The following is a 115,343-nucleotide window of genomic DNA, read 5'->3' as shown; positions in this document are numbered from 1 at the left end:
GTCGGGCACAATTTCGTCGACCACGCGACCGTCGCCGATGTGATGGCGGCGGCAAAGGCCGGCGATACTCATACGCATCTGCCCAAATATACCGAGTACGATGCCTACGTCGCGGGTGGCGGCTACAAGCTGCTCAATCGTCTGCGCTCCGGCGAATTGTCGAAGGACGATCTCCTGAAAGCGCTCGACGACGCTTCGCTGCGCGGCCTTGGCGGCGCCGGCTTCCCCACCGGGCGTAAATGGCGCGCCGTGCTGGGCGAGCCCGGGCCGCGGCTGATGGCGATCAACGGCGACGAGGGCGAGCCCGGCACGTTCAAGGACCGCTATTATCTCGAAACAGATCCGCATCGCTTCATCGAGGGCATGTTGATCGGCGCCCACGTGGTGCAGGCGAGCGACGTCTACATCTATCTGCGCGACGAATATCCGGCCTCGCGCGAGATCCTCCAGCGCGAGATCGCAAAGCTTCCGTCGGGCGGCCCGACGCTGCATCTGCGGCGCGGCGCCGGCGCCTACATCTGCGGCGAGGAATCCTCGCTGCTGGAGAGCATCGAGGGCAAGCGCGGCCTGCCCCGGCACAAGCCGCCTTACCCGTTCCAGGTGGGCCTGTTCGGCCTGCCGACGTTGATCAACAATATCGAGACGCTGTGGTGGGTGCGCGACATCGTCGAGAAGGGCGCCGATTGGTGGAAGGGCCATGGCCGCCACGAGCGTCACGGCCTGCGCAGCTTCTCGGTCTCGGGCCGCGTCAAGAATCCCGGCATGAAGCTCGCGCCCGCGGGCATCACCGTGCGCGAGCTGATCGAGGAATATTGCGGCGGCATGGCCCACGGCCACCAGTTCTACGCCTATCTGCCGGGCGGTGCGTCCGGCGGCATTTTGCCTGCAGCGATGGACGACATCCCGCTCGATTTCGGCACGCTGGAGAAATACGGCTGCTTCATCGGCTCGGCTGCGATCGTGATCCTGTCGCACAAGGACAGCGTGCGGTCGGCCGCACTGAACCTGATGAAGTTCTTCGAGGACGAGAGCTGCGGCCAGTGCACGCCGTGCCGCGTCGGTACCCAGAAGGCGGCGCTGCTGATGCAAAGGCCGGTCTGGAACCGTGCCTTGCTGGAAGAATTGAGCCAGGCGATGCGCGATGCCTCGATCTGCGGGCTCGGACAGGCGGCATCGAATCCGCTGTCTTCCGTGATCAAATATTTCCCTGACGAGTTCAAGGAAGCCGCCGAATGACCAAGATCACGTTCGAACTCGACGGCAAGCAGGTCGAGGCCAAGCCCGGCGAGACCATCTGGCAGGTCGCAAAGCGCCAGGGCCGCGACATTCCGCACCTCTGCTATTCGCCGGCGCCGGACTATCGCCCCGACGGCAATTGCCGCGCCTGCATGGTCGAGATCGAGGGCGAGCGCGTGCTGGCTGCGTCCTGCAAGCGCACGCCGTCGGTCGGCATGAAGGTGAAGACCGAGAGCGCCCGCGCGACTGCTGCGCAGAAGATGGTGATGGAGCTGCTGGTCGCAGACCAGCCGGCGCGCGAAACCAGCCACGACCCGGAGTCGAAGTTCTGGCACTGGGCCGAGACGACAGGCGTCACCGAGAGCCGCTTTCCCGCCGCCGAGCGCTGGGCGACCGATGCCAGCCATCCGGCGATGCGCGTCAATCTCGATGCCTGCATCCAGTGCGGCCTGTGCGTGCGCGCCTGCCGTGAGGTCCAGGTCAACGACGTCATCGGCATGGCCTATCGCAATGCCGGCGCCAAGATCGTGTTCGACTTCGACGACCCCATGGGCGAGTCCACCTGCGTGGCCTGCGGCGAATGCGTGCAGGCCTGCCCGACCGGCGCCTTGATGCCGGCCGTGATGCTCGACGACAAGCAGACGCGCGTCACCTATGCCGACAAGAAGGTCGATTCGCTCTGCCCGTTCTGCGGCGTCGGCTGCCAGGTCACCTATGAGGTCAAGGACGAGAAGGTGATCTATGCGGAAGGCCGCGACGGCCCCGCCAATCACAATCGTCTCTGCGTGAAGGGCCGCTTCGGCTTCGACTACATCCACCATCCGCATCGCCTGACGAAGCCGCTGGTGCGGTTGCCGAACGCGAAGAAGGATGCGAACGATCAGGTCGATCCGGCCAATCCGTTCACGCATTTCCGCGAGGCGAGCTGGGAGGAAGCGCTCGACATCGCCGCCAAGGGCCTCGTCAAGATCCGCGACGAGAAGGGCGTGAAGGCGCTGGCCGGCTTCGGCTCGGCCAAGGGCTCGAACGAAGAGGCCTATCTGTTCCAGAAGCTGGTGCGCACCGGCTTCGGCTCCAACAACGTCGATCACTGCACGCGCCTCTGCCACGCTTCGTCGGTCGCGGCGCTGTTCGAAGGCCTCAGCTCGGGCGCGGTGTCGGCACCGTTCTCTGCCGCCATGGACGCCGAGGTCATCATCGTGATCGGCGCCAATCCGACTGTGAACCATCCGGTTGCGGCGACCTTCATCAAGAACGCGGTCAAGCAGAACGGCGCAAAACTGTTCGTTATGGATCCGCGCCGGCAGTCGCTGTCGCGGCATGCGACCAAGCATCTGCAGTTCAAGCCCGGCTCCGACGTCGCCATGCTGAACGCGATGATCAACACGATCATCACTGAGGGCCTGACCGACGACCAGTACATCGCCGGCTACACCGAGGGTTTCGAGGACCTCAAGGAGAAGATCAAGGAGTTCACGCCGGAGAAGATGGAGCCGATCTGCGGCGTCCCGGCGCAGACCTTGCGCGAGGTGGCGCGCACCTATGCGCGCGCGAAATCGTCGATCATCTTCTGGGGTATGGGCATCAGCCAGCACGTCCACGGCACCGACAATGCGCGCTGCCTGATCGCGCTCGCGCTGATCACCGGCCAGGTCGGCCGTCCCGGCACCGGCCTGCATCCGCTGCGCGGCCAGAACAACGTGCAGGGCGCCTCCGATGCCGGCCTGATCCCGATGTTCCTGCCGGACTACCAGCCGGTCGGCCGCGACGATCTGCGCGGCAGTTTCGAAAAGCTCTGGCAGCAGGATCTCGATCCCGTCCGCGGCCTGACCGTGGTCGAGATCATGAACGCGATCCATGCCGGCGAGATCACGGGCATGTATATCGAGGGCGAGAATCCCGCGATGTCCGATCCCGATCTGCAGCACGCGCGCCATGCGCTGGCGATGCTCGATCATCTCGTGGTGCAGGACCTCTTCGTCACCGAGACTGCGTTTCACGCCGACGTGATCCTGCCGGCCTCGGCCTTCGCCGAGAAGGACGGCTCCTTCACCAACACCGACCGCCGCGTGCAGCTGGCGCGTCAGGTGATCAAGCCGCCCGGCGATGCGCGCCAGGATCTCTGGATCATCCAGGAGATCGGCAAGCGCATGGGCCTGCCGTGGAACTATGCCGGACCCGGCGACGTCTTCACCGAGATGGCAGAGCTGATGCCGTCGCTGAAGAACATCACCTGGGAGCGGCTGGTGCGCGAAGGCGCGGTGACCTATCCGGTCGACGATCCGAACAAGCCCGGCAACGAGATCATCTTCACCACGGGCTTCCCGACCGCGAGCGGCCGCGGCAAGATCGTGCCGGCCAAGGTCATCCCGCCGGACGAGATTCCCGACGACGAATATCCGATGGTGCTCTCGACCGGCCGCGTGCTGGAGCACTGGCACACCGGCTCGATGACGCGCCGCGCCCAGGTGCTCGACCAGATCGAGCCGGAGGCGGTCGCGTTCATGTCGCCAAAGGACATGCGCAAGAAGAAGCTGGTGCCCGGCGATTTCATTCGCCTGGAGACCCGCCGTGGCGCCGTCGAGGTCAAGGTCCGCTCCGACCGCGACGTGCCGGAGAACATGGTGTTCATGCCGTTCTGCTACGCCGAGGCGGCGGCGAACCTGCTCACCAACCCGGCACTGGACCCGTTCGGCAAGATCCCGGAGTTCAAGTTCTGCGCGGCGAGGGCCGAGCGCGCCGAGATGCGTGACGCGGCGGAGTAGGGGACGTCATGGGTGGGGCGCATGGTGCCCACACCGTCATTGCGAGCGAAGCGAAGCAATCTAGACTGCCTCCGCGGCAAGATTCTGGATTGCTTCGTCGCTTCGCTCCTCGCAATGACGGTGCTACATGTGACGCATGTCCAAAGTCACCCCCGCGACACGCGCACTCACGGCCGCCGGTGTTGCCTTCACCGTGCACACCTACGACTATGATCCCGACGCCGAGAGCATCGGGCTGCAGGCGGCGGCCGCGCTCGGCGAGGAGCCGGCGCGCGTCCTGAAGACGCTGATGGCGCTGGTCGACGGCAAGCCGGTGTGCGTGGTCGTGCCGTCCGACCAGGAGGTCTCGATGAAGAAGCTGGCGGCGGCGGCGAGCGGCAAGTCGGCGCAGATGATGAAGCCGCCCGAGGCCGAGCGCGTCACCGGCTACAAGGTCGGCGGCATCAGCCCGTTCGGGCAGCGCAAGCCTGTGCGCACCGTGATCGAGCAGAGCGCGCTTGCGCATGATCTCGTCTATCTCAATGGAGGCCAGCGCGGCTTGCAGGTCCGGCTGAAGCCGGCCGATGCGCGGGACGTCCTGAAGGCCGTGGTGGCGGATGTGCTGGCGTGAGCGCGATGGAGCGGGATCATGAGGCGGCTGCTTCTGGCGGGGTTCTGGGTGCTGCTCGGCATCGCTTTTCCGGCAGAGGCACATGAGGTCAATCTCGTCACCGCGCGCGTGGGGCTGAGCCCTGATCGCTCGGTGAGCGTCGAGCTCGGGTTGAAGGGCAGCGATGTCGATCGCCTGATCGGTACGAAGATCTATGATCCGAGACGGGACGCGGTCGATCCTGTCGCGGTCGACGCGGCCAAGCCCGCGATCCTTGCCTATATGGGCACGCATCTGGCTGTCACAGGTGGTGCCAAGGCCTGTGTTGCCGGAGATGCCGCGATCTTGGCCGACGGCGACGGCATCGTCTATCGCAACAGCTTTGCCTGCGCCGACGCCGCCGGCGATCTCATCTATCGTTCCACCGTGCTGACCGAGAAGGACAAGGCTGCTCGACAAGTCGTGCTGATTGCGCAGGGGCGGTCGGAAACGCAGGCCTTGCTCGACGCCGGCAACACGACGGTCACGCTTTCAACCGCGCCGCCGTCGCTGTGGTCGACGATGCAGCGCTATGTCATCACCGGCATCGAGCACATCTTCCTCGGTTACGATCACATCGCATTCCTGATCGCGGTGGTGCTGTGGGCGCGACGGCTCATGCCCGTCGTCAAAATCGTGACGGCCTTCACCATTGCCCATTCAATCACCTTGTCGCTGGCCGCGCTCGATGTTCTCGTGATTCCGAGCAGCATCGTGGAGCCTGCAATTGCGGCCTCGATCGTCTTCGTGGCTGTGGAGAACTTCTTCTCGCGCGACGTCGACAGGCGCTGGCGCGTGGCTTTTCTGTTCGGCTTGATCCACGGCTTCGGCTTCGCGGGGGTGCTGCGTGACATCGGGTTACCGCCAAACACAGCCGTGCCGGCGCTTGCCGCTTTCAACATCGGCGTCGAGATCGGGCAGGTCGCGATCGTTGCGGTCGCGTTGCCGACCCTCCGTCTCGCCGATCGATGGAGCGGAGGGGACCGGTCCGAACCGGTGAGGGCGGCGGGGCTGGTTTACACGTTCTCTGCCATGATCGGCCTGCTCGGCGGCTATTGGCTGGTCGCGCGCGTCTTCGAAGCTTGAAATCAAGCGGTCTCTCTCGCGCGGTCGGCCTGCTTCCGCCACGGCGCGCGGCCCCACGGCTCCTGCGCACTTGAGTTCGCTCACAAGCCCTGTATAGAAACTGGAATAGAAATAGAATATCGTTCTGTACAATAGAACGAACGCAATTGAGGGACGAGACAATGGAATTCGAACGCGTCCGGCAGGACGACGGCTCACCGGTGCCATTCACGCCCGATGCCGTCATCGAAGCCTTCAAGGCGATTCCCGATTTGCTGATCCGCGACGAGGCCCTCACTGCCCGTGGTCGCTGGCTCGATGTGGATTGCCTGCTCGGGCCGAGCACGCAGCCATTCCACCTCGCCATTCGGGCCGGTCGGATCGTCGACATGGCGCCGGCGCCAGTGCTGATGCGTTCCTGGCGCTTCTCCTATCGCGCGACGCCCGCCGCGTTCGCCGCATATTGGCAACGAATGCCGCCGGCGGGATGGCACGATCTGCTGGCGCTGACCAAGCGCGGGCAGGCGACGCTCGAAGGCGATCTGCATCCATTCATAGCGTACCTTCAGTATTTCAAGGATCTTCTGGCGCTACCGCGGCGCAGCGGGTTCGGAGGCGCGTCATGAACGGCTTCATCGAGCCGATTGTCGGGCGCTACGTGCACGTCGAGATCGATGGCGAGGTCAACAGGATCTATTTCGAGGAGAACGGCAGCGGCATTCCCCTGGTTTGCCTCCACACCGCCGGCTCCGACGCGCGGCAGTGGCGTCATCTGCTCGTGGACGACGAGTTCACGAGGCATTTCCGAGTCATCACCTTCGACATGCCCTGGCATGGTAAGTCCAATCCCCCGGACAGCCGATATGGCAGCGAATACCGGCTGACCACCGCGAGCTACACGGCGACGATCCGCGCCTTCTGCAGCGCGCTTGGGCTGGAGCGGCCGGTGGTGATGGGTTGCTCGATCGGTGGCCGCATCGTGCTCAATCTCGCCATTGCGCATGCTCACGAGTTTCGCGCTCTGATCGGCCTTGAGGCCGCCGACTTCCAGCAGCCCTGGTACGAAACGACCTGGCTGAACCGGCCCGATGTTCATGGCGGCGAGGTCTGCGCCGCGCTGGTATCGGGATTGATCGCGCCTGGCGGTCCTGAGGGTGCGCGCAACGAGACACTGTGGGGCTACAAGCAGGGCGGACCCGGCATCTTCAAGGGCGATCTTTATTTCTATCGCGTCGATGGCGATCTGCGTGGTCGCACCGGCAACATCGACGTCAACCAGTGCCCGCTCTATCTGCTGACCGGCGAGTACGATTTCTCCTGCACGCCGGAGGACACGCTGCGGACCGCCGCCGGGATTCCCGGTGCGAAGGCCACCGTCATGGAGCGGCTTGGCCATTTTCCGATGAGTGAAAACCCAGGCCAGTTCCGCCGCTACATCGCGCCGGTGCTGCAAAACATCCTCGATAAGCAAAAGTCGTAAACGGGAGGCGTATGTTATGAAGTTGCGTTGGATGATTGCGGTCGCTCTGGCCGCGCAGACGAGTGCCGCGGTCGCGGCCGACGATGTCATCAGGATCGGCGTTCTCAACGACCAGTCCGGTGTGTTCGCCGACAATGGAGGGCGGGGCTCGGTCGCCGCCGCAAGGCTCGCCGCGGAGGATTTCGGCAACGAACTCCTCGGCAAGAAGATCGAGATCATTTCGGCCGACCATCAGAACAAGCCGGACATCGCATCGGCAACTGCGCGCAAATGGTTCGACAATGAGGGCGTCGACATGATCGCGGACGGCGCAGCCTCCTCGGCCGGCTTTGCCATCCTGGAAGTCGCCAAGCAGAAGAACAAGATCTTCGTCATCTCGGGTCCGGGCTCGTCCGATTTCACGGGAAAGTCCTGCTCGCCGATCAGCTTCCACTTCAACTACGACACCTACGCGCTGTCGAAGCTGACCAGCGACGCGATCACGCGGGCTGGCGGCAAGACCTGGTACTTCGTGACAGCCGACTACGCCTTCGGTCACGCGCTTCAGCGCGATGCCACGAAGTTCATCGACGTCGCCGGCGGCAAAGTGATCGGCTCGGCCGCGCATCCGCTCGGCACTGCGGATTTTGCGTCCTTTCTGCTGCAGGCGCAGGGATCCAAGGCCGACGTCGTTGGCCTCGCGACGTCGGGCGCGGACGTGCAGACCGCGATCAAGCAGGCTGGTGAGTTCGGCATCGTCGAGGGCGGCCAGAAGCTCGCCGGCCTCCTGGTCTTCATCACGGATGTGAACTCGCTTGGCCTGAAGGTCACGCAGGGTTTGCAGGTGACGACCTCGTTCTACTGGGACCTCAACGAGCAGACCCGGGCCTGGTCGAAGCGCTACTCGACGCTGATGGACGGCAAGGTCGCGAGCATGGTGCAGGCAGGCGTCTACAGCGGCGTCCGACATTACCTCGCCGCCGTCAAGGCAGCGGGCACCACCGATGCAACGGTCGTTGCCGCCAAGATGCACGAGCTGAAGGTCAACGACATGTACAACAAGGACGTTGCGGTCCGCCCCGACGGGCGCGTGCTGCACACGATGTATCTCGTGCAAGTGAAGAAGCCGGAGGAGTCCAAGTACAAGTTCGACTATTACCGGATCGTCGGCTCCAAGCCGGGCGACGAGGTATTCCGGCCGTTGAGCGAAGGCGGCTGCCCGCTGGTAAAGTAACTGCGCCGGCCGGGCGGGAGCGGCGTCCGTCCGGCCACACGACTTCGAGGGAGAGTTAAGGAATGTCTGGTTCGATTGGGTTCATCGGTCTTGGCGTCATGGGCGAGCCGATCTGCCGCAACCTGTTGCGCAAGAGCGGCCGGCCGGTGCTTGCCTTCGACCTTGCTGCGGAGCCGTTGGCTCGGGTCGCAGCTGACGGAGCGACGGCGACGACGTCGATCGGGGATGTCGTCGCCGGCGCACAGACGGTCTTCCTGTGCCTGCCCAGCGCCAAGCACGTCATGTCGGTCTTCGAGAGCATCCTGCCGGCGGTCAAGCGCGACCAGACTGTGATCGATCTCGGCACGTCCGACGTCGGCCTGACCCGTTCATTCGCGAAGCAGCTCGCGGAGAAGGGCGCGCTCTGGATCGATGCGCCGATCGCGCGCACCCGCCAGGCAGCCCAGGACGGCACGCTCAGCGTTATGGTCGGCGCGACAGCCGAGCAGTTCGCCGCGGTCGAGCCGCTGATCCGGCATTTTGCGACCGACGTCACTCTCTGTGGCGGAACCGGCGCAGGCCAAGTGACGAAGATCCTCAACAACATGGTGCTGTTCGAGACGGTGAATGCGCTGGCGGAGGCCGTCGCGCTTGCCAAGCACAGCGGCGTCGAGCCGAAGCTGCTGCTGGAGACGTTGTCCAAGGGGTCGGCGGACAGTTTTGCCCTGCGCAATCACGGCATGAAGGCGATCGTCGCCGGGGAGTTTCCGCTGCGGGCGTTCTCCACTGAATATGCAATGAAGGACCTCTCCTATGCGCTGGAGCTCGGCGCGCAGGCTGGGCTCAACCTGCGCGGTGCCGCGCTTATGCGCACCATCTTCCAGGAGACGATCGACAAGGGGATGGGGGATGCTTACTTTCCCGTCATCGCTAAGCTCATCGATCCCTCCGGATTCCCCCAATAGGAAACGCCATGCCTTCGCCCGGTGTCGCCGCCGTCGACCGCGCTCTGACGATCCTTGCCGCGTTCGAGGATGCCCCGGAGCCGATGACGCTGGCGGAGCTTGCCAAGCGCACCAAGATGTACAAAAGCACGCTGTTGCGGCTGATGGCCTCGCTTCAGGAATTCGGCTACCTCGTGCAACTCGCCGACGGCCGCTACCATCTCGGGCCGACGCCGTTCCGGCTGGGTGCGGTGTACCAGCGCAACAACAATCTGCATGATCGGGTGATGCCGCTGCTGCGCCAGCTCGTGGCCGACGGCACCGAAAGTCCGTCGTACCACGTGCGGCATGATGCCAAGCGCCGGCTCTGCGTGTTCCGCGTCGATTCCCAACACTCGACGCTCGACCGCGTCGAGGCCGGCATGCTGCTGCCGCTGGAGCGCGGGGCGGCGGGCCGGGTTATTCTCGCCTTCGACGGTGAGAAAGGCGCGACCTATGACGCGATTCGCGAGGGCTGCATCGCAGTGTCGTTCGGGGAGCGCGATCCGGATTGTGCCGGGCTGGCCTGCCCCGTGTTCGGGTCCGGCGGCAAGTGCGTCGGCGCCTTGTCGCTCTCGGGGCCGAAGCCGCGCTTCACGAGAGACAATATCAAGACGATGGCGTCGCTGTTGCTGAAGGCAGCCATCCGCCTGACGCGCACGCTGGGCGGTCCGACCGAGATCCTCGACAATGCCTTATCGGCTTCGGCTGAAGACGCGCGTCCAGCGCGCAGGGCGAGGCGCTAGTTGTCGACAAGATGCGCAACGCTGGAAGGTCGAGCATGCCACTGACGGACAGAATTTCTCCAATCTCGCGTGCCGTCGGGCGGACGGTATGAGCAGCAAATACGACGTGCTGGTGATCGGCGGCGGCAATGCGGCCCTGTGCGCGGCGATCAGCGCGCGGGGCGGCGGGGCCTCGGTGCTCGTGCTCGAAGGCGCGCCGAAATTCTATCGCGGCGGCAACACCCGCCACACCCGCAACATGCGCTGCGCCCATGATGCGGCGACCGAAATCCTGACCGGCCCCTACACCGAGGAGGAATTCTGGGAGGATCTGCTGCGCGTCACCGGCGGGCAGACCGACGAGGTGCTCGCCCGACATATGATCCGCGAATCCAAGGACATCCTGAACTGGATCGTGGAGCAGGGTGTGCGCTGGCAGCCCTCGCTCGGCGGCACGCTGAGCCTCGGCCGCACCAACTCCTTCTTCCTGGGCGGCGGGCGGGCGATGCTGAACGCGCTTTATCTCACCGCGGAGCGGCTCGGTGTCGACGTCGAATACGACGCCGAAGTCGTCGATCTCGTGATCGAGGACGGCATGTTCCTCGCCGCGCGCCTCCAGCGGCCGATCAAGGGCGAGACCGAGATCCGCGCGACATCACTGGTCGCCGCCGCCGGCGGGTTCGAGGCCAACATCGAATGGCTGAAGCAATATTGGGGCGAGGCCGCCGACAACTTCCTGATCCGCGGCACGCCCTATAACCGCGGCTCGATCCTGAAGATGCTGCTCGACAAGGGCGTGCAGGAGGTCGGCGATCCCACGCAGTGTCATGCGGTCGCGATCGATGCCCGCGCGCCGAAATTCGACGGCGGCATCATCACGCGGCACGACTCCGTGGTGTTCGGCATCGTCGTCAACAAGCATGCCCAGCGCTTCTACGACGAGGGCGAGGACCTCTGGCCGAAGCGGTACGCGATCTGGGGCCGGCTGGTCGCGGCGCAGCCCGACCAGATCGCCTACATCATCTTCGACTCCACCGTGGTCACCAGCTTCATGCCGACGTTGTTTCCGCCGATCGCCGGGCAGACGATCGCCGAACTCGCCGGCAAGCTCGCGCTCGATCCGGTCGTGTTGGAGAAGACTATGACCGAGTTCAACGCGGCAGTGCGGCCCGGGACCTTCGACCACACCATTCTGGATGATTGCGTGACGGAAGGCATCACGCCGCCCAAGACGCATTGGGCGCGCCGGATCGAGACGCCGCCTTTTCTCGCTTATCCGGTGCGGCCCGGCATCACCTTCACCTATCTCGGCACGCGCGTGAACAAAGAGGCGCGAATGCTGATGAAGGACGGCAAGCCCTCCGCCAACATGTTCGCCGCCGGCGAGATCATGGCCGGCAATGTGCTTGGCAAGGGCTATGCGGCCGGCATGGGCATGACCATCGGCAGCGTGTTCGGGCGGATCGCAGGACGGGAAGCGGCGAAACATGCACGGAACTAGAATTCTCGACGAAGCCGACCGTCTGATGACGGTCTGCAATTCCTGCCGCTATTGCGAGGGCCTGTGCGCGGTGTTTCCGGCCATGGAGATGCGGCGCGCCTTCTCCGACGGCGATCTCAACTATCTCGCCAATCTCTGCCATTCCTGCGGCGCCTGCTACGTCGACTGCCAGTTCGCGCCGCCGCACGAATTCAACGTCAACGTCCCGAAGACGTTGGCGGTTGCGCGCGCGGAGTCCTATGCGGCCTATGCCTGGCCGCGGCCGCTCTCCGGCGCCTTCGCGCGCAACGGCCTCGTCATCAGCATCACCGCCGCGCTCAGCATGGCGATCTTCATTCTCGGCTTTGCCGCCTTGAATGACCGCGGCGTGCTGTTCGGCGTGCACACCGGGCCCGGCGCCTTCTACAAGCTGATGCCGCACAACGCGATGGTCGCGCTGTTTGGCGCCGCATTCCTCTACGCGATCCTCGCACTCGTCATGAGCGTGCGTGCCTTCTGGCGCGACATCGGCACACCGATCGGCAACCGCGCCGACGGCGGATCGATCTTTCAGGCGATCCGCGACGCCGGTGAGCTGCGCTATCTCCATGGCGGCGGCGTCGGCTGCTACAACGAAGACGACAAGCCGACCGACCGGCGCAAGCTCTATCATCACCTGACTTTCTACGGCTTCATCCTGTGCTTCGCAGCGACGTCGGTCGCGACGCTCTATCACTATCTGCTCGGCCGCGAGGCGCCGTATCCGTGGTGGGACCTGCCCGTGGTGCTCGGCACGCTCGGCGGCATCGGCCTGATCGTCGGGCCCATCGGCCTGTTCGCGGCCAAGATGCGGAGCGATCCCGCGCTGCTCGACGAATACAGCTACGGCATGGACGTCGGTTTCATCGCCATGCTGTTCCTGACCGGCCTCACCGGAATGCTGCTGCTGGTGCTGCGCGAGACTGCCGCGATGGGACCGTTGCTGGCGCTGCATCTCGGCGCGGTGTTCGCATTGTTCATCACTATGCCCTACGGCAAGTTCATGCACGGCATCTATCGCTTTGCCGCGCTGGTGCGCTACGCGCAGGAGCGGCGGACGGCGGCGTGACCCCGCGCCGCCCGTCTCGCAACCTCTTACGCGACCTCGCGCTCGGGCGGGGATCCCTGCTCGCGGGCCATCGTCGTGGCCGTGACATAGTCGGTCTTGCCGGTGCCGAGCAACGGCACCTTGTCGACCACCATGATCGCAGCGGGCACGGTCAGCTCGGAGGCGCCGATCGCCTTGGCCTGGGCCTGCATCGCGCTGCGCTCGGCGTTCTTCTCGGTCGTCAGCAGCACGATGCGCTCGCCCTTGCGCTGGTCGGGGATCGACACGGCGACGGATGCCGCCTGCGGCCATAGCGACGCCGCGATGGCTTCGACCGCGGACAGCGAGACCATTTCGCCCGCGATCTTGGCAAAGCGCTTGGCGCGGCCCTTGATGGTGATGAAGCCGGCCGCGTCGATCGAAACGATGTCGCCGGTGTCGTGCCAGCCGTCGGGGAGCTTTTCGAGCACGCCGGGCTTTTCGGCCCTGAGGTAGCCGAGCATCACGTTCGGGCCGCGCACCGAGAGGCGTCCTCCTTCCTCGATGCCGGGGACCGGATCGAGGCGGCTTTCCATCAGCGGCGAGAGACGGCCGACGGTGCCGGGGCGGTTGGCCATCGGCGTGTTCATCGCCAGCACCGGCGCCGTCTCGGTGACGCCATAGCCTTCGAGGATGCGAATGCCGTAGCGCTCCATGAAGACCTGCCGCGTGCGGTCCTTGACCGCCTCGGCGCCGGCGATGACGAGGCGCAGGGTGCGGAAGTCGTAAGCGTGCGCCGAGCGCGCATAGCCGGTCAGGAACGTATCCGTGCCGAACAGGATCGTAGCGCCGGTCTGGTAGATCAGCTCGGGCACGATCCGGTAGTGCAGCGGCGAGGGATACATGTAGATCGGAATGCCCGCCAGCATCGGCATCATCATTCCGCCCGTGAGTCCAAACGAGTGGAACACAGGCAGCACATTGAACACCTTGTCATTCGCATTGGCATCGACCCGCGCCAGCGCCTGCGCCGCGTTGGCGAGGATGTTGCGGTGGGACAGCACCACGCCCTTGGGCGTACCTTCCGAGCCCGACGTGAACAGCACGACGGCGGGATCGTTGGCCTGGCGGGGCACGCGCGGGGTCGTGCCGGCGAGCAGGCCCTTGATCTTGTCGGCGAGGCTGATCGAGGCGCGGACGTCCTCGAGATAGACGACGCGTGCCTCCGCGGAGATCGCAGTCATCAGCTTGTCGAGCTTGCCTTTCTCGATGAAGGCCTTCGACGTCAGCACGGTCTTGACCTGCGCGGCCTTCATGGCGGCGAGCACGTTGACCGGACCGGCCGAGAAATTGAGCATCGCCGGCACCCGGCCGCTGTTCTGCAGCGCCATGAAGACGACGGCGACGCCCGCGGAGTTCGGCAGCAGCACGCCGACATTCTCGCCGGTTGCGGTGCCGTTCTCGAGCTTGCGGCTCAGGACCTGCGCGCCGAGGATCAGCTTGCGATAAGTCAGCTTGGTGCCGAGCGCGTCCTCGATGATGACCTTGCCGGTGTCGCGGTCGCGATAGGCGTGTCCGAGGGCTTCGAACAGCGTGTGATCGAGCATGGCGTTTTTGACGAGGGCGTCGATCATGACGTCCTGCAGCGCGGCGCCGGCAGCGTTGCGGCGTGCCTTGCCCTTGAGCGTTTCGTCGACCGGAAGCTTGACCGGCGGCAGGATCGTCACCGTCACGCGCGGAAACCAGGACCGCTTGATCTGGCTGGAGTTGAGATAGCTGAGATAGGAGCGTTGCGCGCCTTCGATCCGGACCGGCACGACCACGGCGTCGGCCTTGTCCGCGATCATCGCGGTGCCGTCATACACCTTCATCAGCGATCCCGAGACGGTGATCCGTCCCTCAGGGAAGATCACGACAGGCTCGCCCGCCGCCACCAGCTTGATCAGGTCGCGCGCGGCCAGCGGCTTGCTCGGGTCCATCGTGTAGTGCTTGACGGCGCGCAGGAACGGCTTGGCCCACCAGGCCTTGGCGATGCCGGTGTCGACCGCAAAGCTCGCGTCGATCGGCAGCACGGCGTGCAGCAGCGGGCCGTCGATCAGGCTGACATGGTTCGGCGCGATCAGCATGCGCGTGCCGGGAGGCGGCAGGTTTTCGAGGCCGCGCACCTCGGTACGGAACAGGGCGCGGAACAGAAGCCCGCCAGCATCGCGCACGCCTTCCTTGCCCCACTTGGTCAGCACGAACCACACCGCGCCGAAGCTGGCGACGCCGAGGCCGAAGAAGATCCAGCCGATATGCAGACCTGCCGCCTGCAACAGCGCGACGAACAGCGAGCCGACCACCATGAAGGCGGCCTGCAGCACGTTGCCGGCGGCGATGATGCGGGCGCGCTCGGAAGGTTGCGACCAGGCCTGGACCGCGGCAAAGGACGGAACGACGAACAGGCCGCCGCCGAAGGCGAAGGCGACGAAGTCGGCCAGCATGCGCAGGCCACCGAACGAAGTCGCGAAGCCGAGCGCAGTGATCTCGTGCCCCTTTGCGGTGACGCCGATGGCCCAGGCGAGATCGAGGCCGGCAAAGCCCATGATGATGGCGCCGATCGGCACCAGCGCGAGGTTCGGGCGAACGTGGCTGAGGCTGGCGGCAAACAGCGAGCCGATGGCGATGCCGATCGCGAAGATGGCAAGGCACAGCGTCACGACGCCCTCGGTGCCGCCGACGACGTCCTTGATCAGCGCCGGCAGCAGCGACAGCACGATGGCGCCGACCAGCCAGAACCAGGAGACGATCACGGTGCCGTCCCAGAGGCGATGGTCGGCACGAAGCGTCCTGAGCAGGCTTACCGTCGAGGTCCAGGGATTGGCGTCGACGGGCAGCTCAGGCGCGGAGGGCGTCGTCTGCGGAATGCGGGACGCGAACGCCCAGGACAACACGGCTAGCACGACCACGGCGGATGCGACCCAGCCCATATGCGCGGAGCCGGCGACGAACTGGCCGCCGGCGACGGTGCCGAGCAGGATCGCCATGAAGGTCGCGCCTTCGACCAGCGCGTTGCCGGTCGCGAGTTCGCCGAGCTCGAGCTGGTCCGGCAGCATCGCGTATTTCACCGGGCCGAACAGCGCGGCGATGGTACCGAACAGTGCGAGCGCTGCGAACAAGAGCGGCACCGAATGCAGGAAGAAGCCGGCAGCGGCGAAGCAGGCTGCAAAGATCTCGACGAATTTGAGCCGCCTTGCGACGACGGATTTGACGTATTTGTCGGCGAGCTGGCCGCCGAGCCCGGACAGGATGAAGTAGGGGAAGATGAAGACTGCGCCTGCCACCGTCACCAGCGCATCGCCGTGGCTCGTCGCCGCGCTGTAGAGCAGGATGATGACGAGCGCATTCTTGAGCACGTTGTCATTGAGCGCCGAGAAGAATTGCGCCCAGAACAGCGGCGCAAAGCGGCGTGACGACATCAATTCCCTGATCATGACTGGTCCTGTTTTGGCAAGGCAGACTGAGGTTGTTACGTTGTCTGTGAAACGTCACGACCGGAAGCATAGGGCGAACGATTGCGCGGCAACGAAGTTGCTGGCCTGCTCTGTCCCCTCGGTTCCTCCGATCCTGTTGGTCTCCAATCGGCATCGTTAGGTTCGCAAATATCCGGTCGAGGCCGGGCGGAGCGGCCTCGCTCGCCCGGATATGGCGCCGGGCGATGAAGGAAAGACTGAACCGCATCGTCGAAATCCGCCGGATCGGCCACGCCCGTCCGGACATGGTTAAGTCCATCCTTGCAGCCGGCGCTTGCATTCGAGCCGACCCGCGTGCGCGCCTCAGGTGAGATGGGCGAGGTGGCGAAACGGCGAGAAGCGGCCGAGCAGGCTGAACCGGCGGCCCTCGTGACGGGCACGGGCACGGCTCGCCCGCCACATCCGAAGAGTCCCCCGGCGTTCGGCGAGCACACCGGCAACGTCGCAGGCGTTGGCGATGCGATTGACCGGGGCCATGGCCAGCCGCAGCAGGGCCCGGCCAAAGCCGGCGACGAGGGCGGCGGCGTCATCGACGAAGGTGGTGGCGATATCGACAGCAAGGGTTTGCATTTTCCAGGTCTCCGGGTTAGATTGAACAATGTTCACATGAGTAGCTTGAAAATGAACAATGTTCAAGAAGAATCGCTGCGCGACCAGAAAAAATTTCGGCGCCGGCTCCAGATCGTCGAAATTGCCCGCGGCATCATCTCAGCTAAGGGGCTGAGATCATTGAAGGTTCGGGATGTTGCCGAGGCGGCCGGCTGCTCGGTCGGCAGCGTCTATAACGAGTTTGGCGACTTCGACGGGGTCATTCTGACGGTGAACCGGGAAACGGTTCAGGCGCTCACGGCCCGGCTCCGTGCTGTTCCCGCCGAGGATCCGGTCCGCCAGCTTTATGGGCTCGCCGAGACTTATCTCGACTTCTTCGCCGCGCACGCCAATTTGCTGCGTTCCCTGTTCGAGCATCGGATGGAGGACGATCGCCCCTATCCGGACGACATCCTCCAGATGGTGATGGATGCGTTCGCGCTGATGCATCCGCCCCTGGTGCGGCTATTGCCGGATGCGGACGACGTGAAGATTGCGCTGCTGTCGCGCACGCTGTTTTCCGCCGTGCATGGCATCATCTCGCTCGGCCTCGAGGAGCGCATGGTGGCCGTGCCGTCGCAGATGCTGCGCCAGCAGATCGAACAATTCGTCGACACCCATCTCGCAGGACTTGGAATTCTGCCCCTGCGGTGACGATGCCATTACCCTCGTGCAGCGACCGCTTCGCGCGGGCGTGGCGCAACGACGACAACGTCCGATCGCCCGTTCTCGACCTGAACGCGGTTGCGGCCCTTTTCCTTGGCGCGGTAGCAGGCCGCATCCGCGCGTCGCATCGCATCCTCGAGCGTGATGTTGCCGTCGGCGATGCAGGCGACGCCGATGCTGGCGGTCACGGCAAAGCAACGGTCGTCCCAGGCGAAATTGAACAGCTCCAGCGACCGGCGCAGACGCTCGGCGATGTCGACGGCATCGAAGGGCGAGCATCGCGGCAGGATCAGGCCGAATTCGTCGCCGCCGAGCCGGGCCACCAGATCATGCGCATGCCGGTCCTGCTGCAGCAGGCGCGAGACCTGGCAGAGCAGGCGGTCGCCGGCGAGGTGGCCGCAACTGTCGTTGACGCTCTTGAACTGGTCGAGGTCGAGCAGGATGAGGGCGAGCGCACCCGCCGCGGCATTGTCCAGCTCGGCTTGCAGGCGCGCCTCGAAGGCGCGGCGGTTGGAGAGGCCGGTCAACCAATCATGCGATGCCTGCCAGGCCAGGCGCTCCTTCTCGGCATGCAAGGCGTCTTCGAAGGTCTGCCGTTGCCGCACCAGGCGCCGCGTATGCCAGATCAGGAGCAGGATCAGCGCCGCAGCCGTGATGATGTTGATGCCCGTCAGCGTCAGCTTGATCGCCCGGGATCCTTCGCCGAGGACGGTGGAGAATTGCTTGGCGTGCACCGTGAACTGGGCATTGAGCTCCGATAGCCGCGACGACAGGAATTGCAGGCGGTCGTCGTCCTGAATGGGACCTTTCTTCAGCTCGGATCGGATGACCTCGCCGAACACGCTGAGCTCCAGCAGCATGGGATCGGTGGCGGCCCATTCCCTGATCGCGTCCTGGAGGAAGCTGACGCGATTGAAATAGCGAAACAGCCAGATCAGTCCCGGGACGTCATCGGGATGGTTGCCGCCTTGGAGAAAGCCGACGCGGGCGGCCTCGACGTCGACCGGATCGCGTTCCAGCGCCCAGCGTGCGAACTCGTCGCCGATGGGGACGGCGAGTGAAGCCTGATATTGCGCGAACTGGCTCGGTTCGCCCGAATGCAGATAGAGATTGAGGAAGTAGACCGCGTTCTTCTGCGAGCGCGACCAGAGTGCTTCGCCGGCGACATAGGCGCGGACCGACGACATCACCTCGAGACTGAATCCGGCGATCGCCGCCTGCAGCACGACGACCATCACGAAAGGCGAGACGAGCTTGATGACGTGAAGGAGGTTGCCGCCCTCCGCCGACGCCGCTGTTCTGCGAAACACACCAGTCCCCAAGTCGATCGACGCGCCCGGCAGGGGCGTTGCGCCTGCAACGCAAAGTAGACGAGATGGTTGCTTAACTGGACCTGAAAAGTGCGAGGGATTGTGACGGAGGGTGAAGGTAATGTGACGTGGATGCACGCAGATCGTTTCAAATGCCGCGAAATCGGAGCTGATGCGATATCGCGAACCAATGCCTTGTCATTGCGAGCGCAGCGAAGCAATCCAGCCTGCCTCCGCGGCTTCATTCTGGATTGCTTCGTCGCAAGAGCTCTTCGCAATGACGACGTAGCGGCGGACGGGCGCTACACGCTCTCCGTGGACGTGTGTCCTACACCAGCACCGGCTTGCGCACGCGACCGGCGTCGCCGAACACGCGCAGATAACGCTCGATTTCCGAGGGCAGGCCGGTCGCCTTCTCCGGATTGTCGGAGAGCTTGACGGCCGGACGGCCGTCGACTGATGAGACCTTGCAGACCAGCGAGATCGGATCGAGGCTGATCGAGCCGTCCGGCGTGCAGCCGACGAAATCGTTGGTGAGGTTGGTGCCCCAGCCAAAGGAGAGCCGCACGCGCCCTGCGAAGTGGCGATAGGTGTCCTCGATCGAGCCGACGTCCATCGCGTCGGAGAAGACGAGCAGCTTGTCCTTGGGGTTGCGACCCTGCTTCTGCCACCAGGCGATGATTTCCTCCCCAGCCTGGATCGGCGGCGCGCTGTCGGGGCGGAAGCCGGTCCAATCGGCGACCCATTCCGGTGCATCGCGGAGGAAGGTCCTGGTACCGAAGGCGTCGGGCAGCGCGATCAGGAGGTTGCCGCCGTAAGTCTGACGCCACTGGTCGAGAATGCGGTAGGGCGCCCAGCGCAATTCCTCGTCGTCTCTGGCGAGCGCGGCGGCCACCATCGGCAGCTCGTGCGCGTTGGTGCCGATGGCTTCGAGATCGTTGTCCATCGCGAGAAGCACGTTGGAGGTGCCGATGAAGGAGGGGCCGAGGCCTTCCTTCACCGCCTCGACGCACCAGCGCTGCCAGAGGAAGCCGTGGCGGCGACGCGTGCCGAAGTCGGAGAGCCGCAGGTTCTCGAGCTGGCGCAGCCGTTCGACCTTGGTCCACAACTTGGCCTTGGCGCGGGCGTAGAGCACGTCGAGCTCGAAGCGGCCGCGGCCCTTCATGGCCGCACGCGAACGCAGCTCGTTGAGGATCGCAAGCGCCGGAATCTCCCACATCGTGGTGTGGGTCCAGGGCCCGTGAAAATGCAGCTCGTACTGGCCCTCGACCTTGCGCAGCTCGTATTCGGGAAGGCGGAATTCCGCCAGCCAGCGGATGAAATCCGCCGAGAACATATGGGTCTTGCCGTAGAAGGTGTTGCCGGCCAGCCAGATCAGCTCCTTCTTGGTGAAGCGGATGGTGCGGGCATGGTCGAGCTGGGCGCGCAGCTCGCCCTCGTCGATGATCTCGGCAAGGCGCACATGGCGCGAGCGGTTGATGACCGAGAAGGTCACATTCTGACTCGGGTAATCCTCCCGAATCATCTGCAACATCAATAGTTTGTAGAAGTCGGTATCGAGCAGGCTGCGGATAATGGGATCCAGCCGCCAGCTGTGATTGTAGGTCCGGTTCGCAATGTCAGTCACTGTCATGGGGGGATTTTAGCGCGGCTCCCCCTGCGCAACCAGTGGGTTTGGGAAGGGCAGTCTTGCGGAGCGCGGCGCCTGCTATCAGGGCATGAGAACGGCAGGTCAGAACGTGGCGGCCGTCGCCGCGACGGCCTCGAGTTGGCTCCTGACCCAGCGGTGGGCCGGGTCCTTCTGGTAGCGCTGGTGCCAGACCATGAACATCGGCAGCTCGGCCAGGGTCTTCGTGCGCGACGCCAGCGGGATCGGTGTTTGCGTAAAGCCACGCATTACGCCGGACGCGAGCAGGCTCGGCATGCTCGCCAGCATCTGTGAGCCGCGCAGGAACGACGGCACGCCGGAGAAGCTCGGCACGGAGATCGCGATGTCGCGGTGGAGCCCGTTCGCTGCCAGCCGGCGGTCGAAGTCGAGCCGCTCATTGTCGGTATAGACCACGGTGATGTGACGCGCCGCGAGATAAGCGCTGCGGCTGGCCGGCGCTGCGCGCGCTTTGGGATCGTAGTAGCAGACGTAGTGATCCCTCAGCAGCCGCTTCTGCACGATGTCGACGCCGGACGGCGGCAGCGGCGTGATCAGGAGGTCGCAGCGGTTTTCGCGCAGCATCGCGGGCGAGGGCGATTGCGAGGGGATCACGCGCAAATTCAGGCCCTTCACTTGTGCGGCGACGTGATCGAAGAACCGCGGCAGCAGCAGGTCGCGCTGGAAATCGTTGGCCGCGATCGTCAACGACAGCTGTGCGCGGGGCGGCTCAAAGCTGACGCCCCCGGCGAAGCTGCGCATCTCGTCGATCAGCGCGCGTGCCTTGCCGGCCAGTGCCTGCGCATGGGCCGTCGCAACGATGCCACGGCCGGACTTGGCGAACAGCGGATCGCCGGCAATCCGCCGCAGCTTGTTCAACCCATGGCTGACGGCAGACTGGGTGAGGCCGAGCCGCGTCGCTGCCGCCGTCACCGAGCCTTCCTCCAGCACCGCCAGGAACAGCTCGAGGGCATGGCCGTCGAGGGCCAAATGATCGATTTCCTTCATGCAATTCATTATAATTCATCTATTTATCTTGAGAATAGGCTGGCTCATGCTCTTCCGATAAGCCGCCCGACCCCGGGCTCCCAGGGAGAGACAACGCCGATGAATGCCCAGGCGCCAGCCTTGCGGGATCCCCGCCTCAATCGTCCCGAGCCCTTGACGCCGCCGCTCGGCGACGGCGGCTTCTTCCAGCGCGACCGCGCGATGCATCCGCCGGCGCATGCGCCAGGCTACAAGTCCTCGGTGCTGCGCTCGCCGCGCCAGTCGCTGCTGTCCTTGGAGAACTCGATCTCGGAGATCACGGGGCCGGTGTTCGGCCACAACGATCTCGGCCCGCTCGACAATGATTTGATCCGCAACTACGCCAAGGACGGCGATCCCGTCGGCGAGCGCATCATCGTCCACGGCCGCGTGCTGGACGAGACCGGCCGGGGCGTTCCGAACACGCTGGTCGAGTTCTGGCAGGCCAATGCCGGCGGCCGCTACCGGCACAAGAAGGACACCTATCTGGCGCCGATCGATCCGAATTTCGGCGGCTGCGGCCGCGCGCTCACCGACGACACCGGCTACTATTACTTCCGCACCGTGAAGCCGGGCCCCTATCCCTGGCGCAACTACGTCAACAGCTGGCGCCCCGCCCACATCCACTTCTCGGTGTTCGGCTCGGGCTTTGCGCAGCGGCTGATCACGCAGATGTATTTCGAAGGCGATCCGCTGATCCCGGTCTGCCCGATCCTGACGACGATCCCGGACAAGGACGCGCTCGACCGCCTCGTGGCGCCGCTCGACCTCAACGCCTCGACGCCGTTCGACTCGCTCGCCTACCGCTTCGACATCGTGCTGCGCGGCCAGCGCTCCACCTATTTCGAAAATCGCACCGCGGGGAACTAGAGCCCATGCCGCAACCGCTCAATTATCTCAAGGAAACCGCCTCGCAGACCGCCGGGCCCTACGTCCATATCGGCCTGATCCCGGCTATGGCCGGCTTCGACATCTTCGAGAAGAACTTCTCCAACGTCCTGGTGACGCCGAACACCAAGGGCGAGTGCATCACGCTGGAGGGCAAGGTGCTCGACGGCACCGGCACGCCGCTGCGCGACGTGCTGCTGGAGATCTGGCAGGCCAATGCGGCCGGCCGCTACAACCACCCCGCCGACCGCTCCGCCGGCGTGCTGGATGACGAGTTTCGCGGCTGGGGCCGCGCCGGCTCCGACTTCGACAGCGGCCTCGTCACTTTCGAGACCATCAAGCCGGGTGCGATCACCGACAGGACGGGGCGCAAATGCGCGCCGCACGTCAACGTCTGGATCGTCGCGCGCGGCATCAATATCGGCCTCAACACGCGGCTCTATTTCTCGGACGAAGAGGCGGCCAACGCCGCCGATCCCGTGCTCAACCTGATCGAGCAGCCGGTGCGCCGCAAGACATTGATCGCAACCCGCAGCGAGCGCGCCGGCAAGGTCGTGTATTCCTTCACGATCAATCTGCAGGGGCCGGAGGAGACGGTGTTCTTCGACGTGTGAGGTGTCGGGCCGGCGTCCTTCGATCATTCCACCCGGTCGTCGCGCCTGATGGTTCCGCGCGCGAGGAATTGCGGTGGCTGCCGCATTTCGCGCGATACCGGTCGATCGGGTGGATCGCGCCCCACTTTTGGCTTCAACTCCACCAGATCGATGAACATGTCCGCCTGCCGGCGCAGGTCGTCGGCGATCATGGGCGGCTGAGTGGAGAGTGTGGAGACGACGGTCACGCGGACGCCGCGGCGTTGCAAGGCTTCGACCAGCGAACGGAAATCCCCATCGCCCGAGCACAACACGATCTGATCGACGTGCTGGGCAAGCTCCATCGCGCTTACGGCGAGGTCCACATCCATGCTGCCCTTCACCTTGCGGCGGCCGGTAGCGGGGTCGACGAACTCCTTGGCGAGTTTGGTGACGACGGTGAAGCCGTTGTAGTCGAGCCAATCGATCAAGGGGCGGATCGACGAATATTCCTGATCCTCGATGATGGTCGTGTAGTAGAAGGCCCGTAACAGCGTAGCTCGGCTTTGAAATTCACTGAGCAGGCGTCTGTAGTCGATCTCGAAGCCGAGCGCCTTGGCGGTGGCATGGAAATTGGAGCCGTCGATAAAGAGCGCGCTCTTCCCAAGCGAAGACATTATGCACAACTCCCCGGGTTCGGCACGAAAGCCGACCGTCCAGCCGAAATGGCGCGGCGTATCGGCGGGAATAACTGAAGGCGCCGATGGCTTTGCTGAAAAGGCGGCGCAGACGACCGGACAGGGTTGGCCGCCTTGCGCCGAGGTTAGGGAGGTTCCATGCCACCAGCGCCAGGGCGCCGAATGCCGTTACGCTAGGGCGAGGGCGTGCCGCGCTCAATTGTACGGAGGTAAAGCGCCTCTATCCAAAGGATAGGGCGCTATATACGAAGGTAAGTGGCAACGAGAGACATCGCGGATCCGGGGCGCGTCGATCAGACGTGCCCTGATCCTTTGTCCGGTGGTTCAGCCTTCGCCGCCATGGAGCCGGGCGCGAAAGGCGCGCGGTGAGACCCCCGTGGCGGCGGCGTAGACCCGGCTGAAATAGGCGGGGTCCTCGAAGCCGAGGGCGTAGGCGATGGTCGAGACCGGCAGGTTGGTGTAGACGAGGTTGCGCCGCGCCTCCCGGATCAGGCGATTGAGGATCAGATGCGAGGCGGTGTCGCCGGTCGCCGCCCGCGTGATCCGGTTGAGATGCGTCGGTGTCACCGACAGCGCCTCGGCATAGTCGGCGACGCTCCAGCGCTCCAGATGATGCTGCTCCAGCAGCGCCTCGAAGCGGCGGAACAACCCGCTTTCCGCGGTGCCGTTGCCGCCGCTCTCGCCCGTGAGCGCGCGGGCCACGAGCCCGATCATGGCCGACGACAAGGCGCGGAGCACATGCGCACGGCCGAAGTCGCGCGCGGCGTGCTCGGCGAAAATCTGCTTCATCGTGGCGCGAATCTGCGGCGTGCCGCGCGCCACGGCCGACCGCGACAGCGCACCGCGCAGGCCCTCGGCGGCGAGCAGCGCTTCGTCGAGGATCTCCGCGGCGATGGTCAACACCCACCCTTGCGTATCGGGCACGAAGCGGAAGCCGTGGACGTGGCCGACCGGCACGTTGACGATCTGCATCGGCCTCAGCGGCACCACGCGCCCATCGAGCGTCGCCTCGCCGCCTCCGCGCTCAATCAGCAGCACCTGGTGCAGCCGGGCATGGCGGTGCACGGCCAGCGTCCAGTCGTGCAGCACCGAACGCGAGGCGATCGTCTCGCAATGCACGACATCGGGCAGATCGCCGGACTCGCCGAACAGATTGTAGACCCGGATGGCCGGGGCGGGGGCCGCGCTTCTCATGTTCGAATAGTACAAGACAAAGGCGAAACCCTCCATCGGCTTGCGCCTTAACGTATGCAAAAAAATGCCGACGGGAGGACGCAAAAATGAAAGTTCAGGTCTGTATCATCGGCGGCGGGCCGTCCGGGCTGTTGCTGTCCCAGCTCCTGCACCTCAAGGGCATCGACACCATCGTGCTGGAGAAATACAGCCGCGACCACGTGCTGGCACGGATCCGCGCCGGCGTGCTCGAGCACGGCTTTGCGAAGCTGATGCGCGAAGCGCAATGCGGCGAGCGGATGGACCGCGAGGGCGAGATCCACAACGGGTTCGAGATCGCCCATGACGGCGTGCTCTCCCACATCGACCTGCACAAGCATTCCGGCGGCAATTCGGTCCTGGTCTACGGCCAGACCGAGTTGACGCGCGACCTCTACGAGGCACGCGACCGGATCGGCGGCAAGGTCGTGCACAATGCCGAGGACGTCACGCCGCACGATCTGACGTCGGATCGGCCCTATGTGACGTATCGCTCGAACGGGCAGACGCTCCGCGTCGATTGCGACTACATCGTCGGCGCCGACGGCTTCCATGGCGTCAGCCGCAAGTCGATCCCGAAGGACGTGCTGCGCGAATATGAGAAGGTCTATCCGTTCGGCTGGCTCGGCGTGCTGTCGCGCACGAAACCGGTATCACCCGAGCTGATCTACGTGAAGCACGAGCGCGGCTTTGCACTGTGCTCGCTGCGCTCGCAGGTGCTGAGCCGCTACTACATCCAGGTGCCTTTGACCGACAAGGTGGAGGACTGGAGCGACGACGCGTTCTGGGCCGAGCTGAAGCGCCGCCTGCCGGACGAGGTCGCCGGCCGTCTGATCACCGGCCCGTCGATCGAGAAGAGCATCGCGCCCTTGCGCAGCTTCGTCGCCGAGCCGATGAGCTATGGCCGCCTGTTCCTCGCCGGCGATGCCGCGCACATCGTGCCGCCGACCGGCGCGCGCGGATTGAACAGCGCGGCGTCCGACATCTACTATCTCTATCACGCGCTGCTCGCGCATTATCAGAGCGGCGACGATGCCGGTCTCAAGGGCTATTCCGCCAAGGCGCTTGCGCGAATCTGGAAGGCACAACGCTTCTCCTGGTGGATGACGATGATGCTGCACCGCTTCCCCGACCGGATCGAATATGAGGATCGTCTGCAGCAGACGGAGCTCGACTACCTGCTCTCGTCCGAGACGGCGCAGCGTCTGCTTGCGGAGAATTATACGGGGCTGCCGTTCTGAATTCTGAGGCGAGCGATGCGGACGTTCTCTTCCTTCTCCCCTTGTGGGAGAAGGTGGCGCGAAGCGCCGGATGAGGGGTCTCTCTCCGCGGGCTTATTGAGAGAAGCGCGCGCGGAGAGAGACCCCTCACCCGTCTCGCCGCTACGCGGCGAGCCACCCTCTCCCACAAGGGGAGAGGGCAAGTACGCCCGCGGTTGACGTCGCTACTTTCCTTCCAGCGTGTTCACCGGCGTCCACTCCGGCGGCGGCGGATTGGCAGTCAATGCATTTGCGCGTTTTGCGAACAGCGCGGACGCCGGATCAACTTCCGCCACTCCCTCGAACGCGTCGGCCGCCTTGGCAAACTCCCGTGCCCGCCAGCACGCCAGCCCTTCCGCATAGGCTGCGGCGACCTTGGCCTGCTCGGCGCTTTCCGCGCCGGTTTCCGCCAGCGGCTCGAACACCCTGATCGCCTCGCCGCGTCCCTGCACCCTGATCGCATCGAGCTCGCGCCAGGCGAAGCTATCGCCGGTCTGCGCCATCGTGGTTTCCGAGGCCATGATCGCGGTGCCGTAATATTTGTTGGCGCCTTCGAGCCGCGAGGCGACGTTCACGGTGTCGCTCATCACGGTGTAGTTGAAGCGGCGGCGCGAGCCGATGTTGCCGACCACGGCTTCGCCGCTGTTGAGCCCGATACGGTGCGACAGGCCGTGACCGGCGAAGGCGGGATGGCCTTCATTGAGCTCGGCCAGCGTCTCGTGGCACTTCAGCGCAGCACGCACCGCATTGCGCGCGTGGGCGGGATCGTCGGCCGGGGCGCCGAACATGGCGACGATGGAATCGCCGATATATTTGTCGACGTAACCGCCATGACCTTCGATGATGTCGGTCATGGCGGACAGATATTCGTTCATCAGCGTCACCAGCTCGACCGGCGTCATCGTCTCGGCGATCGACGAGAAACCGCTGAGGTCGGAGAAGAACATGGTGACGTTGCGCATCTCGCCGCCGAGCGCCGGCATCTTGCCGGAGGCGACCATGGTCTCGATCACCTCGGGCGCGAGGTAAAAGGCAAAGCTCTTGCGCAGGAAGCGCTCGTCGCGGTCGGCCAGCACGAAGCGATACCCGATCATGATCGCGAGCGCGGCAAGGCTGGCGAGCGCCGGCTCGGTCAGCGGCAGCGCCAAGGCATGGACGAATGCGCCGACGGCAGCGACCGCGTAGGCGATGGTGAGACCGAGCCAGGCGATCAGGGCGCCACTCGGCGCAAACACGCCGGCCGCGCAGGCGATGACGGCCGCGAACGCGATCGTGAGAAGGGTGCGCGAGGGAAAGCCGAGCTCGGTCACGGCATCGCGCTCGATCAGGTTTCGGACCGCAGCGGCGTGCACGAACACACCGGCGACGTCGCTGCGGGCCTTTTGCGCGGTGCCGGCAGCCGCGGGCGGGGCACATCGCGCCGACGGCGTTCCGTCATAGCCGCCGGACAAGCGCATCGAGGTGAGCTTGCGGTCCTCGAAGTTGAGGACGGTCCCGAGCAGCACGACCTTGCCCTCGAAGGCGCGCCGGAAGAAATCGCGGTCGCCTTTTTCGACGCAGGCGCGCAGATCGGCAAAGGAGAAGGTCGGAACGTCGCGGCTGAGGCCGCGGAAGTTGAGCGTCAGCGTGTTCGGTACAGTGCTCGGGATTGCGTAGCCGGACAGCCCAGCCGCGCCGGATGGCGCCATCTCGACCTTCGCGCCGAGCGCGCGGGCGGCGAGCTCGGCCGCCATTGTGGGCACCGGCTTGCCCTCGATCGAGAAGCTGAGCGGCATCCGCCGGATGACATCGTCGGCGTCGGTGTGGACATTGAGCGCGCGGACGTTGTTTCGCACCGCCAGCCGCTGCGCACGGTAGGGCATTTCCGGATGGTCGTTGCTCAGGATCTCGCCGAGCACGAGCTTGCCGTTGTCGGAGATCTGCCGCAGCGCGATCAGATAGTCCCGGTCAAATCCGCGCATCCGGGCGCCGAGCGGCGCGTCGCCAAAGGGAATCTCGGATTGCTCGATCGAGTTCTTGAAGATGACGTCGAAGCCTATCACCTTGGCGCCGCCGTCGCTGATACTGCCGAGCACCCGGCCGATCTCGCGCGTCCAGGTCTGCGTCGGCGATCCCTTGAAGGGCGGGGTCTCGTAGGTTTCGCCGTCGATCGCCACGACGACGACCGGCGACGTCGCGGGATCGCGGCGCTCGCCGACAACCTTCCCACGCAGTGCGGTGAGGATGTCGAGCGAGAGGCCTTGCAGTGTCTGCAGCGGCGGGGACGTGAAGATCGCGCCCGCAAGGAGCGCGATCAGGATTGCCGCAACGATGTCCCGTCCCCCGATCCGCCGCATCGCCCCGTCGCCAACTCCGCTTATTCGAGTCCGCCTATTCGAGCCGCAGCAGGCGGCCGATGATCGGGGTCGGCGAGGAGGTGGCGCTGGCGTCGATCTGGAAGGTGTAGCGTTTGGCACCGAGAATGGCGAGGTAGCTGCCGCCCGGGGTCAATGTCTTTCCGGCCTTGGCAAAATCATAGAACTTGCCGCCGACCATGGCATCGCGCTTGAGCGGGACGCTGATCGTGGGCTCCTTGCCGTCGGTGCGTTCGATCACCAGCGTGCTGCCGACTTTGGCCTGCACCAGTGGCGAGACGCCGTAGAGCGTCGGCAGCTTGGCGGGCCCGCCCTTGGCGTCCGAGCGCATGGTGCGGAAGGTCGTTGCGGCGCTCTGGTTCGCCTCGCGCTCGGACAGTTTTGCCGCATTGGTATCGCAGGGCACCTTTTCCCGCTTGACCTCGCCCAGCTGAACGGTGCTCTGCTCGGCGCCGACCAGGACGACACCTTCGCTGATGGTCTCGCGCTGGCAGGATTTCAGGTAGCTGAGCGTGATGCTCGCCTTTGGCCCGAGCTTGATGATCTTGCCTGGCGCCACGTAATCCATGAACGCGATGCCGTCGACCTTGCCCTGGACGTCCTCGACGATCGCGGCGGGAGTCTCCGCCCAAGCGGGGGCCGCAAGGCAGAATGCGCCGACACAGGCGCCGATCAGGCTTTTCATGGGAATTCTCATCCAATTCGACGATGCTCTGGTGCCCGTCCTGGTTCGATGCCTAGCAGCAGGGCGCCGGGGCAAGTGTGACCAGAATCACTCTCAGGTCTTGGTGCCACTTTAGCAGGAACAGGTTCAAACCGGCGACCGGAGAAAAATGGTGCCGCGGCAAGATGTTGGCGGATCGATCGGGTCAGGCGGTCGGGACGCGGGACGGCGCGCGTCTGACGAGCTCGCTGCTGCACGCTCTATATCGGGAGCGGGAGGGGCCGCGGCGACCGGCAAGGGACTTGTCCGCTGACCGCCGGCGATCTCGACCACCTCGTCCCAGCGCAACAGGAAAGCCTCGACGCAGCCAGGATCGAACTGTCGCCCGGCGTTCTCGACCAGGTAGCCGCGCGCGGCCTCGAGCGGCATTGGCTCCTTGTACGGCCGTCGCGTCGCGTCGAAGTCGTGGAAACGGCTGACGACGGCATCGAATTGTTTTGACGTCGCCGCCGCCGCGTGCGGCCGCAGAAATTTAACGGATTGATTTTGCAGGGCGTTAACCGTGGCGGAATGCTCGTCGTGTCGGTCATTGTCGCGCCTCAAGCTTCGTTGCAAATACACGTGGAAATTACGGGTGGATGTTTCCATGCTGAAAGAGGGCAAATACGCGGCGTGGTTCAGAACAGCGCACGCGCAAGGCACCGGCATCGTGCATCTGGCCCAGGGACGGATCTCGGGCAGCGACAGCTTCTTCAATTATGGCGGCTCCTATCAGTTCGACAACGACCGGCATTTCACGGCCGTCCTGACCACGCGGCGACATGCCGACGGGCCGCCGACCGTGTTCGGGCTGGACGAGGTCGAGGTCGAGCTCTCCGGCGTTTATAGCGGGGCGATGGCGACCTGTTCGGGAACGGCCCGCCAAGCGCCCGACGTGAGATTCGAAGCGACGCTGATCTACAGCCAGGAAGAGGCGCCGGCTCCTGACCCCCGGGGCGCGGTCGTGAAGCTCAAGGCCGACAAGCTGCCCAAGAGGCTCGACAGCCGTTCACGGCCGCGGCATCCGTTCACGACGGGCGCGCCCAAGTGACAGTGGATCGGCAACAAGCTGCGCCAGTCCACCCGGCTCACGTCTGCGCCGCGCTTAGCATTGCGTTGACGTTGTTGGCTCGAATTCGCGCTGCAGAAACTCCGCCTTCAGAAGCGAGAGCTATCTAGTCTGCGATAGATCAAGCGTGGTGGAAGAACATGCCTCAAATCTGGATGACATATGACGAGCTCGGCGCGCTTTGCGGCTGCGATGCTGTGGAGGCGAGGGACCGCGCGATCCATTTGTCGCTCGATCGTCGCAGGAGTCGCGACGGTGCCACGCGCGTCAAGCTCGATCTGGCGCTGACGGCCAAGTTCTTTGCATCCGTCCGCGAGGCGGATTTCGATCTCGACTGCGCCATTGAAGCGCTGCACGACACCCACCGGAAGATGGCCGAGCTCCTGGTTCCCTCCGAGCGTCACACGAGGCGCGGGGCGGCCTGAGCCGGCGCGTGATGCGCTTGCGATGGCTAATTCCCGCGAGCGTTGTCCCGAATCAGCATAAGCTCTGCGGTGGAATGTCCGGCAGTCCTCGGTGTTTTCATCGCGGGACCAACGAAATCCGCAGGAGGAAGTGCATGAGCAAAGCCGTGTGTCGACGGTCCGTGGCACTGTTGGGGGCATTGGCGCTGGTCGGAGGCGTCAGCGCGACGAGCGGAACGGCAGGTGCGGAGGTCGTTAAGCTGCGAGCGGAGCTCAAGGGAAGCAATGAAGTGCCGCCGAATAGCTCGACCGGGTCGGGCAAGGCGGAGGCGAGCTACAACACCGAAACGAAGGTCCTGACCTACCTCGTCACCTTTACCGGGTTGACGGGACCGGCGATAGGGGCGCATTTTCACGGCCCCGGCGAGGCCGGGAAGAATGCCGGCATCGCCCTGCCGTTCAAGACGGCGCAAAGCCCGATCGAAGGCAGTGCAACCCTCACCGAGGCGCAGGCGGCGGATCTGTTGGGCGGAAAATGGTACGCGAACATTCACACGGCCGCCAACCCAGGCGGTGAGTTACGCGGCCAGATGATGAAGTAAGGACCGGGTCGCCCGGTCGCTCCGCCGAGGCCATGCTCGCCGTTTCAGGCAGGTGGTCTGGGCAGGAACGCCAGGATCATCTGGGCGAGCATGACGCCCACGGTGCCGCCCGCCGCCTTCTGCAGCACGTCGAGAAAGCCTGGATCGCGATCGGGTATCAACGCTTGCATCAGCTCCAACCCCATGGCGACTGCGATGACGAGCGAGCAAGCCAGGCTAAACCGTCCCGGCAGCAGGAACGACAGCAGGAAGCCGAGCAGGCCATAGGCGCTGAAGCGCTCGATCACGACGATCCAATAGGCCTCGTGGTGACCCATGAGCGCAGGCCGGCCCGACAGCTTCGCCAGCGTGGCATAGGCGATCAGCGCCAGACAGATGCTTGCGGCTGCTATGAGGTGGTTCCTGCGCATGGCGCCAACATACAAGGTTGGTCGCCGCTCCGGTTCGAAAGCCGAAAACATCGTTAGAAAGTATCGTTAAAGCCTCTGGGGGCCGACCAGTCAGGCCACCAAAGCCTTAGCACCGGATGTCGCCGCATCCGGCTGCGCAGCCCGACGCGATTTGATGAGCTCATTGAATTTTGCGGCGGGCAGGGGCGGCGCAACCAGATAGCCTTGGCCTTCCTCGACGCCGGAGGCGAGCAATGCGCGGAGCTGCTCCTCGGTCTCGATGCCTTCGGCGACCACGCTCATATTGAGGTCCTTGGCAAGCGCCACCAGCATTTCCACGATCGTGGTCGTCGATGCGTCCACCGTGATCGTGTCCACGAAGAACTTGTCGATCTTGATCGTATCGGCGCCGAGGCCCTTCAGCCGCGACAGTCCGCTATGGCCGACGCCGACGTCGTCGATGGCGACGCGGAAGCCGCGGTCCCGCAGCTCGGCGACGACCGACGCGGCGCGGGCGAGATCGTCCAATTCGTCGCGCTCGGTGATCTCGACCACGATCTGGCGCGCGGAGACGCGTGCCGTCAGAACCGTGCGACGCAGTGTTTCGACGAAGCCGGCGCTCAGGAGGTGCTTGGGGACGACGTTCAGCGACAGCTTGAAATTCTTGTCGGCCCTGAGCAATGGCCTGAGCTCGGTGAGCGCCGATCCCAGGATCTGCCAGGTCATCGCCTGGATGCGTCCGCTGGATTCGGCGAGCGGAATGAAATTCATCGGCGGGACCACCGAGCCATCGCGGCGCAGCCAGCGCGCCAGAATCTCGCAGCCCTTGATCCGACCTGTCCGGAGGTCGAAGATCGGTTGGTAATATGGCATGAATTCGCCGGCTGTCAGCGCCCGGTCGAGATCGGCCACTGGCCCCTCCATGCGGCGGTTGCGTGCCAGCAGGATGCCGAAGATCGCGCCAAGTCCGAGCGCCACTGCAAGCGTTGGCCAATAGGCCTCGTTGTTCCAGCTCGACAGCACCGCGTCCTCGAGCCGGATCGTGGCATGAAGCGGGAGCCGAGCGGACGCTCGCTCGAAGCCGATCGGCGCCGGCACAGACTTGCCGGCCTCGGTCTGGAATTCGCCGAGCTTCTCGCCATTGCTCAAGGCGAGGATCACCTGGCTGTGCGCGCGCAGCTCGGCCGGCATGATGTCGAACAGGCTGGCATTGACACCGACAATGGCGACCAGGGCGGAGTTGCCATTGACGTCCCTGAGCACGCCCAGGGCGTCGCCGCCGAACTGCTCCACGCGAAACAGGGAAAGCGTCTTGTCGCGCGAAGGCAGCATGTCGCGGCGATCCACCCATCCGTTGTCGAATTCGAGCGTCTCGGAATAGGCCGAGCAGATCACCGAGCCGTCCGGCTTGACGAGGCGGACGTCTTTGATCGCCGAGCGCTGGTAGACATGCAGGCGGATGGCTTGCAGCGCCGCCGGCTCGCAGCTGGCGAAATTGCGCCGCGCGAGCTCGTCCAGGCTGCCCGCAGCGAAATCGACTGCAAGCTCCGATCGGCGCAGAACCACCTCGGTGAGCTCATTGAGCTGATGCGCCTGGTGCTGGCGAATGACGGCGCCAGCGGCGAAATGACCCGCCAAGGCGAACGCCATCGTGCTCGCAAGCACGAGTGCCACAAACGGGAGGTCTGGTCGCAGCACTCTCATCCGGCTCAGGCGAAAACAGGGCGGGGCGGAAATTCAAGCAAGGCGTGGAGATTGATCCTAGCCAGCGGGGGCTAAGATAGGGTTTAACGGAAAGACCGGCCCGAAGGGCCCCACCTGAGCAGTGCCCGGCCAATGGTCTGGCGGCTCGGGGTCAGAAACAAGCATGGAAAGTTGAGCAGTATGATCAGGACGTTAAGTCTCGTGATGGCGTTGACAATCGGGAGCTCTCTGGCCTCGGCGCAGGGGACCAAAGACACGCCATCGGGCACGCAATCCACCTCCGCGACGCGCAGTGGCACGGGCACGAATTCCGGATCCGACACGATGGGCGGCGCCTTCAAGGGAACGGGGACGCCCAGCTACGGAACCAGCCCAGGGATGGGGTCCCAGAAGAGGACGCAGAATTAAGTGTGGCGGCTGGCGGGGCACCGCCGGCAACCCGCTCAATCCACCTCACCGTCCAAGACGATGGCGGACCGGAACGACCCCGGGATAAGGGCGGCTGGCCCTATCGATGCGGGGCCGTTGGACTGCAGCGGCCGTACATGAAGCCGAGGCGAGCGCCGGCACTTCTAAGATCAGCTCTTCTTTGCCGGCTTCGACTTCAAGGAAAGACCAAGCCGCAACGCCATGCGCTTGATCGCATCGGGCGAGCGCCCGAGAGCTTTCGCTGCCTGCTCCAGCGAGGTTGAAGACTTGGCCAGCTCGATGAGCCGGCGATCTTCCTTGAACGACCAGGGCCTGCGCGCCATAACCGAAATGATCCTCTCGTCGACACAACGACAAAGCCGCCAAGCGGACCCATGTTCGCTCGACGGCTTTGCTTGGGTGGGGCCGGGCTTGGGGGAGCCCGGTGCGAGATGGATAAGCGATCGCCGAAAGTTCGCAACAAACAACGCGGGTTAAGCTAACCTCTCAACCTTACCGCGATGAAGTTGGTGCATGGCGCTCCGTAGAAGCACGGATGCTTCTTCAGCGGTCTCGTCCGAGAGGCCGCTCCATACGTTCGAGAACGTTTCGCAAGACCTATCGTGCAGATCGCAACTCTGCCCGATGACAGCGCATCCAGCCGCTTCGTTCGAGGCTGCTGCCGCCGTGAACACGGGTTAACATCGCCGGCTGGATATCGCCCCCGAACGATGCGAGATTTCGTCGTCCTCCGGGCTCGTGGTTCTCGCGACGGCCAAAATTCAAGCACCACGTTGCACAAACTTCATCTTCCTCTGACAAAACTTTCAGCGCCGATGATCTTGAAGTCGTCAGAACATCACGTTGAAATGTACCGGGAGGAGCGTTCCGATCATTGGGAACATTCCAAATGTTTGCAATTCTGGTTCTGATTTCGATTTTTGCAGCTGGCTTTTGCTGCGGCTACGGCGTGCGGGCATGGCGCTCGCGCAGGCGATCGGCACGATATCGTCTCTATGCGCCCTACACGCCGGCGGCGATGGGCGCCAAGCAGAGTGAGCATCCGTCGTAGGCGCACCGCCATGTGAGCGCACACTGATCCTGCCGTGCGGCCGGGTCGGATAACCATGCGCAGTTAGGTTAACGTGGTGCGGCGCTTGAGAGCTTTGGAAAGGCAACCTAGAACGTAGCAATTCATGGTGAGAGTTTAGCCGCCTGTATTGTCGCGGCTCGCATAGGTGGGCGTGAATGGCGTATTTGATTGCTTTGCTGGGCGCGACTTGCGTCCTCGTTTTGATCGCGTTTGTTCGTGGCTTTGAGCGGCGGCTGAAGGATCGTCCGGGGCCTTGGATCATGAACGAGGGCCCTGCGAATGACTGATCAAAGGCACAACGCGCCGCGCAGATACTTCGTCGATGCCCAAGGGCATCGCGTTCTGATCGGCCTGTCTCCGGAAGAGACGGCGGAGTTCGAAGCTCTGGATCTTGCATCGAACGAGACAGGGCAATTTACATCCGAGGTCCGCGTGCGAAAAGGAGCCGCTGCCGACGGCGAGATCCGCTGGCACGAGCTGTATTCCAAGCACGCGGGAGCTTGGCGGGCATGGATTGCACAAAGCCAGACCGCACGGGCGCCGGATTCAGGATTTGTTAACTACGTCTGACCGATGGTACCCGCCTGGATCTCGTATGTGGGATGGCCCGGATGTTTCAGCTGTTCCTGAGAGCGCGCGCACACAATCTTCTCGGCTCCCGCCGCGAGGACAAAACCTTCAAGGCCCGCTCGGCCGAGCGTGACGCGGAGACCGACCGCGGGCGGATCGGTGCCGTTTTGGCCGCGATCGAAACCGCCTTGCAGGAGGCGGAGAGGGAGCAGGCCGGGCTCAACCGGCGTGTCGACGATGCGCTTGCCCGTGCCTCCGTCACCTTCGGAAACGGCACCGACGAATATCTCGAGCGGGAGCCGCTCGACAATCATCATCAGGATCTCTTCGCGGCCGACATCTCGAACGGCCAGCGCCGGCTCAAGGAATTGGCGAGCAGCATCGCCCACTTGAAGTTCGTCAAGACGGCAATGCTCACGCGCTTTCCGGATTTCAAGCCGCCGCAGCTGAACAGCTAGGAGCGGTGATATTTCTGCGCGCTCTGCGGCCGTGCTTCGAGACGCGGCTCTGGAGCATGGTCCGAACAAGTGCGCAGTCACAATTCAGCGCGCTTTGCCGTTTGGCGCCTCGTTCCTTTTTGGTATGGTCCGGCAAGCATTCACCGAGTGAAGGAGCAACGACGTGCCGGTCAAGAATTTGCGGACATTGGTTGGGCTGGCATTCGCTTTGACATTGGCCGTGCCGGCGACGGCGTCGGCCATCACTGCCGAAGTGGCGCGGGCATGTGACGCCGCGGTGGCCAAGGCCTTTCCGCCCAGGCAGATCGGCAACCCCGCAGCGGGGAGTGCCAAGGGAACGGGCAAAGACCAGCGCGAGTACTTCCAGAAATGCGTCGCCAACAACGGCAAGGTCGACGACATGCCGGCGGATGCGCCAAAGGACAGCAAGCCGGCAAAATAGGAAACAAAGGCTGCGTTATCGCCGCGGCGGCGGGCAGGGCGAGTAGAACGCGCCGTTCGCCGCATTGATGCGCTCGACGCATTGGTTGGGATCGGTGATCGTCCCAGCGATGGTGAAGTCATAGCCCATGCCCCTGACCACCACGATGTAGCGGCCGGGCGCGAGCGTGAAGCCGTCTTGCTCCGGTTGCAGCAACAGCATTCTCGCCTGGTCGTCGATCGGACCTACCTTGTAGGGGTAGGACATGCTGCGGATGACCCAGGAATCGCCGGCGCTGACCATGGTGGCTTTCCCGCTGGCATCGACGCCCATCGCTCGCGAGACTTTTGCGATCACCCGAACTTCGGTCCCGCTGGCGTCGATACCCCCGTCGGGCCTGAACACGATGAATTTGACGTCGCCGTCCATCAACGTGGTCGCGCTCGGCGTGTTGATGGCGGCCGAGATCGCGACCCGCCGGTCCGGAATTTTTCCGGGAACCGGCTTCAGCTCGTGGAGCTGGCCCTCGCTCAAGGCGTAGACGCCGAACGTCGTCGGCAGGGGCATCGAGGGGTGCGCCGCCGGCGCCGGCTCCTTTGCGCCCTCCGGGGTTCGTTCAGCGGTCTCGCTGGCCGAGGGAGTCGGAATCGCGGCCGGCTGAGGCTCCGGGCTCTTGGCCGAACGTTCGGGCTGCGCCATCTGCGACGATGCCGTCAGTTGTGCCTTCAGCCGCGGCCAATACACGACCGCGGTGCCGGCGCCCGCAATGAGCAGGAGGATCGCGGTCAATCGAACGAGAGACTTGAAAGCGCCGCTCCGTTTGGGTTGGTCGGGCGATCCTGGCGGTGCGGCAGGACGCCGCGGCGTCTCGGCAGCCATCGGAATGGCTGATGACGCCGAGGCAGCGAGCGTCGGAATGGGCGGGGGGACGGGAACGTTCGCCGGTGGAGAATTCGCCACCGGGACCGAGGCATCCCTGGTCGGTGAAGACTGCTCGCTTCGCTCAAAGGCGCGTTCGACCTCCCGAATGGCGCGTTCGAGGACTTGCTGGAGCTCTCGCGCTTCCCGCGCATCGGCGTGGGTGAATTGTTCCAGAAGCTTGACGCGAGCCAGCTCGTAGACGACATCCCGCATCTGCCTGGGGTCGCCGGAGACTTCGCGGATCCGCTCTGACAACAGGCGGACGAGCCCGGCCTTGATCTCTTGCGCCTGCGAGGCGTTGGCTGCGGTGTCGCCGGTCTCGGTCATCAAGAGCGATCAACTAGCCCGGATAGTGCTGTTTCGCTAGGCTTTTTCACCCGGATCGCGTCGGTTGCGGTGAAACACGCTGATGCTCCGGCCGCAAAGGTCCTGCGCGGTCGTTTCGTAGCGCTTGCTTTTGGGCGGAAACCTGTGACATTTCGACCGGCTCCTTCCTCCGGTGTGTGACCATGCGCGGCATTTTGACAGCAATCATGTTTTTGGCCTTTCTGGTTCAGTCTGCTTCTGCACAAGGGACCAAGGATCAGGCCAACACGACTAGCTCCAGCATCGTGACGACGACCGACAAAAAGAAGCAGACCACCCAGGCTGCCTCGCGGCCTACGGCTGTCCGGAACGTGGGTAGCGGTTCTACCGGACAGGCGGCCCAAGGTGTCTGGAGGAATGGCAAGCTGATCGCGGTGCCTCGCTGAGGTCACCCGTACCGCGGTGAGGTCGCGCAACGAACCGTGATGCCGTCGTGAAGGAACGGTCTTCGCCTCCCTGACGTTCTTGCTCGGGAGATATCGCATGAAACGAATAGTCTTGATCACACTCGCCCTTGTGGTGCCTGCGGGCGCCTGGGCCCAGGGCGTCAGCGATCCGTCGACGCCCAACCGCAATGTGATCATCGTCAACCCGTCGCAGCCCGCGCGTCCCAACGCGACGCCGAATATCCCGAGCCGGATCGAGCCTCCCGTGACGACTTACGGGCGGGCCCGGCCCTATCACGGGAATACAACCCGGGGCAGCGGGTCGAGCCGCCGATACTAAAGCGTTTTCGGGCGAAGTAGATACCCCTTCGCGCGTCGTAGGCCTGCCTATTGCGGGTTGACTTCGACCTCCAGAGTCGACGTCCCGGGATCATGACGGTTCTTGCCCGAAATCAGCAGCGTGAACTTGTCGGCGCCTCGCGCTTCCCTTTCTGCCGAATAGCGAAAGCCAGACCCGACCACCGCCAATTGTCCCCGTGATGGCCCGCTCACGACGGACACGTTGAAGATCTGCATGTAAGACCAACGCAGTCCCTGAATGCAGTCGGCGCCAGGCGCGATCGACATCGTCCATTTCACCGTGTCTTGCGACAAAGCGAACGGTGTCCGCTCCTTGATGCAGACGGGGCTGGCGTGAGCCGTGAGGGCGGACATGGCATACGCCGCAACGGCAACACGCAACAACGATACCAGGCTTGCACGCATTCTCGGCAACTCCATCGACAGATGCCGAAGTCTAGCAGCGATGGTCTAACGAGGCCTTAGAACGACGCTATTGTCCTTGCGGCGCTCATCCGACGTTGATCGCAGATAGGTCGATCATCGCTCGGCCTCTCTCCGGATCATGCCATACTAGCCCTGTTTTGCCCGACGGATCAAGCCGGATTTCGGGAAATTCGTAACCCATTGATTCGGTTGGTGCCGGCTACTGTGCATGGGGTTGTTTTTCGCTTTTTGAAGGTACGGCCGCTGCTTTCCGAAAATGTTGCAATTGGCAGCCGTATCAGCTGAAGTTGCGGCTGCTGCTCGGCCCGCCATCGGAGTCATCGGAGTGCGACCCGTCCGCTGCAAGTCCCTGTCAGACCGCCGGAGACCGGCGCGTGCGCCAGTTCAGGCGGCCGTGGCGGCCGCTGTCGGATTGGCTCTTTACGCCTGCCCGCTCTCGTGCCGTGCGCAGACCGAGCCGGAGCCGTCCATCAACGACTATCTTCCGCCGAGCGAGCCGGAAGTCTCGCGCGACGAATGGCGGCAGCGCATCGAGGATGCGCGGCGCCGTGCCAAGGGGGTTGCGCGCGAGCGGCGCGAGCATCCGGAGCTCTACAAGCCGATTCCGGAAGATCCGGACCTCGTCGCGACCGAACGTCTGCTTCGCGACGACAGCCTGCAGCGAGGCGACATCGTCGCCACCAAGAAGGGCATGTTCGTCTACCAGGGGCGATCCGATCAGCCGCGCCGCGATCAGGACTTCGTGCCGGTCAATCCGAAATCGGTGCGCTGATTTAGTACCGCCGCAAGATCTCGTTGAATCTTGGATCGGTCACCTTCGTCGTCTCCAGCAGCAGCGACTTGCCTTGCGGAGTTGCCTGCACATAGGCCGCGATCAGCAGCGGCTCGTAGCGCGAGCGGTTGGCCAGCGCCGACCGGATGTCGGATTGCGCCAGCAGCTTGATCTCGTCGTCGGTTGCTGCGGCGCTCGAGGTCACGGTGCGGACGCGTGAGAAGGCAACGTCGATCGGCACCGACCCGGTCAGGTACGACATCTTCACCGCAGGCGTGACCGCCTCGCCGGCCTGGGCCTGTAGCGTGCCGAGCGTGAGCCAGAGCGCCGGCCTGATCGGCGAGACTTTCAAGGCTGCCACGACAGCGGCTTGGGCCGTCTTGTTCTCGCTGGCCCTTCCGCCTGCCTCGGCCGACGGACGATGCAGAACGTCGGCGGCCATTGCCGCCGCATGATTTGCCAGGAGGTCGCCATCCCACGAAAAGGATGCCAGGCTGCCTGCCGCCGCGAGCTTGGCCTTGTCCGGCGGAATCTCGCCCGAGAACAAGTCGCTGGCGCGAAAGTTCGGCCGTACGAGATCGCCATAGAACGTCATGCCGGCGTGGAGCGCCAGCGCGATCGCGGTCAAGATGCCAATGGCGCGAAGCGTGATCACCGAAGTTGCGGCCTGAGCTTTCAAATTGCGAGAAGACTATCGCCTTGGATCGTCAACAGGGTCAAGTTGCCGGTCGCATAAGCGCCGGTGTCGATGTTGATGCGATTCGACCGGATATCGGGCGCGCTGACCGGCGTATGGCCGTGCACGACATATTTGCCGAAGCGCTCCTCGGAGGCGAGGAATTCCTCGCGGATCCAGAGCAGGTCCTCATCCTTCTGGCGATCGAGCGGGACGCCCGGTTTGACGCCGGCATGGACGAAGAAGAAGTCGCCGCAGGTAAAGGACGAGGGCAATTGCTGGAGGAAGGCGAGATGCTCCGGCGGGAGCGCACGTCTCAGTCCCTCGATCAGTTCGACCTGCTGCTCCGCGGAAGGGTTCATCGTCGGCGTGACGCCATAGGAGACCAGCGTCAGCAGGCCGCCATAGTGGCGCCACTCCTGCAGGCGGGTCGGGTCCTTGAGCACCTCGAGCAGGAAGACCTCGTGATTGCCCTTCAGACAGACCGTCTCGTGCGACTTCGAGCGTTCGATCAGGAGATCAAGAACGGCGCGTGAGTCCGGGCCGCGGTCGACATAGTCACCGAGAAAGACCTGAATGGCGCGTTGCGGCGCCGAGCGGGCCAGATCGGCGTCGATCACGGTTAACAGCGATTGAAGCAAGTCGGCGCGGCCATGCACGTCGCCGATCGCATAGACGCGGACGCCGTCGGGAAGCCGCGGCTTGGTCTTCTTGCGAAAGCGGGAGGAAAGGCCCATCGGGTCGGTCGAATCGCATCCAGCGTCACGAGCGGAAGTCGTGACCGCTCTTAGCAGAACAAGTCACACATCGGTATTCTTAATTGTCCCTGACCGACGCGGCCGCATTTTGATTAAAGCCTCGCGTGGCCTTTGAGCCGTATTTCAAGAGGTCTCGCGTAGCGTCTCCCCAACAAGAACGGGGAGCGCGACATGCGCAAAGTTGTGAAGTTCCTGGCGGCCGTCGCCGCCATCGTCGTTGCTGCGGGGGTGCAGCAGAAAGCGGAAGCCGCCTTCGTCGGGGCGCCCCTGGGGCTGCGTGGTGCCATCCACTACATCAAGTTCGACCAGCCGACGCTGCCGCCGATGGCGTTCACGCTCTTCTGCCTGAAGTACAAGGACGAGTGCAGGCCGCGGCCGCAGCGGATCGTCTTCCGGGGCGGCCGCCTGAAGCTGACGGCCGAGCGCATGGCGCAAATGCAAGAGGTCAACCAGCGGGTCAACACCGCGATCCGTCCCGAGGCCAATCTGGAAGGGCTGCGCGGCGAGAAATGGCTGCTGCATCCGGCAAGCGGCGACTGCAACGACTATGCCGTGACAAAACGCCACGATCTGATCGCCAAGGGCTTTCCGGCGCGCTCGGTGCTGCTGAGCGAGGTCGTGACCAGCTGGGGCGAGCATCATCTCGTGGTCGTGGTGCGCACCTTCTCCGGCGATCTCGTGCTGGACAATCTCTCCGGCCACATCATGCCGTGGTCGAAGAAGCCCTATCGCTGGGTCCGCATTCAGTCGCCCAAGAATCCGAACTACTGGGCCTCGCTCGGCGACCGCGCGGTCTGATCACCCGCGCGCTATCGTGATCCGGATTGGCTGACGCTCTGCGATAGCCCCAGTCCCAAGATCACCGAAAGGCAAAGGATTGCTGCCGGGTGCAGCAATCCGGGACCGGCAAAGCTCTGAACCAGCGCAAACAGGACGCAGGCCGCGGCCGCCGCCGGAAAGAACGAGTCGCGTCCGCGCTGCAGGGCGCCGACGAACAGGCGGACCAAAGCGAGCAGGCTCACCGCGATCATGGCGACCAAGCCGACCCAACCCATCCCCGCGAACACCGATGTGGCCGCCGAGGGCGCCGTCAGGACGGCGCCGGCATCGCTCTGATAGATCCTGCCCACCGCAGGAAAAGTCCCGGCACCGGCGCCGAACCAGCGTGTATCGGCCAGCATGCGCTCGAGGGCGGCCTTGGTCTCGGTCCCCATCTCCGGAACGAGCCGTAGCAGGATCGGTCCGGAATTCTTTTCGAAGAGGAAGGTCAGCACGATCGCCGCGCCGATCAGGGCTGCCACCGACAACGCGCTCGCGGCCAATGGCGACAGATCCAGTCTGCGGATCACGAGGATCAGCAGGATCAGCACGACGCCAAAGGTCGCCGCGATGGCGCTGTTGGTCCCGGACAGCCCAAAGATCGCGGCGGCACTGACCAAGGCTCCGACCAGACCGCAAAGTCCGATCGCGACCGAGCGAACGATCGAATGATGCGTCTCCGCCCGTTCAGCGGCGAGCTGCATCACCGCCAGATTGAGCATGAGGCCGAGCCCGGCCAGGCTCGTCGTGAGGTCATGGGGGACGGATCCGGCAAGCGCCGGCGAGAGCCGATGCAGGTCCAACATCAAGGCGGAGATCGCGGTTACGCCGCTCAGCACGAACAGAACCAGCTCGGCACGGCCGCGGTTGCGGACCACCAGGATCGCGATGCCAAGCAATGAGATCGCGGCCAGCGCCAGCAGCAGCGCATTCACCGTCAAGCCGATATCGGCCGTGATCGGCCCGAGCGACAGGCCACCGATTACCTCGTGAGCGCTGGCCCAGATCGGATGCGCAAAGCGCAGCGGAAGCGGAGCGAGCTGGGCCGCGATGCACAGCGGAATGGCGAGCAGAATCCAGCGGCCCCAGGAGGTCGCACGAAGATAGTGCTCGTAGTCGGCCTTGCGCGAGCTCGAGGCCGCGGCCAGCAGGCCTAGCGCTGCGGCGATCGACCCCAGCTGCGCGCCCAATGAGGCGCCGGCGATTTCGAGAGCGGAAGCGGAAACGATGGAGACGATGAGGGCAAAATAAGCGAGGGACAAACGGCGCGCTCGAAGCGAATCCTGAAACGGTCAGGTCACCATACAAGCGGGCGGTGCGTTTTCAAACAGAGGCTTGTGTGATCAGCGCGTGGCCTTGACCGGCCGACCGAAGACGCGGGTGGCGCGTGCGGCGGCAAGGGCAAAGCGCGCCCCCGAGCCGAAGAGGTAACCGCCTTGGAGGGCGATGGCGGCGAACGCCGCAGCCTTCATGCCGTCAAGGAAGCCCAGGCTGGTCATCATGCTGACCGGCAGCATGGTGAGCGCCAGCGCAAATGTGACCGGCAGGAGCACGAACACGCGAAAGCGTTGGCCCAGCACGGCACCTGTGAGAAAGCTGAAAATCAAAAAGGCGGTCATCCGAAACACTCTCCGTGCTCCGGACCCTAGATTCCCCGCCTAAAAAGACCCTTAAGTTGTATGGCTAAATTTAGCCTATTGGCCGCAATTTGCCAGCAGCGAATGATAGGCCTCCCGCAGCCCGTTGAGCGCCACCATCCCCTTGATCTCGCTGTCGCCTTCCCTGACCACCACGGACAGCGAGGCCGTCGTCTGCCACTTTCCGGCAGCAAAGGCCGAGACCTCGTCGGGCAACAGCACGGCCGCTCCCGCGGCCGCCATGCTGCCTTCGAAGCTCAGGGTGCCGCCGCCGCTTACGGCAATGGTCACCTTGGGGCGGCTCCGGGGCGGGAAGGGCCGGATCAAGGCCACCAGCACATCGACCTTGCCCTTCGGGGCGCAGCGCACGATCAGGCCGGCGAAGTCCGGGTCCGATTGGGTGGTGTCGGCGGTCTTCATGATGGCCGCGAAGCTTTCGCCGTCCTTGGCCCCCTGGGTCCGGGTGAATTTCCAGACGGACGTGGACGCAGGGGCGGCGACGGCAACAACGGGTGCGCCGTGACAGGAGGCTGCGCTGCCAGGGCAGGAGGTGGCGGAACTCCAGGAGCGATCAGCCGCGCCAAGGAGGGAACCCGCCAATAACGGGATCAGAAGGAGGCCAGACAAGGGGGATTCCTGCTCTTAACGGGCCCAGCTTTAGCAGACGGCGGCGAGGCTAAGAAGCCTTGCGCTCGACACGCTGAGCCCTCGACTAGGGCGATTTGCGCTCGAAGCGGGCACACGAAATACAACAAATGGTCACAAAGGGTTAAACCAGGCCCCAAACAGTGGCCTGCACGCAACAGTGGCCAACGGATCGCTCCGTTAACCACCGGCAACACTTGTCGCACCACCCCCTAGGCCGTACCAATTTACGTCAATTGGGGACCCTCGGGCGCGATTCATGTCATCTATTGCCAAGACCTACGTGTTGATGCCTGCGTTGCTGGCGGCTGCTTTGGCGCTCGGGGCGTGTTCGACCAATCCGGGGTCGGGACCGCTGACGGACGACGTCAACAACAAGATCCAGACAGAAAACGCGCCGGCCTATGAGCTGGTGCCGCTCAATCCGGCGACCGTGAAGATCCTGCACACCCACGAGCCCAAGGGCCTCGCCGGTGTCTTCACCGACCGCCGCCCGCCTGCCAGCATCGTGTTCGGCATCGGCGACGTCGTTAGCGTCACCATCTTCGAAGCCGCGGCAGGCGGTCTGTTCATCCCGGCGGAAGCCGGTGTCCGCCCGGGTAACTATGTGACGATCCCGGATCAGTCGGTCGACAATGACGGCTTCATCACCGTGCCCTATGCCGGTCAGATCAAGGCCGCAGGCCTGACGGCCGTCCAAATCCAGCGCGCGATCGTCGAGAGGATCGGCAACCGCGCCATCGAGCCGCAAGCGGTCGTGGCGATGTCCTCGCAGCGCACCCAGCTGATCAGCGTGCTCGGCGAGGTCAATTCGCCCGCGCGTTATCCCGCGAGCGCGGCGGGCGCGAAGGATCGCGTGCTCGATGCGATCACCCGCGCCGGCGGCATCAAGGGCCAGGGCTTCGAGACCTGGGTCATGCTGGAGCGTGGCGGACGGCGGGCCACCGTGCCGTTCGAGAATCTCGTGATGGCGCCCGAGAACAACGTCTATGTGCGGCCCGACGACAGCATCTACGTCTATCGCGAGCAGCAGAAGTTCCTGGCGTTCGGCGCCAGCGGCCAGAGCGGCGAGTTCAACTTCGACGCTTGGCGCATCAATCTCGGCGAAGCGGTCGGCAAGGCTGGCGGTCTCCTGGACGGCCAGGCCGATCCGGCGGCCGTTTATCTCTATCGCCGCGAGCCGCGCGAGGTTGCGGCCCAACTCGGCATCGACGTGAGCAAGTACACCTCGGAGACGATCCCGGTCATCTTCAACGTGAACTTCCGCGATCCAGGCGGCTTCTTCCTCGCCACCAAGGTCATGATGAAGAACGGCGACATCATCTACGTCTCGAACTCGCGCAACGTCGAAGTTGCCAAGTTCCTGAACTACCTGCGTGTGATCATGGCGACCGGCAGCGATAGCATCAATCTCGCCAACGACGCCCTGATCTTCCGCAACAACATCAAGCTGGCGCCGTAAGACGCCGACTTGACCGACCAAATCGATGGCACCGGGGCTTTGTCCCGGTGCCATTTTCGTTTAGCAATCGAGGCGGTTCTGCTGCGCCGACAAGCCCGGGATCTGGATCAAGGCGCCACTCGGCACGGGCGCGTCGGTCATCGGTCACCCCGCGGCTTTGCAAGGGGCTTCATGCGCTTTCGAACATTTTGCCGTCTTCTGGCTCGCGTCCCGCTTACCTTCGCGCTTGCACCGGTCGGGCCGGTGCTCGGCGCTGCCGCAGAAATGGGCGTCCGCCATCGCATCGACGTGATGGTTTCCGCCGAGCCCGATGCTCCCGTCCTGTCGCGCCTCAAGGGCGCCAGGGGCGAGCTGTCCTTCACGGTTCGCCTCTCGGCGAACTCCAAGGAGAGCAAGTTCTTCGGGATGCTGCGCCCGTCCTTCCCTGACATCGTCGTGCCCGATGGCCCGGGCAAGCCACTGGTGCAGCAGACCAAGCTGTGGGAGGAGGATGTCTGCCATCAGCGCCGCGGCCTGCCGAAGGTTACCGTGACCCAACTCGGCGGGCATTTTGCGCAAGGGGAGGGGCGGATCGAGATATCCGCCATCAACCGGCACATCGGCGTTCTGGTCCCGCCCGACGAATTAACCCCCGGAATAAAACTCGATCAGGGGAGTGATAGTTTTGGATTATTCTATGCGTTCCGCGCGCAGAGCCGGAACAGCCGCCTCAACGTGGATCTGAAGATCTATCCGATCGATTGCTTCCTCTAAGCCCAAGAGCAAAGCTCGCAAGACATAACGATGCGCCTTCGGCTTCCCAAGATTCGCTGGTCATGGAGCCTGCCCGCTGCCTTCATCCTGTTCTTCGTGGCCGCCGGCGCGCCGTTTCCGTTCGGCTCGACCAATGATCTTTCGATCGCGTTCTGGTGCCTGTGTCTCGGCATCGCGGTCATTTTCGCGCCGACGCGCGATCTGCGCAGGCCGCATCTTTGGCTGCTTGCGGGCATCGGCGTGATCGTTGCCGCCTATGCCTTCGTGCTGCACGAGCAGCTTTCCGATCATCCCTTCCTCGCGCCGTTCCAGCCGATCTGGAAGCAGGCCTCGGATCTGCTCGGCGTGCCGATCGCTCCCTCGGCGTCGATCGTCAAGAACGAGGCGTTCTTCGCGCTCGGCGCGCCGCTTGCCAACATCCTCGCCATCGTGCTCGGCATCACGATCGGCGCCGATCGGATGCGCGCGCGCCGCCTGCTCTGGGTGATTGCGATATCGGGCGCGGCTTATGCCCTTTACGGCGTGCTCTCGTTCCTGATCGAGCCCACCATGATCCTGTGGCGGGACAAGACGGCCTATCTCGGCAGCGTCACCGGCACCTTCATCAACCGCAACACGGCGGCGGCCTATTTCGGCTCCTGCGCGGTGATCTGGATGCTGCTGATCCTGGAAGACGTCCGCCGCCGCCTGCCGGAGCGGCACATCGAATGGCGGCGCCTGTCGCTCGACCTGCGCGCGATCCCGCCGAGAGAGATCCTGCCGCAGCTTAGCTGCCTGTTGATCTGCCTGATGGCGATGTTCATGACGACCTCGCGCGCCGGCGTCGGCCTGTCGCTGCTGGCGATGATCGTCGCCTTCACGCTCTTCCTCAGGAAGGACCTGCCGCCGCGCACCGGCATCTGGATCTCGCTCGGCGCAGGGCTCGCCGTCGCGCTCGGCCTGTTGCAGCTGCTCGGCGGCCGCGTCTCCAGCCGCTTCGACAGCCAGGGCTTGGTCGACGAGGGCCGCATCGAGGCCTGGAAATCAACGCTGCGGATCATCGCCGACAACCCGTGGTTCGGCACCGGCATGGGCACCTTCCAATGGGCCTTCCCGCCCTACCGCAGCCCCAACATCTCGATTCGCGGCGTTTGGGATGCGGCGCATTCGACGCCGCTGGAGCTTGCCTCCGAGGTGGGCATCCCGATGGCGCTGCTGGTGGCGCTCGGCTGGGCGATCATGCTGCTGGTGCTGGCGAGGGGCGCATTCGGACGGCGGCGCGACGTCATCGTCCCGCTTTCCGCCGCGGCGACCGCGACGCTGTCGCTGCTGCATTCCTGCCTGGACTTCACGCTGCAGGTGCCCGGCTACAGCATTCCGTTCTTTGCACTTTTCGGCGCAGGCCTGGCGCAGTCCTTCTCCAGCCGGGAAGCTCGCCCCGCGACGGATGCCGTCGCCACCGCACCGCGAGGCGAGGGCCGCTCGGCAACCGCAGCAACAGCCCCGCGCGGCCAAGGCGAGCTTCACAAAACTGTCTAGATTTGAAGCGGTTGCGCCGTTTACGAAGTTTTTAGTATAAATGGACAGCCCTTCTTTCTTTCGCTAGGTTCTTGCACTGCACAGCCATTTTGCCCGGGCCGAGGAAGCAGATCGGGGCAGCTGAATTTTTTGGAGGTTGTTTTATGAGCGTTATCAGAAACGCGCTTCGCATGGCTGCCGCCGCGGCGCTCGCCGTTACGATCACGTCGGCCGCCAACGCCGCCATTTACCCGCCGCAGCGCCAGCTGCCGGCCACCGTAATCTCCGAGTTCAAGGCTTCCCCCAACAGCCTGCTGCAGCAATATCCAACCGGCGGCCCGCAGCTGATCTCGCGCGTGCGCGACCTCGGCGCCTCCGATCCAACCACGCTTCCCGGCCTGATCGCGCTCCTGAAGGATCGCGCGACCACCCCGGACCAGATGCGCGCGATCGTCGCCGGCCTCGCCCAGGTCGCCCGCATGGCCGCGCAGCAGGATCAGGCCTATGCCAATGAGATCCAAACGGCGATCGCCGGTACCGGCAACCCAGACGTGATCGCCGCCTACCAGGCCGCGACTGGCGACGTCGCGATCGCCGCGGCCGGCGGCGCGGGCGGTGGCGGCAGCGGCGGAGGTGGCCCGACCGGTACGAGTGGCTTCGCGATCGGTGGTGGCGGCGGTGGCATTACTATCTTTGGTAACAACACCACCGCGAACACCGCACCCAACACTGGGAGTGGTGGTGTCGGCAGCTCAACAAACAGCGTCAGTCCGTTCTGACTTGGTGGGCTTCAGGTCCTGCTATGATCGCAGGATAGCGGCGCCAGCGCGCACTGTTTCGCTTTTGCGCCGTTAAGCTTCACGAAGGATGCTTCTTGATCGAAGCAGTTGCGCTGCATCAACGACGTTCAATTGCCGATCGGGTGTGCTAGGTTGTGTCACCGAGAGGACGTTGCACGGCGCGTTTGCCTCAAAACAGACCGGGCGGTTCGCGAGCCTCCAATCTTTGAGCACGAAATCAATCCATTTCCAGGAATTGCTAGATGTTGCAGGTGAACAAGCGGGTCTCGGAGATCAACCGTGATTTCGCCGAGGCCGATGGCTCGCCGGCTCAGGCGCTCGCATCCTATATTGAAATCGTTCGCCGCCAGCTTCCGGCCATTGTCGCGATTGTCTCAGCCTGCGTGATCTTGGCGCTGCTCTATCTCTTCACCGCCGCGCCGCAATTCACGTCCACCGCCTCGATGGTGATCGATACCCGAAAGGTGCAGCTGTTCCAGCAACAATCAGTCCTTGGGGACATTGCCGTGGATTCGGCCACCGTCGAGACTCAAGTTGAGATCTTGAAGTCGGAGAATATTAGTCTCTCGGTGATCCGGGATCTGCATTTGACCGAAGATCCTGAATTCGTCGGGCCTGGTGGCGGGTTTTTGGGCGCTATTGTTGCTGCATTCCGAGGTTTGTTTTCGAGCGGTGGAGCAAATCTCTCAGAATTTGCGCTCACGCGAAAGGCGCTCGTTCAACTAGAAAAGAACCGGAAAGTCAAACGAGTTGGCCAGACTTACGTTATGGAGATTAGCTTCACTTCGCTCGACCCGGCGAAGGCAGCCAGAATCGCAAACGCGATCGCCGATGCCTATATTGTTGACCAGCTTGAAGCGAAGTACCAGGCGACCCGTCGCGCCAGCGTCTGGCTGCAGGACCGCATTAAGGAGCTGCGCACCCAAGCTTCAGCTGCGCAAAAGGCGGTGGTCGACTTTAAGACATTGAACAACATCGTCGATACGGGCGGACGACTGATGAACGAGCAGCAGCTTGCAGAGGTAAATAGTCAGCTGGTGCTAGCACGCGCGGCTACTGCCGAAGCCAAGGCGCGGCTTGACCGAATGAACGAGATCGTCAAGCAGGAAATTCCGGACGCCTCTGTCGCCGATGCGCTGAAGAATGATACGATTGTGAAGCTGAGGGGCCAATATGTCGACATGGCTTCTAAGGAAGCAATCTGGTCCGCGAAATACGGCGCCGACCACCTTGCAGCCGTCAACCTCCGGCGGCAAATGGCGGAAATCAAGAAGAACGTCGTGGATGAGCTGAAGCGCATCCAGGAGTCCTACAAGAGTGAGCACGATATCGCCCTCACCCGTGAGGAAAGCATCAAGTCAAGTCTCGCTAACGTTGTCTCAGAATCGCAGTTGACAAGTCAGGCCCAGATTCAATTGCGAGAACTCGAGAGCAACGCACAATCTTATCAGGCGATGTATGACAACTTCCTCCAACGCTACATGGAATCCGTGCAGCAACAGTCCTTCCCCATCACGGAGGCGCGCGTGATTAGTGCGGCGACTATGCCGCTGACGAACAGTTCTCCAAGAACGCTAATCATCTTGGCCGCGGCTCTTTTGGGCGGCATCGTATTGGGTTTCGGAGTGGCGACCGCAAGAGAGCTCACTGACAACGTCCTCAGGACGACCGAGCAAGTTGAGCAAGGCTTAGGAACAAACTGCATAGCTATCCTACCCGCGCTGGCCGTGAATGCGCCCTCTACTGCGCTCGTGGATAGGATTGTGAGGAAAGACGATACCCCGCGGCCCGATTTCTTGCGCCACACGGTAGATAATCCATTATCGCGCTTCTCTGAGGCAGTCCGTTCTTTGAAGGTCGCGATGGACCTGAATTCGATTGCTCGGGAGAATCGTGTGTTGGCGGTTACGTCAACACTGCCTAATGAAGGAAAAAGTACACTTTCAACAAATCTCGCGCAACTTATAGCTCAAGGCGGCGCTCGGGTTGTCCTAATAGATGCTGACCTTCGCAACCCGTCCTTGTCGCGCGCCTTAGTGCCAAACGCGCAGGTGGGGCTAGTCGATGTGGCAGCACAGCGAGTGCAACTGGAAGATGCTTTGACTGAGGATTCTCAAACAAAGCTTTCGATCTTGTCGGCAGGAGCCACCTCGAAGCTGCTGCACACAAATGAACTCTTAGCATCGCAGGCGATGCTCAATTTAATTTTGCTGTTGCGCTCCAAATTCGACTACATAGTCATTGACATGCCGCCGATGGCTCCTGTTGTCGACGTTCGGGTCACATCGTCATTCGTTGACTCCTTTGTCTACGTTGTGGAGTGGGGCAAGACCAAGCTCGACGTCATCAAGCACAACTTGCGCACAGCACCAGAGATCCAAAACAAACTATTGGGTGTGGTGCTAAACAAGGCAGACACTAGAGTGTTGGCACGCTACGTGTCTTATCAGGGGCGCTACTATTATCAAAAGTACTACGCCCGCTATGGGTACTCGGAATAATTTGATCCGAATGCGGGACACACCAGTGAGCGCATTGCTGCTGCTGCTGGGGGTTTTAGGTGTGCTTTGGGTCTGGACTGTTCTGCCCTCTCTTAGATTGTCAGCTGTCGCTCGCGATGTCGCAGTACGAATCCGAGCAGAAGAACGCTTCAAGCCCGGAGTACTTCACGAGGTTGTAGTCCAATTGGATCAGTACACAAAGCCAGTTCTGCTCTCACCTCGTATTGGGCGCGATGGGGCGACAATTCAAGTTCGCATGGCTGAAGAAAATGAACGAAAGGCCGCTTACGACGTAGATCGTGACATGGCAGTTGCCGACGAGGCGCTGAGAGCCGTGCTTTCAATTTTTCCAGCTGATCCGTTCCTCTGGCTGAAGCTGTACTCGACCGGGAAAACCCGGCACGGCTTCGGTCCGGACAGCATTAAGTATCTCGCGCAGTCGTACCGTGTGGCCCCTCTGGACGGGTGGGTTGCTCTCCGGCGTAACAAGGTGGGACTCAGTATTTTTCAAATGTTAGCTGAGGATACGAGAAAGGCCGTCGTTTCGGAGTTCGTCGGTCTCGTTGATAGTGGATTTACTGACACTGCCGCGTTGAATCTTGAAACTGTCGGATGGACCGAGAGAGAGAGGCTTCTGGCCAGCTTGGTCGGGGTAAACATTATCTCAAGACAGGCGTTTGCGAAGAGGCTCGCTTTGGACGGTGTGAAGGCTAGCATTCCTGGAGTTGAAATTGATGAAAGGCCATGGCCGTGACTCCTAAGCATTCAGGTCCGATCAACATCGCCATCGCAATCGGCTTACTGCAGTTAGCGCTGCTTACCTCTGCTCGTGCTCAGGTAAACAGTGGGAATAGGATTTCCACGTTGCAAGGACCTGCTGAACAATCAGCTTCCCCCATTATCCGAGATGCTCTTAACCGACCGTGTTTGGATGTCGAAGCGATGGCGCGCCGACATACCGTAATGCCGACACTTTTCGATCACGTCGTCAGTGTGAAGAACAATTGCGGCCGACGTATCAAAGTGAAGGTCTGCTACTATAACACTGATAGCTGCGCCAAAGAATTTTCAGTAATGGGATATAGCAGAGAGGATACGATCCTTGGCAGCTCGGGCGCCGGACGATTTCGCTATTCTCTCTTGCAGCACTAAAGTCTAACACCTGAAGGCGTCAAGGCCCGCCGGCGGTGGTCCAGACAGCGCAGACTCGACCAATGCGACATGATGGTTGCGCTCTGCGAGAGCTCGTGGCCGATCGCGGTGGCTTCGTCGCGCTCCCGCACGCGAGAAGTAGACGGCATTATTTCCGCTCAAGAAGCAATTTGGCTGTGCCATCGCGTGAGTGATTTTTAGTCAGTGCGTGACTGGATTTGGTGCACGTAATGGGCGTTTACAATTAATGTCGTTGCCAATAAAGAGTTGCCTACAGCACGGTGAAAAATGTGTTATCGAAATCCCAAGTTGTTAAGGGCGAATTATCAAGGAGTATCGGAGTGAATTGGGGCTGGGACGATTAGGCGCTTTGGCGGTCCCAAGCGCAGAAGAAGAAAATGTAGCTTACTAAGCTCTGCGACTGCCCGACGCAGCGGCGCTGGAGAACGGTGAGCCGTTGTATCTAGGGTTTGCGTCTTCTTTGAATAGGTTCGCACAGCTTTGTTGTTCGTGCGTAGTATCCGTCAGTAAGTCTTTTTTTGCGATTTCCGAAAGAGCTACTATGCAGAGCATTTTTCGAACAAGCGTGCTTGGCGTTCCTTTGAGCTTAGTAGACTTGGCCCGAGCGACTGCGCAAATTTTGGAGTGGGCAAAGAAAGATCGCGGCCCTTATTCCGTTTTTGTGCGCGAAGTCGCAGGTCTGATGTTGACCGTGAGGCAACCCGAGCTTCTCAATTTGCATGAAAGTGCTGATCTCGTCGTTGCCGACGGGATACCGCTCGTCTGGGTAGCCCGTTTTAAAGGTCATGGAGATGAGATTGGTCGTGTAGCAGGTGCAGATCTCGTTGATGCCGTGTGTAGGCACTCGATAGCATCGGGGCAAAGTCATTTCTTTTACGGAGGCAAGCCAGGCGTGGCTCAGCGTATGGCTCAAGCTCTTTCACGAAAGTATCCTGGCTTGAAGGTTGCAGGTACCTATAGTCCGCCGATGCTGGATATTGGTCCTGACTTTGATCTGATCGGGACCTGTCGAGAGGACGTCGAGGTAATTCGAGCTAGCAAGGCGGATTTGATTTGGGTCGGAATATCCAGCCCCAAGCAAGAATATTGGATCGCCAAGGCCATGGATGCGATTGATAGGGGCGTGTTTATAGGTGTTGGCGCTGCTTTCGACTTTCATTCCGGAAGCAAGCAGAGAGCACCGGCGTGGATGCGGAATAACGGGCTTGAGTGGTTACATAGGCTTATGAGCGAACCCCGGCGGCTCTGGCGTAGATACCTCATACTTGCGCCGATCTTCGCTGTTCGCGCCTTCGTGGAATTGATCATGCGATCAAGGCAGCGCAGCGGATAATTCCCGATGCGAGCTGGGAGCAAAAAGCTGACTACAGATAATGCCGAGAAGGAAGGCGCGGAAGCTCGCTCGCCCGTTTTGGATGGCTGGCGAGGCATAAGCATCCTGCTCGTTCTGATCGGCCACATGGCTCCTCTTGGACCCAAGTCGCTAAAGCTTAACGTGATGGTCTCGGCGGCCGGCTTAAGCATATTCTTCTTTCTATCCGGCTTCCTTGTCGTATCCATGCTTCTGCGCAATGGTAATCTTGTAACTTTCGCAATTCGGCGTTCGCTTCGTATCCTGCCTCTAGCTTGGCTCGTCTTGGTGGTCGTGATGCTGGTGCAGCGGCCAACCGCTGAGGTGTGGATCGCAAATCTCCTATTCTACGCGAACATCGCTCCAGAGTATTTGCTTCCTCATGCAGATCATCTCTGGAGTTTGTCGGTTGAGGTGCAGTTCTATCTTGCAATTGCCCTGCTGGTCGCAGCTCTCGGCAAGCGTGGGCTCGTGGTCGTTCCAATTGCTTGTATCTTGGTCACTGCTGCAAGAGTAGCGAATGGTGCGGGTTTCTCGATTCTCACTTGGTTTCGAGTCGACGAAATTCTGGCTGGAGGTGCAGTCGCAGTGCTATTGCCGTTATTGCCCAGAGCTATGTTCACGCAAAAATGGTCGAGTGTCGCTCGGTATGTCTTAGTGGCCTTGTTCTTTCTCAGCTGCCACCCATCTTTGGCCTGGCTCCACTATGCCCGACCCTATGCCGCAGCTGCTCTGATTTACTCCACGATGAACTCCGAATCGGGGCATTTGCGAACACTGCTCTCGTCTAGTAGTCTAAGCTATCTCGCCAAGACCTCATACGCCCTTTACGTCATCCACCCGCTGACATACGCAGGTTGGCTGGGTGAGGGGGATGTTGTCGTTCGCTATACTAAGCGGACTTTTAGCGTGCTCCTTACTTTTTGCCTCGCGCATGTGAGTAGTTTTCATTTCGAGAAGTTCTGGAATGATCTAGCTCACAGAATTACCGGGGTAATCGAGAAGAGGGCAATAGCCCAATCACCCCTGCGTTCGCAACCCTTATAGCGCCTATGGACCTCGCGCTTTTCGTTGTTTTCCTTCTGCGGTCCAGTGCGGACTATGTATTCGACGCGCTTCGGATTGAGGTAGGAGGCCTCAATCTGACAGCTGGTGCCTTCCTCAACGTAGGTCTGCTGGCTCTCGCTAGCTTGATGTTGCTGTCCCGAAAGCGACCGCCGTCGTTAGTTGCGGTTTGGCTTCCCTTTCTTGGTATTGCTGCGGGATCGATCCTATGGGCGCCGGAGAAGGGTGAGGGACTACGCGCGCTGCTGGTCCTCTCCACGTATTTCGCTGTATTTGCGATTCCGTTTATGGTGAATAAGCACACACACGGTAAAGGCACTCTTCTAAAGGCCCTGATCTATTCGTCAATTGCTCCTTCGATTTTTGGGTTCTTGGAGTTTTTCTTCTTTCCGGACGCCTCAGGCCGCATAAAATCCCTCTTCCTACATCCAAACGTTTTTGCATTTTATCTCACGTTCGTGTCCGGGATAATATTCTTCCTTCTTGAATCATCGACAGTCTCCTTTAGGCCGGCTGTACGCAAATTTATGTATCTGCATCTCGGGGTATTGGGCGCGCTATTAGTTCTCACTCAGACTCGGGCGGCCTGGGTTGGCCTTTTCATCGTATTCGGCGTGCATGCAGTATTCGTCAATCGAAGATATCTTTTGATTCTGTTGGTAGCGCCTCTGCTGCTCTTTGTACCGGCCGTTTCTGATCGTCTAACTGATCTTGAGCAAGGGACGGAATACCGTGGTGGATTTAAGAGTCAGTCTGATTCAATCAATTCATTCGCGTGGCGGAAGGTAATGTGGGAGTCCGCACTCGACGATCTCTCCGGGTCATTTGTTCTCGGTAAGGGGTTGGCATCATTCGGTACGAACTCGCTTACCTTCTTCCCGATCGTCGATCCGACGCATCGCTATGGAAGCAAAGGAGTGGGTGCGCACAATGTCTATATTCAGATCCTGTACGAAACTGGCGTCGTCGGCTTGATTTGTTATCTAGCCATCTTCGCAAAATTGCTGAGTTTAGCCCTCGAATACAGGCGCTACGATCGACGAGGTGCCGTAACAATCGCGTCTGTGATCCTGGGTTACATGGTGGAAAGCTTTTCGGACAATATGTTCGAATATGGATCGGTGAATCTCTATTTTTGGGGAGGGGTAGGTGTCATTTTCTCCTATTGGGCGCGACAGAGATCGAATGCCTCGATTGAAGGAGGATCCGCACGAACAATGCAGGCCAAAATTTCAGGGAGCTCGCAGATTCTTGGTGGCTCGCCTGCCTGACAGCATTTCCTGATGATCGCCGTTGGTCACGCATTGTAGGAGTGAACTTTGCGATTCTCTATAATCATCCCTTGTCTCGATCGATCTAGCGAGCTGAGACAGGCGATAAGATCGTGCGTGGCCCAAACATTCTCTGACTTTGAGCTGATCATAGTCGATGATGGTTCGATGCACCCACTAAATGTCGTTTGCGACGAGTTCAAAGATTCACGAATCAAGTATCACAGGAACGCGACAAACTTTGGAGTGGCTCGGTCCAGGAATATCGGCCTTGATGTGGCTAAGGGCGACTACATCTCGTTCTTAGACTCTGATGATGTGTATTTGCCGACTCGATTGGAGGTTCTGGATCAGAGAATTCGCAATTGCCCGACGAGTTCGATAATCTTTCATCGGCAAAATCGCCGATTGTCGAACTGTTCTACAGTTCTAAGTCCAGCTCGGATGCCGGAAGCGCAGGAGCGGCTGGATGAGTTCATTCTTTTTTGGGGTAACTTCATTCAGATCAATTCAATGGTGATCGAAAGGGAGTTGGCAAAACAGATCAGGTTTGATGAAACGTGCGCGGTGCATGAAGATACAAAATTTGTCATTGAAGCCTGGCTCGCGCGGCAAAGCTTCGTCGCTTGTGAAGACGTTCTGTCAGACTATCACGATTATGACAACGCGACGCGGCTATCGAAGCAAGGCGGATATGAACTGCTGGAGCCCCTTGTGGAGTTAGCGAGCAGCAGATGTTCTCAGAAGGCGGATGTTGGTGCTTCGGCGTATGCAATCGGAGAGCTGAACTTTTTCCATGCACCCTTTCGTGTGCTGTCATGCGTTTGGCGTGCCTTTAGAGGCGGCCTGCCAAGTGCAAGGTGTCTCGTCTATCTCAGTCGCAGCATTTTCGGTGTTTCAAGAGTGAATAGGGTAATTCACCAGGTCCGGGTGCATCATCCGTGGATCGACCGTCACCGGGGGCGCATGCTGAAAAGCGAGTTAAGCATGATCGGGAGTCCGCGTTTGTCCGCTGGATGGCGGCGAGTCGCAGCCATCATCGCAGCATGGAATCGCAAGTGGTACACGAATTGACCCATAAAGACTTCCCCTTCGGGAAAGCTAAGCGAATGACTTTGCAGCGCTGCGGATATCGAAGGCATCAGCTCTCAATGTTGATGACCTTCGTGATCCTCTTGGCGATTGGGTCAACCGGTCGATCCGTTGCGGAAGAACGGGCGGACGTTGGAGGTAAAGCCTCAACGCAATTCACGACTGCTTCGGCTTTCCAAAGAGCAGGATATCCTGTTTTTGACAGCCAAAGTTTCTGGTATCAACCAATCCCGCGAAACGCTCCATTGCACCAGAAATCTGCTGAGTATGCTCAGGAGTTTGCTCGTCAAGTAAAGACCTATTATGGGCACATCGGCATTAACTTCAGTGGGTATAGCAGTCCAGTTTACACCGTAAAAGCTGACGTTCCGAACGTTACCGTGAAGCTCGTCGACTGTTGGCATAGTGGCTACTATGACAAGAAGCTCGCAAATGACTTCGCTGCGGTGCCGATCCCGAACTATGCCGAGGCTGCCGATGGAACAGATTCGGAGATGTCAATCTATCAGCCGGATACAGATTTGCTGTGGGAGCTATGGCAGGCGCGCAAGGTAGGGGGGCAATGGCAAGCGTGTTGGGGCGGGCGGATGCCGAATACCTCACGTAATCCCGGAATCTGGGAGCGGCCGTATGGAGCAGCTGCGACAGGCCTACCGTTCGCACCTGGCCAAATATTGGCTGACGAACTGCGTGCCGGCGAAATCGATCATGTGATTGGAATAGCGCTCGTTGCGGCAGAAGCGAAGGTTTATTCATGGCCCGCAAACCGGTCTGACGGAAAGGGCTCACCAGGCGTGCCGAACGCAATCCCCGAAGGGATACGCTTTAGGCTGGATCCAGCCCTCGACATAGAGAAACTGAATCTTCATCCTATCGCCAGAACGATCGCCAGAGCTGCTCAAAAATATGGGTTTGTGGTTTGGGATCTAGGTGGCTCGGTTGCACTCCGTGCCGAGAACCCGAAACGGTACACTCTGGTCGGCCTACCTAGTCCGTATCCTCAGCTTTTCGGCAACACGCCGGCTTACGCAATCATGAATCGCTTCCCGTGGGACAAGATGCAGTTCTTGCCAGCTGATTACGGAAAGCCAAAATGAGCAAGGCGGGTGTGGCAATTTCAGTTTGGAGCGTCCATGCAATCAATTGATCATTCGGTTGCGTATATTTTGAATCACTATCCCAAGGTAAGTCATACCTTCATAAGGCGCGAGATCCTGGAGCTTGAACGCCGCGGATTTCGCATTGTACGTTTCGCAATGCGAGGATGGAAGGATCATTTGGTCGACCCTGATGACTTGGCTGAGGTTAACAGGACATCCTTTGTTTTGAAGGCTGGAGCAACAGGTCTGGCTTGCGCGTGCGCAATGATACTTGCTCGGTCGCCTCGGAAGTTTATCTCGGCGGCCTGGCTGGCGGCAAAAATGATGCGTGGGTCGGATAGGCTGGCGATTTGGCACCTGATTTACCTTGCTGAGGCATGTTGGATAACGCGACAGCTTAAGAAGTATCAGATCGGGCACTTGCACGCTCACTTCGGCACGAATCCTGCGGAGGTCGCCTTGTTGGTAGCTGTCCTGGCAAACGTCAGTTATAGCTTCACCGTCCATGGCCCAGAAGAATTCGACAAGGTACACTCAATTCATTTGGCGAAGAAAGTTGAACGCGCGGCTTTCGTTGTTGCGATATCTTCCTTCTGCCGCAGTCAAATCTATCGCGTCATCGCGCATCAGCTTTGGTCTAAGGTTAAAGTGGTGCATTGTGGAGTGGATGACGCTTTCGGAGGGGGGGATCGCCTTGAGGTGCCTCGCAGCAATCGGCTGGTGTGCGTCGGCAGACTTTGCGAGCAGAAGGGACAGCTTCTCTTGATTGAAGCGGTTCGCGATCTCGCAGGAGATGGACGCGACTTCAAGGTAGTCCTGGTTGGCGATGGAGAATTGCGCCATGAGCTCGAGGAAATGATAGCTCGTTACAACCTGGAGAGGTACGTGGAAATAACTGGGTGGGCAAGCGCCGAGAGAGTCAAGAGAGAGATCTTCAGTGCGCAGGCCGTGGTACTTCCAAGCTTCGCGGAAGGTCTCCCACTCGCCTTGATTGAAGCAATGGCAATGGGTCGTCCTGTAATCACTACATTCGTTAATGGAATACCAGAGCTGGTGGTGGACGGTAAGACCGGATGGTTGTTCCCGGCTGGCTCCAAGTCAGATATCGTCACGGCCATCCGAAGCTGTCTTGATGCGCCTCGTGAGCTGCTTGAAGAAATGGCACGTAACGGAAGAGAGCGGGTTCTTCAACGACATGATCTGTCTCGTCAGGCGGAACTTCTGGCTGGACTGTTTTCAAGCGAATTGGGTGTGTGTCGTGACAACACTCGAAACGGCCGACGAGCGATTAGCTCATCTCCCGATGAGCAACAAGTTTGTCAGACATGCTGAGTGAAGATACTGTTCTATGACCAACGATCCTGATTGGAACGCCGATCTTGCCCGAGTCGGAAATGGTTCTTTTTTTTGGCGAGAACCCTCGCTTTGGGCCCTCTGGGTCTACCGATATGGACGGCGAATTGATCGAGAACGGGCCGGAAGAATTCGTTCGTTGAAAACACGCTGGTATTGGCTTCTCTTTCACTTAGTCGCAATCATTACCGGTATCAGTATCCCGAAAGAATGCGCAATCGGCCCGGGCCTGCGCATTTGGCATTTCGGCGGAATTTTCGTGCATCCGAAAGCCACTATAGGTAGTAACTGTACGTTCAGGCAGGGGGTTACTATCGGAAACAAAGGTGAACAAGAGTGTGCGCCTACCCTAGGGGACAACGTAGAATTGGGGGCTTACGCGCAGATCATTGGCCCAGTCAGAGTTGGAAGCAACTCTAGAATTGGAGCCTTAACTGCCGTGGTAAAGGACGTCCCTCCGGGTGTCACCGTCGTGGGGCAGCCGTTTCGCTTCGCTAGCCATTCACTTGAGAGCTAGAATGCCTACCATTGAGGTCTTGCTGCCGATAAAGAACGCGCTCCCGTACTTGCCCGAAGCGATCGACAGTGTTTTCGCTCAAACCTTTCAAGACTGGCGGCTCTCAATACTTGATCACGGCTCTACCGATGGCTCCCTCGAGATCGCCCAGCGATATGCCGAGAAGGACCGTCGCGTTCATGTAGCTTCCAATCCCGGCGCCAGGGGGCTTGCGGGACTATTGAACTTCGGGTTGGAAAGGGCTGATGCTCGCCTTGTTCTTCGGCAGGACGGAGATGACATATCGCGGCCTGACCGCTTCCAAGTGGTTGTCGACACGTTTGACAGGCAATCTGATCTACTAGTACTTGGAGCTGAGGCCACCGTCATTGACAAGAGCGGCCAAGAAATAGGCTACATGCGGCTGCCAGGAACGCCGGCCGCGGTCGCATCTGCGAGTTTTTTCTACAATCCCATTGCACATCCAACGGCAGCGATCGATCTTCTAAAGCTAAGACGCTACGGTGGATGGTACGGCATCGACATGTTGCGAGTTCTTCCGACAGATCAATCACTGGAGGTTCTTAGTCTAGCTGAGGATTACTTTTTCTTTGGACAGCTCGCTCAACTCGGTTCATGTGCGAACATCAAGCGGCCACTTATAAAATACCGCTACCATAGCCAAAGCGAGAGCGTCTTGAAGCGTGATGCGCAGAATGCCTGTGCAGTAAGTATCTCACGCTTTTTGGCTGCCTCGTTTGCGGCCCTAAAAGGTGTGGAGCTCTTCGATCCCGCTCCGTTTTGCTCTCACGCTGAAAACATATTCGACTGTGGGCTGTCTGACTATTCCGCAGAATTCAATAGAATGGCTCGATCACTCAGAGAAGGACTTTGCTGGTCTCCCGAGTTAGCAAGAGAGCTGGCCTTTCGCTGTGTCCTAGCGAACCGGAACTCGATAGTAATGTTCGCGCGCTACTTCAATTTTGCGCTCGCCCATGGGCTACATTCCGGTGAATGGCGAGTTGTTCGCAATTGGATAGGACGACTAGTGGACAGCAAGCATATTACTCGCGTCGATGAACGCATCAGTCGTTTGCCCCAGTTCTGATGGATCAGGAGTCTCTCAGGCGGCGAACCCGTGGAGCTGTCCTTTGGATGGCGGTCGCAACCGGTTGGGCTTCGATTGCATCCTTCGTCACGTTTGCTCTACTTGCGAGGCTGTTGGATCCATATGCGTTCGGTATATTTACGCTGGCGCAGATCGTTTTCACCTTACTCGCAACGCTAACTGCAGCTCCCTTCAACAATTACGTGATACAGCAACACGATCTGGATGAAGATGCTCTAGACACGTTGTTCTGGACAAACTTAGTTCTTTGCGTCGCGATAGCCGCGCTAATTTGGGTCTCAGCAGACGCTTATGCTGTTCTGATGAATGCACCCGGCGCGGCGGCTCCCTTGCAATGCCTGGGAATTGCGCTTCCCGTGGAAGCACTCGCGACCATTCATCTCGCACGAAGCCTTCGCGAGTTCGGTCATAAGATTGTTGCTATACGAACTCTTGTGTCTACGTTATTGGGTGGTGGGCTCGCCGTACTGGCCGCTTATAACGGCCTGGGTATTTGGAGCTTAATCCTCCAAGTCTGGATGACGAGCCTTTCGAACGCCGTATCTTCCTGGCTCTTTAGCCGGTGGGCACCCCGGTTTCGGTTCTCTTGGTTCGCACTTCGTCCGTTCTTGCCCTTCTGCGTAGGGGTAATGACCTCTCAACTCCTGTGGCTAATCTTGCTCAGAATCCCTGAGGTCATTCTTGGTCGGGTTTGGGGACCCGCATCTGTTGCGCACTACCGAGTTGGTTGGCGACTTACAGAAGCAATAAGTACAGCCATTCTTCAGCCGCTCGCGGGCGTCGCGCTACCCGTCTTTTCCAGGCTGAAGGGGGATCCGGCAAAGTTCGAAGATGCATACGCGCGTTTCCTGAACATCGCCGCAATCGCCCTCCTGCCATCGTTACTGGGGCTTACAATCACTGCGAAAGAAGTCGTCCCGCTTCTTTTTGGGCCCAATTGGACCGACAGTATTGTTATTGTCCAGATCCTAGGGCTTTTGGGAGTGCCGTTGGTCCTAAACTATCTTGTCGGCCACGCGCTGACCGCTGTTGGCGCAGTGCGGCAGCTGTCTCGGCTGGCTATCGTCCAGATTGTTGCGACATTCTTCTTTTCACTTTCAGCAGCGCCATTTGGCGTAGCTGCTGTCTGTCTGGCCTACGTCGCACGCGCTTACGTGATGATGCCCTATCAACAATACCTATTGCGCGTGTCGTCATCGGTTTCGTTTCGGACATGCATTAAGGCAATCCGCGCGCCGTTTCTGGCATCATGCGTCATGGCAGCCGCTCTTTATTTGCCTAATCACTTGTTTCGATCTTACCTCCCGCAGGACGTCATATATGTCACGATCGTCATTCCTTGCGGTGCTTTAGTTTATATCTTAACGTTGTACCTTCTTGATCAGAAGGCTTTTCGTGCTTACACCCGATTGTTGGGAAGCCTGAGTTGAGCAGGTGAGCGTTGGAAACACATCTCGAAATGATTGCGCGCATGAACGCGGAGATGGACCGCGTTCTGAGTCCTTTTGTTAACCAGGGGCCGATCGCGTTCTTAGATTTTCCGGACTACCCGAATGTTGGAGATACTGCCATCTGGCTTGGCAGCATGGCCTTCTTGGCCAAAAGAGGTCTATCTCCATCTTTTATCTCGACGATGTCGAGGGTCAACGTCGAGGCGATTAGACCACAGCAGACGATTTACCTTCAGGGGGGGGGCAACCTCGGTGACGTCTGGTCCAAATACTGGCCCAATCCACAGGAGTTCCGAGAAGCCGTCATTGAGCGATTCCCGGACAAGACCATTATTCAGTTGCCGCAATCCATCAACTTTCAGTCGGAGAGGAATGCTGACAGAGCTGCAAGGGTCTTCGAGAAGCATCCAAATTTTTTACTTTTGGTTCGTGATGCGAGAAGCTTGGAATTCGCAAGACGCAAGTTTCAGTGTCGCGTCGCTCTTTGTCCGGATATGGCCTTTGCGTTGGGATCGGTAAACAAGGTTGGCAGATCCAATGGAAGGACACTGTTTCTCTTGCGCACGGACATTGAGAAAGCTCAGACAAGCTCGCTGAAGCAAACCTCAATACCTCCCAATGGAGATGTGGCCGACTGGATTGAAGAGCCGCGTTGGACAACAGCCGCAGCCATTGGTCGAGCATTGATTACTAGCGGTGTGCCGCAGTTAGTAAAAGGGGGTAGGCGCCGCCAATGGATGATGGATTTTTACAAAAGGAAAGCTGAGCTTCGCTTTTTGAGGGGAATCACGTTGCTATCGGCGTACGACCAAATTGTATCCGATCGGCTACACGTTCACATTGTAAGTTCCCTTCTCGGTATACCCCATATAGTGCTTGACAATAACTACGGTAAGATAAGCGGAATTATCGATGCATTCTCGACAGACTGGCAAGGTGTTCGCCGAGCGAGCACGCTAGATGAGGCAATCATAATGAATGGGAAATAGTGAGTTTTGTTGGCCGGTGGGCTCGCCTGTCTTGCTTCCTCGACAATGTTGCGGCACATGCGTTGCTACAATCTGCAGATTGCAGCGTTCGCGTGGTGAAACGCGATAGGCCTGAGCGCCGAGCGTGCGGGGATATCCCTCGATTCACGCTAATTAGCGAAAATGCACATGCGGACTTTTCGAACTCGCCGCTGCAGCTGTGCGCGGCCGGAATTCCTGTTCTTCGCTACATGAGGCCTTGGGGATGATCGCTGCCACCTGATAGCCGTCGCTAGGTCAAATGCTATGCTGGAGCTTGGCTTGCCTACCTGAGTACGCAGTATGCACGCACCGAATGCCGCACCAAAGGGGCATCGGCTTTAAGAGCGCGACAAGTCGGACTCAAATGAACGTGACCTTTAGTACGCGCGCGCTTGGCCAAAACTGATAAAGGCAGTTTTGATGATAATGGAGACGTCGAGCCACAAGCTCCAGTTGTTAATATACCACAGATCATACTCCACGCGCTTCTGCATCAGGTCGAGCGTGCGGGTTTCTCCGCGATAACCATTGACCTGAGCCCAGCCGGTGATGCCGGGCTTGACGTGGTGGCGGAAGGCGTAGTTGCCGATGATCTGCTCATATTCGGTGTTGTGGGCGGCCGCGTGCGGGCGCGGGCCGACCAGCGACATGTCGCCCTTGAGCACGTTGAGGAGCTGCGGCAGCTCGTCGATCGAGGTCTTGCGCAGCCATTTGCCGATCGGCGTGACGCGCGGGTCGTTCTTCTGCGCCTGCTGAATCGTCGGGCCGTCCTCGAGCACGCGCATGGTGCGGAATTTGAAGATCCTGAACGCGCGCCCGCCGAAGCCGTGGCGGGTCTGGCGGAAGAACACCGGCCCCGGCGAGGTCAGCTTGATCAGCACCGCGGTCACCAGCATCACCGGCGCGAACACGAACAGCGCAAGGCTGGCGCCGGCAAGGTCAAGCGCGCGCTTGAGCGCGCGTTCGCGCCAGGTGAGCGGGGCGCGGCGCAGCTCGGCGGTGAAGGTGTTGCCGGTGCCGACAAGCGGATAGCGCAGGAAGCGCGCCGTATTGGGGTCCGGCACCAGATGCACGGGGAGGGGGAGGATCTTCAGCACGTCCAGAATGCTGTCGATCGCATGCTGCCGGCTCCAGTTGATCAAGAGGAAGACGTGCTCGATCCGGTGCTCGCGCGCGTAATTGATCAGCTCCTCGAAGCGCGGCGCCAGCGAGGACAGCAGCAGGGGCGAAGCCAGCTCCCTGGCCGGGATCTCCATCACGCGCATCAGGCGGTAGCCGTGCTGGCCGAGGTCCTCGACCGCGTTGGACGAGGTGGCAAGGCCGAACTCGGCGACCAGAAGCGCCCGTCCGTTGGCGAAGGCGCCGGTGCGCAAGGCATGCGCGGTCCAGCGCGCCGCCACGATCTTCCAGGCGAGCAGGGCGGCAAGGCCGACCAGGTAGAACGAGATCGTGGTGCCGCGCGAGAACTCGTCGCTGACCTTCATCGTGAAGGCGATCGCCAGCAGCGCCCCGAACAGGCCGGTCCACGTCGCCAGCGTCATCCGGAACGTGCGGGGCAGGTGGGTGACCGTCTTGAGGCGATAGCCCTGCTGTACGATGGTCAGCAGGACGAAGTTGATGGCCACCAGCACGCTGGCGGCCGCATAGACGTCGGCCTTGCCGAGCGTGCCCGCGGTGACGACGTGATAGCCAACCGCGCAACCGATGCCGCTGACCACGATCAGCGCCGCATCCACCACCGCCAGCAGCCGTTCGACCACCACAGGTCGCAGCCAGCTCGGCGCAAAGCCTCCGGATGTAGGCGTGACCGGCTCGACCACACGAATTTCCGTCGCAGAATCAGCGACGGGCACCGGCCGAGTGGAAAGAATTGTCATCCTGCCAAATCCATTGACGCAAAATTCATTAGCCCGAACAAGCCGTGCTATCGGGCAATATCGCTGTTAGAACAAGGCGAAGGAAAAATTAACCTTACCCCACAAGCGTGCATTGTAGCTCATCTCGCCTCGACTGATATGTTAAATTTCACAACCCGTTAGGAAGTCCTCGTTGCCTCGCACCCAGTCCCGGCGGCGAACCCGGTCGAGCGGGAAGCGCTACCTCGCCATTGGCCTTGCGGCCGTCGCTTTGGTGGGACTCGTGCTTCTGCTTCTGCGTCCCGATGCCGGCCCCCTCCCAGTTCCAACGGCTTCCAGGTCCGTCGCGATCAAGCTTCTCGTTGATGGGCGATATGGCGCGCGGTTTGCCGGCGAACTCGCTGCAGCCACGCAGGGATATTTCTCCTCCCGCATTGAGGTGTCGGCTCAGCCCGAAGACCCTGACTTCGTCCAAACCATTGCACGCCAACATGCCATCGGCGTGACGAGCGGCCAGAACTTCCTGCTGGCGAGCTGGCGCGGCGTCCCCGTGACTGCGTTTGCCGCAAGCTTCCTCGACACCTCTGTCGCGATCTTCACGCTCGAAAGCTCCGGCTTGCGGCGGCCGGCCGATCTGGTCGGAAAGCGGGTCGGATACCGCAGGGCGAGTGAGGGAGACGTCGTCTTCGATGCCATGATGGCGCAGCTCGGGCTTCCCCGAAGCCAGATCACCAAGGTGCCGGACCGCGACAGCTTCGAAGCCCTGCGGTCCGGGGAGGTGGATGCGATCATCGCCGCCATCGACGAGCAGCCGGATCCTACCAGCTCGACCTTCGTGAAGCTGAACGTCATCAAACCGCAAGACTACGGTATCCATGTTCCTGGCCTAGTCTACTTCGCGAGCAATAGTCTCGTCCATGAACAGCCATCTATGATTGCCGATGTCCTTCAGGGCCTCATTCGAGGATGGCAATTCACCTACGCGGACTATGCACGGAGCGTGCCCGTTCTCGCCGGCGCCGATCCGGCCAGGTTGAATTCCGAGCGGCTCAAATTCGAGCTGCAGCAGCAGCGCCCGCTGGTATTGCCGACGGGTGGTCGCATCGGCGACTACGACGAAAGCCGCTGGCGGACGCTCCGGGATATCCTTCTCTTCGCCAAGCTGGGCGAGGAAGACGTGCCTTTGGCTCAAACGGTCAGCTACCAGTTCTTGCGGGATGTGTATCGCCGTTCACCCGACCTCGCGGCTCCAGGCGCGTGGAGCCAGGACAAATAGGAAAAAATAGGACCAAGAAGCCACACTTGCTCGCCATATTGCCCAAAGGTCCCTTTGCCGCCCCGGCGTCGGTTGCATTTCCGCCGGCGGCCTTGGTAAAGTTCGGTTCACTATTTGGGCTAGTCGCGGAGTGACTTTACGGACCGTGACGTTGGATGGGCTAGGGTCTGACAAGCGCGTTAGGATCAAATCCGCAGCGGCGAGGAGCTTCTTTGGATGTTTAAGACGTTGATGCGAGTTGGCTTTTTGGCCGCAACTGTTACTTTCGGCGCAGCGAGCGGGGCGAGCGCGGCGATGCAGATGCCCTCATCGGCGGCCCTGCTCGCGGGCGAGAGCCAGGTGACGCCTGTTACCTTCTGGGCACAGCCGTATCCGTATCGGTATGCGCCTTGGCGCCGTTGTCCCCTGGTGCGGGTCGAGACGCCGTATGGCTGGTACATGGACCGCGTCTGCGCGCCTGTCGGTCCCGTTCTGCGCCGAGCCTACTAAGACCTAACCGAGCGGCGGCTGCCGTTTTGTCGATCTTTCAAGGCAGTCGCACAGCTGATGCGGCTGCCTTGCTCGTTTTGTTTCATTGTGTGCTGACCTTTTGTGCGCGCAACGCAGGTTCACCATGAGTATCTTTGCTAGGCCGGAACAGGCTGTTGCGTGGTGAAGATTGTGTTACCAGTTCCGCGGGGCTGCATAGGCAGCGTGATTGCTTAAGGCGACCGCCACAGCCGCATCTCGTGAAGATTGGCGGCCAGACGGATACTGTTAGAGGATTTCAATGACAGGAGCTTCAACTTTCGACCTCAGGGGCAAACGCGTCTTTGTCGCGGGTCATCGCGGCATGGTGGGATCGGCTGTCGTCCGCAGGCTTGCGTCAGAGAATTGCACCGTGCTGACGGCCGATCGGCGGGAGCTGGACCTCACGAAAGAAGAGGCCACACTGAAATGGCTCGAGGCCAACCGTCCCGAGGTTGTGGTGCACGCCGCTGCGAAGGTGGGCGGCATCGCAGCGAATAGCAATTTTCCGGTCGATTTTCTCTGTGACAACCTTGCAGTGGAGCTGAGCGTCATTCGTGCGAGCCACACGATCGGTGTCCAACGTCTGCTATTTCTGGGCTCGTCCTGCATCTATCCCAAGCACGCCAAGCAGCCGATCACCGAAAGCGAATTGCTGACGGGGCCACTTGAGCCGACCAACGAGTGGTATGCAATCGCCAAGATCGCCGGTCTCAAGATGTGCCAAGCCTATCGTCGGCAATATGGCGACGATTTCATCTCGGTGATGCCGACCAATCTCTACGGCCGCGGCGACAATTATCATCCGGACCATAGTCATGTGCCGGCTGCACTGATCCGACGCTTCCATGAAGCTAAGCTTGCCAAGGCGCCGACGGTCACCGTGTGGGGCACTGGCACGCCGCTGCGCGAATTTCTCAACGTCGAGGATTTTGCGGATGCCTGCGTTTTCCTTCTGAAGAACTATTCGAGTGACCTGCCGATAAACGTCGGCAGCGGCGATGAGGTGTCGATCGCTGATTTCGCAGCGGCCGTGGCGGAGGTCGTCGGCTTCGAAGGCAAGTTGATTTTTGACACGTCCAAGCCTGACGGGACTCCACGCAAGCTGCTCGATAGTTCACGGATTCGCGCCCTTGGCTGGAGGCCTAACACTACGTTGCTGACAGGCTTGGCTGCCGCATACGACGATTTCTTAAGCGGTTACGGGCGCAACCTCGAGATCGCTACAACCGGCCACGCCGGTTAGCTGCACGCCGTTGCACCAAGAGAGCATCGAGCCTAAGACTAACTTTCGAGCATTGAAACAGGTGTCGTCGTCTTTGCGACGCCCTTCCGTCCCTGCCAATTTGTACGTCGTTCCTATGGAGGTTAACAATTGAGCGTGCACTACGTTCTATAGATTGCCTTCCGGTGATTGCGGGCTTTATCAGCCTGGTGAGCATAATTCGAACTCTTGCCCTCATAATTTTTTGAAAACCTGGCCCGCCAGCGTAGCTCTCGAGCACGCCTTGATGCCAACTCGAGATAAACGTTGCTGAAAAACACGAACGCAACGATAGATCCCAACAACCCACCGCCAACAATCAGGAGAATCGTCATAGCTCCTCCTACAGGGGGACATCGTCAAGCGTTTAATAAATATAATATATTAGCGAACAATAATCAATTAAATATATGGTTTAAATTAATGGAGAGAACGCCAGTGGCTCCCCAGAAGGCTAGTCTGTTTACGGTCCAATCTGGGCGCGAGCTTGGTCTCCTCAAGACGACGTTGCGGCCTCCCGATGGAAATGGGACGTTCGCGGCAAGGTGCAGGGCCCATCGTTCTGAACGCGGGCTCTCTGTACGTGCTGCGGCGATGAAGGAGGCGCGCCTAGAAGCGATGGTGGCCAGGAGTATCGACAGGCCAGAAGAAGAAGGCCGAAAAAACGCTGCTGGCGGAGGATGCTGGTCCGATTGCCTTGGGCATCAAATCGCAATGGATGTCATCCGAAGGCAAATGAGCGCCGCGATGGGCGCTCATTTGCCTGGGTTGTCGCCTTGCTGGCCGATCCACAAGAACTACTCGTGGCGTGGATAATATCTAAACCCGTGCTGCTTGATGAGCTCGTCGCGCTTTGCCGATTCGAGATCTTCCTTCATCATTTCTCGAACCAGGCTTTCGAACGAGGTCTTGGGCTCCCAGCCGAGTTTCTGCTTGGCCTTTGATGGGTCACCAAGAAGCGTCGCAACCTCAGTGGGCCGAAAATACCGGGGGTCGACCGAAACGACACACTTGCCGGTCTTCGCGTTGTACCCTTTTTCTTCGACGCCACTTCCCTCCCAGCGAACCGTCATGCCCACTTCGTTGGCAGCGATATTGACAAAATCTCGGACAGAATGCTGCACGCCCGTAGCGATCACGAAATCCTCTGGCTTGTTCTGCTGGAGCATCAGCCATTGCATTTCGACGTAGTCGCGGGCGTGTCCCCAATCGCGTAACGCATCGAGGTTGCCTAGGTAGAGCCTCTCCTGCAGTCCCAAATGGATCCGCGCCAAAGCGCGCGTGATCTTCCGGGTCACGAAGGTCTCGCCGCGGACGGGAGATTCGTGGTTGAAGAGGATGCCGTTGCAGGCATACATCCCATAGGCCTCGCGGTAATTGACCGTGATCCAATACGCATAGAGCTTGGCTACGGCGTACGGCGAGCGCGGATAAAAAGGCGTAGTCTCCTTTTGGGGGATCTCTTGGACTAGGCCGTACAGCTCTGATGTTGAGGCTTGGTAAAATCGCGTAGTTTTTTCCAAGCCGACGATCCGTATCGCCTCGAGAATTCGAAGGGTGCCGAGGCCGTCAGAGTTCGCGGTGTATTCCGGTTCCTCGAATGAAACGGCCACATGGCTTTGTGCTGCGAGATTGTAGATCTCGTGGGGTTGTACCTGGCCAACGATGCGTATGAGGCTCGAAGAATCCGTCAGGTCGCCGTAATGCAATCGGAACGGTGGATTCGGCTCGTGAGGATCCAGGTAGAGATGGTCGATACGATCCGTATTGAATAGCGAAGTCCGGCGCTTGATGCCGTGGACTTCATATCCCTTTCCTAAAAGCAATTCAGCGAGATAGGCGCCGTCTTGGCCAGTTACGCCAGTAATAAGTGCACGTTTCTTTGACATAATAATCTCTGGGTTTGGTACCCGTTCGTACTCGAAAACGGACGCAATAGGGAGACGGGCTGAACCAAAAAAAGCAAGCTTAGATTAACGGCTTTCGAGGTCTGGAGAATAGGCAACAGATAGTCATGATCAGGTTATTTCAAATTCACGTCCGGCGTGATGTTGTAGCTCTATAGATGCTGTCTCTATTTTATTGAACTGGCATTTGGCGTGGAGCTTCAGATTTTTGACAAACGCATAATCCCCCTGATCATGTGCGGCGGCGCCGGCACGCGGCTGTGGGCCGGCTTCGCGCGAGGTGAGGCCAAAACAGTTGCTGCCGCTGTTCGGCACGTGCTCGACCTTCCAGGACACGCTGCTGCGCGTGTCCGATCCCTCTTTGTTCGACCGGCCGATCGTCATCACCAACTCCTCCTACCGCTTCATGGTGCTGGAGCAGCTCGCCGAGATCGGCATCGAGGCGGACGTGATCCTCGAGCCGATGCGGCGCGATTCCGGTCCTGCGATCGCGGCCGGCGCGGTGTTGGCGCAGAACCGCGCTAGTGAGGCGATCGTGCTCGCGCTCGCCGCCGACAAGGCCGCCTTCGTCGCCGCGTGCCGCGAGGGCCTTGCCGCCGCGAATGCGGGACGCGTCGTCACCTTCGGCGTCAGGCCGGAGTGGCCAGCGGCCGCGGTAGCTGTTGAAACTCCGCGGGAGCGATCACCGCAGCGAGGTCAGAGTTTCCGGTGGGGCAGCATCGTAACGGTGAGCTGAGACTAAGGTGGCGTCAAGGTTATCCGGCCACTCGCCCTCGCGATATGGGGATATATTCGCAACGAAGTGCTGGTCGACGCTTCGGTCGGGATTACCGGCGTTGCTGTGAGATGGTGTGCGACTCGAGCGCTCGCTGAGATCGACGGCCGCCCTCTCTTCGTAAGCGATGGCCTGTGGGGTATCCGTCCGATTGAAGGCCGCCTTGCCGAATGAGGCGTTTTGTTGAGAGCTGTCCTTATCGACAGTGATAGGCGCAGTGTCAAAATCGAACGGCTTGAGGTGGTGAACACCCGGCGGCGGCACTGGTCCAAGGAGGCGAAGCTCAAGATCGTTCTGTAGAGCTTACAGGCATCGCGCCAAGTCGCAGCGACGGCGCGGCGGTATGGCGTTTCGCGCTCAGTCGCGTCGGCCAGCAGCGGCGGGTCGATCGAGATCGAATTGACCGGGGCTCGAAAGGCTGATTAGGGGTACGGTCGATGCGGCGATGCTGAGGCCCCGAGGCGGCGCTGGCTGATGGACGCCCACGGTGGTCCCATCGGGTCGGGCGTGCGGGTGTGGCTTGAGACCGGCCAACCGACATGCGTCGCGACATGAACCCGCTGGGCGTGCTGGTGCCGGAAGCCTTCAAGTGAGACCCGCACGACGATGGCCTCTATGTGTTCCGTGACAGAAGCGGCAAGCTGATGGCGCGATGGACTGGGCAGGTTGCTTTATGCCAAGCGGCTGGAGCGCGGCCGCTTCCTGTGGCCGTCGTCGGCTGATGGCGTGGTGACCATCACGCCAACCCAGCTTGGCCATTTGCTAGTGGATACCGACTAGCGGATCCCACAACACAGCGGCGCCCGCAAACAGCCGGCTGGTCGCTGGGATCTGAAGCGGTGCCACGATCAGCAATTCGGACAGAGACTGCTTATTTTGATCTTCTGCTCGGCGATGGGCAATGATGTTTCTCTTTGCGGCTGTGTGACTACGCTGCAGGCGATGCTGGACGCCGAGCGAGCGATCCGGTTGGCCGCGGAGGCGGAGCCGCCGAAATCGGGTCGACGTTTCTTACTCACGAAAAAACCCGACTTCTCGGGTGATCTGTGCTTCGTCTATTCAAAAGCTAGTTGCAAGCGGCGTCGGAGCCGCTCCTCGATGCGAACCTTCAAAGAGGCGGGCAGCGAAAGCAGGGAACTCGCTACTCAGTGCGCAGTGCACTAGTCGAAGACCTTTGCTTCAGAGTTCAAAGGCATATTTCAGATGGCCTGCAGTCCGATCTGATCGCGAGGCCGCTGACCGATGGTCTGTACGACCCCGGTGATCGTTTCCCAAGTACTTCTCAGATCGCGATTTGCGCCGGCCATACATTTGGCCGAAACGCCACCTAAACGCGATTAGAGCGTACAAAAGCAATGTTGGTTAGATGGAAGGTGTCGTTATCGCGATCGGCGTTTTGGTCGCGGTCATTTTCATGTTCGTGATCGGGAGCAACGTATGGCTTGAGTTGACGCGCAAGAAGCGGCGGCGGAAGCGGACAGATCAGAGTAGAGCTAGAAGTGACGACGAAAGTGCGCACAGTTAACCACCGTTCGCTTCGCATTGCGGCTTCGGGGGATCGGCCGCTCCTCTCAAGGCCGATGCCAGCTTACTGAGGCTTCCAATCGAGGTAGAAGTGCCGGAAAGACCGGGATCTGTCCCGGAGATCTCCAGGGTCAACGGCTGAAGTTATATGCTCGAGGGGCGGGCCTGTACTTGTATCGTTCCAGAGTGCGCGCTGACTGTGCTGTCAATCAACGTCTCCTTCGATGGAAGTCCTGCAGGCAATGCGTCCCCGTTTTGATCGAGAAGGACGACTGCGCAGCGTCTGACTGCAGTGCGAAGCGGCTTTCCGATGTAAGGCAGTCGAGGGCTTTGTTGATCGTGGACCGAGGTCGCCCCGCAACTGTTTGGGCAGGGACGTGGCCCAAAAGCAGTATCGATCCTGCATTCTGTCCTATCCGCTGTCCGTCCAATTCGCGCGTTCGACACAGTGAGATCAGAAGCTTATCAGACCTTTTGCCGCGGACGCCCAAGTGACATGCTCGGCAAATTCGCCGGAAAGCAACAACGTTCGAAGTTCTGGCAGCGTCACTAATTCAACAACTACACCTGGCTCTTATACGAAGTTTCATTGCGAAAGTCCGTGCGGATGAAGAAGGATGTCGTTGAGTTGCTTATGCGCGAAGCGCATGTTGCGGACCTGCCAATCGTCTCGACAGCCTTCGCCATGTATCCGGACTCTTCGCGAAGCTCGCGAGAAATAGCATCTTCCGGGGTTTCTCCCGGCTCAATTATTGCGGCAGGAAGTTCTAAGGAGTAGCGTTCAATCGCCGACGAAATTGTCGGACAAGTGGGGCCCGTGCGTCCGGTGTGAGCGCTAGGGCGACGAGGTAATCCGGTTGACCGATAACAATATAGGATGCGACAGGACCGTTGGGGCAAATTGCACGTCGCGCGAAATGATCTCCATTCAACGAGGTTTCGCCTTGCGACGCATGCGTACGACCTTTGGCCAATTCATCTGTATCCATTCCAAACATCCGAGGACCGCACAAAACACAATGTAGCACATTCAGGCAGCCTCTCTGGAAGGAAATATGTATCGGCTTCACTGGAGACGGGGCGAATTCGAGATTCCCATTATCCTGGCCGACCCTGCCGGACTTCGCAGTAGCTCGGTAGCTACGACGACAGCTCGCGGAGCAAACTGTCACGGCTTGCGGCGCAGACCGGGCCGACGGCAGCTTTGCGGAGCAGGTGCTTGAGCCTGGCAAAAACCTGTTCGATCAGGTTCAGGTCAGGCGGGTATCTTGGCAGAAAGAAAAGTTTAGCGTCGACCGAACGGACGAGCTGGCGAACTGCTTTGCTCCTGTGGCACCGTTGAATTGATCTGGCCGAGTTCCCGCCGAACATTGAATTGAGGAGCGGAAATCTCGGATCCTGCGATTATCGTGACGCTGGCAGTCCTCGGCATATTGAGTGCGGAATTGTGAGAATGACAGCGGTGGCGACACCGCTTGGTATTCATAGCTTGAATAGGCGGGCTGGCTGCAAACGCAATACATCATGGCCAGCATGCGTGCCGCATGTCTGATCATCGAAAGTTCGCCTGACATCCTTGATTGTTAGGCGAAGTATATTGCGGTGCAAAGGAAGCGCTATGACAATTGTGAGGAAATTTATGCCCATTCGTGCATCAGGGGGGCGCGCTCGATCTCAACGGGGTAAAGGTGACCACGGTGCAGTCCGTGGCCTTGAACACCGCAAGATCCAAAGACATGTAAGCCGTCTGCTCAGGCTCTATCACGCCGCCGCTAGAGGCCGCTCACCGAATGAAGCGTCGCCAGCGCGATACGGCAAAAGTGAAATGGTGGATAGCGAAAGCAAAGCACATCTTCATACGCATGCGCGGAGTGCCAAGCGTGGGTACGAACGCACCAAGAGAGGGCGCGCTGCTTTCATTGCGAGCACGTTCGAGTTGGCAGCCGCCTTCTGTCGTGCTCGCGGCAAGTTGCCGAGCGATCAAGACTTCCATTGGTGGAGCGAACAAGCTGGTTTGCGGTCGATCAGCAAGGATAATCGCGCTCGCTGGTTACTATTGGTCGGCACGTCAAAGCGGCTCGCCGTTTCTTCATGGATAACAAGGACCGGTGGTCATGGCGTAGGTGCGCGGCTCATTTGGTGGGTGGGCCGGTTTCGCAGCCTGCGACACCAGTGGCCCGTCCGGCAACGACAGTCAGGTTGCAAGTTACCGAAGAAACCGTTCGCCTCGTTGCACCTTATTATCGTTACCCTTCCGAAACGAAGCAGTTCGCTGCACCATTCAAATTGATCACACGCGAGCCTGAGCAACGAGCATCCCTGCCGCAGCCTCTACCAGGTAAGACAGCGGGGTTGCATGATGCGATCGGAGCGATGCAAGCAGTGATCGAGGCCTCATCGCTGTTGACGCGGAGTGTCGCGCTCTACTGGCGGGTCGAGCCCGGGGGAGCTACCTGCACCCGACGAGGTCCGGGACGCAGCGCATTGGCTGGACATGCTGGCAGATGCCCTGGAGACGGACATTGTGAGCAAGCAGCAGCCTCACTGATAGACGGCCCGAAGGTTGCGGGTGCCACGCTGCTGCTCCGGTGTTGCCTCGCAACCTGCTCGGGACGGGTCTACACCACAGCCACTCGCATGCTGGCACTCGCATGCTTGACGATGGCACTAACTTAGGCCATGCTGGGCATGGTCGTGCGTATGGGTGTCCCTCACCGTTCCGAGCGATAAGATCCGAGACCAGCGCCCAAGGGGCCAACGGTCCAGCATCGAAGCCAGCACAGAGTAGGGCCACGACCATTTCACCTGACATCACAGTTGCGTCTCGAGACAGCCTGTAGGCTGTCGCGCAGCGCGTTCAGCGAAGGGAAATGGTCGTGACGAAGACAATAAATGCACAACTTTCCACGCTCGCGCGGAGCGCAAGAAATGCATACGCGCGCACCAAGGAAGCACGGTCGGGCTTCATCTCCGGCACGTTCGAGTTGGCGGCTGCATTCTCTGCAGCGCGCAACAAATTGCCTAGTGATCAAGCTTTCCACGAATGGATCGACAAAGCTCGTCTCCGATGCGTCAGCCGGGACGATCGTGCCGCGCTGATTTATATCGGCAATCACGCCAAGGCGGCCCGCCAGTACTTCATGCAAAACCCTGACCGCTGGTCGTGGCGGATGTGCATGGCCCATTTGTCGATCCGCGCGCCGGTTTCGCAGCCTGCGAAACCGCTCCCTAGTCCGGCAAGGACCATCAATGTGCAGGTCACCCACGAAACGCTCCGACTAGCTTCGCCGTATTATCGCGGCACATCCGAAGTAAAGCGCCTGCCCGCACCGTTTCGTCTGGTCACCAACGAGACGCATGAACAAGAATACATGACGCCGGCAAAGGCACTTCAGACACACCGGACGGATGAGGCAATCGGCGCTGTGCAGGCTGTCGTCGAGGCGTCATCGCTACCGACGCGTGATATCGCACTGTACTGGCAGATGAAGCGAGGCGAGCCACCATCATCCGAGCAGCTGCGGAAAGCGGCTCAATGGCTGGACCTACTCGCGGATGCCCTTGAAGCGGACCCTGACTGCAAGCAGCGACATCACTGATCGTCGTCCATTGCTGTATCTTGGCAGGAGTTGACGCGCCGAAAAGCAAGCGGGGCGCTCGGCAGCGCGATGTTTAGCGCGGCCGGCGCATCGGTGCACTTAGAAGGCGCTGATTCCTGATCTCACGAAGCAGCAACATTCGTTTGGTCTGGGCGGCATTGAGCAAGCCTTCGAACAGACCCAGGACTTCGCGCGCCTGCACGTAGACTTCGGCGGTGATGGCGTCTTGATCGAAGCCGTAGGCGGCAAGCCGCGCGTCGATCTCGGTCGCAGCGATGGGATCAATCCGCCAGCTCAGCGCATTTTGCTGCGTGTAGGACGCAGCCTTCTCTTCGAAGTCGGGATCGATCCCGGTCATGTCGATGCGCAGCAGTGCCGCCGCGATGGCCTTTTGGCGAGAGGTCTCGAGCAATTTGTGCCGCAACATGCGGTAGCGCTGGATCTCCCAGGACAGTTCGGCAACATCAATGGCGAGCAGCCACTCGATGGCGGATCGGGGCGCAAGGTCAGCGAAGATTGCCTGCCGCAGTGCCAGGTAATGGTCGAGATGCTCACCGGGCAGCAGCAGCGGCGGCGGTGCCAAGGCCGCAAACTCAGCCGGTAGCGTCGTGGCGGTCAGCTCGCGCGCGGTTTGGAAGGGACCGTTCATCGGGATGCGGCCTCCGCGCCCAGGTTTGCGAGGACGGCTGGGGCGCCGACCGCGCTGCCGGTCGGACCGTGGATCGGGCTCGTCGCCCACAGGTCCTGCGCGACCGGCAACGGCGCGATCTGCAGGTTCGCCCACCACGCCCGTTCGTTGCCGTGCCGATGCAGCTCCTCGTGATGGGCGCGGCACAGCGGCACCGTGAACTCATCGCTGACCTTGCGGCCGAGCGCCCGCGGTTGGGCGAATTTCAGATGATGGGCGTCGCATGGGGTTTCCCGGCACACTAGGCAGGGCTGCTCCCGGACAAACAGCAGGTGCGCCTTGCTGCGCTTGCGGGGCGGCTCCTTGGGGAGGGCGAGCCCGGCCTCGGGTGGCGCGGGCTGCAGCGCGGCCTCGGCGTCAGCCGCAGGCGCTGCTGGCAGGCTTGGCGTGTCACTCAGGGCGGCCGGTTGGTCGGTCTGGCTTTCTGTGGGACGGGCAGCGTCCTCGAGCTTGGCTTGATAAGCTGCCTCGACGCGCCGGGCATCCGGCTCCTGCAGGCTGTTCTTGAGCGGAAGGCTCGCCATGGCCCAGCTGAGCAGATCGGTGCTGGCGGGCAGCGCTTCGAGCTGACGCAACAGCTGCTCCCGGAGTGCGGCGGACTCGCCCGGCCGCAGCACCGCGGCACGGTTGAGAGCGCCCTTGCCGGGCGAGGCCTTGAGGTTGGGGGGTGCGGGTGGACCGGCGACCGTATCCGGGGCGTCCAGATCATCCTCGCCGGCAATCCCGACCAGCGCGAACAGAGCGTAGCGTCGGGCGTAGGTCAGCGCTGCGCCCATGCGATGCGGCGCCTCGATGTCCCGGGAGGCGCAGACCGGCCAGTCCGAGGAGATCCATTCGCCGGAGGAATGGGCGAGCAGGGTGGTGAGGTGGATGTGGCCGGTGGTCTCCTCGACCCGGGTGGTCTGGATGGTGGCGATCTCCTGCTGGCTCAAGGTCTTGCGCACGATGGCGAGGCCGCTCGCCAGCGAGGCGTAGCGAAAGGTGCGGTCGTCATCGCGCAGGAACGGCGAGCGGATCTGAGCGGTCAGGGTCTTTTCCGGGTTGGTCAGTTCGGCTTGCGCGCGGGCCAGCGCCGCCGCGATCGCGCCGATATGCTCACTGGCCTGGTGCATGGACGCGCTCCATCTCAACCGGATCAAAACTGATCGCGCCGGCTTTGGAGCGCTTGGCGCGCACGCCGTGGCCAAACGCCTCCTTGGCATCCTCCGGCAGCAGCTTCTTGAGCTCGGCCTTGGCCAGCTCATGCTCGGCATGGGCGTCGCGGGTGCGCAGATAGATCGCGGCGCATTCGGCCCAGAGATTGGAGGCGGTCATGTCGACGACCTTGACCGCGGCAAGCCGCGGCCGTGGGGTCTCGATGCCAAACAGCAGCGGTGGCTCGCCGCTCTGCACGCAGCGCCAGAACTTCTTCTCCGCGGTCAGCAGCAGGTGCTGGTAGAGCGGGTCGGCATGCACGGTGATTTCGATCCATTTGCCGCCACCGGTGATGATCGAGAGCACGGCCGCGCGGGCCGCGACCACCCACATGTTGTGCTGCAGCTGCGCCATGTGCTTCTCCGCTGCGGCCTCTTCGGTAAAGGCCCAGGGCAGCATGAACTTGGCCTCGAACACCGCGCCGGTCTGCGCGACGATGCCGTCCAAGGTGGCCGCCATCCAGGAATGGACGGAATGCCGAGCCCGCTTCTGGATGTCGGTGATCGCGTGCCCGGTGGCGGCCTGGTACCAGGCGCGGTTGAGCGCCTCGGTGGCAACGCCGAGCTGAACGACCAGGTTGCGGGACAAATCTTGCGGCGCGATCTCGCCGCGCTTTTCCCGCCACAGGCGCAGCAGCGCGTCCTGGTCGTCGCCCATGATGATGCGCGCGTCCGAGCCGCCAATGAAGGCGCGGCGGTCGTGGCGGTTCAAGGTGGTAACGGAGCGGGGCGCCGCGGCGCCGTCGGTTGCAATCGTGGTCACCGGTCTCTCCTTGGTTGACGCGGCTTGCCGCCGCACCGCCAAAACCCCCGCCGCCGCGAGGGGAAAGACCGGGGCCAAGGGCCGAAAGGCCGGTCCGGTGATTAACGCTCCTTTTGCGCGGGGATGCCAGTCCTTTCTGCAGTAATTTTGCGGTTCGTTTGGCGACAAAAGCCTTGATGGTTCAGGAGGTTGGAGCGAGCTTTCGGGGACGCAACCCGCCCCCGGCCGAGGAGCTCGGACATGGCCTCAGTTCGACAAATCGAAGCCAATCGCCGCAACGCCAAGCGCAGCACGGGGCCAAAAACGGCGAGTGGAAGGACGAGGTCCAGTTGCAACGCGCTGCGTCATGGACTCGCCAGGACTTGCAAGCCGGATGCCCCCGAGTTGGCGACGCTGATGGTCGCCATTCTCGCGGGCCTCGGCTGCGAGATTGGATCAGATACCGCAGCGGCTGTTGCGCATGCCAAATGCGAACTATGGCACGTGCGATTGGTCCGCCAGGCGATGTTGGCCGATCTATTGGATGGTCCGGTCGAAGCCATCGGGAGACGGCTCAACGGGCTGGAGCGTTATGAGCGCAACGCACTTGCGATGCAGAAGCGCGCGCTTCGGTCTCTGAAGTCAAAGCAACACTAAGCTTGCGGACCGTACGCGATTGGCTTCGTTCTGCGAAAATAGGCGAAGGCGTGTGAAAAAGACCTCAAATGGCTATGGGAAGCCGTACTCCCCTCGGCCGACCGAAATGATGTTCAGCTCAAGATCGTCGAAGATGGGGTGATTGGCCGCCCACTTCAGAAATTGCGAGGTGCTGTCGACCTGGTCGTCGTGCTTGCCGTGGGGAAACGCCAGCAACTCCAGCAAGTAGTCATCAAGCCAAGGGGCGTCTGCGGGCAGATGGACTTGTCCGGCCTCAATCCTGAACGATTGTGCCGCCATCCGATCGGCCTTGCTGCCTTCCGGCTTGATGCCAAGCGGGCGCGGCATGCCGTTTGGCGTATCGCGTTGCAGGTCCTGTAGCATCGCCATGCCGGGGCCGGCGTCCTCGACTAGAACCGCGTCCGCATTATATCTTGCGGCCAGCGCGGCCACGGCGCGCCGCAGGTCGGGATATTGGTGTCGGCCGCGGTAGAGATCTACGAGGTAATAGTCGTTCTTGATCACCCGCCAGGTGGTGCAGACCGAGTAGTCGTTGGCCTGTCCGGTCATCATCGCGGTGTCCCAGCTCTGTACGACATAGCCGGCTGCGGCCGCGGCCGGGAGCTGATCGAAAAAGCGAAACCAGTCGCGCCTGATCAGATTGCCTTCGAGCGGCACCGGCCGTTGCTGGTATTGCGCCGAGAATTGCAGGCTGCCGATTTCGGCCTTGATCCGCTCCAGCACCAGCTTGCTTTCGCGCTGCGGGTGCAACAGATCGCCGGCGCGCCGGCGAACGACGCGATGTTTGCCGATAGGGATGTCGCTATCTTCGACCGCGGTGGCCGGCAGGTCGAGGTGCTGCCAGGCGCCCGCTTGCAGCAGATGACCGGCGAGATCGTCTTGGTGCAGGCGCTGCATCACCACGATGATGCGGCCGGTGTCCTTGTCGTTGAGGCGCGAGACCAAGGTGCCGCCAAACCAGTCGGTAACGCGCTTGCGCGCGGTCTCCGATTGCGCCTCCTCCGCCTTGTGTGGATCATCGACGATGATGAGGTCGGCGCCGCGACCGGTCAGCGTCCCGCCAACCGTGGTTGCGTAGCGGCTGCCGCCCGCCGTGGTCACGAGTTCGGTGCCGGTATCCTTAGCCGGGCGCATGGCCGGAAACAGCGCTTGGTACCAGCCCGACTCGATCACCATTCTGAATTGGCGGTGCAGCTCGGCGGAAAGTTCGCTCGCGTAGCTGACCACGATGATGCGCCGGCTCGGGTCGTGGCCCAGCAGCCACGCGACGAAAGATACCGAGACCGAAAGAGATTTGAGCGAACGCGGCGGTTGGTTGACGAGAAGACGGCTACATTCGCCATCGTGGACGCGCATGAGCTGATGGGCGATCGCATCGATATGCCAGTTCGACAGATATTCGCTGCCCAAAAAGACGGTGGTGAAGGCCTTGTGGATGAAATACCGCAACTCAGTTCGGAGCAGCGCCGCCACAACAGGCCTCATGTGTTGTCCTCCTCATCGCGTTGGCTTGCAGCCGCAGCATTGGCGTTCGCCAAGACGTCTCGGCGATATGCCTCGAGGATGGCCTGATCTTCGGGCGGCAGGCTTGTCGCGGTCTCCACCGCGGAGCCGACAGTCATTGCCATCGCGAGGGAGAGGAATTTGTCGAGAGCCCGCGCGTCCCCTTTGAGCGCCTTTTCCCGCAAGCGAAGCAATGCTGCCTTTTGCGTGGTGACGCGTCGTGCCCTGCCAGCGTCGTTCAGCGCGACTGTGGCCAGAAGGATGTTTTTCAGGTCGGTGGCGAAATTCAAGGCGCCTTTCGGCCGCCCGCGCGGGTTTCCGGATTGCCCCGGTGCGAAACGGGTATGCAGGGGCGGGCTGCCGTAGCCGACGCGGTTGTTCGGTTTCTTAGCCACCGCTGCGCTCCAGGCCAGCGGTGTTGGTCTGATCGAACGGCGCGCCGGTCACGGCGTTCACGGCTGCCTTGCCGGTTACATGCTGCCAGCGCCGGATCGTGACATCCACATAGCGAGGTTCGATTTCGATCAGCCGCGACCGGCGCCGAGTGCGCTCCGCGGCGATCAATGTCGTGCCGGCGCCACCGAACGGATCGAGCACGATATCGTGCTCTTTGGTGCAGTCGCGGATCGCGTCGGCGACAAGCGCAACCGGCTTAGGCGTCGGATGAAGGCCTAATTTTGATTTCGGGGAATTTGCCCAGCTGTTTGAACCTGGGTAGTCCCAGACATTGGTACGGGCTCTGCCATGCTTGCCGAGTTGAACATTGTTGATGTGGGCGGCCTTTCCGTGCTTATAGATAAACACCAGCTCATGCTTCGATCTATAGAGCGACCCCATCCCGCCGTTTCGTTTGTTCCAAATGCAGAGATTGATCATTTCTGTGTAGATCGCGCCGGCGGCGGATAGGAGCGGCCCCAAGCCGCGCCAGTCCATGCATAAATAATGCAATGATCCATCCACGCTGAAGACGGCAGTATGTGAGAGCATTCTGGTCAGGAATGCCTCGAATTCGGCTGCGGACAGCTCGCCCGACGCCATCCGGAACTCGGGATGTGTGATCCTGCCGCGGCCCGAGACGTGACCCGCGATTGGGACGTTATACGGCGGGTCCGCAAACACCATTTGCGCCAGCTCACCCTGCATCAGGAGCTGATAGCTGTCGGCGAGCGTTGCATCGGCGCAGAGGATGCGGTGCTCGCCAAGTTTCCAGAGATCACCCGGTTGGGCGACCGGTGGCCGAGCCTCGACAGGCGGCAGTTCATCCTCATCGGTCTCCGGAGCTGCCAGTAGTGAGTCGATTTGGCCCATGGCAAACCCGGTGATCTGCAAGTCGAGCTCTGGATCGAGGTCGCTAAGCTCCGACAGCTCTAGCTGCAAAGCCCTCTCGTCCCAGTCACTATCTTCAGCCAGGCGGTTCAGCGCTAGTCGGAGGCTGCGAAGCTGTGCATCCGTAAGATCGCGGAGCTGGACCACTGGGACCTGGTGAAGACCGAGTTCGTCGGCCGCCTGGACAAGCGCTGCCCCGGCCACGATGCGGCGGTCACGATCGGCGACGACCGGTAAAACGAAGCCGAACTGCTGCAGGCTCGCGGCCAATTTTTTGAGTTGGCTCTTGGGATGCCGCCGGGTTTCATGTCCGAGCTGCTTGAGCTCGCCAATCGGCACGAGAACCGGGGTGAGGTCGTGGCGGAGCGGGCAACCATTACTCCCCACGGTCTGATTCGACAGGCGGGCACGCTGGATCATCACTGTGTCTCCAAGCATCGCGTTGCGCAGAGATCCCACTAGAGTCGCCTTTACGAAAAATGAATCGATTCGCGAGGCCTTGCGCATTCCTGTGAATAACTCGGGGAAATCTCCTCCCCCGCGTGCCGCACGATCGACGGCTGGCAGGCGATACGGCCGTTCGAGGGCGTCATTCACCCGACCCAGCGACCCGTCGGTTCGAGTCGGCCAGTACCAAGCTCCGGCACGTGCGCTATGCAAGCTGGCGTAGTAATTCCTGGCATCGATTGAGCGCTCTGGCCGCAGGAGCTCTCGGTGGTGCGCGGCGTCGCTCATTTTGGCGAGGCTTCGAATTCGCATTGTTCTACTTGCGGATAAATTTGAAGCTTGCCGTTGAATGTGATGCGGCGCTCATGTCCGTCTCTTTTTTAAGACGACAGTCAAATTGGCCGAATTGGAAGCGCGCCTCCGGTCCGTCACCAGGATGCTGGTGCGTCGCCATCGAGGTGCTCTCGAGCGTGTACCCCGAGCGTTGCTTGCGAAGAGCCGATTGAGCAAGCGAGAGGTCGATCAAATCGCCGCTAGGAGCATTGACGACGTTGTCACCACGCTCCGCTCGTGCTCGCAATGCACCGACAATCGGGCACCGCCGCGCGCTATTGCGAGCATCACGACGCTTACGCGCTTTTCCTTTTTGGAAAGCGTCCATTTCTTGCGCTGTGGTGTCAGTTGACGTGGTTGTTGGCCGCCAATTCCAGGGTAGGAGGTCGTCGAGGCGGCCGATGGGTGCCCGTTGGGCATGCGCTGGAGCACGTCTTCAGGATAGGCGAGGGGCTCGACGTCGCTGAGCTTCGCAGTAGTGATGATGAGCAGACGGTCGCCCAGCGGGGGGCGCCGTCATCGGATCTGGCGAACGGATCGTGCTTGTGCGGGAGATCGGCCGAAGCTGCGGCCTCTAGGATCAGCCCCGTAGCGCTCATTCGCCCTCACTGAGCCGGGCGTGACGGAGCAGGTCGGCTGCGATCCTAGTTCGTGATAGGAAGACTTCGGTGATGTTAGTTTGATGATGTCATGCCCCACCTTCCCAATCCCAAGCCGGTTCGACCCGGTCCCGGTCCCGAACAGCGACTGCGCAATTTGCAGCGTCGTTTCCGTGCGGTATCGGCGCGCCATGATTGTACCACTAAGCTGCGGTGGGTCATCACGGCATCCATCGCAGCCGCTGCCATGTTGGCCGCCTATCCGGCAATTTCGCTCCCCGTTCCGAGCACGTCGCCGGTCACGATCAAGCTCAAATACATCGCATCCGTCCCCGACTGCGATTTTGCCCGCTTGGTCGGCCTGGCCCCCGCGAGACGCGGAGAGCCCGGCTATTGGGTGCACCACGATCGCGACAGGATGGTTTGCTTGTAAATCTCGGCGCGGTGGGGGGATGTCTCGCCACTAACCATAGCAATGGCCTACTCAGATTGAGTCGCGCAGGCATTTGCGACGCGCCTGGTTCGTGGCGCCCAATAGCGCCGCGCCTCCGGAGTGTGCACGCCGCGCGTTTCCAACAGCTCGTGCTCTGCTGCCCACCTTGGCACGCCGCCGTCTGCTGATTGTTCTCGCTTCTACATGTCGGAGCGTGCTGCCATCCTCGCAGCCGATGTCGTGGGCTACTCGCGCCTGATGGGCGCTGATGACGTGGCACGCTGGCCGCCTTGAAGGCGCCTCCACGTTAGCTTTCAGAGGAACCGCGCGAGTCCTTTCCTGGTTGCTGCCCTTGGTCGCGAAGTTGCTCGAGCCTACTTTCGAGGAGTTCCTTCTTAGCGGCTATCCTCGCGGCCAGCACTGAATCGACGTCCTGGTGCAGCTCCCACAAGTCGTCAATGGACATATCCTGGAACTGCTTTCGGTCAATCATTGCACTGGAACGCGTGTCTCGAACGAGATGCTTCGGCCTCTGTCTTAGGACGGTCTATCATAGGACTCGCCGGAACGCCCTGTTATGGAGAGCCAAATACTAGTCTTGTGAGCCGGTCAGAGCCTTGACCCACTGCGCTTCGCCTGAGCCGCCTTCGAGGGTGACAACCGGCCCGTCGCCCAGAGCAAGCTTGACTTTTCTTGCGTTAGTAACGCTTCTTATGAGTCGTTCCGATCCCGAGATTGAGCCCTCAGCAAGTAGGGGATCACCCTCAGGAGAAACGGTGAGCCAGCAAGAGACTCTCTCGTTGCGCCATCTATGATGATAGCCGATTAGATCATCGGTTGTCTCGTCATGCACGTCCATCGGTTTACCCTCCAATCGGAGAAGCCCAGGCATCGCTCGCTTCTTCGCCGATGTACGCGCATCCTGCCTGCTTTCGGCCATCCGGCGAACGAACCTGCTGTAGCGGTTGCCATGTTGTTTCTAGTCGGAAGCCGACAATCGGGACGCACCGTCACGCAAATTTGGCGATGCGCAGCCGCATGCTGAAGCTGCGACGGAGCGCCTTTCGCAGCCCAACTCAACAAACGGACTGTGCTGGTGATCTTCAATGGCGAGCCCACGCCTGGCGGGCTCCGACTTGGTGCGCGCGAGCCTCATCTTCTGTGGCCACGGCCCGTCTCTCGATTGCCCTCCCGGAATCTGACCCTCAGGCGGATTAATCAGTCTCGCGTTTGGCCGGCCGATGCCACATCCGAGCCCGTCGTCGGACGACATCGAAGCGCCGTCACCCGAGATCCGGACGGCGCGAACCGACATCAGCATCGTGAGAAGTCGATCTTGGCCAGCGCTTCACCCGGGTTATCGGCTTTGCCGCAGTCGTCGGACGGCTTGAAGTTGCAGTCGTCTTTCGACGGCTGGCCGTAGTCCTTGTGTGGATGGCAGTCGTCGTTGGCGTCCCTCGAGCCAGGATCGCGCTTCGCGCAATCGCCCGTGGCATCCCCCGGGCAGGCATCGTGGGGGTGCGCGGTTTCGGTCGATTTCGCACCTTCGCCGGCAAACTTGGTGACCCCGACATCTCGCTCAGGCGCCGCTGCTGGTCTGCCGCTTGTCATTCCGACCCGAAATGGCTCCGCCGCCGCGCCAAGATGGACGATCATATCTGCTCCCTGGGTGATTTCGGGTCGGTGCGCTACGCTCACGCGCGTCATATTGAGGTGCCGAAGATTCGCATTGATTTCTCTTTCCTTCTCGGTGTCGAGATGTGCCGTTCCCTCGTCTAGAAACAGGATCTTTGGTCGGCGATAGAGCGCGCGCGCAAGCAAGACTCGCTGCTTCTGCCCGCTAGATAACGAGCTTCCCATGTCGCCGATGAGGCTGTTGTAGCTCATCGGCATTGCCATGATATCGTCGTGGATGCCGGCAATGCGCGCGCAATCGATCATCCCTTGCAGGTCGAAAGTTGTATCAAAAAAGCAGATATTGTCGGCAATCGATCCCGACAGCAATTGATCCTCCTGCATCACCGCGCCAATTTGCTCGCGATAAGCGCGCGGTCCGATCTGGCTCAGCGGAAGGCCGTCGATCAAAACCTCTCCGCTCGTCGGCTCGAGCAGCCCAAGCATAATCTTGACAAGAGTTGACTTGCCGCAGCCCGAGGGTCCCATGATCGTCACGAATTGTCCGGGAGCAACGCACAGATTGACGTTGTTAAGAATCAGAGACTCTCCTTCCGCATACCGGAAGCACACGTTGCGCAGTTCGATCGCGCCGCGAATCTGTCGGATATACGACAGGTCCAGGTCGTGCCCCCGCTCGAGCGGGGTGAGCGCGATGTCGGCGAGACGCTCCAGGTGCAGACCGAGAATGCGGACATCCACCAGCTTCTCGATCAGCAGCGCTGTCCGCTCAGCGAACTGCAGCTTGTAGCTGACGAACGCGAATATCATGCCAACCGTGATGAGGTTGTCTAGTGCGAGACGAGCGGCAAGGTAGATCGTGATTACGTTCTCCAAGCCAAATATCGTGTCGTTCATTGCTTTGAAGCTGATCCTCGCCCGACCTAGCCGCACGTTGGCATTGATATATGCAGCATAGCGGTTCAGCCACTGGCCCTCCCGTTCGTTCTCTCGGTTGAGCAACTTTAGGCTTTGCACCGCTCGCACGGATTCGATGAAAGTGGAGTCCTCGTCTGCCTTGCTGTGAATGGCGGCTTCGCTCCGTTGTCGGAACATGCCGAAGAGAGCGAGCCGCAGGGCGGCATACAACACGAACGCCAGCAGGACGACAAGTCCGAGCTGGACGCTGTAGGTGAACATCAACACCAGCATCAACACCGACATGAGACCGTCGATCAGCCCCGTGATCAATCCCTCCGCGAGCACGTTGCGAATGGGTTCGATCGAGTTGAAGCGAGACAGGATATCGCCGATGTGCCGCTTTTCGAAGAATGAGAGTGGCAAGCGCACCAGATGATGAAACAGCCGCGCGCCGATTTGAAAGCTCAACGTGTTCTGAAGAACAAGAATAATGAACGAGCGGGTTGCGGTCGACGCGACCCGTATCAGGAGAAGGAACGCGAATCCTAGTCCGAGTACGACCAGCAGATCGACATCCCCTCTGGCGATGACCTCGTCAACGGTGAGCTGCATATAGAAAGGGGCGGCAAGGAGAAGAATTTCGATGACCACCGACAGAACTAATATTTGGGCGAGGGCGAAAGCGCTTCCATTCATTCCGCTCCAGAATACCGAGAACGGCAATTTCACTCTCTCGTCTGTGCGGCAGAACTTTTCAGTGGGCGAGAGCTCGAGCGCGACCCCGGTGAGATGTCTAGACGCTTCAGTGAGGGGGAACCATTTTTCGCCAGCTGCCGGATCGTGCACCACGATCCCTTTCCTCCTGTATGCTTTGAGTACAACGAAATGAGCCATGTCCCAGTGCAGGATAGCCGGAACACGCAATTGGCAGAGATGGCCGATCTCGATTCGCAACGGCCGACATGCCAGCCCGAGGTGAGCTGCAATCTGCATGAGGTCGCGAAGAGTGACGCCCTTTAGGGACACTGGATGTCGGCGCCGCAGGCTGTTCAAGTCAGTTCGATGACCATGATAAGACGCTACCATGGCGAGGCATGCGAGCCCGCATTCCGTCGCCTCCGTCTGCCGGATGACTGGGAGGGATCTGCGTCCGCTGAAATTCAAAAGTCCCTGCATGCGCTACATCCTTGCGCTTAACACCGGATCGAGCAGCCACCTCATCAGGGACCGTTGCTCAAGGATCACGTCGGCCCTTAGCAGCATGTCCGGCTGAAGCGGCATCTTTCGGCCATAGGCGTCGATGTCGGGCCGCTCGAGAGCCGCAGTCACACGGTAAGCTGGTTCCTTGAGGGTGATCGGTCCGGTCGTTTCGTTGCCGGTCAGAATCGTGTGGGAGACTTTCGTCACGCTGCCGCGGTAGGTGCCGAATTTCTGATAGGGAAATGCATCGTAAAGGATCCTAACCTGCTGGCCTCGGCGCACAAAACCAAACGCGCGCGTCGGAAAGAACAACTCCGCCTGCAGGTGCGCATCAAGGGGAATGATTTCCAGCTGCATATGCCTTGGATCAGCGATCTGGCCAACAGTCCCCTGCAGCGTGGACACGCGCCCACTCGTTGGCGCCCTGATAACGTAAGCCTGCCGCCCATTCACCTCCGCCACGCGCTGTTCGATCGAGGAGAGTTCATTGCGCAGTCCTCGGATCCTCTCTGCGGCGACGGTTGGGAGTTGCTCGAGTGTATGCCGAGCGTCTGTCAATTGGGTGCGCCGCGCGGTGATCTGCTGATCCAGCGAGATCACGCTCTGCTTTTGCTCAAGTGCGGCCTGCTCGCGGCGCTTAAGCTCAATCGTTGGTAATGCACCGCTCGCGGTTAGCTTGGCGCCGGTTGATACAAAACTCTCGGAAAGCTTCAGCCGCTCGTTTTGGATGTTCCGCTGGTCCTCGAGCTGGGCAATCTCTCCTTCAATTCCCTTGATCGTGGAATCGAGACGATCCCGTTCCGAGGCCGTTCGTCGATCTTCCGCATCGATCTGTCGCTCGACCACATTGCGTTGCTGTGTCAGTACTCCAAGTACAGTCGCATTGACGTCATCGCCATTGGCGGTGATCTGGGAAGTGACTACGGTCAGGAGCGGGTCACCCTCCGTAACCTCTTGCCCCTCCTTCACTTGTATTGCTTTGATGAAGCCCTGTTGTGGTACGAAAATCTTAGCGGTGCCCGAGGTCGGGGTGAGATACCCGAAGACGGTCTCCTTGCGGGCGTATTGCGCGATGGAGAGAAAACACACAACGAGTACAACGAGTGCCGCAAGGCTCCAGCCAAGGAGCGCGCTCGATAGCGGCTGCAGCAATACGACCTCACCCCAGCTGTGGCGCTGACGCACAAAGTCGACAGCTTCCTCGCGAAATAGCGCCGGCCGAGTCGACATGGACGCACCTTGCTGTGCTCACGTTCATATTTATGCGCTGCGCGGAGTAGTGTTCCGCAGCACGACTGCGGGTCGATACCGGAGAACCGCTTCCCCTTATGGAGAAGCGGTTCGCCGACGCACCCTGGCTTTACCCAACAAAGATTTGGGACTGGTACTGCTTGGACAGCAGGCCAACCTGAACTTGGTTTCCACTGAGAACATTGATGTCGCCAGTTCGGATCAGTGAGCCGCCACTGCAGCCACAGCCGCCGGTGCCGGCGGCCACGAGGTCGAGCTCCTCATCAGACAGTTCGATAGGGCGCGCAAGATTGGTCATCTCTAGCATGTTGGTCTCCTTTCGATGTAAGTGGCGGAACGTTGATGTAACTGTTGCCACGTCAGCACTAGGTGTAAGACGCCAATCTAGATGCACGGCCGCGCAAATTTTGTGAGCGACATGTGTTCGACGCTTGTTACGTCGCGGTTTTGCAACGTCGTATGCAAGGCACCTAAAGTGGGTCTCAGTGTGGTGTCGTCACAGTGAGTTGGATGCTCCGATCAGCTGGTACGTTCGGCGCGGCCGAGATACGACATCGCGCCTTCCGAAGGAAAGCGCGTTGGGACGCCATGGGCGCGAGCGTGGTCCACGAAGCGCCTTAGCTCGTTCGACGGCTGCACTCGTCGCGATAGCTACGCAAGTCGCCGCGCCGATTGGCACGATCAGGCTGAGAGTCGTCGCAGCTGATCTGTAGGCAGGTTGGGATAGAGGCCCGAAGCGAGGGAGGGAATATAGTTCTCTTGAGGGGGCCTTCGACTGACCCTTGATGGCGTTACACGGTAGCCCGATCCGATGCGTGCTCTGAAGTTATAAGGCGCGACTTAGCGACCATGTTGATGCTGCCCATTTTTCAAAGTCGGCTCGACGAGTTACACCGCTGCTCATAGCGGCTCACCTGGTCAGCGAGCACGGCTCGCTATGGTCTGCCTGCACCTCACGACCACGTCGCCGGGCGGTTGGGGAAAAAGTTCAAAAAACTTCGGAACGAAGTCGATGCTGTTGACTTGAGTTCGCCGACAGCCGATTTCGTATTTTGTTAAAGCAGATCATTTAAATGCATTTTAAATGCAGGTATTAAATGTAGCGGGCGGCGGCCCTGCGGCTGAAAGCAGCAGGTTTTCTGCCTTTTGAGGGGTGACTTCGACCATGCCCCATCAATGCGTCGCTTTAACAAAGGCGAAGTCTCGCTCCAGCGCGCCGCGCCATGATGGTTATATCAATCGCGACACGGCTCTCAATTATGAAACAGCCCTGCTTGAGTGCGCCTCCGGATCGCAGTCGGCCGTCGGCGAGATCTACGCTCGGGAGAAGGAACAGCTGCGCGCGATGGCGCACCGTATCGTGCACGACAGATCGCGTTCCGAGGACGTCATCCACGACGCATTCGCGCAGATTCTCCGGTATGCGAAAAACTTCGATCCTGCACGCGGATCCGCACGGGGCTGGATCTACGCGATCGTCCGCAACACGGCGCTCAAGATGCGGCAGAACGCCGGGCGCGAACTCGCGCTCGAGGAGGATGCATTGAATGCCCTCTGCGCGCGCGAACAGACCACTCCGAACCCTGCGTCCTGTATCCCAGACAGCATGACGCTGCGAACCATGCTCGATCAACTTGAGCCACAGCGCCGTGCGAGCCTGCTTTTGGCGATCGTCGACGGGCGCACACACGAGGAAATTTCCGAATACCTCCGGGTTCCTGTCGGAACCGTCAAGGCGTGGATCCGGAGAGAGCTCGTGGCCATGCGCCGGCAGCTCGAATGAGGCGTGAACTTATTTTTCGCCGCTGCATCCATAATCGTGCTTCGGCGACAGTAGGGGTGACCGCGTGGTGATCCGGGCAGGGCACGCGCGCGTACGCAGGTGCTCGTGACCGTCGCAGAGCTGAAGCGAGGAGCGAAGCCATGTCTATCCTGAGCAGTGTTACGAGCATTCTCGGGCTTATGAAGCTTGCGGGAACCGGCGTCCCACCCGAGGAACGCGCGTCCACCAAGCCTGACGACTGCGGCGACGGCAAGCCGTCAAAGTGGAATGACGATCACAGCGGCAACGACGAGTATTCGAACGGCGACGGCAAGGACAATTATTCCAAGCTTAGCGGCATGGGCGCCTACCCGAACGACGGCAAGGGCGACTACCCAGAGCACGATGGTGGCTGGAAGGATGCCAAGGACGGCGAATACCAGGCCAGGGACTATTGTGACCTCAAGTCGGCCGACCACGGCGGCACGGGCGACACCGATCGCAGTCCGGGTGAAGCGCTGGCCAAGTTCGACTTCTCCCATGGTGATTTCGCGGGTGATTTCAGGTCGCACGGTCCCGATCATTCGGGTGACATACACGGCGCGCTCGCTTCGATGTCTTGCGACGATGCGCTCGAATACGCCATCGGTTTAATGGGCCCAGCGGAGCACTTCGACGTAGGGCATTTCGACACGGCGACGGATACGTCGCACGACACGGATGCCTGACATGCCGAAGAGACGCGCCTGGCGGTGAATGCTGCCGGGCGAGAGTGGTTTTTGAGCGAGAAGGGCGGCGGTCATGCAGCAGGTAGAAAAGCGCGAACTGTTCGAACAAGAGCGGAAGATTTTCGAAGCCGGAGTGCAGCATGCCGACAAGCGATCCGGCTCTTTCAGCTTCTTGACGTGGTCGTTCTTCATTGCCCCGCTGATTGCCTGCGAAGAGTTTCTTGCCGCCTCGTTCAAATCAGCGCTGGCTGAGCAAGAAGATGCGACAGCCGCTCAGGCAGGTGCGGGGCCGCAACGGACGAACGACGAGCTGCCTGCGAGCGATCCCGCGAAACCGGGCGCGGAGGATGAGACGTCCAAAGGGCCGGCCGCTTCGTCGGAGACGCATGTGGCTCAGCTCGATCCGACCGGCCTCCCGGCGGAGCCTCATGAGCATACGCCCAGACCAAGCACCCCTCTTGGCGACGCAGTCGCTGCTGCGAACTATGGGGGTGAGGGCGGAGGTAGCGAAGATACCGATTCTTGCAAGCACCATGCTCACACCTCAGCCGACGTTAGTAGCGTGAGTTGCGTGAACTCGCCGTCAGCAGGGTCCGACGTCGGAAGCACTCAATTGCCCGGTGTGTCAACGTTCGAATCCATTCGGTCTGATTTGCTTTGCGGCTCGTCTAGCCCGTCGATCGGCGGCTCCGTTCCCCTGCTTGGAATGGTCGGCGATCTGAGCAATGACGTGGTGGTAGGGATTGCGCCGGTCGAGGCGATGGTGCCGCCGGCGCTCACGACGAGCGACACCGTCAGCACGCTATCGGATGGCGAGGTCTGCGCGATCGCGTCGCTCCAGGTGACGGCGCAGCCGACGCTCACGACCCTGGCCGACACCGCGGGCACGCTGCCCCACGACGTGGTTGGAACGATCGCGGCGGTCGAAGCGGCGGTGCCGCCGGCACTCGCGACGATGACCGACACCGTCAGCACGCTGCCCAACAACGTGGTCGGCGCGATCGCGCCGCTTGAGGCGGTGCAGCCGACGCTCAAGACGTTGGCGGACACCGTAGGCACGCTGCCGAACGACGTGGTTGGTACGATTGCGGCGGCCGAGGCGGCGGTGCCGCCGGCACTTGTAATGGCGGCCGACACCGCGGGAAGCAACGTGGTTGGAACGATTGCACCGGTCCAAGTGGCGATGCCGCCGGCACTCGCGACGAAGACCGACACCGTCAGCACGCTGGCCAACGACGTGGCCGGCGCAATCGCTCCGGTCGAGCCGGTGCCGCCGACGCTCACGAGCCTGGCCGACACCGCGGGCCCGCTGCCCGACGACGTGGTTGGAACGATTGCGGCGGTCGAAGCGGCGGTGCCGCCGGCGCTCACGACGGTGACCGACGCAGTCAGCGCGCCGCCCAACGATGTCGCCGGCGCAATCGCGCCGATTGATGCGGTGCCGCCGACGCTCACGACGTTGGCGGACACCGTGGGCATGCTGCCCGACGGCATGGTTGCTACGATTGCGTCAGTCGATGCGGCGGTGATGCCGGCACCCGCCACGGCGACCGACACCGTGGGCACGCTGCCCGATGACTTGGTTGGAACGATTGCACCAGACGAGGCGACTGTGATGCCGGCATTCGCCACTGCGACCGATCCCGTGGGCACGCTACGCAACGACGTGGCCAGCGCAATCGCGGCGGCCGAGGCGGTGCAGCCGACGCTCCCGACCTTGGCCGACACAGCGGGCACGCTGCCGAACGACCCGGTTGGTACGATTGCGGCGGTCGAGGCGGCGGTGCCGCCGGCACTTGTGCCGGCACTTGTAATGGCGATCGACACCGCGGGCAGCGACGTGGTTGGAACGATTGCACCGGTCGAAGCGGCGATGCCGCCGGCGCTCGCGACGACGACCGACACCGTCAGCACGCTGGCCAATGACGTGGCCGGCGCAATCGCGCCGTTCGATGCGGTGCCGCCGACGCTCACGGCCGTCGCCGACACCGTGAACACGCTGAGCAACGAGGTAGTTGGGCCGACGGGTCCAGACAGTCAGTCGACCGCGCTGCCGCAAACGGCCGCATCGGACAGCATGGGAACTCACACCCTTGCTAGTTCAGCACCAGCCCTTGAGATCGTGGACTTGGTAGTGGATACGGGCAACGGAGCACCTGGTGATGTATCACAGCCCACCGATGCGGCTGGCGATGCTTTGGCGAGTGCGGCGCCAGTCGCTGACACGAGCGCCCCGGTGCTCACCACAACTGCTGCTGCTCCGATCGATCCGCCGAGCGAGCTCTCGCATCCGGGCGACACTGCGAGTATGGCTGGCGACACTCTGGCGAGTATGGCTCCGGTCGCTGACACGAGCGAGCCCATGCTCATCACAACGGCTGCGGTTCTGACCAATGCGACGAGCGACGTGTCGCAACCGGCCGACACGGGCAGTGTGACTGCGAGTGCGTCGCCCATCGCTGACACGAGCGAGCCGGTGCTCACCACAACAGCTGCCGCTCTGACCAATCCGACCAGCGACGTCTCGCATCCAGTCGACACAGGCAGTGTGGCGGGAGATTCTCTCGCGGCCGTTGCTGACGCGGGCGAGCCGATGCTCGCCACAACGGCTGCTGCGCTGACCGATGAGCCGAGCGACGTGACGCAACCGGCCGATACGGGCAGTGTGGCTGGCGATGCTGTGGTGAGTACCGCGCCGGTCGCTGACATGCGCGAGCCCGTGCTCACCACAACGGCTGCCGCTCTGACCAATCCGACCAGCGACGTGTCGCATCCGGTCGACACGGGCAGTTTGGCGGGCGATTCTCTTGCGAGTGCGGCGCCGGTCGCTGACATAGGCGAGCCGGTGCTCGCCACAACGGCTGGGGCTGCGACCGATCCGCCGAGCGACGTGACGCAACCGGCCGACACGGGCAGTGTGGCTGGCGATGCTGTAGTGAGTACGGCACCGGTCGCTGACACGAGCGAGCCGGTGCTCACCACAACAGCTGCCGCTCTGACCAATCCGACCAGCGACCTGACGCATCCGGTCGACATGGGCAGTGTGGCGGGCGATGCTCTTGGGAGTGCGGCGCCGGTCGCGGACGCGACCGAGCCAGTGCTCACCAGCGCCGGAGACTCGCTCAGCAACCCCACAACCGAGTCGGTAGAGCCGGCCGCGCCGGACACTGGCAGCGCTCAAACGTCTGGATCGGCCGACACCCTTCTTGCGCTCGCCAGCACAGCTGACGCACCGATCGAGAGTTCGCAATCCGCGACCACTGCCCCGGAGAACGTCGTGACCAACACATCGAATGCCGTGGCAACGACCACTGCCCCGGGCGATGTGATCGCGTTGAACGATGCGCCACCGCCGCCAGCGGATTCGCTGTTCAACGGAACCCAGTATACTGACTATGGCGTCACGCTCAGCAGCGACATTGCGCCCTCCCAGACCGCCGTGTCTCAGCCAGACGTCGTCTCGGCTCAAGACAGTTCGGCGCCGGTGCCTGCCGATGTCCAAAACTCCGCGCCGCCGCCTCCCGACATCGTGGATAGTACTCCGATCGATCACGTTGGAACTCACGATGCCATCCTCTAGTGGGAGGCAAACATGGCAGCTGTCGAGACACTGGACGATCCGCAGCGCACCCACTCCAGAGCTCAACTGCGCGTCACACCCAACGGCGAGGCCCGCGACTATGTCGGACCTGTCAACGCGCTGGCCGCCTGGCGTTCGGTTGCGCGCACCAACCTGATAGCAGTCGCGGCATTTTCGGTCGTTGTGAATTTGCTGATGCTCACGTTGCCGATTTACCTGTTTCAAATATCCGATCGCGTGCTGACGAGCCGTAGTCTCGAGACACTGCTGATGCTCTCTGCTCTCGCGCTGGCGTTCATCGGTATCCTCTCGATCGTGGACATTCTGCGCCGGCAGGTGCTGGGGCGTCTTGCGACCAAGATGGAGGCGGTGCTCGGCGGCGCAGTGTTGGCGAGCAGCATCAACAACGCCAGGGCTGGCGAGGGCGGAACGATCCAGGCGATCCGCAGCCTTCACCAGGTGCGGGGTTTCATCTCAAGCCCTATCATGCTTCTGCTGATGGACGCGCCACTCTCGCCCCTCTACTTCGCAGTCATATTCCTCGTTCATCGACATCTGGGCTGGATCGCAGTGGTATCGGGCTTGGTCCTCACACTGATTGCGCTGATCAACCAGAAAGCGACTTCGGAGCGTCTGAGCGAGGCAGGGCTGCATGCCGCCGAGGCCGATGCAGCGGCCGAGTCGCTGGCGCGAAATTCGCAAGTGATCAATGCGATGGGAATGCTGAGCGAAAGCATTCTCCACTGGGGGCGCCGGCAGGCGCCGGCTCTGACGGTGCAGAGCCAGGCCCTTGACCGGAATTTCTGGATCAGCGGCGCGTCGAAGTTCGTCCGGCTCGTGGCCCAGATCACGATCCTAGGTACTGGCGCCTATCTGGCCCTCCACGCCGAGATCACCGCGGGCATGATGATCGCGGCTTCGATTATTGCTGGCCGCGCCCTGCAGCCGCTCGAAGGTTTGATCGAGGGATGGCGCAGCTGCGTGCAGGCGCGGTCGGCCTATGCCCACGTCAAGCAGGCGGTCGAGTCATTCCAGCGCGAGACGCCCAAGCTGCGCTTGCCAAGACCGCAAGGGCGCCTGAGCGTTGATCGGGTCTTGTATCTTCCGCCCGGCTCGAAGGAGCCGGTACTCAATGGTGTGTCGCTCGAGCTCGCGCCCGGAGAGTCTTTGGCCATTGTCGGACCGTCCGGATCCGGCAAGTCGACTCTCGCGCGCATTCTGGTGGGATGTCTGGTGCCGACAGCCGGAAAGGTCAGGCTGGACGGAACAGAGCTGCGCAATTGGGATCGCCGCCAGTTCGGGGAATATACCGGCTACTTGCCCCAGGAGGTCGAGCTATTTCCCGGTACCATCAAGCAGAACATCTGCCGCATGCGCGACGATTTGCCCGACGAGAGCATCCATGAGGCGGCGATGTTGTCGGGCATTCACGACATGGTCTGCCAGTTGAAGCAAGGATACGAGACCGTGCTCGACCGCAGTGGCGGGCCGCTCTCGGGAGGACAGAAGCAGCGCATCGCGCTCGCCCGGGCTTTCTTCGGCAATCCGTCGCTTGTTGTGCTCGACGAGCCCAACTCGAATCTCGATGCGGCGGGCGAGCAGGCTTTGACCGAAACCCTGCAGCGAGCCAAGAGGCGGGGGGTCACCGCGGTCGTTGTAACCTTGCGCCCGGCGCTCCTGAACAGTGTTGACAAGGTGCTCATACTGCGGGCCGGACGCGCGGAAGCGTTCGGCTCTCCGAGCGAGGTGCTGCATCGCTTGGTTCGGTCGCCCGCCACGGTCGGCGGAGATGCGCCGGAGCAGCCGCAGCGCATCGAATCCTCGGGCGGGTGACCAGCGCGGGAGGATAGCATGAGGGTAAAGGACGACATCGGTGAGTGGTACCGCGGCGTTCCGCTGAGCGCCAAATGGCCCATCTTTACCGGCCTTGCCATCCTGGTTGTTTGGCTCGGGTGTTTCGGCGTTTGGGCCGCAGTTGCCCCCCTCAACAGTGCGGTCGTGGCCTCGGGCACGTTTGTGGCTACCGGGCAAAACAAGCTAGTCCAGCACTTCGAGGGCGGCATCATCCGCGAGATTGCGGTTAAGGATGGGGATGTCGTCGAGGCCAACCAGGTCCTCGTTCGCATGGACGACACCGCTGCCAATGCCAAACTGAGACGGCTGGTTTTGAAGAAGTATCGACTGCTCGCCATGAAGGCGCGTCTAGAAGCTGAAATGAGCTCTTCGGATACTATCAAAACTCCGGCCGCATTCAGCGAGAGTGCACGTGATCCAGAAATCAAAGCGATTCTTGAGCGGCAACGTGCCGAGCTTCAGGCACGCCGGGCTAGTCTGGTGACCGAGGAAAGCGTACTTGTGAAGCAGATCGCTGCGCTGGAGGAAAGCATCCGCGGATATCAGGCGCAAGTTCAGTCCACCAAAGAGCGTATTGCCTTGTTCGCCGAAGAGCTGAAGGACAAGAATTCGCTTCTTGGCCAACAGCTGGTCCGCAAGTCGGATGTACTGGCGTTGCGACGCTCAGAGGCGAGTCTCGGGGGTGACCTCGGCGAATATCTCGGCCGCATCGCCGATGCGAAGGAGCGGATCGCTCAGGCGAACGAAAGAATAGCGCAGCTCCACGCCACGACGCTCCGCGACGCGATCAAGGAGCTACGCGAGACCGAGGCGGATCTGGACGACGGAGAGGAGCAGATTCGCGCCGCTCAGGATGTGGTCGATCGGGTCGATGTCCGGTCGCCGGTCCGAGGTATCGTGGTGAAGAACAATTTTCATACACCGGGCGGCGTGGTCTCTCCTGGTGTCGTGATCCTTGAGCTCCTGCCGATCGGCGAGGAGCGCATCATCGAGGCACATGTGAATCCCAAGGACATTTCGCACGTGAGTGTCGGCCAGGAGGCGCTGGTGCGGCTTTCGGCGCTCAACCAGCGCATCACGCCCATGGTGGGGGCGAGCGTCATCTACGTGTCAGCGGACGCCTTGGCGGAGCAAGTGCAGGGAAAGACCGAAGCCCGTCCCGACGGCGACACGCGTCGGGAATTCTATGTTGTTCGGCTGCGCCTGGACCAGGACGATATTCTCAGGCGAATGCCTGAATTCATCCCGACGCCTGGGATGCCCGCGGACGTTTACATCAAGACCGGAGAGCGTACGTTTTTCGAGTACATCATGAAACCTGTCCTCGACAGCTTCTCCCGCGCGTTCCGCGAAACCTGAAGCGAGCATTTTGGACTTGATGCTGAGCGCAGGACGGTGAGCTCAAGCCTTTCGTCTAAGGTTGCTAAACGGCGCCACTTCGCTCTCGCCGAGAGCTTTCGGTTGCGTATACTGACGCCGCGTTCAGGTTGATGCGGGGGATCGGCCGAGGCTCTGGGCTGTAAGGGTAAAGTCGTCACTGACCTTACGCGCGACGCGCCCTCCCGCTTCGCCTTGGACCTTGTTCAACGGCTGCTTGGGGCTTTTCCTAAAGTCGCTTCCTTCAAGCAATCTAACGGCTGATTGCAACGGCGGTGTTGGTTAGCCACCGCCGCTTTGATCGCCCGCTCCCAAATTCTCCTCGAGTTACCTTGCTGCTTGTGGCGGCTGCGGCTTAGGAACCGATGTCAGCATACGGATCTTCCATTGTCCGTTCTCACGAACATCAAGGGTCGTCCAGACAATATTCAAGTTGATAGGATCACCCTTCTCGGTCTTGCCGGTGACGTGCGCTTCGCCGGTGCGGATGACCATGTTCTCTGATAAAGGCTGAATAGCGTTGGTCGTGATTGCCAGATGATCCGCCCCTCTCTTGAACGCGCCTTCATAATATTTGGTGTTATCCGGCTCAATTCCATTCTGGGTCACTCGCAGGTAGTTCTTGGTGAAAAGCGACGTGATCCCTGCAGCATCCTTCTTGTTGAAGTGCTGCTCGTACGCTGTCGTCAACCTGCCGAATTCTTCCCTGAGATTTTGATCTGATGCAGTCGCAGGAATCGTTGATAGCAACAGTGAAAGACATACAGCTCCGAATGTGCGCATGAGTGTTACTCCCTACTGTTGATGCCTCCCTCGAATAGGGGATGGAGACGAGGCCGGCCTCCGTCCTCCTTAGCAACATCGATCGCGCGGTCGCGGGTTTGGGATGGGCAAGTACTGACCAGTTCCTCTTCGTACACGCTGCCGCCGACATCCTTGTTGTTCATCGATGATCGGCAAAGGCTCTCGGCCAATAACTACCAAGCCCGTTCCCGTTTCTAGGAGACCCCCTTCGTTTCCTTTAGCCACGAACGACAACGGCGCACGTCAGAGTACGAAGTCACTTACCGAGAGCGTGTGCCGGCCGACCAGGTCGATCTGGAATTCCGCGCTCGGGTCAGAGTCGACACTCCCCTCCACGATGGTATGCTCGGTGCCGGTTGCGTCGGTCTCATAGTGGTAGCCGAGTTGGCCACGCCCGAGTTGGCCCACGCCGCCGACCACGTTGGTGATTTCGCCAACAAACACGAACTCGGGATTGCCAGCTTGGCCTCCGTTTGCGTCGATCCCACCGACATCGATGCGATCTGCTGCCGCCGTAAAATCGATTATCAGATCTCGATTGGTGCCAAAACCTGCGGCCGCGGTGCTCGCGAATGTGAATGTGTCGTTGCCTGCTCCGCCAAAAAGCTCGCTCCTCGCATTGCTGGCCGTGATCGTGTCTTGGCCGGAGCCCCCCACCACGTTCTCAACGGATGTCAGACTATCGGTGCCGATCTCGCTGCTCGTTGCCGTCCCTGCAGTCAGGTTGATGACTGCATCGGCGCTGAGTCCGGCGAGGCTGTAGGTGTCGTTCCCGCCATTGCCGGTATAGTTATCATTGCCATCGCCTGCCGTGGCAACGAACATGTCATCGCCCGCTCCTCCGCTGATCGTGTCATTCCCACCGGCGCCAATGATCGTGTCGTTGCCGCCAGCGCCAGACAGCGTGTCAGCACCGCTGCCGCCGGTGATCGTGTTGGCCAAACCGTTACCGGTACCATTGAAGCTGCCGGTGCCGCCATAGGCCAGGTTCTCGATATCTGCGGACAAAGAATAGGTCGTGCTGGTCGCCACGACGGTGTCCGTGCCAGCATTCGCGGCTTCCACGATTACGTCCGACGAGTTGTCGACAAGATAGGTGTCGTTGCCGGCCAGGCCGACCAGCCGGTCGACGCCTCCTGCGCCATCGAGCGTGTCATTGTCGGCGCCGCCCGTGATAATATTGGCCAGCGCGTTGCCGGTACCTGCGAAATGGTCGGTGCCGACGAATGTGAGATTCTCGACATTGGCGATTCCGGAAAGCGTGAATACGGCGAGTGCCGTCCGGATCGTGTCGGTCCCTTCGCTGGTATTCTCGACGACGACGTCCTCAGAACTGTCCACGACGTAAGCGTCGTTACCCGCGCCGCCGGCCATCCTGTCGTTGCCCGTACCGCCATCGAGCAGGTCGCCACCAGCGCCGCCATCAAGCGCGTCATTGCCCGCGAGCCCCAGCAGCGTATCACCGCCGCCCTGGCCGCTGAGCGTATCTTCCTCACCGGTCCCGTTCAGAGTATTGGCGGCACCGTTGCCGATCAGGGATATGCCGGCCACATTCTGGACCGTAGCCGCAATGGCTTGCGTATCTGTGCCGCCATTGCCGTCGGAGACCTGGACGATGACGTCGTAGACGTTGTTCGCGTCGACGTCGATTGGCGTCTCAAAGTCAGGTGCGGCGTTGAAAGACAGCACGCCAGTGTTGGCATCAATCGCGAAGAGGTTCGCGTCTGATCCGCCAGCGATCGTATAGGTGAGCGTCTGTCCCGTGTCAGGATCGGCGGCGGTCACAGTCGTGACTGCCGTCGTATTCTCGGCGATCGCAATACCTGCCGCCGCCCCCCCGCCATCGGAGGTTATGGCTGGCGTATCATTCTTGTCGATGACATAGGCATCCCCCACAATGGTCGGCGGGCTGGCTTGCAGAATGGAGATCGAATTCGAGCCGAAGTTTGCGACTGCAATATCTAGCCGCCCATCACCGGTGAAGTCGCCGACTGCTGCCCAGCCGGGTTGGGTCCCGGCAGTCGCAAATAGCTGTTGGCTCTGGAACGTACCATCACCATTGCCGAACAGAACCGAAACGGAATTCACCAACGGGTTGGCGTACACAAGATCCAATGCGGTATCGCCATTGACATTGGCGAGTGTCACGGTGCCAGGTGCAACACCGTCACTTGCTATGCCGAGTGTATAGGAGAACGGCGCCCGGAAACTTCCATCGCCATTTCCTAACGCCACCGATACGGTTCCGTCGTAGCTACTGAACACCAAGTCCGTATCGGCATCGCCGTCGAGGTCCTCGAGCGCGACGGAAGCTGTGTGTGTGGAGGCGGGAACATTGGGAGCCGCCGTGAACGTGCCAGCTCCGGTCCCGAGGTAGATTTGAATGCCGAATGCCCCTGGAACGTTTGAGAAGGCGACATCTTCGATGCCGTCGCCATTGAGATCGGCGGCCGCAACGCCGAGTGGATCCGCGTTCGAGGCCAGCACGGTAGAGAGACTGAAACTACCGTCTCCGTTTCCAAGGAGCACGGAAACGCCGCCATTCTCGCCGGTGTTCGCAACGAGAACGTCGAGTCGACCGTCTCCATTGAGGTCCGCCAGCGCGGAATCCGATGAGTGGGCGCGGTTAGTCGGGGACGAAATCGCCGATTGGAATGTTCCGTCGCCATTGCCCAGGAGTACGGCAATGGCTCCGTTGGCGCCTGCGTTCGATATAGCGAGATCGAGCAGGCCGTCGTTGTCGACATCGGCGATCGAAACGCCGTTGAGATCATGGCCTGCAGCGTAATTCACCGGCTCCTGGAAGGTGCCGTCACCATTGCCCAGCATGACCGAAATCTCGCCCGAGGTGGATTCGGACACGAGGTCTTGCTTGCCATCGCCGCTCAAGTCACCGCTCGCGACATGCCCAGCGATCCCTGAGATGGACGAAATGACCTGGAAGGCGCCTCCCGCCAGGGGATTGCCGGCGAGGTCGCGCACCTCCGCGCCGGTGACACCGAGTGCCACCGTGCCATCACCAGTGCCCGTATCGACGGTCACTACGTATTGTGCGCCATCGCTGCCCGTGACGGGCGTCACGCTGGCAATGCTGGCGCCGATCACGGCGCCAGTCGTCGTCAGAGAAAACTGGCTCGCATCCACGCCGGTCACGGCCTCGGAGAACGTGACGGTGTAGTGCACTGTTTGCGCATTCGTCGGCGTATCGTCGCTGCGCGTGACGCTCATGACCGTCGGCGCGATGTCGTCGACATCGGTCACGGTCACTGCAACTGCCTGCGTATTCGTTGCACCACTACCGTCGGAAACCTGCACGGTCACCCTGTATACGTTGTCGCCATCGGCGTCGGTGGGGGCCTCGAAGTTTGGGGCGGAGGCAAAAGAGAGCGCGCCAGTATCGGCATTGATCACGAACTTGCTGGCGTCTTCACCGCCTGTGATCGCATAGGTGAGGGCTTGCCCAGCCTCCGGATCGGTTGCGGCGAGGGTCGCCACGGCCGTGGTATTTTCCGCAATCGAGATCGACAGCAGGGCGGGCGCGCCGAAAGTGGTGTCGAGGCTGCCGTCAGCGTTGTAGCGAAGGAGCGCGAAATCGGCATTCGACCCGTTGCTGCTATATCCCGAAACCAGAATCTTGCCGTCGGGCTGCAACTTTACGCTATACCCCTCGTCCGAGCCGGCGCCGATCTGCGTCGTGATCGTGCCGCCAATGCCAAAGGTCGTATCGAGGTTGCCGTCCGTGTTGTAGCGGACAAGGGTAAAATCCGTGTTCGACCCATTGAAGCTGTTTCCTGCCACCAGAATCTTGCCGTCAGGCTGGATCGCGACGCTGCTCCCGACGTCGCTGCCCGGCACAACGCTAGTCCTGACCGTGCCGTCGCCGGCAAACGACGTATCGAGGCTGCCGTCGGCGTTGTACCGCACGACGGCGATGTCGGCATTCGGGCCCGTTTGGCTAATGCCCGCAATTACGATCTTGCCGTTGGCCTGCACGGCGACGCTTTGACCAACGTCATTGGTACCGCCAAAGTCCGTGGTGACCGTGCCGTCGCCACCGAAGCTCGTGTCGAGACTGCCGTCCGGGTTGTAGCGAACGATTGCGAAGTCGTTCGGCCCGTTCCCGGTAAAACTATGGCCCGCGGCGATGATCTTGCCGTCCGGTTGCAAGGCGACGCTGTAGCTGGCGTCGTGAAACGCGACTGCCGTGGTAACTCTTCCATCGCCATTGAAGGTGGTGTCGAGACTGCCATCCGCGCTGTATTGCACGATCGCGAAGTCGAAGCTCGAGCCATTAAAGCTGTAACCTGAAAGGACGATGCTTCCGTCGGATTGCAGCGCTACACTCTGGCCAAAGTCATCGACCAGCAGATCTGTAATGACCTTGCCGCCGTCGCCGAAACCGGTGTCCAGACTGCCGTCGGCGTTGAATCGCACGATGGCAAAATCGGAGTCCGCGCCCGACCCGGTATAGCCTGCAACCAGAATTTGGCCGTTAGGGTTTACGACAACACTATAGCCATTGTCATCGGCACCGCCGAAATCGGTGACTACCTTTCCATTACTGCCAAAACTCGTGTCAAGGCGGCCATCTACGTCATAGCGAACCACGGCGAAGTCGACACCCGTGCCGTTGAAGCTACTGCCAGCCACCAAGATCTTCCCGTCAGGCTGCACGGCTACGCCTCGACCAAAGTCATCAGCCGGACCGATGGTCGTCGTCGTCATGCCATCGCCGACGAACGTCGGCGCCTCATTGACGTTGCCGACCGTCACGGCAATCGCCTGCGTATCCGTTCCACCGTTGCCGTCGGAGACTTGCACCGTGACGTCGTAGACGTTATCGTTGCCAGCGTCGATCGGCGCCTCGAAGTCCGGCGCAGTGTTGAAGGAAAGTGCCCCCGTGCTGTGATCGACGTTGAAAAGGCTCGCATCCACTCCACCGGCGATCGCATAAGTCAGGGTCTGCCCGGCGTCCGGGTCGGTGGCTGTCACCGTCGTGACCGCCGTCATGTTTTCCGCAACCAAGACGCCCGCCGTGTCGCCGCCGCCGTTCGAGGTGATGGCTGGTGCCTGGTTGTCGGGCACGACCTCGAAGATTTGTGCGCGCACGGCGTTGCCGGAAGTGTCGCTGCCCGTCTGGCTGGCATCAGTCCACGTGACGGCAAAACGCCCATCGGGCAGGGCGGTGATTGCCGGCTCAACTTGGTTACCTGCCGTTGTGGTGTTGACCAGCAACTCGGAGCCGGACGGCACGCCATCGGCGTCGAACACCTGCGCCCGCACGGCCCACGAGGACGTGTCGCCGCTCGTCTGGCTGTCATCGGCCCACGCGATCACAAAATGCCCGTCGGCCAACGCGGTGATGGTTGGGTCGGACTGATTGCCTGCCGCCGTGCTGTTGACCAGGAGCTCGAATCCGGACCGCGCGCCATCGGCGTTGAGTATCTGCGCCCGCACGGCGAGCCCGGACGTGTCGCCGCCCGTCCGGCTGTCGTCGGTCCACGCGACGACAAAGCGCCCGTCGGTCAACGCGGTGATGGTTGGCAAGTACTGAAAGCTTGCCGTCGTGGTGTTGACCAGGGACTCGGAGCCGGCCGGCGTGCCATCGGCGTTGAACACCTGCGCCCGCACCGCCCACGAGGACGTGTCGCCGCCCGTCTCACTGACATCCATCCACGCGACGACGAAACGCCCGTCCGCCAGGGCGGTGACTACGGGCTCAACTTGGTTACTTGCCGTTGTGGTGTTGACCAGGAACTCGGAGCCGGCCGGCGTGCCATCGGCGTTGAATATCTGTGCCCGCACTTCGTACTCGCCCACGTCGAAATCGTCCCACGCGATCACGAAACGCCCGTCGGCCAGAGCGGTTATGGCGGGCCTGACCTGGCTAGTCGTCACGGTGTTGACCAGGAACTCGGACCCGGACCGCGTGCCGTCGGCGTTGAAGACCTGCGCTCGCACGGCAGCGCCGCTCGTCGGACTGTCATCAGTCCACGCGACGACAAAACGCCCGTCGGCCAGGGCGGTAATGGTGGGTTCGATCTGATCGCTTGCCGTCGTCGTGTTGACCAGGAACTCGGAGCCGGCCGGCGTGCCATCGGCGTTGAACACCTGCGCCCGCACCGCCCACGAGGACGTGTCGCCGCCCGTCTGACTGAAATCAGCCCACGCGACGACAAAACGCCCGTCGGCCAGCCCGGTGATGATTGGCTGGGACTGATTGTTTGCCGTCGTGGCGTTGACGAGGAATTCAGATCCGATGGCCTGAATAGTCATTGCCGTCTCCCCTCCGTGGCCGCGCCTTATTTCTTCTTTTCTTGAGCGCCTGGGCCCTCGAATTCTGAACAGGCTGCGAGCGGCGCGAATGATGCAAATGTACCAATCGCCATGTACCTCGTTCGAGGTAGGGGATGCTTGCTGTCGCTAAGCCTCTGCTCCACCCTAGCGACGTTGCGACGGACTGCCGTAGCCCAAGTGGGTCTAGCGAGGATCGCGTAACCCTGTAAATCCCGCACACCCTTCCGATCTCGATGTCCCAGAGGTTTGCTTGGAAGGGGCAACCGCGATTGAACGTCGGGACGAACCACGACGATCAACAGGCACAAGGTCCCGTGAAATCACCAGGCCAACTGCCCCGGTTACGCGAAACGCCACAAGTCCGCGAACCGTGGAGAACACTCGCTTGAGCACATTTCGTACGGTCTCGTTCGCGATTCCGAGCTTCTCGGCCGGCTCCTTTGGAAGCGCTGCAGGCCAGCGAGCTGGGAAAGGGAGCAGCGTCGTAGATCGCCTCGGTTGCCGTAAACTCTGGCTCGTGGCGGTTGCGCATCGCACGTTCTCATCACTCGTTCGGCTCCAGGTCCACATGCGTCGCCGGCGTCTCACCGAGATCCGAATATGCCCAGCGTTCCGACGATCGCGGTCACGAGCTCGGCTTGCCGCCGCGTGTCGGTCTTCTCGAGCGCTGATGCGAGCTGGTTGCGCACGGTGTTGCGCGAGTGGCCGCTGACGCGCGCATACTCCGCCAGCGTCCGGCCCGCGATCAGCGCGCTGACGAGCCGCGCCTCGGCGGCGGACAATTTGAATGCCGCCAGGATCGCCTCTGGGGGAATAGATAACGCACACTCGGCCGCGACAACCAGCACAAGCGCGGTCGCCTCGGCGCGGAGACCGAGCATGAATTCCGAGCGATGGTTCGGTCCGTTTGGCTGCTCCGACCGCATGGGCACGGCCCAGGCAACGAACGCCCGTCCGGAGGCGCTTGAGGTCAAACGCACGGGCTGGGTTGCGAGCGCCGTCGGCGGGCGCAAGGCGCGCATCATGGCGACCTCGAATGCAGCGTTGTCGGCGCAATTGGCGGCGCGCAGCCGCTTGGAGCGATCGGTGCATAGCACGCTGTCTCGCCGTAACAGGTCTTCCGCCTTTTGATTGGCGAGCAGGAGCCGCCCGGTCCCATCAACCAGGAACGCGGCCAGCCTCAGCGCATCAAGACCGGTTCCGAGCGCTCGCTGGGCTGTGCGCGCAGCCGTCGTAACGCGATTGATCTCGATGGCGCGCATCAGGTGCGGCACCAGCAGCGCCAATTGACGTCTGTAGGTCTCTCTGTTGCTGCGGTACACGGACTCGTGCGGAGCGATGCTTAGCAGCGTCACGCCATAACCGTCATTGTGGAGCGATACACCCAGATGATCGGTGGTGATGCCCTGCGGTCTCATGAAATCGGCGTAAAACTCGGTGCGTTCAGCGATCTCAGGGTCAAGAAGATCGCTTGCGTAAATTACCTTGCCGACAGGGATGGTTTCGAGGCGTGCCGGTGGATACGGATTGATGCTGTGGAAATGCTTGGCATAAGACGAGTTGAGTCCGGGATCGTCGCCGAAATGTCGGAATACAGGTGTGGTTGCCGTAGCCACATCATAGAAATGCAAGATGCCGCGCGCGCCGCCAAAGGGGCCCGGCAGCGCATTGAGGAACGCCTGCCATCGTTCGGGATCGAGCGCCGAGTCGTAGAGCATATCTAGCAATCGGGGGAACTCTTTCTCGTAGAAGATACGCATGGCGCCGCCCCCTCCGGTCACTCGTCCGGACCGAGGTCCAGACATGGCGCCAGCGCCGTCACGACGCCAACCAGCTCCGCTTGCCGGTGAACACCGAGCTTGGCCATCGCGGCTGCCAGCTGGTTGCGCGCGGTGGCGCGGCATATGCCAAGCCGATCGGCAGTTGTCTGCAGGCTGTCACCCTCGGTGATACTCAGGACTACACTCGCTTCGGCTTGCGACAGCCTATAGAGGTTCTTGAGCACCTCGCTCGGGGGACTTGGCGCACGTCGCCGGTCGTTGATCAATACGAGGGCAAACCCTAGATCCGCGCCCAGAGTCGCGAGCGTCTTCGAGATCCTGAACGGCAACACGAGAACCTGATAGCGCCCGTTGCCCCCATTCGTCACCATAAAGCTCGCCGGAGGCGGCGCCTTCGCCGTCACGAAACCACTCTGGAGCGCGCGATGAAACGCTTCGTCGGCCCGACACGCGACGAACGTCAGCTCCGATGCCAGCGACATGCGCACGAGCCGACGTTGCTCCAGAAAAACGACGGCCCGTCGATTGGCAGCCACCACCTTGCGCGGCGGGCGCACCAAGAACGCGGCCCCGGAGATTCGATCGAGCAGCCCTTGCAATCCCCCCTCGGTAGCCCGCGCCGCGCGCAGGCGGGAGGTCACTTCCAGCGCCCGCGCAAAGTGCCGACCGACGCTGTGCAAGAATTGCGCGGCGGGCGCTTCGAGATGCGACAGGCGCTCGGGGATATCGCAGCTGAGCCGCGTCAAGGAGCCGGGCGATCGCTTGAACGTCAGGTTGGCGCCGTGCGTATAGTCGCCGGCCGGTTTCAGCCATTCGTGATAGAAGGGCTGCCGGTCAAGCCATTGCCGGCCGAACATCTGGGACGCTCGCGCCACCTGTCCCGGCGCAACGCATCGCAACAGGTCGTTGTACGGGTTCAGCTTATAATAGTGCGCGACGTATTGCCTGATCGAGTCCGGATCCCAGCCGGCTGTCGTTGTCGGCGGAAGATGGCCAATGCCGTCCATACAGATGAACAGACTGAAGGCTGTCCCTGGAAACAGACTGTGGCAGCTCGCGACCGCCTCCGGCCAGTGTGCAGGATCACAGCCCGCCTGGTAGATCTGATCGACTGTTTCAAGCAAAGCTCTGGTGGAAACAGACATGCCCCGGCCATCATCAATTTAAAAAAGAGCAACCGCACTTTTGCGCCGATCTGGCTTAGAATCGCGAGCATGTCGAAGCAGCGCAAAGTGACAACCAATTTCGTCAGCTCGTAAAACCGCTGCTCCGCATTCGTCACTTCCTCTATGTCGCCGGGGTCGAATTCCGACGGCTGTCGCCACGTTGGTGCATTACGATCTGGATGCCATAACCCCTCTCTCCTCCGAGTTGCTGCGGTCCCAAGATCCGTGCGCAACGCTCTGGCTCAGAAACCGCGAACCACATTCGAACGGAACGTGCTTGCCTTCTGCAGAACGGCGGCAACGTACGGTCGGTGCATCGTCGAGGCCTCGTGCGTGACTCGCTGTGAGTTGCCGGAACGGTTGATGCTCAGTCGCTAATTAAATATATATTTAATAACCAATTTAATCGAGCGGCAAGAGGAATTCGCTACATAGCACGAAATTCCGGGCGCTTGCGTAATTTAGCTTTATAATCGATTACGTCGCCGCCGTGGATTAATTACTCGGACCCTCGAGTAGGTGCGCGACAATAGACACTTCCGACGCTCGGACTCACGGCCGTTCCCTGTTCGGGCGCCGCCGACTCGCTGATACGAGGTCTCGATGATGTCCTCAATGCAGGACGCAACCATGCCGCCACTGCCGCGGGATCACAGGACGCATCCGCACCGAGCTGATTGGGCATAGGCCGACAGGCGCGGGTCGATCCCGGCATGCGCCTCGCAGAAGCAGTCTATGATCTGGCTGACTTTATCTCTGTAGTCGCGGCGCCAGTGTCCAAGTCCGTGTAGAGCGCTTTCCTGACAGGCGATCGATTTAAGCTGAAGGATGCGGTCCATGGTCTGCAGCGCGCAATCGTGGAGCGTTGGCAGGTCGGGGTCGCCGGGTAGAGCCAAGCTCGGAAACGCATCCCACCACATGTAGCAAACACCGTTTAGGGCGTTGCTAGCGGCTTCGCTCAGGTGGGACAGGCTAGGATCGCAACGAGGCTCGAACAATTTCGTAAATAGAGCCGCGACAGACGTGACGCAGCGAACACGGTCTTCGACCGGAACATCAGTTGAACAAAGCCACCGGCTGTCGCCGCCGGCACTGGTATTGACGAGGTAGGTTAGGCCCTGCGCGATTTGGCTGTCAGCAAATCCCTGTAACGCTGGCTCCGGGTCTTCAAACAGTCGGGTGAGATAAGACACGGCGTCAGCCGCCGGCGGATCCCACCAATCATGCTCGGGATCGAAGTACCACGGTGCTTGCTGAAAGCGAACCTCGCGTCCAAATGCGTGCTCCAGCCAATCATCAAAACTGAGGTTTTGAAGGCGCATCGCAACTGCCGCGGCCATACAAAGCAAGTGGATCCGCGAAACGACATCGTGGCCGCGATAAGCCCCACCGCTCATGAAGGTCGCTGGCCGATGCGGTTTCGCCGTAAAACTAGCCAATGGTAGGCTAGATGCGGGATGAAGCCAAGCCGCGAAACTTTCCGGATCAGGCCCAATCATGTTCTTCTATGCCGCAATGCTGACGCCGCGCTCGAGCTTATGCAGGAGACTGGCCGAAGCTGCGGCCGCTAGGATCAGTCCCGTTGCGCCCATTCGCCCTCACTGAGCCGGGCGTGACGGAGCAGGTCGGGCGCGATCCTGGTTCATGATAGAAGATTTCAGTGACGTTACTTTGATCATGTCATGCCCCACCTTCCCGACCCCAATCCCATTCGTCCCGGTCCCGGTCATGAACAGCGACTGCGCAATTTGCAGCGTCGTTTCCGTGCGGTATCGGCGCGCTATGATCGTACCACCAAGCTGCGCTCTACTAGGCTGCGGTGGGCCATCACGGCATTGATCGCAATCGCTGCCGTGTTGGTCGCATATCCAGCAATTTGGCTCCTTGTTTCGAGCCCGTGGTCGGTCACGATCACGCTGAAACACATCGCGTCCGCCTCCAATTGCGATTTTGCCCGCTTGGTCGGCTTAGCACCCGCGCGGCGCGGAGAGCCCGGCTATTGGCAGCACCACGATCGCGACGGGGATGGGGTTGCTTGCGAACCATGGCGGCCACGTCGGGGAGAGGTCCCGCAACGAACCGCAGCAATGGCCAACTCAGACTGAGTCACGCCGGCATGTGTGACGGGCCTCAGCAAGTGGTAGTGTTGGCCGTCGGTGAAGAGCGGTCGCGATCCATGATCGCATGCGCTGCTGCATCTAACCCGTCCGAGATATTGTCACTTCGAGACCTGATCCTGCTTTATTGGCAACTGCATGCTGGGCCATGGTGCGCTCGTGGGAGAGCCTCTCCTTGCGGACCTCAATACCCCAGAGCCAAACCCAATCCCTTCCAACATGAGGCGGCAAGAGGTCTTGCCTGATTGACGCGAGCACATTCCCTGATCGTCGGCGGAATTTCCCTGTTAGGATCTTGATGCATCGCGACGCAATGCCTGCGATTTCAACCCTCATTTCGCATTCTACGCCCGTTGGCGCCCCTGCGACGGGCACTTTTCCCTGCAAAATTCCCTGTAAGCAGGGAATTGATCGCCGGCGCCTTTTGCACTCTTGGGCAGGCGCTTTTAATGTCGGGCGCACAGGGAAACTCGCGCCTCGGCGCGCCCATAGCCCAAGCTACGCCCGTCGGCCACGCTTGTTCGACCGCTCTCCCAAAAAGGGCTCAAAGTGAGTCAAACAAAAACCGCCGCTACCGTTTGCTCGGCGCGGCGGCTGATGATTGCGGACGTCTGGGTTGCGATTAGACTGCCGCTTCGGTGCGTTACCGCACGTACCAATATCCCCACCAGCGCTGGGACACCGGCCGCGCCTGTGCCTTCATCGCCGCGACCTCCTCGGCAGGGCGCAGCTGCGGGCCATAGACCGCCGGCGGGTAGACGTCGTCCCAGAACACAAGTCCGCCCTGGACAGCAGCCGCCCGGTGTGACGGAGCAACGGTGAGCTCGGCGGCCGGCGCCAAGGATGTCGCCAAAGTGAGGCCGAGAGCAGCCAGAGCAATGGTTGGAATAAGGGGCCGGAAGTTCATTGGATTGAATCCCTCATGAAATGCGATGGGTGATAATGCGATGGGTTCCGGACGGTTGCAAGGGCACGGGCAGGCCGGCTGACGCCGAACTTCCGGCTGCAGGGGCGCATGGTCTCGCCAAGGCGCGTCGGATCGACCGCGACGGGACTTGATGCATTGAGCTGCGAGAACGTCTCTTAGATATGTCGTCGACATATATATAGAGAGAGTATTCGATGATCATCTCCGGCCGAGACGAGATCAGGCAGAGGCTGGCAGCGTTGCCGCGCGCGCGGCATGCATGCAAAGGAGACCGAACCTTGAACATTTTTTCGGCGCTCGTGAATCCCCGAGAACCATGATGTCGACACACTGCTCACTCTTGATAGGACGCGCACGATCCAGGACGATTCCCAGGACGACTCTCATGACTTCTGCGTTTGTCTCTGCTTCCATTTTCGGCGCTGGCCTCATTCTCGGATACGCGCTGCGCGCCTGGCGCGTCCAACGAAGAGCCGTGAGCTCATCCAGCAGCGCCTCGCGCCGGGTCTCGGGGCCCGCTCCGACCTCGACGTTCGGCCACGCCCGGCGAGCCTTTTAGGCATCATCCCATTCGATGACGGTATCCAGCTTCACACTGAACCCGATGGGACATGACGACATGAGTGAGCCCAAGAAGGATGCGCCGCGACGCTACATCGTGGACGGCGCCGGACAGCGCGTGCTCGTCGGTCTGACGATCTCGGAAACGATCGAGTTCGAAGCGCTGGACAAGCCGGACACCCGTCCCGGCGCCGAGCTGCTCGGGGAGGCGGCGCGCGTCCGAGAGGCCAGGCATGGCGAACGTTGGGTGGAGCTCTACGTCAAGCACGAGCGGGCCTGGAGCGACTGGATGGCCCAGACGCGTGCGCGGCCGGCGCAGCCGACGTTGCTCAACTAGAAATTGCGGACGTTTATTCCCTCCCTGAGACGGTCTCGCGCATCGGTGGCAGGAGGCTGAAGCTCATCACACCGCGAGCATGCGGCTTCCCTGGATGCTCATCAGGGTGAGGTTACCGGTCGCATAGGCGCCGGTGTCGATATTGGCGCGGTTGGCCAGTAGTTCGGCGCTGCGGACCGGCGTATGGCCGTGGACGATATATTTGCCGAACTGCTCCTCGCTCTGCAGGAATTCCTCGCGAATCCAGAGCAGATCGCGCTCGGTCTGCTCGGCGAGCGGCACGCCCGGGCGAACGCCGGCGTGGACGAAGAAGAAGTCTCCGCAGCTGAAGCTCAACCGCAGATTGTCCAGGAATTCCAGATGCTCGGTCGGCATGGCGCGAATCAAGTCGCGCAGGATCGATGCTGGCTCGTCGCGCTTGAGATCGGGGGGAGCAAGCCCGTAGGACATCAATGTCTGGGTCCCGCCGAAGGCAATCCAGTCCTCGAATAGGGAAGGATCTTCGAACACCCTCACCAAAAAGGCCTCGTGGTTGCCCTTGAGGAAGACCGCATTCCCCCGCCGGCTCCGCTCGACCAGGATGTCGAGGGTTGACCGCGTATCCGGGCCGCGATCGATGTAATCGCCCATAAAGACTTCGATGGCATAGCGCGGCCGGCTCCGCGCAACGTCGGCGTCGATCACCCGCAGCATGGGCTCGAGCAGATGCGCGCAGCCGTGAATATCCGAGATCGCATAGATGCGGACGCCGTCCGGCAATTGCGGTTTGGGAAGCGACGGCTGGGATCGCGAGAAAGATTTCATGGCGCTCATCGATCGGGTGGTCGGAAAAATATCCCCAAGTCACCGGCACCGGAGAGCGTCCATCCAACGCGAACAACGCGAGTTCCGTGGGGCCGCAGCTCGTTGTCGGTGCCGATCACGCCAAAAGAAGGGCACGGCATTTTTTGCCGACTTGTTTCATGGACTTCAGGAACGAGAGGGGTCCGCAGGAATTGCATCGCTGGCTCGAAGCATGCAGCAAGTCTGCATGACTCGTTGCAGATTCTCGCATACATCCGCAGATAGAAATCCCTGGAAACTCTCGCAAGTGATCCGATGTTTGCGTTCGTCGGCAGCAAGCAGCGCCTCAAACTTCAGCGAACAGCGGCCCGTGCAACGATGGCGTCGCATTGGATGCGGAACTTGATTCAAAATAGGGCAGTTCGCTCGCTCGTATGTCAGCACTGTGACGACATTTTCAGCGCACCGAATTTCGCCGCGCATCTCAACGCGACACATCGTCCGTGCGCCGCAAAAGTTTCGCGTGCAGCGCCACAATGTCGCTGCGATCGACCAACACTTTCCGTGCGGGGAATTGACGAGTCTTCAGCATCACGATGAGCGTCAGGCACTCTCTCGATACGCAGAGGTTCGAATGGCTGTTGCAACTTACGGTTCTGAAAGCGCTCATGCGCTGTCATCTGCGCGCGGCAGTGCGCTTCAGAGGCCCTTTCAGGTCGTCGTCATCGCTGCTGATTTTCTGTTGATCCTGCTGAGTTACGCGGCGGGGGCTTCGCTGTATGGCGTGGCGGTCGCGTCGCCGCCCGAGGGTGCATCGGTGGGAGCCGGATTGTTCGTCGGTGTGGTGTTCGTCGGGATCGCCTATTTCCGGGACGTCTATTCCACGCACCGCTTGCTCAATCTGGTTTGGCAGCTTCGAATGGCGGCGTTTATCTGGTTGACGTCGCTCACGATCCTCGCCGTTGCGGCCTTCCTGCTGAAATCGACGGACAATCTGTCGCGCGGCACCGTCATCGTCTTCGCCGTGATCGGCGGGCTCGGCCTGATCAGCCTGCGCTTCGTTTGGCAGGCCGTGTTCGGCACGAGCTTTGCCAGAAGCCGCCTGGTCGACCGCAAGGTGATCCTGCTCAGCCTGAAGCCGCTCGACTTCACCTCGAGCCGCTTCAAGGATTTGCGCAGGAACGGCTTCGACGTCATGCGCCATTTCGTGCTCGGAGAGGACCGGGATGACGGCCAATGGGAGCGGCAGATTCGCGACGTCATCCGTCAGTCGCGCGCGGCCGATGTCGATGAATATCTGCTCGCGATCGACTGGAACGAATTGCCGATGCTGCGCAAGCTCGGGCCATATTTGCGCGCCGTTCCGCAGCCGATTCGCCTGCTGCCGGACGATTCCGTTGCCGACCTCGTGACCCGCCCGTTCCTGCCGGTCAGCGGAACCGTCGCGGTCGAGATCCAGCGGCCGCCGCTGACCATTCTCGAGCGGCTGCAGAAGCGCTGTCTCGACGTCGGCGTCGCTCTGTTCGCGCTCGTGCTGCTGACGCCGCTGCTGCTGACCGTAGCCGTGCTGATCAAGCTGGATTCGCCGGGAAGCGTCATATTCCGGCAGTCGCGCCGCGGCTTCAACGGCAAGCCGTTCGAGATCTGGAAGTTCCGCACCATGACGGTTGCCGAGAATGGCGAGACGGTGACCCAGGCGACTAAGGGGGATGCCCGGGTCACCAAGATCGGGCGCTTCCTGCGCATGACCAGCATCGACGAGCTGCCGCAGCTCTGGAACGTGCTACGGGGGGACATGTCGCTGGTGGGACCGCGTCCGCACGCGCTTGCCCATGACAATTATTACGACGAGCTGATCAGCAAGTATGTCTACCGCCATCACATGAAGCCGGGCCTGACGGGCTGGGCTCAGGTGAACGGATTCAGGGGCGAAACGCCAACGATCGATCTGATGGAAAAGCGGGTCGAGTACGACGTCTGGTACGTCAGCAATTGGAGCATCTGGCTCGACCTGAAGATCATGGCCCGCACCGCGTCCGCCGTGATGTTCCAAGAGGCCTATTAGCCGCTCGATCTCTCAATCGCCGGAAACCTCCGTGGACGGGGCCTCAGGTTCCATTTCGCGGTGGCCTGCGGAAGAGCCGCATGATCGCATCGCGCAGCGCGAGCAGCGGCGGCACGAGCACGAAGA

At 61.3% G+C, this 115,343-nt stretch carries 93 protein-coding genes and 4 pseudogenes (2 of these 97 cut by a window edge); 55 read left to right on the top strand and 42 right to left on the bottom strand.

Annotated elements, in window-relative coordinates; translation table 11 throughout:
* The 11 genes from I6F21_RS00730 to tcuB all read left to right on the top strand — a co-directional run.
* Positions 1-1,236: the 3' portion of an NADH-ubiquinone oxidoreductase-F iron-sulfur binding region domain-containing protein gene (locus I6F21_RS00730; protein WP_225182661.1), read on the top strand. The gene continues 471 nt to the left of window position 1, outside the view; 1,236 of the gene's 1,707 nt are visible here — the last part of the coding sequence; the start codon falls outside the window, past its left edge; it ends in the stop codon at positions 1,234-1,236.
* Positions 1,233-4,001 (top strand): formate dehydrogenase subunit alpha, encoded by a 2,769-nt coding sequence (fdhF, locus tag I6F21_RS00725; RefSeq protein WP_225139050.1) that lies wholly within the window; start codon positions 1,233-1,235, stop codon positions 3,999-4,001. The genes I6F21_RS00730 and fdhF overlap by 4 nt, the downstream gene beginning before the upstream one ends.
* 136 nt (positions 4,002-4,137) lie before the next feature.
* Positions 4,138-4,611 carry a Cys-tRNA(Pro) deacylase gene (gene ybaK, locus I6F21_RS00720; protein WP_036011401.1) on the top strand — a complete coding sequence of 158 codons (474 nt, stop codon included), beginning with the start codon at positions 4,138-4,140 and terminating at the stop codon, positions 4,609-4,611.
* A gap of 18 nt (positions 4,612-4,629) precedes the next feature.
* The gene (locus I6F21_RS00715; RefSeq protein ID WP_225139049.1) at positions 4,630-5,715 is read left to right on the top strand and encodes a HupE/UreJ family protein; all 1,086 of its coding nucleotides are present in this window, start codon (positions 4,630-4,632) and stop codon (positions 5,713-5,715) included.
* Positions 5,716-5,876: 161 nt separating this feature from the next.
* The gene (locus I6F21_RS00710) at positions 5,877-6,320 is read left to right on the top strand and encodes a hypothetical protein (protein WP_225112327.1); all 444 of its coding nucleotides are present in this window, start codon (positions 5,877-5,879) and stop codon (positions 6,318-6,320) included.
* Positions 6,317-7,174 (top strand): alpha/beta hydrolase, encoded by an 858-nt coding sequence (locus tag I6F21_RS00705; protein WP_109145110.1) that lies wholly within the window; start codon positions 6,317-6,319, stop codon positions 7,172-7,174. Before I6F21_RS00710 ends, I6F21_RS00705 begins: the two co-directional genes overlap by 4 nt.
* 16 nt (positions 7,175-7,190) lie before the next feature.
* Positions 7,191-8,387 carry an ABC transporter substrate-binding protein gene (locus I6F21_RS00700; RefSeq protein ID WP_051057080.1) on the top strand — a complete coding sequence of 399 codons (1,197 nt, stop codon included), beginning with the start codon at positions 7,191-7,193 and terminating at the stop codon, positions 8,385-8,387.
* 62 nt (positions 8,388-8,449) lie between these two features.
* Positions 8,450-9,331: an NAD(P)-dependent oxidoreductase gene (locus tag I6F21_RS00695; RefSeq protein ID WP_036011385.1), complete on the top strand. Its 882-nt coding sequence runs from the start codon at positions 8,450-8,452 to the stop codon at positions 9,329-9,331.
* 8 nt (positions 9,332-9,339) lie between these two features.
* Positions 9,340-10,095: an IclR family transcriptional regulator gene (locus I6F21_RS00690; protein WP_225139048.1), complete on the top strand. Its 756-nt coding sequence runs from the start codon at positions 9,340-9,342 to the stop codon at positions 10,093-10,095.
* An 88-nt stretch (positions 10,096-10,183) separates the two neighbouring features.
* A complete protein-coding gene (gene tcuA, locus I6F21_RS00685) occupies positions 10,184-11,575 on the top strand; it encodes an FAD-dependent tricarballylate dehydrogenase TcuA (protein WP_225139047.1) in 1,392 nt (463 codons plus the stop codon).
* Complete coding sequence (gene tcuB, locus I6F21_RS00680; protein ID WP_225139046.1) at positions 11,562-12,662, top strand: tricarballylate utilization 4Fe-4S protein TcuB; 1,101 nt, start codon at positions 11,562-11,564, stop codon at positions 12,660-12,662. Before tcuA ends, tcuB begins: the two co-directional genes overlap by 14 nt.
* 26 nt (positions 12,663-12,688) lie before the next feature.
* Here the strand turns inward: tcuB and I6F21_RS00675 are convergent, their stop codons facing one another.
* A complete protein-coding gene (locus I6F21_RS00675; protein WP_225139045.1) occupies positions 12,689-16,093 on the bottom strand; it encodes an acyl-[ACP]--phospholipid O-acyltransferase in 3,405 nt (1,134 codons plus the stop codon).
* Positions 16,094-16,435: 342 nt separating this feature from the next.
* Positions 16,436-16,702, bottom strand: coding sequence for a hypothetical protein (locus I6F21_RS38950; RefSeq protein ID WP_345960834.1), 267 nt, complete (start codon positions 16,700-16,702; stop codon positions 16,436-16,438).
* A gap of 51 nt (positions 16,703-16,753) precedes the next feature.
* Between I6F21_RS38950 and I6F21_RS00670 the strand changes: the two genes are divergently transcribed.
* The gene (locus I6F21_RS00670; RefSeq protein WP_192893478.1) at positions 16,754-17,374 is read left to right on the top strand and encodes a TetR/AcrR family transcriptional regulator; all 621 of its coding nucleotides are present in this window, start codon (positions 16,754-16,756) and stop codon (positions 17,372-17,374) included.
* A gap of 8 nt (positions 17,375-17,382) precedes the next feature.
* Here the strand turns inward: I6F21_RS00670 and I6F21_RS00665 are convergent, their stop codons facing one another.
* The 3 genes from I6F21_RS00665 to I6F21_RS00655 all read right to left on the bottom strand — a co-directional run bounded on the left by I6F21_RS00665 (position 17,383) and on the right by I6F21_RS00655 (position 21,358).
* Positions 17,383-18,696: a GGDEF domain-containing protein gene (locus tag I6F21_RS00665; protein WP_225139044.1), complete on the bottom strand. Its 1,314-nt coding sequence runs from the start codon at positions 18,694-18,696 to the stop codon at positions 17,383-17,385.
* A 328-nt stretch (positions 18,697-19,024) separates the two neighbouring features.
* Positions 19,025-20,329, bottom strand: coding sequence for a nicotinate phosphoribosyltransferase (gene pncB, locus I6F21_RS00660; protein WP_036011351.1), 1,305 nt, complete (start codon positions 20,327-20,329; stop codon positions 19,025-19,027).
* Positions 20,330-20,428: 99 nt separating this feature from the next.
* Entirely contained in the window at positions 20,429-21,358 is a 930-nt protein-coding gene (locus tag I6F21_RS00655) for a LysR family transcriptional regulator (protein ID WP_036026598.1), read from the bottom strand.
* 90 nt (positions 21,359-21,448) lie between these two features.
* Between I6F21_RS00655 and pcaH the strand changes: the two genes are divergently transcribed.
* Both pcaH and pcaG read left to right on the top strand, forming a co-directional pair.
* Complete coding sequence (gene pcaH / locus I6F21_RS00650; protein WP_225139043.1) at positions 21,449-22,237, top strand: protocatechuate 3,4-dioxygenase subunit beta; 789 nt, start codon at positions 21,449-21,451, stop codon at positions 22,235-22,237.
* Between the two features lie 5 nt (positions 22,238-22,242).
* Positions 22,243-22,869, top strand: a complete 627-nt coding sequence (gene pcaG, locus I6F21_RS00645) for a protocatechuate 3,4-dioxygenase subunit alpha (RefSeq protein ID WP_225139042.1) — start codon at positions 22,243-22,245, stop codon at positions 22,867-22,869.
* 23 nt (positions 22,870-22,892) lie between these two features.
* On the opposite strand, the gene I6F21_RS00640 is transcribed toward pcaG, so the two are convergent.
* Together I6F21_RS00640 and I6F21_RS00635 are read right to left on the bottom strand one after the other, a co-directional pair.
* Complete coding sequence (locus I6F21_RS00640; protein WP_225139041.1) at positions 22,893-23,504, bottom strand: NYN domain-containing protein; 612 nt, start codon at positions 23,502-23,504, stop codon at positions 22,893-22,895.
* Between the two features lie 345 nt (positions 23,505-23,849).
* Positions 23,850-24,755 (bottom strand): helix-turn-helix domain-containing protein, encoded by a 906-nt coding sequence (locus I6F21_RS00635; protein WP_036011342.1) that lies wholly within the window; start codon positions 24,753-24,755, stop codon positions 23,850-23,852.
* Between the two features lie 50 nt (positions 24,756-24,805).
* Between I6F21_RS00635 and pobA the strand changes: the two genes are divergently transcribed.
* Positions 24,806-25,978, top strand: a complete 1,173-nt coding sequence (gene pobA, locus I6F21_RS00630) for a 4-hydroxybenzoate 3-monooxygenase (protein WP_036011339.1) — start codon at positions 24,806-24,808, stop codon at positions 25,976-25,978.
* Positions 25,979-26,181: 203 nt separating this feature from the next.
* Here the strand turns inward: pobA and I6F21_RS00625 are convergent, their stop codons facing one another.
* The 3 genes and pseudogenes from I6F21_RS00625 to I6F21_RS00615 form a co-directional block, all read right to left on the bottom strand.
* Positions 26,182-28,332 (bottom strand): adenylate/guanylate cyclase domain-containing protein, encoded by a 2,151-nt coding sequence (locus I6F21_RS00625; RefSeq protein ID WP_225139040.1) that lies wholly within the window; start codon positions 28,330-28,332, stop codon positions 26,182-26,184.
* 34 nt (positions 28,333-28,366) lie between these two features.
* The gene (locus tag I6F21_RS00620) at positions 28,367-29,035 is read right to left on the bottom strand and encodes a hypothetical protein (protein ID WP_036026585.1); all 669 of its coding nucleotides are present in this window, start codon (positions 29,033-29,035) and stop codon (positions 28,367-28,369) included.
* A gap of 126 nt (positions 29,036-29,161) precedes the next feature.
* Positions 29,162-29,467 (bottom strand): annotated as a pseudogene (locus I6F21_RS00615) (hypothetical protein); the annotation flags it as partial.
* 193 nt (positions 29,468-29,660) lie between these two features.
* Between I6F21_RS00615 and I6F21_RS00610 the strand changes: the two are divergent.
* The 3 genes from I6F21_RS00610 to I6F21_RS00600 all read left to right on the top strand — a co-directional run bounded on the left by I6F21_RS00610 (position 29,661) and on the right by I6F21_RS00600 (position 31,128).
* Entirely contained in the window at positions 29,661-30,104 is a 444-nt protein-coding gene (locus I6F21_RS00610) for a hypothetical protein (protein ID WP_036011297.1), read from the top strand.
* 158 nt (positions 30,105-30,262) lie between these two features.
* Positions 30,263-30,547 (top strand): hypothetical protein, encoded by a 285-nt coding sequence (locus tag I6F21_RS00605; protein ID WP_036011293.1) that lies wholly within the window; start codon positions 30,263-30,265, stop codon positions 30,545-30,547.
* Between the two features lie 134 nt (positions 30,548-30,681).
* Positions 30,682-31,128 (top strand): CHRD domain-containing protein, encoded by a 447-nt coding sequence (locus tag I6F21_RS00600; protein ID WP_036026578.1) that lies wholly within the window; start codon positions 30,682-30,684, stop codon positions 31,126-31,128.
* A 44-nt stretch (positions 31,129-31,172) separates the two neighbouring features.
* On the opposite strand, the gene I6F21_RS00595 is transcribed toward I6F21_RS00600, so the two are convergent.
* The 3 genes from I6F21_RS00595 to I6F21_RS00585 form a co-directional block, all read right to left on the bottom strand.
* The gene (locus tag I6F21_RS00595; protein ID WP_036011287.1) at positions 31,173-31,538 is read right to left on the bottom strand and encodes an antibiotic resistance protein VanZ; all 366 of its coding nucleotides are present in this window, start codon (positions 31,536-31,538) and stop codon (positions 31,173-31,175) included.
* A 90-nt stretch (positions 31,539-31,628) separates the two neighbouring features.
* On the bottom strand, positions 31,629-33,167 hold the full coding sequence (locus I6F21_RS00590; protein WP_225139039.1) for an EAL domain-containing protein: 1,539 nt from the start codon (positions 33,165-33,167) through the stop codon (positions 31,629-31,631).
* Positions 33,168-33,799: 632 nt separating this feature from the next.
* A complete protein-coding gene (locus I6F21_RS00585; RefSeq protein WP_167361675.1) occupies positions 33,800-33,973 on the bottom strand; it encodes a hypothetical protein in 174 nt (57 codons plus the stop codon).
* 1,028 nt (positions 33,974-35,001) lie between these two features.
* Here I6F21_RS00585 and I6F21_RS00580 point away from each other — a divergent pair.
* The 3 genes from I6F21_RS00580 (at position 35,002) to I6F21_RS00570 (ending at position 36,192) form a co-directional block, all read left to right on the top strand.
* Positions 35,002-35,292, top strand: a complete 291-nt coding sequence (locus tag I6F21_RS00580) for a hypothetical protein (RefSeq protein WP_036011277.1) — start codon at positions 35,002-35,004, stop codon at positions 35,290-35,292.
* 41 nt (positions 35,293-35,333) lie between these two features.
* Positions 35,334-35,750, top strand: coding sequence for a hypothetical protein (locus I6F21_RS00575; protein ID WP_036011274.1), 417 nt, complete (start codon positions 35,334-35,336; stop codon positions 35,748-35,750).
* 163 nt (positions 35,751-35,913) lie between these two features.
* Entirely contained in the window at positions 35,914-36,192 is a 279-nt protein-coding gene (locus I6F21_RS00570; RefSeq protein ID WP_225112340.1) for a hypothetical protein, read from the top strand.
* 15 nt (positions 36,193-36,207) lie between these two features.
* On the opposite strand, the gene I6F21_RS00565 is transcribed toward I6F21_RS00570, so the two are convergent.
* Positions 36,208-37,419 carry a hypothetical protein gene (locus I6F21_RS00565; protein WP_225139038.1) on the bottom strand — a complete coding sequence of 404 codons (1,212 nt, stop codon included), beginning with the start codon at positions 37,417-37,419 and terminating at the stop codon, positions 36,208-36,210.
* A 182-nt stretch (positions 37,420-37,601) separates the two neighbouring features.
* On the opposite strand from I6F21_RS00565, the gene I6F21_RS00560 reads away from it, so the two are divergent.
* Both I6F21_RS00560 and I6F21_RS00555 read left to right on the top strand, forming a co-directional pair.
* Complete coding sequence (locus I6F21_RS00560; protein WP_036035522.1) at positions 37,602-37,844, top strand: hypothetical protein; 243 nt, start codon at positions 37,602-37,604, stop codon at positions 37,842-37,844.
* 97 nt (positions 37,845-37,941) lie between these two features.
* The gene (locus I6F21_RS00555; protein ID WP_128262894.1) at positions 37,942-38,184 is read left to right on the top strand and encodes a hypothetical protein; all 243 of its coding nucleotides are present in this window, start codon (positions 37,942-37,944) and stop codon (positions 38,182-38,184) included.
* A gap of 47 nt (positions 38,185-38,231) precedes the next feature.
* On the opposite strand, the gene I6F21_RS00550 is transcribed toward I6F21_RS00555, so the two are convergent.
* Positions 38,232-38,609: a hypothetical protein gene (locus tag I6F21_RS00550; RefSeq protein WP_057026473.1), complete on the bottom strand. Its 378-nt coding sequence runs from the start codon at positions 38,607-38,609 to the stop codon at positions 38,232-38,234.
* Positions 38,610-39,024: 415 nt separating this feature from the next.
* Here I6F21_RS00550 and I6F21_RS00545 point away from each other — a divergent pair, with 415 nt between their 5' ends.
* Complete coding sequence (locus tag I6F21_RS00545; protein ID WP_225139037.1) at positions 39,025-39,402, top strand: hypothetical protein; 378 nt, start codon at positions 39,025-39,027, stop codon at positions 39,400-39,402.
* A gap of 1 nt (position 39,403) precedes the next feature.
* On the opposite strand, the gene I6F21_RS00540 is transcribed toward I6F21_RS00545, so the two are convergent.
* Positions 39,404-40,057, bottom strand: coding sequence for a hypothetical protein (locus I6F21_RS00540; protein WP_225139036.1), 654 nt, complete (start codon positions 40,055-40,057; stop codon positions 39,404-39,406).
* Positions 40,058-40,077: 20 nt separating this feature from the next.
* Positions 40,078-40,815 (bottom strand): metallophosphoesterase family protein, encoded by a 738-nt coding sequence (locus tag I6F21_RS00535; RefSeq protein WP_057026183.1) that lies wholly within the window; start codon positions 40,813-40,815, stop codon positions 40,078-40,080.
* 192 nt (positions 40,816-41,007) lie between these two features.
* On the opposite strand from I6F21_RS00535, the gene I6F21_RS00530 reads away from it, so the two are divergent.
* On the top strand, positions 41,008-41,634 hold the full coding sequence (locus I6F21_RS00530; protein WP_057026184.1) for a transglutaminase-like cysteine peptidase: 627 nt from the start codon (positions 41,008-41,010) through the stop codon (positions 41,632-41,634).
* 11 nt (positions 41,635-41,645) lie between these two features.
* Here I6F21_RS00530 and I6F21_RS00525 read toward each other — a convergent pair whose 3' ends face one another.
* The 3 genes from I6F21_RS00525 to I6F21_RS00515 all read right to left on the bottom strand — a co-directional run bounded on the left by I6F21_RS00525 (position 41,646) and on the right by I6F21_RS00515 (position 43,712).
* Positions 41,646-42,917, bottom strand: coding sequence for a hypothetical protein (locus tag I6F21_RS00525; protein ID WP_225139035.1), 1,272 nt, complete (start codon positions 42,915-42,917; stop codon positions 41,646-41,648).
* A gap of 81 nt (positions 42,918-42,998) precedes the next feature.
* The gene (locus tag I6F21_RS00520; RefSeq protein WP_225139034.1) at positions 42,999-43,274 is read right to left on the bottom strand and encodes a hypothetical protein; all 276 of its coding nucleotides are present in this window, start codon (positions 43,272-43,274) and stop codon (positions 42,999-43,001) included.
* 75 nt (positions 43,275-43,349) lie between these two features.
* Positions 43,350-43,712: a hypothetical protein gene (locus tag I6F21_RS00515; protein WP_225139033.1), complete on the bottom strand. Its 363-nt coding sequence runs from the start codon at positions 43,710-43,712 to the stop codon at positions 43,350-43,352.
* 484 nt (positions 43,713-44,196) lie between these two features.
* Here I6F21_RS00515 and I6F21_RS00510 point away from each other — a divergent pair, with 484 nt between their 5' ends.
* The 16 genes from I6F21_RS00510 (at position 44,197) to I6F21_RS00435 (ending at position 63,420) form a co-directional block, all read left to right on the top strand.
* Complete coding sequence (locus I6F21_RS00510; protein WP_036035489.1) at positions 44,197-45,399, top strand: polysaccharide biosynthesis/export family protein; 1,203 nt, start codon at positions 44,197-44,199, stop codon at positions 45,397-45,399.
* 9 nt (positions 45,400-45,408) lie between these two features.
* Positions 45,409-46,152: a hypothetical protein gene (locus I6F21_RS00505; RefSeq protein ID WP_225139032.1), complete on the top strand. Its 744-nt coding sequence runs from the start codon at positions 45,409-45,411 to the stop codon at positions 46,150-46,152.
* A 30-nt stretch (positions 46,153-46,182) separates the two neighbouring features.
* A complete protein-coding gene (locus I6F21_RS00500; RefSeq protein ID WP_225139031.1) occupies positions 46,183-47,670 on the top strand; it encodes an O-antigen ligase family protein in 1,488 nt (495 codons plus the stop codon).
* A 143-nt stretch (positions 47,671-47,813) separates the two neighbouring features.
* Complete coding sequence (locus tag I6F21_RS00495; RefSeq protein ID WP_225139030.1) at positions 47,814-48,428, top strand: hypothetical protein; 615 nt, start codon at positions 47,814-47,816, stop codon at positions 48,426-48,428.
* A gap of 263 nt (positions 48,429-48,691) precedes the next feature.
* Positions 48,692-50,950, top strand: coding sequence for a polysaccharide biosynthesis tyrosine autokinase (locus I6F21_RS00490; RefSeq protein ID WP_225139029.1), 2,259 nt, complete (start codon positions 48,692-48,694; stop codon positions 50,948-50,950).
* A gap of 304 nt (positions 50,951-51,254) precedes the next feature.
* The gene (locus I6F21_RS00485) at positions 51,255-51,704 is read left to right on the top strand and encodes a hypothetical protein (RefSeq protein ID WP_225139028.1); all 450 of its coding nucleotides are present in this window, start codon (positions 51,255-51,257) and stop codon (positions 51,702-51,704) included.
* A 960-nt stretch (positions 51,705-52,664) separates the two neighbouring features.
* Positions 52,665-53,456, top strand: coding sequence for a WecB/TagA/CpsF family glycosyltransferase (locus I6F21_RS00480; protein ID WP_225139027.1), 792 nt, complete (start codon positions 52,665-52,667; stop codon positions 53,454-53,456).
* A 6-nt stretch (positions 53,457-53,462) separates the two neighbouring features.
* The gene (locus I6F21_RS00475) at positions 53,463-54,521 is read left to right on the top strand and encodes an acyltransferase (protein WP_225139026.1); all 1,059 of its coding nucleotides are present in this window, start codon (positions 53,463-53,465) and stop codon (positions 54,519-54,521) included.
* A 5-nt stretch (positions 54,522-54,526) separates the two neighbouring features.
* On the top strand, positions 54,527-55,810 hold the full coding sequence (locus tag I6F21_RS00470; RefSeq protein ID WP_225139025.1) for an O-antigen ligase family protein: 1,284 nt from the start codon (positions 54,527-54,529) through the stop codon (positions 55,808-55,810).
* Between the two features lie 48 nt (positions 55,811-55,858).
* Positions 55,859-56,884 carry a glycosyltransferase family A protein gene (locus I6F21_RS00465; protein WP_225139024.1) on the top strand — a complete coding sequence of 342 codons (1,026 nt, stop codon included), beginning with the start codon at positions 55,859-55,861 and terminating at the stop codon, positions 56,882-56,884.
* Complete coding sequence (locus I6F21_RS00460) at positions 56,869-57,999, top strand: hypothetical protein (RefSeq protein WP_225139023.1); 1,131 nt, start codon at positions 56,869-56,871, stop codon at positions 57,997-57,999. Before I6F21_RS00465 ends, I6F21_RS00460 begins: the two co-directional genes overlap by 16 nt.
* 36 nt (positions 58,000-58,035) lie before the next feature.
* Entirely contained in the window at positions 58,036-59,334 is a 1,299-nt protein-coding gene (locus I6F21_RS00455; RefSeq protein WP_225139022.1) for a glycosyltransferase, read from the top strand.
* A gap of 16 nt (positions 59,335-59,350) precedes the next feature.
* Entirely contained in the window at positions 59,351-59,872 is a 522-nt protein-coding gene (locus I6F21_RS00450) for a serine acetyltransferase (protein WP_225139021.1), read from the top strand.
* A 1-nt stretch (position 59,873) separates the two neighbouring features.
* Positions 59,874-60,959, top strand: coding sequence for a glycosyltransferase family 2 protein (locus I6F21_RS00445; RefSeq protein ID WP_225139020.1), 1,086 nt, complete (start codon positions 59,874-59,876; stop codon positions 60,957-60,959).
* 47 nt (positions 60,960-61,006) lie between these two features.
* A complete protein-coding gene (locus I6F21_RS00440) occupies positions 61,007-62,410 on the top strand; it encodes a lipopolysaccharide biosynthesis protein (RefSeq protein ID WP_249781764.1) in 1,404 nt (467 codons plus the stop codon).
* An 11-nt stretch (positions 62,411-62,421) separates the two neighbouring features.
* Entirely contained in the window at positions 62,422-63,420 is a 999-nt protein-coding gene (locus I6F21_RS00435) for a polysaccharide pyruvyl transferase family protein (protein WP_225139018.1), read from the top strand.
* A gap of 398 nt (positions 63,421-63,818) precedes the next feature.
* On the opposite strand, the gene I6F21_RS00430 is transcribed toward I6F21_RS00435, so the two are convergent.
* The gene (locus I6F21_RS00430; RefSeq protein WP_225139017.1) at positions 63,819-65,261 is read right to left on the bottom strand and encodes an undecaprenyl-phosphate glucose phosphotransferase; all 1,443 of its coding nucleotides are present in this window, start codon (positions 65,259-65,261) and stop codon (positions 63,819-63,821) included.
* Positions 65,262-65,580: 319 nt separating this feature from the next.
* Here I6F21_RS00430 and I6F21_RS00425 point away from each other — a divergent pair, with 319 nt between their 5' ends.
* The 3 genes from I6F21_RS00425 (at position 65,581) to I6F21_RS00415 (ending at position 68,326) form a co-directional block, all read left to right on the top strand.
* Entirely contained in the window at positions 65,581-66,573 is a 993-nt protein-coding gene (locus tag I6F21_RS00425; RefSeq protein WP_225139016.1) for an ABC transporter substrate-binding protein, read from the top strand.
* Between the two features lie 216 nt (positions 66,574-66,789).
* A complete protein-coding gene (locus I6F21_RS00420; protein WP_225139015.1) occupies positions 66,790-67,062 on the top strand; it encodes a hypothetical protein in 273 nt (90 codons plus the stop codon).
* Between the two features lie 280 nt (positions 67,063-67,342).
* The gene (locus tag I6F21_RS00415; protein WP_225139014.1) at positions 67,343-68,326 is read left to right on the top strand and encodes a GDP-L-fucose synthase; all 984 of its coding nucleotides are present in this window, start codon (positions 67,343-67,345) and stop codon (positions 68,324-68,326) included.
* 815 nt (positions 68,327-69,141) lie between these two features.
* Here I6F21_RS00415 and gmd read toward each other — a convergent pair.
* Positions 69,142-70,233, bottom strand: coding sequence for a GDP-mannose 4,6-dehydratase (gene gmd / locus I6F21_RS00410; protein WP_225139013.1), 1,092 nt, complete (start codon positions 70,231-70,233; stop codon positions 69,142-69,144).
* 252 nt (positions 70,234-70,485) lie between these two features.
* On the opposite strand from gmd, the pseudogene I6F21_RS00405 reads away from it, so the two are divergent.
* Positions 70,486-70,900: pseudogene (locus I6F21_RS00405) on the top strand (sugar phosphate nucleotidyltransferase); the annotation flags it as partial.
* Between the two features lie 2,847 nt (positions 70,901-73,747).
* On the opposite strand, the pseudogene I6F21_RS00390 reads toward I6F21_RS00405, so the two are convergent.
* Positions 73,748-73,882, bottom strand: a pseudogene (locus tag I6F21_RS00390) (transposase); the annotation flags it as partial.
* Between the two features lie 1,544 nt (positions 73,883-75,426).
* On the opposite strand from I6F21_RS00390, the gene I6F21_RS00385 reads away from it, so the two are divergent.
* Positions 75,427-76,149: a hypothetical protein gene (locus tag I6F21_RS00385; protein WP_225139010.1), complete on the top strand. Its 723-nt coding sequence runs from the start codon at positions 75,427-75,429 to the stop codon at positions 76,147-76,149.
* 73 nt (positions 76,150-76,222) lie between these two features.
* Here I6F21_RS00385 and I6F21_RS00380 read toward each other — a convergent pair whose 3' ends face one another.
* The 3 genes from I6F21_RS00380 to I6F21_RS00370 are packed head-to-tail and all read right to left on the bottom strand — an operon-like array spanning position 76,223 to position 78,793.
* Positions 76,223-76,798 carry a hypothetical protein gene (locus tag I6F21_RS00380; RefSeq protein ID WP_225139009.1) on the bottom strand — a complete coding sequence of 192 codons (576 nt, stop codon included), beginning with the start codon at positions 76,796-76,798 and terminating at the stop codon, positions 76,223-76,225.
* Positions 76,795-77,949, bottom strand: coding sequence for an ERF family protein (locus I6F21_RS00375; protein ID WP_225139008.1), 1,155 nt, complete (start codon positions 77,947-77,949; stop codon positions 76,795-76,797). Before I6F21_RS00375 ends, I6F21_RS00380 begins: the two co-directional genes overlap by 4 nt.
* The gene (locus I6F21_RS00370; RefSeq protein WP_225139007.1) at positions 77,933-78,793 is read right to left on the bottom strand and encodes a YqaJ viral recombinase family protein; all 861 of its coding nucleotides are present in this window, start codon (positions 78,791-78,793) and stop codon (positions 77,933-77,935) included. The genes I6F21_RS00375 and I6F21_RS00370 overlap by 17 nt, the downstream gene beginning before the upstream one ends.
* A gap of 396 nt (positions 78,794-79,189) precedes the next feature.
* Here I6F21_RS00370 and I6F21_RS00365 point away from each other — a divergent pair, with 396 nt between their 5' ends.
* Entirely contained in the window at positions 79,190-79,429 is a 240-nt protein-coding gene (locus I6F21_RS00365; RefSeq protein ID WP_225139006.1) for a hypothetical protein, read from the top strand.
* Between the two features lie 72 nt (positions 79,430-79,501).
* Here the strand turns inward: I6F21_RS00365 and terL are convergent, their stop codons facing one another.
* The 8 genes and pseudogenes from terL to I6F21_RS00325 all read right to left on the bottom strand — a co-directional run bounded on the left by terL (position 79,502) and on the right by I6F21_RS00325 (position 89,384).
* Positions 79,502-80,935, bottom strand: a complete 1,434-nt coding sequence (gene terL / locus I6F21_RS00360) for a phage terminase large subunit (RefSeq protein ID WP_225139005.1) — start codon at positions 80,933-80,935, stop codon at positions 79,502-79,504.
* The gene (locus I6F21_RS00355) at positions 80,932-81,348 is read right to left on the bottom strand and encodes a DUF5681 domain-containing protein (protein WP_225139004.1); all 417 of its coding nucleotides are present in this window, start codon (positions 81,346-81,348) and stop codon (positions 80,932-80,934) included. Before I6F21_RS00355 ends, terL begins: the two co-directional genes overlap by 4 nt.
* A complete protein-coding gene (locus I6F21_RS00350; RefSeq protein WP_225139003.1) occupies positions 81,341-82,699 on the bottom strand; it encodes a DNA methyltransferase in 1,359 nt (452 codons plus the stop codon). Before I6F21_RS00350 ends, I6F21_RS00355 begins: the two co-directional genes overlap by 8 nt.
* A gap of 343 nt (positions 82,700-83,042) precedes the next feature.
* Positions 83,043-83,387, bottom strand: coding sequence for a hypothetical protein (locus I6F21_RS00345; RefSeq protein ID WP_225139002.1), 345 nt, complete (start codon positions 83,385-83,387; stop codon positions 83,043-83,045).
* A gap of 111 nt (positions 83,388-83,498) precedes the next feature.
* Positions 83,499-83,542 (bottom strand): annotated as a pseudogene (locus I6F21_RS38625) (hypothetical protein); the annotation flags it as partial.
* A gap of 1,863 nt (positions 83,543-85,405) precedes the next feature.
* Positions 85,406-87,802, bottom strand: coding sequence for a peptidase domain-containing ABC transporter (locus tag I6F21_RS00335; RefSeq protein ID WP_225139001.1), 2,397 nt, complete (start codon positions 87,800-87,802; stop codon positions 85,406-85,408).
* Between the two features lie 3 nt (positions 87,803-87,805).
* Positions 87,806-89,056 carry an HlyD family efflux transporter periplasmic adaptor subunit gene (locus I6F21_RS00330; protein ID WP_225139000.1) on the bottom strand — a complete coding sequence of 417 codons (1,251 nt, stop codon included), beginning with the start codon at positions 89,054-89,056 and terminating at the stop codon, positions 87,806-87,808.
* Between the two features lie 130 nt (positions 89,057-89,186).
* The gene (locus tag I6F21_RS00325; RefSeq protein WP_225138999.1) at positions 89,187-89,384 is read right to left on the bottom strand and encodes a hypothetical protein; all 198 of its coding nucleotides are present in this window, start codon (positions 89,382-89,384) and stop codon (positions 89,187-89,189) included.
* Between the two features lie 858 nt (positions 89,385-90,242).
* Between I6F21_RS00325 and I6F21_RS00320 the strand changes: the two genes are divergently transcribed.
* From I6F21_RS00320 to I6F21_RS00300, 5 genes are all read left to right on the top strand, one after another.
* Complete coding sequence (locus I6F21_RS00320) at positions 90,243-90,860, top strand: sigma-70 family RNA polymerase sigma factor (RefSeq protein ID WP_225138998.1); 618 nt, start codon at positions 90,243-90,245, stop codon at positions 90,858-90,860.
* A 140-nt stretch (positions 90,861-91,000) separates the two neighbouring features.
* Positions 91,001-91,567, top strand: coding sequence for a hypothetical protein (locus tag I6F21_RS00315; protein WP_225138997.1), 567 nt, complete (start codon positions 91,001-91,003; stop codon positions 91,565-91,567).
* A 73-nt stretch (positions 91,568-91,640) separates the two neighbouring features.
* Entirely contained in the window at positions 91,641-95,147 is a 3,507-nt protein-coding gene (locus tag I6F21_RS00310; protein ID WP_225138996.1) for a hypothetical protein, read from the top strand.
* 12 nt (positions 95,148-95,159) lie between these two features.
* On the top strand, positions 95,160-96,980 hold the full coding sequence (locus tag I6F21_RS00305) for a type I secretion system permease/ATPase (protein ID WP_225138995.1): 1,821 nt from the start codon (positions 95,160-95,162) through the stop codon (positions 96,978-96,980).
* 18 nt (positions 96,981-96,998) lie between these two features.
* The gene (locus tag I6F21_RS00300) at positions 96,999-98,360 is read left to right on the top strand and encodes an HlyD family type I secretion periplasmic adaptor subunit (protein ID WP_225138994.1); all 1,362 of its coding nucleotides are present in this window, start codon (positions 96,999-97,001) and stop codon (positions 98,358-98,360) included.
* A gap of 345 nt (positions 98,361-98,705) precedes the next feature.
* Here I6F21_RS00300 and I6F21_RS00295 read toward each other — a convergent pair whose 3' ends face one another.
* The 5 genes from I6F21_RS00295 to I6F21_RS00275 form a co-directional block, all read right to left on the bottom strand.
* Positions 98,706-99,161, bottom strand: coding sequence for a nuclear transport factor 2 family protein (locus I6F21_RS00295; RefSeq protein ID WP_225138993.1), 456 nt, complete (start codon positions 99,159-99,161; stop codon positions 98,706-98,708).
* A 264-nt stretch (positions 99,162-99,425) separates the two neighbouring features.
* Positions 99,426-105,458, bottom strand: a complete 6,033-nt coding sequence (locus tag I6F21_RS00290; RefSeq protein ID WP_225138992.1) for an FG-GAP-like repeat-containing protein — start codon at positions 105,456-105,458, stop codon at positions 99,426-99,428.
* Positions 105,459-106,063: 605 nt separating this feature from the next.
* Positions 106,064-107,239 carry a helix-turn-helix transcriptional regulator gene (locus I6F21_RS00285; protein WP_225138991.1) on the bottom strand — a complete coding sequence of 392 codons (1,176 nt, stop codon included), beginning with the start codon at positions 107,237-107,239 and terminating at the stop codon, positions 106,064-106,066.
* 17 nt (positions 107,240-107,256) lie between these two features.
* Positions 107,257-108,405: a LuxR C-terminal-related transcriptional regulator gene (locus I6F21_RS00280; protein WP_225138990.1), complete on the bottom strand. Its 1,149-nt coding sequence runs from the start codon at positions 108,403-108,405 to the stop codon at positions 107,257-107,259.
* Positions 108,406-109,076: 671 nt separating this feature from the next.
* Positions 109,077-109,823 (bottom strand): hypothetical protein, encoded by a 747-nt coding sequence (locus I6F21_RS00275; RefSeq protein WP_225138989.1) that lies wholly within the window; start codon positions 109,821-109,823, stop codon positions 109,077-109,079.
* 285 nt (positions 109,824-110,108) lie between these two features.
* Between I6F21_RS00275 and I6F21_RS00270 the strand changes: the two genes are divergently transcribed.
* Complete coding sequence (locus I6F21_RS00270) at positions 110,109-110,531, top strand: excalibur calcium-binding domain-containing protein (RefSeq protein ID WP_225138988.1); 423 nt, start codon at positions 110,109-110,111, stop codon at positions 110,529-110,531.
* 655 nt (positions 110,532-111,186) lie between these two features.
* Here the strand turns inward: I6F21_RS00270 and I6F21_RS00265 are convergent.
* On the bottom strand, positions 111,187-111,450 hold the full coding sequence (locus tag I6F21_RS00265; protein ID WP_225138987.1) for a hypothetical protein: 264 nt from the start codon (positions 111,448-111,450) through the stop codon (positions 111,187-111,189).
* A 640-nt stretch (positions 111,451-112,090) separates the two neighbouring features.
* On the opposite strand from I6F21_RS00265, the gene I6F21_RS00260 reads away from it, so the two are divergent.
* Positions 112,091-112,369: a hypothetical protein gene (locus I6F21_RS00260; protein ID WP_036013999.1), complete on the top strand. Its 279-nt coding sequence runs from the start codon at positions 112,091-112,093 to the stop codon at positions 112,367-112,369.
* 66 nt (positions 112,370-112,435) lie between these two features.
* Here I6F21_RS00260 and I6F21_RS00255 read toward each other — a convergent pair whose 3' ends face one another.
* Positions 112,436-113,173, bottom strand: coding sequence for a metallophosphoesterase (locus I6F21_RS00255; RefSeq protein WP_225128149.1), 738 nt, complete (start codon positions 113,171-113,173; stop codon positions 112,436-112,438).
* A 613-nt stretch (positions 113,174-113,786) separates the two neighbouring features.
* Here I6F21_RS00255 and I6F21_RS00250 point away from each other — a divergent pair.
* Positions 113,787-115,217, top strand: coding sequence for an undecaprenyl-phosphate glucose phosphotransferase (locus I6F21_RS00250; RefSeq protein WP_225130644.1), 1,431 nt, complete (start codon positions 113,787-113,789; stop codon positions 115,215-115,217).
* A gap of 43 nt (positions 115,218-115,260) precedes the next feature.
* Here the strand turns inward: I6F21_RS00250 and I6F21_RS00245 are convergent, their stop codons facing one another.
* Positions 115,261-115,343 carry the final stretch of a hypothetical protein gene (locus I6F21_RS00245; protein ID WP_225138986.1) on the bottom strand. It continues 205 nt past the right edge of the window, so 83 of the gene's 288 nt are visible here — the last part of the coding sequence; its start codon lies off the right edge, out of view; its stop codon occupies positions 115,261-115,263.

It is taken from the genome of Bradyrhizobium sp. NBAIM03 (genome assembly GCF_020194055.1).
Taxonomy (GTDB): domain Bacteria; phylum Pseudomonadota; class Alphaproteobacteria; order Rhizobiales; family Xanthobacteraceae; genus Bradyrhizobium; species Bradyrhizobium yuanmingense.
The sequence above is the reverse complement of the archived record's forward strand: the minus strand, read 5'-3'. Positions and strand labels throughout refer to the sequence as shown.

What these genes read in the sequence shown, in the direction of transcription:
- fdhF (WP_225139050.1), top strand. Translation starts at nt 1,233, where the DNA reads ATGACCAAGATCACGTTCGAACTCGACGGCAAGCAGGTCGAGGCCAAG.
- ybaK (WP_036011401.1), top strand. Translation starts at nt 4,138, where the DNA reads ATGTCCAAAGTCACCCCCGCGACACGCGCACTCACGGCCGCCGGTGTT.
- I6F21_RS00715 (WP_225139049.1), top strand. Translation starts at nt 4,630, where the DNA reads ATGAGGCGGCTGCTTCTGGCGGGGTTCTGGGTGCTGCTCGGCATCGCT.
- I6F21_RS00710 (WP_225112327.1), top strand. Translation starts at nt 5,877, where the DNA reads ATGGAATTCGAACGCGTCCGGCAGGACGACGGCTCACCGGTGCCATTC.
- I6F21_RS00705 (WP_109145110.1), top strand. Translation starts at nt 6,317, where the DNA reads ATGAACGGCTTCATCGAGCCGATTGTCGGGCGCTACGTGCACGTCGAG.
- I6F21_RS00700 (WP_051057080.1), top strand. Translation starts at nt 7,191, where the DNA reads ATGAAGTTGCGTTGGATGATTGCGGTCGCTCTGGCCGCGCAGACGAGT.
- I6F21_RS00695 (WP_036011385.1), top strand. Translation starts at nt 8,450, where the DNA reads ATGTCTGGTTCGATTGGGTTCATCGGTCTTGGCGTCATGGGCGAGCCG.
- I6F21_RS00690 (WP_225139048.1), top strand. Translation starts at nt 9,340, where the DNA reads ATGCCTTCGCCCGGTGTCGCCGCCGTCGACCGCGCTCTGACGATCCTT.
- tcuA (WP_225139047.1), top strand. Translation starts at nt 10,184, where the DNA reads ATGAGCAGCAAATACGACGTGCTGGTGATCGGCGGCGGCAATGCGGCC.
- tcuB (WP_225139046.1), top strand. Translation starts at nt 11,562, where the DNA reads ATGCACGGAACTAGAATTCTCGACGAAGCCGACCGTCTGATGACGGTC.
- I6F21_RS00675 (WP_225139045.1), bottom strand. Translation starts at nt 16,093, where the DNA reads ATGATCAGGGAATTGATGTCGTCACGCCGCTTTGCGCCGCTGTTCTGG.
- I6F21_RS38950 (WP_345960834.1), bottom strand. Translation starts at nt 16,702, where the DNA reads ATGCAAACCCTTGCTGTCGATATCGCCACCACCTTCGTCGATGACGCC.
- I6F21_RS00670 (WP_192893478.1), top strand. Translation starts at nt 16,754, where the DNA reads ATGAACAATGTTCAAGAAGAATCGCTGCGCGACCAGAAAAAATTTCGG.
- pncB (WP_036011351.1), bottom strand. Translation starts at nt 20,329, where the DNA reads ATGACAGTGACTGACATTGCGAACCGGACCTACAATCACAGCTGGCGG.
- I6F21_RS00655 (WP_036026598.1), bottom strand. Translation starts at nt 21,358, where the DNA reads ATGAATTGCATGAAGGAAATCGATCATTTGGCCCTCGACGGCCATGCC.
- pcaH (WP_225139043.1), top strand. Translation starts at nt 21,449, where the DNA reads ATGAATGCCCAGGCGCCAGCCTTGCGGGATCCCCGCCTCAATCGTCCC.
- pcaG (WP_225139042.1), top strand. Translation starts at nt 22,243, where the DNA reads ATGCCGCAACCGCTCAATTATCTCAAGGAAACCGCCTCGCAGACCGCC.
- I6F21_RS00640 (WP_225139041.1), bottom strand. Translation starts at nt 23,504, where the DNA reads ATGTCTTCGCTTGGGAAGAGCGCGCTCTTTATCGACGGCTCCAATTTC.
- I6F21_RS00635 (WP_036011342.1), bottom strand. Translation starts at nt 24,755, where the DNA reads ATGGAGGGTTTCGCCTTTGTCTTGTACTATTCGAACATGAGAAGCGCG.
- pobA (WP_036011339.1), top strand. Translation starts at nt 24,806, where the DNA reads ATGAAAGTTCAGGTCTGTATCATCGGCGGCGGGCCGTCCGGGCTGTTG.
- I6F21_RS00625 (WP_225139040.1), bottom strand. Translation starts at nt 28,332, where the DNA reads ATGCGGCGGATCGGGGGACGGGACATCGTTGCGGCAATCCTGATCGCG.
- I6F21_RS00620 (WP_036026585.1), bottom strand. Translation starts at nt 29,035, where the DNA reads ATGAAAAGCCTGATCGGCGCCTGTGTCGGCGCATTCTGCCTTGCGGCC.
- I6F21_RS00610 (WP_036011297.1), top strand. Translation starts at nt 29,661, where the DNA reads ATGCTGAAAGAGGGCAAATACGCGGCGTGGTTCAGAACAGCGCACGCG.
- I6F21_RS00605 (WP_036011293.1), top strand. Translation starts at nt 30,263, where the DNA reads ATGCCTCAAATCTGGATGACATATGACGAGCTCGGCGCGCTTTGCGGC.
- I6F21_RS00600 (WP_036026578.1), top strand. Translation starts at nt 30,682, where the DNA reads ATGAGCAAAGCCGTGTGTCGACGGTCCGTGGCACTGTTGGGGGCATTG.
- I6F21_RS00595 (WP_036011287.1), bottom strand. Translation starts at nt 31,538, where the DNA reads ATGCGCAGGAACCACCTCATAGCAGCCGCAAGCATCTGTCTGGCGCTG.
- I6F21_RS00590 (WP_225139039.1), bottom strand. Translation starts at nt 33,167, where the DNA reads ATGGCGTTCGCCTTGGCGGGTCATTTCGCCGCTGGCGCCGTCATTCGC.
- I6F21_RS00585 (WP_167361675.1), bottom strand. Translation starts at nt 33,973, where the DNA reads ATGGCGCGCAGGCCCTGGTCGTTCAAGGAAGATCGCCGGCTCATCGAG.
- I6F21_RS00580 (WP_036011277.1), top strand. Translation starts at nt 35,002, where the DNA reads ATGACTGATCAAAGGCACAACGCGCCGCGCAGATACTTCGTCGATGCC.
- I6F21_RS00575 (WP_036011274.1), top strand. Translation starts at nt 35,334, where the DNA reads ATGTTTCAGCTGTTCCTGAGAGCGCGCGCACACAATCTTCTCGGCTCC.
- I6F21_RS00565 (WP_225139038.1), bottom strand. Translation starts at nt 37,419, where the DNA reads ATGACCGAGACCGGCGACACCGCAGCCAACGCCTCGCAGGCGCAAGAG.
- I6F21_RS00560 (WP_036035522.1), top strand. Translation starts at nt 37,602, where the DNA reads ATGCGCGGCATTTTGACAGCAATCATGTTTTTGGCCTTTCTGGTTCAG.
- I6F21_RS00555 (WP_128262894.1), top strand. Translation starts at nt 37,942, where the DNA reads ATGAAACGAATAGTCTTGATCACACTCGCCCTTGTGGTGCCTGCGGGC.
- I6F21_RS00550 (WP_057026473.1), bottom strand. Translation starts at nt 38,609, where the DNA reads ATGCGTGCAAGCCTGGTATCGTTGTTGCGTGTTGCCGTTGCGGCGTAT.
- I6F21_RS00535 (WP_057026183.1), bottom strand. Translation starts at nt 40,815, where the DNA reads ATGGGCCTTTCCTCCCGCTTTCGCAAGAAGACCAAGCCGCGGCTTCCC.
- I6F21_RS00530 (WP_057026184.1), top strand. Translation starts at nt 41,008, where the DNA reads ATGCGCAAAGTTGTGAAGTTCCTGGCGGCCGTCGCCGCCATCGTCGTT.
- I6F21_RS00520 (WP_225139034.1), bottom strand. Translation starts at nt 43,274, where the DNA reads ATGACCGCCTTTTTGATTTTCAGCTTTCTCACAGGTGCCGTGCTGGGC.
- I6F21_RS00515 (WP_225139033.1), bottom strand. Translation starts at nt 43,712, where the DNA reads ATGAAGACCGCCGACACCACCCAATCGGACCCGGACTTCGCCGGCCTG.
- I6F21_RS00510 (WP_036035489.1), top strand. Translation starts at nt 44,197, where the DNA reads ATGTCATCTATTGCCAAGACCTACGTGTTGATGCCTGCGTTGCTGGCG.
- I6F21_RS00500 (WP_225139031.1), top strand. Translation starts at nt 46,183, where the DNA reads ATGCGCCTTCGGCTTCCCAAGATTCGCTGGTCATGGAGCCTGCCCGCT.
- I6F21_RS00495 (WP_225139030.1), top strand. Translation starts at nt 47,814, where the DNA reads ATGAGCGTTATCAGAAACGCGCTTCGCATGGCTGCCGCCGCGGCGCTC.
- I6F21_RS00490 (WP_225139029.1), top strand. Translation starts at nt 48,692, where the DNA reads ATGTTGCAGGTGAACAAGCGGGTCTCGGAGATCAACCGTGATTTCGCC.
- I6F21_RS00485 (WP_225139028.1), top strand. Translation starts at nt 51,255, where the DNA reads ATGGCAGTTGCCGACGAGGCGCTGAGAGCCGTGCTTTCAATTTTTCCA.
- I6F21_RS00480 (WP_225139027.1), top strand. Translation starts at nt 52,665, where the DNA reads ATGCAGAGCATTTTTCGAACAAGCGTGCTTGGCGTTCCTTTGAGCTTA.
- I6F21_RS00475 (WP_225139026.1), top strand. Translation starts at nt 53,463, where the DNA reads ATGCGAGCTGGGAGCAAAAAGCTGACTACAGATAATGCCGAGAAGGAA.
- I6F21_RS00470 (WP_225139025.1), top strand. Translation starts at nt 54,527, where the DNA reads ATGGACCTCGCGCTTTTCGTTGTTTTCCTTCTGCGGTCCAGTGCGGAC.
- I6F21_RS00455 (WP_225139022.1), top strand. Translation starts at nt 58,036, where the DNA reads ATGCAATCAATTGATCATTCGGTTGCGTATATTTTGAATCACTATCCC.
- I6F21_RS00450 (WP_225139021.1), top strand. Translation starts at nt 59,351, where the DNA reads ATGACCAACGATCCTGATTGGAACGCCGATCTTGCCCGAGTCGGAAAT.
- I6F21_RS00445 (WP_225139020.1), top strand. Translation starts at nt 59,874, where the DNA reads ATGCCTACCATTGAGGTCTTGCTGCCGATAAAGAACGCGCTCCCGTAC.
- I6F21_RS00440 (WP_249781764.1), top strand. Translation starts at nt 61,007, where the DNA reads ATGGCGGTCGCAACCGGTTGGGCTTCGATTGCATCCTTCGTCACGTTT.
- I6F21_RS00420 (WP_225139015.1), top strand. Translation starts at nt 66,790, where the DNA reads ATGTTTAAGACGTTGATGCGAGTTGGCTTTTTGGCCGCAACTGTTACT.
- I6F21_RS00415 (WP_225139014.1), top strand. Translation starts at nt 67,343, where the DNA reads ATGACAGGAGCTTCAACTTTCGACCTCAGGGGCAAACGCGTCTTTGTC.
- gmd (WP_225139013.1), bottom strand. Translation starts at nt 70,233, where the DNA reads ATGTCAAAGAAACGTGCACTTATTACTGGCGTAACTGGCCAAGACGGC.
- I6F21_RS00380 (WP_225139009.1), bottom strand. Translation starts at nt 76,798, where the DNA reads ATGAACGGTCCCTTCCAAACCGCGCGCGAGCTGACCGCCACGACGCTA.
- I6F21_RS00375 (WP_225139008.1), bottom strand. Translation starts at nt 77,949, where the DNA reads ATGCACCAGGCCAGTGAGCATATCGGCGCGATCGCGGCGGCGCTGGCC.
- I6F21_RS00365 (WP_225139006.1), top strand. Translation starts at nt 79,190, where the DNA reads ATGGTCGCCATTCTCGCGGGCCTCGGCTGCGAGATTGGATCAGATACC.
- terL (WP_225139005.1), bottom strand. Translation starts at nt 80,935, where the DNA reads ATGAGGCCTGTTGTGGCGGCGCTGCTCCGAACTGAGTTGCGGTATTTC.
- I6F21_RS00350 (WP_225139003.1), bottom strand. Translation starts at nt 82,699, where the DNA reads ATGATCCAGCGTGCCCGCCTGTCGAATCAGACCGTGGGGAGTAATGGT.
- I6F21_RS00345 (WP_225139002.1), bottom strand. Translation starts at nt 83,387, where the DNA reads ATGGACGCTTTCCAAAAAGGAAAAGCGCGTAAGCGTCGTGATGCTCGC.
- I6F21_RS00335 (WP_225139001.1), bottom strand. Translation starts at nt 87,802, where the DNA reads ATGCAGGGACTTTTGAATTTCAGCGGACGCAGATCCCTCCCAGTCATC.
- I6F21_RS00330 (WP_225139000.1), bottom strand. Translation starts at nt 89,056, where the DNA reads ATGTCGACTCGGCCGGCGCTATTTCGCGAGGAAGCTGTCGACTTTGTG.
- I6F21_RS00325 (WP_225138999.1), bottom strand. Translation starts at nt 89,384, where the DNA reads ATGCTAGAGATGACCAATCTTGCGCGCCCTATCGAACTGTCTGATGAG.
- I6F21_RS00320 (WP_225138998.1), top strand. Translation starts at nt 90,243, where the DNA reads ATGCCCCATCAATGCGTCGCTTTAACAAAGGCGAAGTCTCGCTCCAGC.
- I6F21_RS00315 (WP_225138997.1), top strand. Translation starts at nt 91,001, where the DNA reads ATGTCTATCCTGAGCAGTGTTACGAGCATTCTCGGGCTTATGAAGCTT.
- I6F21_RS00310 (WP_225138996.1), top strand. Translation starts at nt 91,641, where the DNA reads ATGCAGCAGGTAGAAAAGCGCGAACTGTTCGAACAAGAGCGGAAGATT.
- I6F21_RS00305 (WP_225138995.1), top strand. Translation starts at nt 95,160, where the DNA reads ATGGCAGCTGTCGAGACACTGGACGATCCGCAGCGCACCCACTCCAGA.
- I6F21_RS00300 (WP_225138994.1), top strand. Translation starts at nt 96,999, where the DNA reads ATGAGGGTAAAGGACGACATCGGTGAGTGGTACCGCGGCGTTCCGCTG.
- I6F21_RS00295 (WP_225138993.1), bottom strand. Translation starts at nt 99,161, where the DNA reads ATGCGCACATTCGGAGCTGTATGTCTTTCACTGTTGCTATCAACGATT.
- I6F21_RS00290 (WP_225138992.1), bottom strand. Translation starts at nt 105,458, where the DNA reads ATGACTATTCAGGCCATCGGATCTGAATTCCTCGTCAACGCCACGACG.
- I6F21_RS00285 (WP_225138991.1), bottom strand. Translation starts at nt 107,239, where the DNA reads ATGCGTATCTTCTACGAGAAAGAGTTCCCCCGATTGCTAGATATGCTC.
- I6F21_RS00280 (WP_225138990.1), bottom strand. Translation starts at nt 108,405, where the DNA reads ATGTCTGTTTCCACCAGAGCTTTGCTTGAAACAGTCGATCAGATCTAC.
- I6F21_RS00275 (WP_225138989.1), bottom strand. Translation starts at nt 109,823, where the DNA reads ATGAGCGGTGGGGCTTATCGCGGCCACGATGTCGTTTCGCGGATCCAC.
- I6F21_RS00270 (WP_225138988.1), top strand. Translation starts at nt 110,109, where the DNA reads ATGCCCCACCTTCCCGACCCCAATCCCATTCGTCCCGGTCCCGGTCAT.
- I6F21_RS00265 (WP_225138987.1), bottom strand. Translation starts at nt 111,450, where the DNA reads ATGAACTTCCGGCCCCTTATTCCAACCATTGCTCTGGCTGCTCTCGGC.
- I6F21_RS00260 (WP_036013999.1), top strand. Translation starts at nt 112,091, where the DNA reads ATGAGTGAGCCCAAGAAGGATGCGCCGCGACGCTACATCGTGGACGGC.
- I6F21_RS00255 (WP_225128149.1), bottom strand. Translation starts at nt 113,173, where the DNA reads ATGAAATCTTTCTCGCGATCCCAGCCGTCGCTTCCCAAACCGCAATTG.
- I6F21_RS00250 (WP_225130644.1), top strand. Translation starts at nt 113,787, where the DNA reads ATGGCTGTTGCAACTTACGGTTCTGAAAGCGCTCATGCGCTGTCATCT.